Source organism: Bradyrhizobium sp. HKCCYLS20291, assembly GCF_051167715.1.
Lineage (GTDB): Bacteria > Pseudomonadota > Alphaproteobacteria > Rhizobiales > Xanthobacteraceae > Bradyrhizobium.
Map to the genome: position 1 here is coordinate 230687 of NZ_JBNPTO010000006.1, position 114231 is coordinate 344917.

The 114231-nt window shown below is 64.5% G+C and carries 101 protein-coding genes, 2 tRNA genes and 2 pseudogenes (2 of these 105 only partly in view); 53 read left to right on the top strand and 52 right to left on the bottom strand.

All coding sequences use genetic code 11. The features are described from left to right. Positions 1–18: the 5' end (the start) of a multicopper oxidase domain-containing protein gene (locus ACQR07_RS16130; protein ID WP_434903389.1), read on the bottom strand. It extends 1977 nt beyond the left edge of the window; only the first 18 of its 1995 coding nucleotides appear in the window; the start codon lies at positions 16–18; its stop codon lies beyond the left edge, outside the window. Positions 19–598: 580 nt separating this feature from the next. On the opposite strand from ACQR07_RS16130, the gene ACQR07_RS16135 reads away from it, so the two are divergent. Next, entirely contained in the window at positions 599–901 is a 303-nt protein-coding gene (locus tag ACQR07_RS16135; protein ID WP_434903215.1) for a hypothetical protein, read from the top strand. A gap of 26 nt (positions 902–927) precedes the next feature. Here the strand turns inward: ACQR07_RS16135 and ACQR07_RS16140 are convergent, their stop codons facing one another. The 13 genes from ACQR07_RS16140 to ACQR07_RS16200 form a co-directional block, all read right to left on the bottom strand. Continuing rightward, positions 928–1422, bottom strand: coding sequence for a hypothetical protein (locus tag ACQR07_RS16140; protein ID WP_434903216.1), 495 nt, complete (start codon positions 1420–1422; stop codon positions 928–930). Between the two features lie 146 nt (positions 1423–1568). Then, positions 1569–2120 carry a type II secretion system protein GspM gene (gspM, locus tag ACQR07_RS16145; protein ID WP_434903217.1) on the bottom strand — a complete coding sequence of 184 codons (552 nt, stop codon included), beginning with the start codon at positions 2118–2120 and terminating at the stop codon, positions 1569–1571. A 2-nt stretch (positions 2121–2122) separates the two neighbouring features. After that, a complete protein-coding gene (locus tag ACQR07_RS16150; protein ID WP_434903218.1) occupies positions 2123–3220 on the bottom strand; it encodes a PilN domain-containing protein in 1098 nt (365 codons plus the stop codon). Further along, positions 3220–4140 (bottom strand): general secretion pathway protein GspK, encoded by a 921-nt coding sequence (locus ACQR07_RS16155; RefSeq protein ID WP_434903219.1) that lies wholly within the window; start codon positions 4138–4140, stop codon positions 3220–3222. Before ACQR07_RS16155 ends, ACQR07_RS16150 begins: the two co-directional genes overlap by 1 nt. A 5-nt stretch (positions 4141–4145) precedes the next feature. Then, positions 4146–4847 (bottom strand): prepilin-type N-terminal cleavage/methylation domain-containing protein, encoded by a 702-nt coding sequence (locus ACQR07_RS16160; protein ID WP_434903220.1) that lies wholly within the window; start codon positions 4845–4847, stop codon positions 4146–4148. After that, entirely contained in the window at positions 4847–5260 is a 414-nt protein-coding gene (locus ACQR07_RS16165; RefSeq protein WP_434903221.1) for a PulJ/GspJ family protein, read from the bottom strand. Before ACQR07_RS16165 ends, ACQR07_RS16160 begins: the two co-directional genes overlap by 1 nt. Beyond that, entirely contained in the window at positions 5229–5702 is a 474-nt protein-coding gene (locus tag ACQR07_RS16170; protein ID WP_434903222.1) for a pilus assembly FimT family protein, read from the bottom strand. The genes ACQR07_RS16165 and ACQR07_RS16170 overlap by 32 nt, the downstream gene beginning before the upstream one ends. A 2-nt stretch (positions 5703–5704) precedes the next feature. After that, positions 5705–6181, bottom strand: coding sequence for a type II secretion system major pseudopilin GspG (gene gspG / locus ACQR07_RS16175; protein WP_434903223.1), 477 nt, complete (start codon positions 6179–6181; stop codon positions 5705–5707). A 15-nt stretch (positions 6182–6196) separates the two neighbouring features. Next, complete coding sequence (locus ACQR07_RS16180; protein ID WP_434903224.1) at positions 6197–7414, bottom strand: type II secretion system F family protein; 1218 nt, start codon at positions 7412–7414, stop codon at positions 6197–6199. Between the two features lie 4 nt (positions 7415–7418). Then, positions 7419–9089: a GspE/PulE family protein gene (locus tag ACQR07_RS16185; protein WP_434903225.1), complete on the bottom strand. Its 1671-nt coding sequence runs from the start codon at positions 9087–9089 to the stop codon at positions 7419–7421. A 104-nt stretch (positions 9090–9193) separates the two neighbouring features. Beyond that, entirely contained in the window at positions 9194–9742 is a 549-nt protein-coding gene (locus ACQR07_RS16190) for a tetratricopeptide repeat protein (RefSeq protein ID WP_434903226.1), read from the bottom strand. Continuing rightward, positions 9739–12048, bottom strand: coding sequence for a type II secretion system secretin GspD (gspD, locus tag ACQR07_RS16195; RefSeq protein WP_434903227.1), 2310 nt, complete (start codon positions 12046–12048; stop codon positions 9739–9741). The genes ACQR07_RS16190 and gspD overlap by 4 nt, the downstream gene beginning before the upstream one ends. Before the next feature lie 167 nt (positions 12049–12215). Next, positions 12216–14039 (bottom strand): hypothetical protein, encoded by a 1824-nt coding sequence (locus ACQR07_RS16200; protein ID WP_434903228.1) that lies wholly within the window; start codon positions 14037–14039, stop codon positions 12216–12218. A gap of 885 nt (positions 14040–14924) precedes the next feature. Between ACQR07_RS16200 and ACQR07_RS16205 the strand changes: the two genes are divergently transcribed. From ACQR07_RS16205 to ACQR07_RS16230, 6 genes are all read left to right on the top strand, one after another. Continuing rightward, a complete protein-coding gene (locus ACQR07_RS16205; RefSeq protein ID WP_434903229.1) occupies positions 14925–19961 on the top strand; it encodes a helicase in 5037 nt (1678 codons plus the stop codon). Beyond that, positions 19900–21516, top strand: a complete 1617-nt coding sequence (locus tag ACQR07_RS16210; RefSeq protein ID WP_434903230.1) for an SUMF1/EgtB/PvdO family nonheme iron enzyme — start codon at positions 19900–19902, stop codon at positions 21514–21516. The genes ACQR07_RS16205 and ACQR07_RS16210 overlap by 62 nt, the downstream gene beginning before the upstream one ends. Positions 21517–21759: 243 nt before the next feature. After that, positions 21760–22356: a DUF4399 domain-containing protein gene (locus ACQR07_RS16215; RefSeq protein WP_434903231.1), complete on the top strand. Its 597-nt coding sequence runs from the start codon at positions 21760–21762 to the stop codon at positions 22354–22356. Between the two features lie 256 nt (positions 22357–22612). Continuing rightward, positions 22613–22846 carry a hypothetical protein gene (locus tag ACQR07_RS16220; protein WP_434903232.1) on the top strand — a complete coding sequence of 78 codons (234 nt, stop codon included), beginning with the start codon at positions 22613–22615 and terminating at the stop codon, positions 22844–22846. Positions 22847–23364: 518 nt separating this feature from the next. Next, entirely contained in the window at positions 23365–23778 is a 414-nt protein-coding gene (locus ACQR07_RS16225; protein ID WP_434903233.1) for a hypothetical protein, read from the top strand. Further along, positions 23772–24161: a hypothetical protein gene (locus ACQR07_RS16230; RefSeq protein ID WP_434903234.1), complete on the top strand. Its 390-nt coding sequence runs from the start codon at positions 23772–23774 to the stop codon at positions 24159–24161. Before ACQR07_RS16225 ends, ACQR07_RS16230 begins: the two co-directional genes overlap by 7 nt. Positions 24162–24333: 172 nt before the next feature. Here the strand turns inward: ACQR07_RS16230 and ACQR07_RS16235 are convergent. Continuing rightward, positions 24334–24605, bottom strand: a pseudogene (locus ACQR07_RS16235) (DDE-type integrase/transposase/recombinase); the annotation flags it as partial. Between the two features lie 346 nt (positions 24606–24951). Then, positions 24952–26175: a lytic murein transglycosylase gene (locus ACQR07_RS16240; RefSeq protein ID WP_434903235.1), complete on the bottom strand. Its 1224-nt coding sequence runs from the start codon at positions 26173–26175 to the stop codon at positions 24952–24954. A gap of 151 nt (positions 26176–26326) precedes the next feature. Here ACQR07_RS16240 and ACQR07_RS16245 point away from each other — a divergent pair, with 151 nt between their 5' ends. The 7 genes from ACQR07_RS16245 to ACQR07_RS16275 all read left to right on the top strand — a co-directional run bounded on the left by ACQR07_RS16245 (position 26327) and on the right by ACQR07_RS16275 (position 34278). After that, positions 26327–27148 (top strand): FHA domain-containing protein, encoded by an 822-nt coding sequence (locus tag ACQR07_RS16245; RefSeq protein ID WP_434903236.1) that lies wholly within the window; start codon positions 26327–26329, stop codon positions 27146–27148. 10 nt (positions 27149–27158) lie between these two features. After that, on the top strand, positions 27159–29144 hold the full coding sequence (locus ACQR07_RS16250) for an FHA domain-containing protein (RefSeq protein WP_434903237.1): 1986 nt from the start codon (positions 27159–27161) through the stop codon (positions 29142–29144). Between the two features lie 88 nt (positions 29145–29232). Further along, positions 29233–29682, top strand: coding sequence for a hypothetical protein (locus ACQR07_RS16255; protein ID WP_434903238.1), 450 nt, complete (start codon positions 29233–29235; stop codon positions 29680–29682). Positions 29683–29792: 110 nt separating this feature from the next. Continuing rightward, positions 29793–31346 (top strand): FHA domain-containing protein, encoded by a 1554-nt coding sequence (locus ACQR07_RS16260; RefSeq protein ID WP_434903239.1) that lies wholly within the window; start codon positions 29793–29795, stop codon positions 31344–31346. A 31-nt stretch (positions 31347–31377) separates the two neighbouring features. After that, positions 31378–31959, top strand: a complete 582-nt coding sequence (locus ACQR07_RS16265; protein ID WP_434903240.1) for an FHA domain-containing protein — start codon at positions 31378–31380, stop codon at positions 31957–31959. Beyond that, positions 31959–33761, top strand: a complete 1803-nt coding sequence (locus tag ACQR07_RS16270; RefSeq protein ID WP_434903241.1) for a protein phosphatase 2C domain-containing protein — start codon at positions 31959–31961, stop codon at positions 33759–33761. Before ACQR07_RS16265 ends, ACQR07_RS16270 begins: the two co-directional genes overlap by 1 nt. 103 nt (positions 33762–33864) lie before the next feature. After that, on the top strand, positions 33865–34278 hold the full coding sequence (locus ACQR07_RS16275) for an FHA domain-containing protein (RefSeq protein WP_434903242.1): 414 nt from the start codon (positions 33865–33867) through the stop codon (positions 34276–34278). Positions 34279–34311: 33 nt separating this feature from the next. Here the strand turns inward: ACQR07_RS16275 and ACQR07_RS16280 are convergent, their stop codons facing one another. After that, positions 34312–36639 (bottom strand): protein kinase domain-containing protein, encoded by a 2328-nt coding sequence (locus ACQR07_RS16280; RefSeq protein WP_434903243.1) that lies wholly within the window; start codon positions 36637–36639, stop codon positions 34312–34314. Positions 36640–36645: 6 nt separating this feature from the next. Next, a complete protein-coding gene (locus ACQR07_RS16285; RefSeq protein ID WP_434903244.1) occupies positions 36646–38292 on the bottom strand; it encodes a protein kinase domain-containing protein in 1647 nt (548 codons plus the stop codon). A 662-nt stretch (positions 38293–38954) separates the two neighbouring features. On the opposite strand from ACQR07_RS16285, the gene ACQR07_RS16290 reads away from it, so the two are divergent. After that, on the top strand, positions 38955–40550 hold the full coding sequence (locus ACQR07_RS16290) for a cation:proton antiporter domain-containing protein (protein WP_434903245.1): 1596 nt from the start codon (positions 38955–38957) through the stop codon (positions 40548–40550). 321 nt (positions 40551–40871) lie between these two features. Here the strand turns inward: ACQR07_RS16290 and ACQR07_RS16295 are convergent, their stop codons facing one another. After that, positions 40872–42587, bottom strand: coding sequence for a cation:proton antiporter domain-containing protein (locus ACQR07_RS16295; RefSeq protein ID WP_434903246.1), 1716 nt, complete (start codon positions 42585–42587; stop codon positions 40872–40874). Between the two features lie 767 nt (positions 42588–43354). Between ACQR07_RS16295 and ACQR07_RS16300 the strand changes: the two genes are divergently transcribed. Then, complete coding sequence (locus ACQR07_RS16300; protein ID WP_434903247.1) at positions 43355–43612, top strand: hypothetical protein; 258 nt, start codon at positions 43355–43357, stop codon at positions 43610–43612. 102 nt (positions 43613–43714) lie between these two features. On the opposite strand, the gene tnpB (ACQR07_RS16305) is transcribed toward ACQR07_RS16300, so the two are convergent. Together tnpB (ACQR07_RS16305) and ACQR07_RS16310 are read right to left on the bottom strand one after the other, a co-directional pair. Then, the gene (gene tnpB / locus ACQR07_RS16305) at positions 43715–44002 is read right to left on the bottom strand and encodes an IS66 family insertion sequence element accessory protein TnpB (protein ID WP_434903248.1); all 288 of its coding nucleotides are present in this window, start codon (positions 44000–44002) and stop codon (positions 43715–43717) included. Between the two features lie 97 nt (positions 44003–44099). Then, positions 44100–44450 (bottom strand): transposase, encoded by a 351-nt coding sequence (locus tag ACQR07_RS16310; RefSeq protein ID WP_434903249.1) that lies wholly within the window; start codon positions 44448–44450, stop codon positions 44100–44102. Between ACQR07_RS16310 and tnpA (ACQR07_RS16315) the strand changes: the two genes are divergently transcribed. The 3 genes from tnpA (ACQR07_RS16315) (at position 44443) to tnpC (ending at position 46822) form a co-directional block, all read left to right on the top strand. Beyond that, entirely contained in the window at positions 44443–44808 is a 366-nt protein-coding gene (tnpA, locus tag ACQR07_RS16315; protein WP_434903250.1) for an IS66-like element accessory protein TnpA, read from the top strand. The two genes, ACQR07_RS16310 and tnpA (ACQR07_RS16315), sit on opposite strands and share 8 nt — an antisense overlap. A gap of 54 nt (positions 44809–44862) precedes the next feature. Then, positions 44863–45156, top strand: coding sequence for an IS66 family insertion sequence element accessory protein TnpB (gene tnpB, locus ACQR07_RS16320; protein ID WP_434903251.1), 294 nt, complete (start codon positions 44863–44865; stop codon positions 45154–45156). A gap of 59 nt (positions 45157–45215) precedes the next feature. Further along, positions 45216–46822, top strand: a protein-coding gene (gene tnpC, locus ACQR07_RS16325) for an IS66 family transposase (protein ID WP_434903390.1) whose coding sequence is annotated in 2 segments (ribosomal slippage) — positions 45216–45624 and positions 45624–46822 — 1608 coding nt in all. Because the reading frame shifts where the segments join, the coding sequence is not laid out codon by codon here. Positions 46823–46831: 9 nt separating this feature from the next. On the opposite strand, the gene tnpA (ACQR07_RS16330) is transcribed toward tnpC, so the two are convergent. Both tnpA (ACQR07_RS16330) and ACQR07_RS16335 read right to left on the bottom strand, forming a co-directional pair. Then, positions 46832–47425, bottom strand: coding sequence for an IS66 family insertion sequence element accessory protein TnpA (gene tnpA / locus ACQR07_RS16330; RefSeq protein WP_434903252.1), 594 nt, complete (start codon positions 47423–47425; stop codon positions 46832–46834). A gap of 409 nt (positions 47426–47834) precedes the next feature. Beyond that, the gene (locus ACQR07_RS16335; RefSeq protein ID WP_434903253.1) at positions 47835–48743 is read right to left on the bottom strand and encodes a protein-L-isoaspartate O-methyltransferase family protein; all 909 of its coding nucleotides are present in this window, start codon (positions 48741–48743) and stop codon (positions 47835–47837) included. A 26-nt stretch (positions 48744–48769) separates the two neighbouring features. Here ACQR07_RS16335 and ACQR07_RS16340 point away from each other — a divergent pair, with 26 nt between their 5' ends. The 4 genes from ACQR07_RS16340 (at position 48770) to ACQR07_RS16355 (ending at position 51584) form a co-directional block, all read left to right on the top strand. Beyond that, the gene (locus tag ACQR07_RS16340) at positions 48770–49450 is read left to right on the top strand and encodes an RNA polymerase sigma factor (protein ID WP_434903254.1); all 681 of its coding nucleotides are present in this window, start codon (positions 48770–48772) and stop codon (positions 49448–49450) included. Further along, positions 49447–49692 carry a hypothetical protein gene (locus tag ACQR07_RS16345; protein WP_434903255.1) on the top strand — a complete coding sequence of 82 codons (246 nt, stop codon included), beginning with the start codon at positions 49447–49449 and terminating at the stop codon, positions 49690–49692. The genes ACQR07_RS16340 and ACQR07_RS16345 overlap by 4 nt, the downstream gene beginning before the upstream one ends. A gap of 425 nt (positions 49693–50117) precedes the next feature. Beyond that, the gene (locus ACQR07_RS16350) at positions 50118–50831 is read left to right on the top strand and encodes a hypothetical protein (RefSeq protein ID WP_434903256.1); all 714 of its coding nucleotides are present in this window, start codon (positions 50118–50120) and stop codon (positions 50829–50831) included. 528 nt (positions 50832–51359) lie between these two features. Then, entirely contained in the window at positions 51360–51584 is a 225-nt protein-coding gene (locus ACQR07_RS16355) for a helix-turn-helix domain-containing protein (protein WP_434903257.1), read from the top strand. A 32-nt stretch (positions 51585–51616) separates the two neighbouring features. Here ACQR07_RS16355 and ACQR07_RS16360 read toward each other — a convergent pair whose 3' ends face one another. The 3 genes from ACQR07_RS16360 to ACQR07_RS16370 form a co-directional block, all read right to left on the bottom strand. Next, entirely contained in the window at positions 51617–52843 is a 1227-nt protein-coding gene (locus ACQR07_RS16360; protein WP_434903258.1) for a tyrosine-type recombinase/integrase, read from the bottom strand. Positions 52844–53070: 227 nt separating this feature from the next. Further along, positions 53071–53147, bottom strand: a tRNA-Arg gene (locus ACQR07_RS16365). Positions 53148–53262: 115 nt separating this feature from the next. Beyond that, complete coding sequence (locus ACQR07_RS16370) at positions 53263–53529, bottom strand: hypothetical protein (protein WP_434866663.1); 267 nt, start codon at positions 53527–53529, stop codon at positions 53263–53265. Positions 53530–53748: 219 nt separating this feature from the next. Here ACQR07_RS16370 and ACQR07_RS16375 point away from each other — a divergent pair, with 219 nt between their 5' ends. Continuing rightward, entirely contained in the window at positions 53749–54192 is a 444-nt protein-coding gene (locus tag ACQR07_RS16375) for a hypothetical protein (RefSeq protein ID WP_434903259.1), read from the top strand. Between the two features lie 282 nt (positions 54193–54474). On the opposite strand, the gene ACQR07_RS16380 is transcribed toward ACQR07_RS16375, so the two are convergent. Further along, positions 54475–54738, bottom strand: a complete 264-nt coding sequence (locus tag ACQR07_RS16380) for a histone (RefSeq protein ID WP_434866665.1) — start codon at positions 54736–54738, stop codon at positions 54475–54477. A gap of 101 nt (positions 54739–54839) precedes the next feature. Continuing rightward, positions 54840–56285 (bottom strand): cryptochrome/photolyase family protein, encoded by a 1446-nt coding sequence (locus ACQR07_RS16385; RefSeq protein ID WP_434903260.1) that lies wholly within the window; start codon positions 56283–56285, stop codon positions 54840–54842. Positions 56286–56409: 124 nt separating this feature from the next. Between ACQR07_RS16385 and ACQR07_RS16390 the strand changes: the two genes are divergently transcribed. Next, positions 56410–58113 carry a methyl-accepting chemotaxis protein gene (locus tag ACQR07_RS16390; protein WP_434903261.1) on the top strand — a complete coding sequence of 568 codons (1704 nt, stop codon included), beginning with the start codon at positions 56410–56412 and terminating at the stop codon, positions 58111–58113. A 257-nt stretch (positions 58114–58370) separates the two neighbouring features. Here ACQR07_RS16390 and ACQR07_RS16395 read toward each other — a convergent pair whose 3' ends face one another. From ACQR07_RS16395 to ACQR07_RS16420, 6 genes are all read right to left on the bottom strand, one after another. Further along, positions 58371–59675: a TRAP transporter large permease gene (locus tag ACQR07_RS16395; RefSeq protein ID WP_434903262.1), complete on the bottom strand. Its 1305-nt coding sequence runs from the start codon at positions 59673–59675 to the stop codon at positions 58371–58373. A gap of 334 nt (positions 59676–60009) precedes the next feature. After that, positions 60010–60600, bottom strand: coding sequence for a TRAP transporter small permease subunit (locus tag ACQR07_RS16400; RefSeq protein ID WP_434903391.1), 591 nt, complete (start codon positions 60598–60600; stop codon positions 60010–60012). A gap of 7 nt (positions 60601–60607) precedes the next feature. Then, positions 60608–61609: a TRAP transporter substrate-binding protein gene (locus tag ACQR07_RS16405; protein WP_434903263.1), complete on the bottom strand. Its 1002-nt coding sequence runs from the start codon at positions 61607–61609 to the stop codon at positions 60608–60610. Positions 61610–61871: 262 nt separating this feature from the next. After that, positions 61872–63527 carry a hydantoinase B/oxoprolinase family protein gene (locus ACQR07_RS16410; RefSeq protein ID WP_434903264.1) on the bottom strand — a complete coding sequence of 552 codons (1656 nt, stop codon included), beginning with the start codon at positions 63525–63527 and terminating at the stop codon, positions 61872–61874. A gap of 2 nt (positions 63528–63529) precedes the next feature. Continuing rightward, a complete protein-coding gene (locus tag ACQR07_RS16415) occupies positions 63530–65614 on the bottom strand; it encodes a hydantoinase/oxoprolinase family protein (protein WP_434903265.1) in 2085 nt (694 codons plus the stop codon). A 926-nt stretch (positions 65615–66540) separates the two neighbouring features. Beyond that, the gene (locus ACQR07_RS16420) at positions 66541–67044 is read right to left on the bottom strand and encodes a DUF6789 family protein (RefSeq protein ID WP_434903266.1); all 504 of its coding nucleotides are present in this window, start codon (positions 67042–67044) and stop codon (positions 66541–66543) included. A gap of 90 nt (positions 67045–67134) precedes the next feature. On the opposite strand from ACQR07_RS16420, the gene ACQR07_RS16425 reads away from it, so the two are divergent. The 4 genes from ACQR07_RS16425 to ACQR07_RS16440 all read left to right on the top strand — a co-directional run bounded on the left by ACQR07_RS16425 (position 67135) and on the right by ACQR07_RS16440 (position 70553). Beyond that, positions 67135–67644 carry a Spy/CpxP family protein refolding chaperone gene (locus ACQR07_RS16425; protein WP_434866673.1) on the top strand — a complete coding sequence of 170 codons (510 nt, stop codon included), beginning with the start codon at positions 67135–67137 and terminating at the stop codon, positions 67642–67644. 102 nt (positions 67645–67746) lie between these two features. Next, complete coding sequence (locus tag ACQR07_RS16430) at positions 67747–69729, top strand: DEAD/DEAH box helicase (RefSeq protein ID WP_434903267.1); 1983 nt, start codon at positions 67747–67749, stop codon at positions 69727–69729. 53 nt (positions 69730–69782) lie between these two features. Next, positions 69783–70184 (top strand): DUF2177 family protein, encoded by a 402-nt coding sequence (locus ACQR07_RS16435; RefSeq protein WP_434903268.1) that lies wholly within the window; start codon positions 69783–69785, stop codon positions 70182–70184. An 84-nt stretch (positions 70185–70268) separates the two neighbouring features. Beyond that, on the top strand, positions 70269–70553 hold the full coding sequence (locus tag ACQR07_RS16440) for a type II toxin-antitoxin system ParD family antitoxin (RefSeq protein WP_434903269.1): 285 nt from the start codon (positions 70269–70271) through the stop codon (positions 70551–70553). Between the two features lie 249 nt (positions 70554–70802). Here ACQR07_RS16440 and ACQR07_RS16445 read toward each other — a convergent pair whose 3' ends face one another. After that, a complete protein-coding gene (locus ACQR07_RS16445) occupies positions 70803–71462 on the bottom strand; it encodes a peroxiredoxin (RefSeq protein ID WP_434903270.1) in 660 nt (219 codons plus the stop codon). A 364-nt stretch (positions 71463–71826) separates the two neighbouring features. On the opposite strand from ACQR07_RS16445, the gene ACQR07_RS16450 reads away from it, so the two are divergent. The 7 genes from ACQR07_RS16450 to ACQR07_RS16480 all read left to right on the top strand — a co-directional run bounded on the left by ACQR07_RS16450 (position 71827) and on the right by ACQR07_RS16480 (position 80711). Then, complete coding sequence (locus ACQR07_RS16450) at positions 71827–72390, top strand: hypothetical protein (RefSeq protein ID WP_434903271.1); 564 nt, start codon at positions 71827–71829, stop codon at positions 72388–72390. A 184-nt stretch (positions 72391–72574) separates the two neighbouring features. Continuing rightward, positions 72575–73699, top strand: coding sequence for a S1C family serine protease (locus tag ACQR07_RS16455; protein ID WP_434903272.1), 1125 nt, complete (start codon positions 72575–72577; stop codon positions 73697–73699). Between the two features lie 74 nt (positions 73700–73773). Further along, the gene (locus ACQR07_RS16460) at positions 73774–74502 is read left to right on the top strand and encodes a hypothetical protein (protein ID WP_434903273.1); all 729 of its coding nucleotides are present in this window, start codon (positions 73774–73776) and stop codon (positions 74500–74502) included. A gap of 224 nt (positions 74503–74726) precedes the next feature. Beyond that, positions 74727–74903, top strand: coding sequence for a DUF3311 domain-containing protein (locus ACQR07_RS16465; RefSeq protein ID WP_434903274.1), 177 nt, complete (start codon positions 74727–74729; stop codon positions 74901–74903). After that, positions 74893–76383, top strand: a complete 1491-nt coding sequence (mctP, locus tag ACQR07_RS16470; protein WP_434903275.1) for a monocarboxylate uptake permease MctP — start codon at positions 74893–74895, stop codon at positions 76381–76383. The genes ACQR07_RS16465 and mctP overlap by 11 nt, the downstream gene beginning before the upstream one ends. A gap of 132 nt (positions 76384–76515) precedes the next feature. Next, the gene (locus tag ACQR07_RS16475) at positions 76516–80049 is read left to right on the top strand and encodes a NahK/ErcS family hybrid sensor histidine kinase/response regulator (protein ID WP_434903276.1); all 3534 of its coding nucleotides are present in this window, start codon (positions 76516–76518) and stop codon (positions 80047–80049) included. Then, positions 80046–80711, top strand: coding sequence for a LuxR C-terminal-related transcriptional regulator (locus ACQR07_RS16480; protein ID WP_434903277.1), 666 nt, complete (start codon positions 80046–80048; stop codon positions 80709–80711). Before ACQR07_RS16475 ends, ACQR07_RS16480 begins: the two co-directional genes overlap by 4 nt. 80 nt (positions 80712–80791) lie before the next feature. Here the strand turns inward: ACQR07_RS16480 and ACQR07_RS16485 are convergent, their stop codons facing one another. Next, on the bottom strand, positions 80792–82648 hold the full coding sequence (locus ACQR07_RS16485) for an alkaline phosphatase family protein (protein ID WP_434903278.1): 1857 nt from the start codon (positions 82646–82648) through the stop codon (positions 80792–80794). A 201-nt stretch (positions 82649–82849) separates the two neighbouring features. Here ACQR07_RS16485 and ACQR07_RS16490 point away from each other — a divergent pair, with 201 nt between their 5' ends. The 3 genes from ACQR07_RS16490 to ACQR07_RS16500 all read left to right on the top strand — a co-directional run bounded on the left by ACQR07_RS16490 (position 82850) and on the right by ACQR07_RS16500 (position 84954). Further along, on the top strand, positions 82850–83344 hold the full coding sequence (locus tag ACQR07_RS16490) for a ferritin-like domain-containing protein (RefSeq protein ID WP_434903279.1): 495 nt from the start codon (positions 82850–82852) through the stop codon (positions 83342–83344). Between the two features lie 429 nt (positions 83345–83773). Then, positions 83774–84424, top strand: a complete 651-nt coding sequence (locus ACQR07_RS16495; protein WP_434903280.1) for a TetR/AcrR family transcriptional regulator — start codon at positions 83774–83776, stop codon at positions 84422–84424. Beyond that, positions 84421–84954, top strand: a complete 534-nt coding sequence (locus tag ACQR07_RS16500; protein ID WP_434903281.1) for a DUF1772 domain-containing protein — start codon at positions 84421–84423, stop codon at positions 84952–84954. The genes ACQR07_RS16495 and ACQR07_RS16500 overlap by 4 nt, the downstream gene beginning before the upstream one ends. Positions 84955–85087: 133 nt before the next feature. Here the strand turns inward: ACQR07_RS16500 and ACQR07_RS16505 are convergent, their stop codons facing one another. From ACQR07_RS16505 to ACQR07_RS16545, 9 genes are all read right to left on the bottom strand, one after another. Next, positions 85088–86344 (bottom strand): arsenic transporter, encoded by a 1257-nt coding sequence (locus tag ACQR07_RS16505; RefSeq protein WP_434903282.1) that lies wholly within the window; start codon positions 86342–86344, stop codon positions 85088–85090. Between the two features lie 22 nt (positions 86345–86366). Next, a complete protein-coding gene (locus ACQR07_RS16510; RefSeq protein WP_434903283.1) occupies positions 86367–87641 on the bottom strand; it encodes an MFS transporter in 1275 nt (424 codons plus the stop codon). A 42-nt stretch (positions 87642–87683) separates the two neighbouring features. Continuing rightward, positions 87684–88334, bottom strand: a complete 651-nt coding sequence (locus ACQR07_RS16515; RefSeq protein ID WP_434903284.1) for a hypothetical protein — start codon at positions 88332–88334, stop codon at positions 87684–87686. A 39-nt stretch (positions 88335–88373) separates the two neighbouring features. Beyond that, complete coding sequence (locus ACQR07_RS16520; RefSeq protein WP_434903392.1) at positions 88374–89075, bottom strand: OB-fold nucleic acid binding domain-containing protein; 702 nt, start codon at positions 89073–89075, stop codon at positions 88374–88376. 114 nt (positions 89076–89189) lie between these two features. Next, entirely contained in the window at positions 89190–90551 is a 1362-nt protein-coding gene (locus tag ACQR07_RS16525) for a sigma-54-dependent transcriptional regulator (RefSeq protein WP_434903285.1), read from the bottom strand. Then, positions 90536–91984 (bottom strand): sensor histidine kinase, encoded by a 1449-nt coding sequence (locus ACQR07_RS16530; RefSeq protein ID WP_434903393.1) that lies wholly within the window; start codon positions 91982–91984, stop codon positions 90536–90538. The genes ACQR07_RS16525 and ACQR07_RS16530 overlap by 16 nt, the downstream gene beginning before the upstream one ends. Positions 91985–92190: 206 nt before the next feature. Next, positions 92191–92604: a helix-turn-helix domain-containing protein gene (locus ACQR07_RS16535; RefSeq protein ID WP_434903286.1), complete on the bottom strand. Its 414-nt coding sequence runs from the start codon at positions 92602–92604 to the stop codon at positions 92191–92193. A gap of 1 nt (position 92605) precedes the next feature. Continuing rightward, the gene (locus tag ACQR07_RS16540; protein WP_434903287.1) at positions 92606–92857 is read right to left on the bottom strand and encodes a type II toxin-antitoxin system RelE family toxin; all 252 of its coding nucleotides are present in this window, start codon (positions 92855–92857) and stop codon (positions 92606–92608) included. A gap of 77 nt (positions 92858–92934) precedes the next feature. After that, on the bottom strand, positions 92935–95403 hold the full coding sequence (locus tag ACQR07_RS16545; RefSeq protein WP_434903288.1) for a PAS domain-containing protein: 2469 nt from the start codon (positions 95401–95403) through the stop codon (positions 92935–92937). Positions 95404–95630: 227 nt separating this feature from the next. Here ACQR07_RS16545 and ACQR07_RS16550 point away from each other — a divergent pair, with 227 nt between their 5' ends. From ACQR07_RS16550 to ACQR07_RS16575, 6 genes are all read left to right on the top strand, one after another. After that, complete coding sequence (locus ACQR07_RS16550) at positions 95631–96767, top strand: zinc-binding metallopeptidase family protein (protein ID WP_434903289.1); 1137 nt, start codon at positions 95631–95633, stop codon at positions 96765–96767. Between the two features lie 69 nt (positions 96768–96836). Then, a complete protein-coding gene (locus ACQR07_RS16555) occupies positions 96837–97076 on the top strand; it encodes a hypothetical protein (RefSeq protein ID WP_434903290.1) in 240 nt (79 codons plus the stop codon). 158 nt (positions 97077–97234) lie between these two features. Then, positions 97235–99250 (top strand): acetyl-CoA carboxylase biotin carboxylase subunit, encoded by a 2016-nt coding sequence (locus ACQR07_RS16560; protein ID WP_434903291.1) that lies wholly within the window; start codon positions 97235–97237, stop codon positions 99248–99250. A gap of 106 nt (positions 99251–99356) precedes the next feature. Beyond that, a complete protein-coding gene (locus tag ACQR07_RS16565; protein WP_434903292.1) occupies positions 99357–100223 on the top strand; it encodes an isocitrate lyase/PEP mutase family protein in 867 nt (288 codons plus the stop codon). Further along, the gene (locus ACQR07_RS16570) at positions 100220–100522 is read left to right on the top strand and encodes an acylphosphatase (protein WP_434903293.1); all 303 of its coding nucleotides are present in this window, start codon (positions 100220–100222) and stop codon (positions 100520–100522) included. The genes ACQR07_RS16565 and ACQR07_RS16570 overlap by 4 nt, the downstream gene beginning before the upstream one ends. A 96-nt stretch (positions 100523–100618) precedes the next feature. Further along, positions 100619–100888 carry a hypothetical protein gene (locus tag ACQR07_RS16575; RefSeq protein WP_434903294.1) on the top strand — a complete coding sequence of 90 codons (270 nt, stop codon included), beginning with the start codon at positions 100619–100621 and terminating at the stop codon, positions 100886–100888. A 19-nt stretch (positions 100889–100907) separates the two neighbouring features. On the opposite strand, the gene ACQR07_RS16580 is transcribed toward ACQR07_RS16575, so the two are convergent. After that, the gene (locus ACQR07_RS16580) at positions 100908–101717 is read right to left on the bottom strand and encodes a class I SAM-dependent methyltransferase (RefSeq protein ID WP_434903295.1); all 810 of its coding nucleotides are present in this window, start codon (positions 101715–101717) and stop codon (positions 100908–100910) included. A 144-nt stretch (positions 101718–101861) separates the two neighbouring features. On the opposite strand from ACQR07_RS16580, the gene ACQR07_RS16585 reads away from it, so the two are divergent. From ACQR07_RS16585 to ACQR07_RS16595, 3 genes are read left to right on the top strand one after another with little or no spacing between them, the layout of a single operon-like run. Beyond that, positions 101862–102431: a GbsR/MarR family transcriptional regulator gene (locus tag ACQR07_RS16585; RefSeq protein WP_434866691.1), complete on the top strand. Its 570-nt coding sequence runs from the start codon at positions 101862–101864 to the stop codon at positions 102429–102431. 16 nt (positions 102432–102447) lie between these two features. Beyond that, a complete protein-coding gene (locus ACQR07_RS16590; protein WP_434903296.1) occupies positions 102448–103107 on the top strand; it encodes a DUF4166 domain-containing protein in 660 nt (219 codons plus the stop codon). Further along, complete coding sequence (locus ACQR07_RS16595; RefSeq protein ID WP_434903297.1) at positions 103104–104540, top strand: TIGR01777 family oxidoreductase; 1437 nt, start codon at positions 103104–103106, stop codon at positions 104538–104540. The genes ACQR07_RS16590 and ACQR07_RS16595 overlap by 4 nt, the downstream gene beginning before the upstream one ends. A gap of 13 nt (positions 104541–104553) precedes the next feature. Here ACQR07_RS16595 and ACQR07_RS16600 read toward each other — a convergent pair whose 3' ends face one another. After that, positions 104554–105594, bottom strand: a complete 1041-nt coding sequence (locus tag ACQR07_RS16600; RefSeq protein ID WP_434903298.1) for a helix-turn-helix domain-containing protein — start codon at positions 105592–105594, stop codon at positions 104554–104556. Positions 105595–105652: 58 nt separating this feature from the next. Continuing rightward, positions 105653–106510: a LysR family transcriptional regulator gene (locus ACQR07_RS16605; protein ID WP_434903299.1), complete on the bottom strand. Its 858-nt coding sequence runs from the start codon at positions 106508–106510 to the stop codon at positions 105653–105655. A 108-nt stretch (positions 106511–106618) separates the two neighbouring features. Between ACQR07_RS16605 and ACQR07_RS16610 the strand changes: the two genes are divergently transcribed. After that, entirely contained in the window at positions 106619–107047 is a 429-nt protein-coding gene (locus tag ACQR07_RS16610; protein ID WP_434903300.1) for a tautomerase family protein, read from the top strand. A 6-nt stretch (positions 107048–107053) separates the two neighbouring features. Here the strand turns inward: ACQR07_RS16610 and lipB are convergent, their stop codons facing one another. Further along, positions 107054–107776 carry a lipoyl(octanoyl) transferase LipB gene (gene lipB, locus ACQR07_RS16615; protein WP_434903301.1) on the bottom strand — a complete coding sequence of 241 codons (723 nt, stop codon included), beginning with the start codon at positions 107774–107776 and terminating at the stop codon, positions 107054–107056. A gap of 65 nt (positions 107777–107841) precedes the next feature. Here lipB and ACQR07_RS16620 point away from each other — a divergent pair, with 65 nt between their 5' ends. Both ACQR07_RS16620 and ACQR07_RS16625 read left to right on the top strand, forming a co-directional pair. Continuing rightward, the gene (locus tag ACQR07_RS16620) at positions 107842–108090 is read left to right on the top strand and encodes a FliM/FliN family flagellar motor switch protein (RefSeq protein ID WP_041750832.1); all 249 of its coding nucleotides are present in this window, start codon (positions 107842–107844) and stop codon (positions 108088–108090) included. A 134-nt stretch (positions 108091–108224) separates the two neighbouring features. After that, positions 108225–108309 (top strand) — tRNA-Leu (locus ACQR07_RS16625). Positions 108310–108335: 26 nt separating this feature from the next. Here the strand turns inward: ACQR07_RS16625 and ACQR07_RS16630 are convergent. Next, positions 108336–109844, bottom strand: coding sequence for a tyrosine-type recombinase/integrase (locus ACQR07_RS16630; RefSeq protein ID WP_434903302.1), 1509 nt, complete (start codon positions 109842–109844; stop codon positions 108336–108338). Between the two features lie 71 nt (positions 109845–109915). After that, the gene (locus ACQR07_RS16635) at positions 109916–110137 is read right to left on the bottom strand and encodes a hypothetical protein (protein WP_434903303.1); all 222 of its coding nucleotides are present in this window, start codon (positions 110135–110137) and stop codon (positions 109916–109918) included. A gap of 481 nt (positions 110138–110618) precedes the next feature. Here ACQR07_RS16635 and ACQR07_RS16640 point away from each other — a divergent pair, with 481 nt between their 5' ends. After that, on the top strand, positions 110619–111230 hold the full coding sequence (locus ACQR07_RS16640; RefSeq protein WP_434903394.1) for a recombinase family protein: 612 nt from the start codon (positions 110619–110621) through the stop codon (positions 111228–111230). A gap of 932 nt (positions 111231–112162) precedes the next feature. On the opposite strand, the gene ACQR07_RS16645 is transcribed toward ACQR07_RS16640, so the two are convergent. Further along, positions 112163–113362 carry an IS256 family transposase gene (locus ACQR07_RS16645; protein ID WP_434903304.1) on the bottom strand — a complete coding sequence of 400 codons (1200 nt, stop codon included), beginning with the start codon at positions 113360–113362 and terminating at the stop codon, positions 112163–112165. Between the two features lie 104 nt (positions 113363–113466). On the opposite strand from ACQR07_RS16645, the pseudogene ACQR07_RS16650 reads away from it, so the two are divergent. After that, positions 113467–114231 (top strand): annotated as a pseudogene (locus ACQR07_RS16650) (TRCF domain-containing protein); its annotated part runs 45 nt beyond the window's last position; the annotation flags it as partial.

The window sequence follows — 114231 nt, forward strand, 5'->3', positions numbered from 1 at the left end:
CCAGCCCGTCGGGTTCATGGCGGCGCCGCCGGGCGGGGCGTAGGCGATGGTCGAGATCGGCTTGGCCTTGGCGATCATCAGGATGTCGAGCACCCCGTGCCTGCTCCTGAACACCGTCGGCTCGGGCAGATCATGCGCGCTTGCCGTCGTCGCCGCGCATGCGACGCCCAGGAGTAGCGCGGCTGCAGATGTCAATGATCGCAGTTTCTTCTTGTGCAGACGCCCGACTAACATGCCTGATCCCCATCTGGCTCGAGATGTGTGTGCCACCGCAACACAACCGATACGGACATCGAAATCGATCGATACGTCCGTTTTCTCGGCTATCCGTGCGGTCGCTCCCCTTGCTCACCAAGTCGGTAAGAATGTCGAATGTCTGCTTTGTGACCGTTTCGTTCGCTTTCTGAGGAATGCAGTCGGGCTCTTAAGAATCGATCTAACTAAGCAGCAGATCCTGTTTGTTGGGCTCGCAGCGAACGAGTACGACACAAAAACGACAACGCGCTTTGCGTAGTTCGCCTGACCGATCGTCCAGGGTGTCAGTACGAGAACGCTTCTGGCCCTTGCCGTCGTTTCTCCAATACCGAGGAAGCCAAGAATGCTGCTTGCCGTCGCCCTCGCATGGATGTGCAACGTGACCGGCATCTCCTGCACGGCGCCCAACGCCGAGATCATTCAGAAAGCCTATGAGCAGGAAGCGCCGTCATCCGGCGTCCGCCATGACAAGGGGCTGAAGATCGTCGAGGCGACATGCGACAAAGGCGACGAAAGCAAGCGCTTTCTGTGCCAGGTCTCCTTCGTCTCCGAGGACGATCCCGACAAACGTCTCTATTTCGACATCGTCTCCGCGCTCCTCACCGAGAACGGATGGGTCCTGACGAGCGGGTTGTGCAAGCGCTAGCTGCGTTGCGGCTGGCTCTGCCGCGCTCACAATTGTCGGCGCCCCGAGCGTTGGCGATGATGCAGCTTGAGCAACCTGGATTCCGGCGACAGGAATGGTGGTCCGGCTTGGGCCGGCATCGGTGATATCGTCGTGGACGGCACCTGCACGAGGCTGGTGCCGGGCGGTATCTTCGGCTGGCCCGACGATGGCTGCAACGAGAGCTCCATCATGTCCTGGCCCCTCTGCAGCGTCACCGATCTCGCCTCGACCCGGCGCAGCGTCCAGCCCTGGTACGCCGTCCCGGCTCTGATCCGCAACGGCGCCGTGCTGCCCGGATCGAGCAGGATCGCCAAGCCGTCGGCGCCATTGACGATGGTGCCGAGCAGCGTCAGTTGCGGCGCTTCCGGCGGTGATGGCTCCTGAGCCACCGGAGCAGCGACCACGGCTTGCGGCGCCTCGGCCGGCGCGGCGCGACGCGACGGCGAAAAGATCGGCCGGTCGCGCGTTGCAGAGAGCGAGGCGAGGGGAACGTCCTGCACCGGATTGCCATTCGGTGCCTGTCCGCGGTCCGTGAGCTGCTCGGCTGCGATCGAGACACCAAGACCTAAAGGATTAGCGCCGTTCAGCGCAACGACTGTAGCGAGAACGCAGCAAGAGCGAACGGTAACGAGTTTGACGGTCCGGCTCATCGCGCGCCCTGCCATTGTCCTGAGAGCGTCATCAGAACGCGAAATCGTTCGCCTGCAGTCGCGGCGGCTGAGCTCGTCTCGACGACCAGATCGTCGACAAACAGGAACGGCATTCCGGCCTCCAGGTCGTAGAGGATCTGCTGCAGGTCGGACTGCCCGACCTCGAAGCTCGCGATGGCACCGATGCGACCATCCTTCGCGTGAGCGCTCTGCATGTCGAGCTGCGACGACGACACGACGCCGCCATGGGCGGTGATCGCATCAGCCAGACGCTGCAACAGGGCTGCACCTGCCACCGTGACGGTGGATCCTTCGAGAAAGGCAGTCGCGGCGACGTCTGCCGTCTTGTTGCCATCCGGATGCTGGTCCGCCGAGACGTGAGCGTCCAGCAGATGCAGGGTATCCTTGAGCGTCTCCGCCGTCATGCGCTGGTCGATGACCGCCTTGATTGGCATGACGGTCGCTGCCATGAGCAGGAGCAGCAGGCCGCCATAGACCGAGGTCGCGATCGCAGGCGCAGCGGGAGAGCGTTTCAAGAACGTTGCCATGCTCATATGCCAAGTCCGGAATGAGGTTTGATCGCTGCTTCGATATGGAATCGTTCGCCGGCCTGATCAGCCGATCGGGTCGTCGGTGCAAAGAACGTCGCGTGTGTGAAGTGCGGCGACTGCTCCAGAACCTTGATGAGTGCGGGAGCGTCCTGCGTCATTCCGACCATGTGCAGCTTGTCGTTGTCGATGCGCAGCTCGGTGACGTAGGTGTTGTCAGGCAGGATCCGGGATAGTGCCTCCAGCAGAACGACGCTCGCGGCGTCTTGTTGCTTGCGCCGGACGAGGCCGGTGAGGGCGGTGGTGTCGCCGCCTTCGAGGCGCAGGGCTGCGCGACGTTCGGAGATTTTTTGAGTCAATTGGCGCTCTTGCTCCTCCAGCCCGCCGCCGATCATGCTCATCGTCGTCATGGACAGCGCAGCCATGGCTGCTGCGGCCAGCAGGACTGCGGTCAGCACGCGACTGACGCGAGCCGCGTCGAGCGAGCCGCGAAAGTGCCGTTCCATCAGTTTCGTGACGCCGTCCGAAGCGAGTTGTCCGTTTGCGGGAGGCAGCGCCGGTTCGCGGGACGCGAATAAGACGATCGATCCGGCGCGCCAGGACTCGACCATGCGGATCAGAGGCTCGAGCGTCGTCTTTGGCGTTGCGATCACCGTGGTGGAGATGCGGTCACCGGAGGTCTCGGCGGGTGACGTGTAGCCGAACACGGCGTCATCTGCTGCCCACGGCGTCAAGCGATCGACCTGGGAGCGGATCATCGCATCGAGGAACTCGACGGCACGCCTGGGCAGGTCCAGCGGCCTGGTCAGGAAACGGTCCGGCAGCAGCATGAGCTCGACCCGGCTGCCGCGCATCGCCGCCTGCCAATGCTCGTGAAGCGGAGCGACCCCAGGTGCATCGCCGGTCAGGCGAACCTGGCAATCGGGTGCAGCCGACCGTCCGGACCTCGCGGCCGTTCGCACGACGAAGAGATTTCGTTCGGTTTCGATCAGTTGAATGGGCGGCTTGATGTCGAGCCTGGCAAAGGTCCGCACGATCGTCTCGGCGACGGTGCCGATCCAATCTGCGAACTGGCGGCGCAGTTCTGCTATCATCGTCATCACAATGCCTTTGCAGCTTTGCGGAGTTTCGTGAGCGCATCGATGTCCTCGCGCCACGCGAGGATGCGATAGGGGTCCTCACCCTTGTCCAGAAGAATGACGGCCTCGGTTGCGGTCCGCCGACCGCTGTCGAACGCGACGACGATCGACAAGCGCATGGCGTCGGCGACCTCCAGGGTGGCTCCCGCGCGAGCCGGCCCGAGCGCCGCCAGTGATCTGTTGTCACGGCGCAGACCGGCACGCTGGGCAAGGAAGCTCTTCAGATGATCCTGGGTCATTCCTGGCAGGGCTGCGACCACATCGGGCGCAGCTTCGAGCGCGTCGATCTCGCGCCGGCCGCTGAAGACGGTCACGAACGGCATCGCCTTGTCGACCAGCGCGGGCGGCAGATCGAGCACCAGCCGAAGCTCGTCGACGCTTGCGAACGGCGCTGCGCGCGGCAGGCGGTCGGTGCCGGCTGCGCGATAGAGCGTCCGTTCGGCGTCGACCGCGGTCTCGGCGGACGGCGTGCGCCAGCCGATGATCCGTCTGGCATAGGCGTCCGCCATGTCGGCGCGCGCGCCAAGTACGCCGAACAGGTTGGCAAGCATGTCCTTCGATGCATGGTTGAGGTCGATCCGCGCGGCTTCCGACCGGAACGCCACCGACACCTGAGCGCGATCGAGGCGGAACGTAAACGAGCCGGCGGGAGCACGCAGCGACTTCGCCGACGATGAGAGCTTGTATGCCGCAAGCTCCACGCCAGCCGAGACCAACGCCGCTGATCGCAGGCGATCGTCGTCGAGCGCCAGTCCCCGGCTGGTGTTGATCAGAAAGACCGACAGGATGACGGCCAATCCAGCCAGCGAGCTCAGCATCCACAGCACGGCGACGGCAATGAAGCCGCTTTCCCCGTGGTCGGCGCGAGCGGAGCTCTTCATGATCATCACTCCGACGGCACGGGCAAGCGCCCGGTTGCGGGGTCGGTCAGCACGGGCGCGTCGTTGCATTGAGTGGTGCCGAGTCGGCATACGCTGTCCGGCGGCGCGGAGACATGAATGGCAATGATACGGGTGATCGGCCGTTCGCCACGGCCTCCCGCGTCGCGCACCGTCAACGAGACCGCCGTCGGCAGCCGATCGGCATCATGCCAGGCGGGCTGCCAAACCCGGTCGGCCCCCGCATAGGCAAACGAGACGCGCACCGGCGATCGCAGCAGCACGACGGGATCGACGAAGCTGCGGGGGATCGGGTTTGCGGGCGCAAATGTCGCGCGGGATCGCGCCAGGGCAACGCCGTCGCGATCGGGCGTCTCCGCGATGTGGATGACGTCCAGACCTCGGCTGCCATTCGGTCCAAGCGCGCTGCGGGCCAGCGTCACCGACGTCTCCGATCCGTCGAACAGCACCGACTTGGTCTGGCCGTCGGCCCGGATGAACTCGGAGGCGGCGATGTCGGCGCTGAGGCGATCGAGTGCGAGGCTCACGGACTCGCTGTGCTGGATGCGGCGCAGGCCGCGATCCCAATTCGGCAGCCATTGCGAAGTGATCGCGAGCAGTGCCGAGATGAGCAGGCCGAGCAGCGTCATCGCCGCGAGGGACTCGATCAGCGTGAAGCCTGCTTCTGAATGACCGGCTGGTGTCGACATCACTCGGCCCGCCTCCGGAACAATCGCACCGTCTCCAACTCGATCGTCTCGCCCGATGGAGAGCGCACCTGGAGCGTGACCTTCTGCGGCATCCAGGCTGATGAGCTATCGGGCGCGGCATTGTCGATGGCAAACGGCTGCGTCCGCGCGCGCCACGAATGGGCCATCGACTCGCCGGACTGCGTCGCAGAGGCAGGCGAGGAGCGGGACGGAAAGGCAAGCCAAAGCCCGTTGTAGGCGGCCTGCACCAACGCGACGTGCTGTTCCAGCTTCTTCGTCCCACGCACGGACGTTCCCATCAGTGCACCGATGGCAACGAGCGACACCGCCACGATCGCAAGCGCGACCAGCGCCTCGATCAGCGTAAATCCGGCGGTCGCTTCACTGCCCGGAGACATCGGCGGTCGGGACAAGTTCGATCCTTCCAGTCAGCCAGTTGACACGAATTTCGTAACCCGAATGGGTGCGCTTGAGCGCAATGATGCCTCCGCAAGACAAACCCGAACCGAAAAAGCTGATCGTCTCGAACGCGGGCCGGTCGTTGCACGTCCGCGGCAACACGGTCTCCAGCTTGACATCGTCGGGAATACGGATCGCCTGCCCGTTGACGCCGGAGCTGATCGAGCGGCTGTGCGTGTCGATGTGCGTCGAAATCTCTGATCCACGTTTGATTGCGGCACTCCGGTCGGCTTTCAACAGTGCGGCAAGCTCGATCGCATAGGCTTCAAGCCGCGGCTGCGAGGTCTGCTTGGGCATCGCCGGCAGCAGCACGCCCGCCAGCAACGCGATGATTGCGAGCGCACAAACGACCTCGAGCAGGGTGAAGCCGGCTTCGATGTGCTCGCGCGCGCGCATGGCTATTTGGCGCCGGCTGCGGCCGACGACGAGATGTCGGCCGCGAGATCGGTGCCGCCTTCCTGTCCGTCCGATCCGAACGATACGATGTCATACGGCGCACGCTGTCCGGGCGAGCGGTAGGCGTAGGGATGGCTCCAGGGATCGCTGGGCACGTTGCCACCCTTGAGATAGGGGCCGGACCAGCCGGGAATGTTGGCGGCTGGCCGAACCAGCGCAGCCAAGCCTTCGGACGTCGTCGGATAGCGTCCGGTGTCGAGAAAGAACAGATCGAGCGAGCTGGCGAGGCTCTGGATCTGGATGCGCGCGGTCTTGACCCGCGAGTCGTTCAGGTAAGACAGCACGCGCGGCCCGATCAGTCCCATCACCATGCCGATGATGGCAATGACCACCAGCATTTCCACCAGCGTAAAGCCGTCCTGGCGGCCATCGCGTGCTGCAGTCTGCCGCCGCGTGTGGCCGGTCTCCGATCGTGTCATCCCTCGGTCCATCTTCTAATCACCAACAAGTTGCGTCACCGACAGGAGTGCGGTCATCACCGATACGATGAGGCCGCCCACGACGGTGCTGATCAGGATGATCGCGGCGGGACCGACGATGCCCACCATGCGATCGAGGCTTCGCTGCAGCTTCGCCTCGTAGAACTCGGCCACGCGGCCGGCGAGCACCGGCAGCTGTCCGGTCTCCTCGCCGAGACGGATCATGCGTGTGGCCATCGCCGGCAGGCCGCTGGTCGCCGCCAGCGCTTCGGACAGTTTGCCGCCTTGGCGAACACGGTCAGCCGCGGCGATCCACACCGCGCCATTGCCGGTGACGGACATGATGTCGATCAGGATGCGCAGCGCCGCGGTCAGCGTCAGGCCGCTGCCGAGCAGGATCGCAAGGTTGCGACAGAACAGGCTGGTGCGATACGAGCCGAACGCGGCCGAAAGGCCCGGCAGCCGGCAGAGCTGCGACACCGCCGCCGCACGGAAGCGTGGGCGGCCGAGAAGCAGCAGGCTGCAGGCAATAGCCGCGGCTGCCGACAGAGCGAGCGCCACGCCGTTGTCCCGCACGAAATCGGACATGCCGAGGAAGACGTTGATCGTGGCGTCGGTCTTGGCGCCGAAATCGCGCAGCACGGCCGAAAACTGCGGGAGCACGGCGACGAAAAAGAACAGCATCACCAGGCACGCCGCGACCAACACGAAGACCGGGTACTGTATGGCATCCGTGAGCTTGCGCCGCATCGCCGCCGCGCGCGCGCGCTCGGTGCCGAGCACGTCGAGGACGTGATCGAGGGTGCCCGACATTTCGCCCACCCGCACCAGCGCCACGTACATGGCGGGAAACTGCAGCGAGTGATGCGCCAGCGCCTCCGCGAAGCTCTCGCCGGCAAGAATGCTGGAGCGCAGGCGGCGGACGGTCGCGCGCAGACGGCCGATGTCGGCATCGCTCGCCAGCAGCTCGAGCGAGTCTTCCAGCGTCGCGCCCGCCTTCAACAGCAGCGCCAGATCGTGGGTGAAAGTGGTAACGTCGCTTGCGGTCGGAGCACCAAACAGCGCCAGCGTCTCGCGCGATGCCGAGCGGGCGGCCTTCTCCTCGACGGTCTCGATCGGCAGCAGCTGCAGATACTCGATCCGCTCGGTCACCTCCTTGAGTGACGCAGCCGAGATCGTCCCGTGGACGATGTCGCCGTTCTGAGTCAGGGCGCGATAGCGGAACTTGCTCACGGGCTCACCGCAACGTTGTGACGCGGAGGACTTCGGCGACCGAGGTCGCTCCGGCCCGGCATTTCGCGACGCCGTCGTCGAGCATCGTGGTCATCCCGTTCCGAATGGCGCTGCGATCGATGACCGTCGCATCGGTTGCGCCCTGGATCAGCGAGCGGACCTCCTGGTTCAGTTCGAGCACCTCGAAGATTCCGAGCCGCCCGCGATAGCCGGTGCCGCCGCAGCTCTCGCATCCGGACGGCTCGTAGACTGCTTCGCCAGCCGCAAACCCTGCCGCGACGTAGCGCGGGTCGGCGGCGAGATCGTCGGTGCAGAGAACCTTCCGGGATCTGCAGCGCTCGCAAAGCCTGCGCACCAGCCGTTGCGCGATCACAGCGCGCAAGGTCGAGCGCAGCAGGAAGTCCTCGACACCGAGGTCGAGCAGCCGCGGGATGGCGGCCGCGGCGCTCTCGGTGTGCAACGTCGTCAGCACGAGGTGCCCGGTCAGCGCGGCGTGAACCGCGACATGGGCGGTCTCGCCGTCGCGGACCTCGCCGACCATGATGACGTCGGGATCCTGTCGCACGAAGGAGCGCAGGGCGGCCGCGAAGGTCAGTCCGATGGCCGGCTTCACCTGCGACTGGTTGATGCCGGGAAGCTCATACTCGACCGGATCCTCGATGGTGAGAATCTTCCGTGTCGGCTCATTGAGGATCGACAACGCCGTCGCGAGCGTCGTGGTCTTGCCGCTGCCCGTCGGCCCGCAGATCACGATCATGCCGTGAGGCAGAGCGAGCAGGCGGCGCAGCGATCGATCGTCGTGGGCAGCGAAGCCGAGCTTCTCGATGGACAGCAATCCGCGGTCTTTCGGGAGAAGCCGGATCACGGCCGACTCGCCATGGTGCGTCGGCATCACAGCGACGCGGACGTCGAGCTCGAAACGGCCGACGCGAAGCCGCGCAGCGCCATCCTGAGGCAGCCGGCGCTCGGCGATGTTCAGCCCGGCGACGATCTTGATCCGCGAGATGACGGCTTGGGGCAGAACACCTACGGGCTCGGGAACGGGCTTCAACAGACCGTCGACACGCATCCGCAACGACAGTCCGTTCCGCGTGGCCTCGACGTGTATGTCGCTGGCGCGCAGTTCGACCGCCAGCTCGAACAGATCGTTGACGGCGCGCACCACCGGGGCGCCGGTGGCGAGGTCGCGCAGGCTTTCGATGTCCTCGTCCTGCCGCTGCGGCTGCTCGGCGGCTTCGCGCGCCGGCATCTCGTCGTCGCCGGCCAGCCGGTTCAGCGCGGTGGCAATGTCCTCGGACGATGCGACCACCAATTCGACCGGACCACCGAAAACCAGCTCGGCTGCGCGCGCGGCCGCGGTATCGCCGGGATCGGCCACCGCAAGGCACGGCTTGTGTTCATCGGATTGAAACGGGAAGACCATCGTCTCCCGAAGAAAACGCCGGGAAAAATGCTCAGCCAGCGACTTCGATGCCAGCAGCTCGGCCAAAGTGATCCGAGTCAATCCGAGCCGCCCGGCGATGTCGTCGGCGCGTTCGGCGGCCGTGATCTCCATCGCCTCCGACGATCGTCCACCGGCCACTGCAGCGTCCGCCGGCCGGGCGCCGGACGAGGCCAGCCGGCCGCCACCGCGCAGCTGCTCGGCCAGTCGAAGAGGAGGGGGAGTCGGGTTCATGGCGCGTTCCGTGACGGATCGTTGTCGGTCACCTCATTGCCGAAGGCAGGCATGCGAAGCACGTCGTTGTCGGTACGGAAGATGATCCTTTTGAGAATTGCGATTTAGAAGACCGATAAATCGGCATGGTGCCCATCCACGATGGCCTGGTCGCGCAGTCCCTGCTGCCATTGAACCGCGAGACGCTGGCCGTCGACGATCTGATCTGACGACATCTTGGACGCGACGGCGTCGCGTATCCGCAAATAGGGCCCGCGCTCGCGAGCCGACGCGGCGCCGGCTGCAAGGCTCAGCCATTTGTAGGCCAGCACCGGATCCGTTGGCACGCCGTGCCCTTTGTCGTAGGCGAGGCCAAACAGATGCTGCGCGGTCGGATCGCCACGTTCGGCGGCTCTGGCGTAGAGATCGACCGCCGTCTCATAGGATTGTGGAACACCTAGTCCGTTCTCGTACATGTAGCCGAGCCTGGTCATGGCGCGTGGATGCCCGTGCTGCGCCATCGGCGCCAGCAAGGTTGCAGCCCTGACGTAGTCGCCGCGGGCGAATGCCGCCCACGCCGCTCCTGACGACCGGGCCTCGGCCGCCGGCGCCGCGGCCGCGATGCCGAGCGCAAACGACAGCCATGCAATTGCGGCCTTCGCACGCCGGGTCATCGGTTGCTCCGGGACGATTCAAGTGCAGTGGTGGACACGGGGCGGATCGTGCCGCGCAGCTTGGACCGCAGTTCCTCGGCGACATAGTGGGCATCGGTGCCGTCGCGGATGATCTGCGGACGGATGAAGATGATCAGCTCCGTCCGTCCGCGGCTGCGGTCGTTGTGACTGAAGAGGTCGCCGAGGCCGGGGATCTGGTCGATGCCGGGGATGCCGTTGCGCGTGCCCTGGTGGGTTTCGCTGATGAGACCGGCCAGCAAGACAGTCTGGCCGCTGGCTACGGCAACCGAGCTCTTCACCTTGCGCTGCGCGACCGTCGGCGTCAGGCTGTTGGCGGTCTGCGGCGAGACGTTGCTGATCTCCTGCTCGATCTCCAGCCTGACATTGCCGTTCTCGTTGACCCGCGGAGCGACCCGCAGGATGATTCCGGTGTTGCGATAGTCGATCGTGTTGACGACCGTGTTGTTGGTGGTCAGCACGGTGGCGCTGCCGGTCGAGACCGGCACCTGGTCACCGACCTGCAATGTCGCGGCCTGGTTGTCGATCACCACCAGCGACGGGTTGGACAACACCTTCACGTCCGTGACGGTATGGAGCGCGCTCAGGATCGCGCTCGGCTGTGATTCCGATCCGATCAGGAAATTGAATCCCGGAAACGCGCGGCTGAGAAAGGCATTGGTGATCGATCCCGCCGCCGAGGCGACGGCCGTCGGCGCCGAGGTCGAGGTGGTGTTGAGCGCCGATCCCTGATCGGGCCTCAGGCCGAGATTCTTGCTGGTCAGATAGGCCTGCACGCCATAGTTCAGCGAGTCGTTCAGCGTGACCTCGGCGATCGTCGCGTCGATCGCGACCTGCAGCTGCGGACGATCGCATTGCCGCAGGGTGGCTTCGATCACCCGATAGTTTTCCTTGTCGGCATAGATCAGAAGCGTGTTGTTGACGACGTCGGGCGTAATGCGCACGCCGTCCATCAGCGGTTTGCTGCCGGCAGGAGACGCGCGCGAGTCCGATCCCGCGTCGAAGCCGGCCTGGGTCGGCGGCGGCGTCCCGCCAAAGCCCCGGTTGGCGACGAGCCCGTTGGAGCCCGATGGCTGGCCAGACCCCGTCGTGCCGGCGGCCGAGAGCCGCTCGATGCTCGAGTTGGTCGATGCACCCGTTCCAGGCGCGAGGTCGTTCGAAGCTGCCTCTGCAGCGCCGGCGGAGACCGTGAACATGTCGTTGAGCACCCGCGCCATCTGGCGAGCCTCGCCATACTTGACGCGGTAGACGTGCACGCTGTTGCGCAGCGTGTTGCCGCTGTCCAGCCGCTTGATCCACGTTTCCGCAGTGTGCAGCAGCGCCGGCTTGCGACTGATGACCATCACGGCGTTCATTCGGCTGACGGTCTGGAACTTGACCATGTTCTGGCCGAGACCGCTGTCGCCGGCGTCCATGATCTTTTCGAGTTCGGCGACGATCGGCTCGGGATTGCCGTTCGCGATCGGGAAGATCCCGACTGATTGACCGCGCATCCAGTCGGCATCGAAGCTGAGTGCCGCGTCGATCGCGGTCCGGCGTTCGGCGCCGGTCCCCTGGATCAGCAACACGTTGCGGCCGGGGTCGGCACGCACGGTGCCGGGCTTGAGCGCAAAGCTGTCGAGCAGCTTGAGCAATGTCGACGCTGACACATATTGCAGCGGCAGCACCGAAATGCCGTACCCGGGCTCTGTCGAGCTTCCACGGTCGACATTGCCCGCCCCGACGGCGTCGCCGAGCGGAATCAGGCGGTAGCCCGAATTGTCGCGGACCAGCGCGGTGCCGGCGAGGCGAAGCGCGTTTTCCAAGACGTAGGCGACATCGGACTTCGGAACCGGTCGCACCGATGAGAGTGTAACGGTCCCCTGAATTCGCGGGTCGATGGTGTAGCCGGCGCCGAGGACGTCGCCGAGCACGACCTTGGCAACGGTTGCGATCGGCGTGTTCTCGAAATTCAGCTCGAATCCGTTGCCGACCGGCTGCGAATGCGCAGCCACCTGCTCGACCGGGAGCGAGTCCGACGACGGTGCTTCCGCGCGGGCATTACGTGCGCTTCTCGCATCGTCGGCACCGGAATAGATTTCTGCGCGCGCGCGACGGGCTGCCGGCGATTGCTCGGGAAGCACCTGCCGGGGATAGCGGGGTGATAGGTCGAGCCGGCCGACCTTGCCCATCACGTCGTCACCGCGATCATCGCTGTTGAGCGTGGCCGGGTTGCACGCAGCAAGCCCGAGCGCGACGACGATCAGAGCAGCCGAGACCGTGCCGTATCTCAGCCTGCCGGAGCTCACATCAGCATTCCAAACCACTTGCCCGCCCGCCCGCTCTGATGAGTACGCATGCTTGTCGAGGAGATGCCCGGGACGGAAAGCAGCGGCCTTCCGTCCCCAGCTTGTTGCCGCCCGCCTGCGCCAGACAGATTGTCGTGCGTCAAGCGGGTTCTCCGTTGTCCGGTCGGCTACCAGAGCCAGCCGACACCGGCGAGAATGCGATCGGACATCGCGCCAGCGGCGCTGTGGTCGATCACCTTGGTGTAGTTCAGCTTGTAGACGAGGCTCGGATTCGGGAAGATGGCGAGGCCGACGTCGTGGAACGTCATGTCGCCGTGACCTGTGATATTGTTGATTCCGTTCGTCAGGTCAGAGCCGAGCATGCCGGAGGTCTGGAAATTCTGCCGGGTGTAACGGTAGAACGGCACGATGTCGTAATCGTTGGGCGCCCGGAAGTGATAGGCGATTTCGCCCGAGTAGCCCCACATGTTCTTGCCAACGTTGTTGTCGTCAACAAGGTCGTTGTTGGCACGCAGATTCTCCGGGTTGGAGAAGTTCACGAAGGCGTATTCGCCCCGCAGCTCGAGCCCCGTGTTCGGAACGCGATAGCGAGCCTCGGTATTGAAGATCGTCATCGCGTTCTTGCCGAGCTGAAGCTCGTTGCCGTTGGGATCGGTGGCGTAGGCGCCGCGCGGCGTAACGTTCGGCGAGTAGTAGATCGCCGAGCTGCCGGCAAAGCCGGGGAGGAACGACGGCGTGTAGCTCAATCGGAACGTATAGGCCAGCTGGTTGCTCAACTGACGATTGTCGCCGATCGGCGGACGAGAAAGCTGAAGCGCCTCCAGACCATTGATGCCGCCCTCATAGCCGCCGGGCGTGATGTGGCCATTGTCCCCGCGACGATCGAAGCTGTCACCGAAGTCCTCGGCGCTCTGGCTGACCTGGAACTGGTAGTTCAAGCCGTCGACGATCTTGCCGTAGAATCCGGCCGCGGGTGCATACCATGTGGTCGGAATCAAGCCGTTGGCGAGCTCCGGCCGCCGCACGCTGTAGAACAGCGTCGGCTCGTGGTAGAGATTGGTAAAGGAGATCGGGATCAGGTCGACGCCCGGAGAGCGCAAGGTGAAATAGTCGTTGAACTTGATGTCGAAGAAGGCTTGTTCGACCTCGACCGCGCCGTGCAGTTTGTCGTCATTGTCGAACGCGATGCCGCCGTGCTCCCATTCCAGCTCTGCATTGAAGGTGATGTAGTCGTTGACCTGGTAGGTCGGCAGCAGCACCAAGCGGTGCGCGTCGAAGCCGTTCTGCCACTGGCCGTTGGCGTCGGGGTTCTGCATCGAGCCGAATTTGATCTCGCCGTACATGCCTATCTTCATGCCGGACACGGGAGTCGGCGCAGCGCCGAACAGATCTCTTCCGGGCGACGGCGGGGGTCCCTTGAGATCGGCAGCCGGCTGAAAGCGGGGCTTCGGCTCCGAATCTGCAAATGCCGCGGCCAGGCGTGACGCCGGAGTCGGCGACTCCGCGCGCTCCGGGGCCTGCTCGCCCGTCTTGGAGCTTTTCGGATCGGCGAACGCCATGGCATTGGAAGTGGACGCCGATGCGGCGTTGAGTGAGGCTTTCGACGCGCTGCCGCGCTGGTCCTTGCTGTCGGTGAGCGCCACCTTGTCCGCCGGTCGCCTCGATGCGAGCGATGCGGACTGTCCGACGCTGGCAGCTTTCTTCGCCTTCGCGTCCTTGAGTTCGACCTGGAGGCTGTTGATGCGCTGCTCCATGGACTCGAGCTTCGCCATCAGCGCCTTGACCGCCGGCCCGTCCGTCGCACGCGACGGCGCATTTTCCGCCGCCTTCGCCGTCACGGCGCCCAGCGCCAGCGTTGAAACGGCAGCCAGGAGCGAGGGCAGGAGCCTGCCCCGGCCGCGCGCCGCTCGAGAACCATTGCTGAGACCCGATGCAACGACGTGCGTAAGCGCGCGTCCTCCAGGTCTCACATTGCAGCTAACCAAATCCATCAGTCCAACCTCCCCATCAATGACGTGCGGACGTCCAACCCTCACCCGCGCCGCCTGAGCACTGACCGTGTGTGCAAATGCAAGTCCTTCGCCGCTAGAAGCCCGCAATGTCGATACTTGGGCTCGCGGGCGATGTTGACGTGACGGCACTTGGGCAGAGCGATGCGCGCAACGGCGGACGAGGTTGTGCGGCAGACGCGCGGGCGGGCGCTGCCAGGCATGCCGCTATCGGCTAAGTTCCGCGAATTCCTGCCGATTACGGCGCGCGACAATCATCGCGGGCGCAATGACATGATACGCATCATCGATTGAAGCCGAGCCGCCGCAGCGCGAGTTCGTGAGCGAGGCCACACTTCGTCAGCGATCGAGGCGTTGTGCGACAAATTGCGTTGACGCGATGGCATTGTCTGGAGCGCCCATTCAAATCACACGGGAAAACGGACGCGGGCTCTGCTCGGATTGCGGCAGGATGACGTGCGGGTTTTCTGGTTCGGCGGCTCTCGGGATCGTGCGACCGCCTGCCGCACGCAATCAAGGCAGCCGAGCGTGCGGAAAGTCGCGGCACTTAAACGAATTCTAAAGTAGCCGCGGCTCGTCAGATCCGAAGTTTTTGGAAGGCCTACAAATCAGTTGGCTCATCTTGGCGGTTTTGCAGCCCGTGTGGCGAGGCACCCATCATTACGCCGCATTGCGTGACCCTATTGGCCAGTTAGTCCTGTCGTCCGTTGAACGCCGCGAAATCTCGACCAGTGCAATCGCGGTGCGGCGGGAGACGCGAACCTTACCAAGATTGAAAATGTTCAAGTCTGCTTGCTTTGATCATCATGCCTATCACCAGGTGCGGCGCGGGTCGTGGCGCGCATCGGCTCGGATCGGAAAGACACCATGAATGTTGTCCATCGGTTGCAGCCAGCGATCGGACCGCTGCAGACCATCCTCGGTCATCTCAGCGATATAGTCTCGCATGGGCGCGAGGCGGTTCAGCGCGTGTCGGACTATCAGTTGTCGGACGGCACCCGTTTCGTGCTTCATCAGCACGAGCTTGAGGACCTGCCCGGCGTCACCCGCGACACGTTCGATGCGGACGGCCCGGTGTGGCTCTGCGTCGAAGGCCTCGTTGCCACCCAGCCGCCGGCTGTGGATTCGGATCTGGTCCTGTGGATCGGCGTGTCCGATGATCCGAACCGACGTCCACTGGTCCGGCAGCGCGCCACGATCACGGTAGACGAGACCGAGAAGGATCGCCTGGTCGCGCTCGGGCAGGCGCATGCGGAGCACTGCTCGCAGGCGGAGTCGGGCGATGCCGCCGGGGGACTCTGGAGCGTACGTCTGCGTCTGGAGCAGCGCCCTGACATCGTCGAGCGCCTGGAGCGATATCTCGCGGGTTCGTGGGCCACGTGGGCCGCGGCCGAACGGCCGATCCGTCGTACCATCGACCTGCACCGACGGCTGCGCGAACTGGCTAACGTGGCCGGTCGGGGCGATTGCGAGATCGTCTGGGGACTGGGCGTCAGCCGCTGGCGACGACAGGGACGTGACCTGGATCTGCCGGTGCTCGAGCGTCTCGTCGAGATCGAGGTCGTCGAAAGTGCAGAGGCGGAAATCAGGGTTCGCCCCCGGATGGCCGGCGCGGTGGTCCGCCTCGGCGCCTTCGAGCCGATGACGCCCTCGGCGGCATCGGCAGGTGATCACGCCGAAGCGCTCCTGCAGGCTCTCGGCCGAGGCAGCGAGATATCGCCGTTCCAACCCGCGGGTTTCGAGCCGGTGCTCACCGCGATCAGCTCCCACCTCGATCCGCAAGCCCGCTATTGTCCGGGCGCGCCGGGCCCGGCGCATCCGCTGCCGGAAGCAGGCGAGCGGCTGATGGTCTCAGATCGCTGGGTGATGTTCGCCCGGCAGCGCTCGGACGAGACGCTGCTGCGCGATCTCGAGCGTCTGAGGCGAGCGATCGAGTATGGACCGAAGAGCGCCTGCTGCCTGACCACGCCGCTCAATGTTCTGCTCGGGGCTCCGGACCACGACGCCCGGGACATGCTGCGCCAGCGGCCCTCCGGCGTGATCGGTCATCCGATCGACGTCGCACCCGCCGCGCAAGCCGCTGACGACCAGGGCGACCTGTTCTTTCCCCTGCCGACCAACTCCGACCAGATGGAGATCGTACGCCAGCTCAGACGATCGGACGGCGTGGTCGTCCAAGGCGCCGTCGGTACCGATCGCTGTTCCGCGATCGTCAATCTGGTCTGTCATCATCTCGCTCTGGGGCTGCGCGTGCTCGTGGTCTCGCGCGACGAGGCGGCGCTCGCTAATCTGTCCGGTGCGCTGCCCGGCGCCGTGCGTGATCTCACCCTCAATCTGACGGCGTCGGACAAGGGCGCGTTGCGGGAAGCGGAGCTGGTCGTGGGCCGTCTTCTCTCCATCGTCGAGAGGATGGACCTGCACGAGCAGGCTGAAGCGGTCAACCGCTTGGAACGCGACATCGTCGCGACCAGTCAGGAGATCTCGCGTCTCGATGACGAGGCGGCCGAGATCGTCGACCGGAGCACGTTGAGGTCACAGGGCGTCTCCGACCTGCCGGTCGACGGTCTGACGTCGTTGATCGCCGAGCGAGACGACTATGCCTGGTTCACCGATCGCCCGGAACGGTTTCTGGCCGAGACCGATCTGTTGATCGCCGCCGCCGATCAGGCGCGCGCAGCGCGGCTGCGGCTGGGCGCCGATCTCAAATATGTCGATGACGAGCTTCCCAAGATGGCGACGCTGCCGGACGCCGCGACCTTGGTGCGCCTGCACAAGGATCTGCAAGCGACGGCGCAGGGCAGTGCGGAGGTTCGGGACGACCGGCTCGGCCGGGCTGCCGCCGCGGCGCTTGGACCAGACGAGGCCGACAAATTTGCCAGTGATCTCGATGCACTGGCAGCAGCGCATCGGATCATCGCCGAACAGCCCTGGCTCGCCGCGTTGTCGCCGATCGGTGCGCGTGGCGGCGAAAGACCGCGCGAAGCGGCCATGGTGATCGACTTCGCACGCGATGCCTCGGCCCTTTTGGCGCGGCGTGCCGACGTGCTGGCGCGGCCGGTGGAACTGCCGGACGATAATTTCATCGACCACGATCTCGTTGCGGCCGTGGAGCGATTGGCTGCCGGCGGCAGTACCAAGCTGTTGGCGCGGTTGTCGCCGTCCGGTCGTGCGCTGAAGCAGACCGTGGACGCGATCAAGCTGGCGGGCTTCGCGCCGAAGACGGCTGCCGATTGGAGTGTTGTCCGCGATCACCTGACGTGGCGGCGCCACCAGCATTCGCTCGACGCGAGATGGCGTTCTCTGGCGCCGGCCGTCGGTGCGCCTGCGCTGGAAGCATCGCACCCGCTCCAGGGGCACGAGCGCATCGCGAGGAGCGTCGAGATCGCGGTCGTGACGGCCGCCCTGGCCAAGCGCAACGTGTCGAGCAATGCCGCAAAGCTCTCGATGCGGGACGTCGACATCGCCGATCTGCTCGGCGATGGCCAGAGACTTGCTGCGCTCGCGGCGGCCGTCAGGACCGCGGCTCGCCGCGTCGCTGATCAGCGGACGGAGTTGGCCCGGCTGAAACGGCTGTTCCGCGGCTGCGGTGCGATCGAAGCGCTGGTTCGCGAAGACGTGCTCTCGCAGGTCGGCCGCGATGATATCGGTCCGCGCGAGATCGAGCGGCGTTGGATCGCCGTGCGCACGAGACTGCGGGCGCTGCACGAGCGGCGCGAGGATGTCGAACTGCTCGATGAGGTGTGCCAAGCGATGACCGCGGCTGGGGCAGGCGCCTTCGCCCGCCGTATCAGGACCGAGCCGGCAGACCGGGACGGCGGCGATCCGGTGCTCGTCGCAGATTGGGTCATGGCCTGGAATTGGGCGGTCTTGACGCGACAGACCGAAGTCGTCGGTCAGTTGCAACGGCTCCGCGATCTGTCCGACGCGCGTGCCGCGCTCGAGGTGCGTTTGCGCGAGCTGTTCGAGGAAGTGGTCGTGTCACGGACGGCCCTCAGTCTGGCGCAGAACATCGACAGCGATGTGATGCACGCGTTCACCGTCTTCACGACCACGCTGCGCAAGCTGGCTGCGACCTGCTCGGGCCTGACGGCGTCCCGGCTGCGCGAGATCGCGCGCGAGGCGCTGGAAGGATGCCATGACGGAATTCCGTGCCAGCTGATGCCGACCTGGCGTGTCGCCGAGCAACTTCCGTCGCGCCTCGGGGTGTTCGATCTGGTGATCGTTGACGACGCCTCGTCGTCTGATCTGCGCGAACTGAATGCGGTTCTCCGGGGGCGCAAGGTCGTGGTCCTCTCGGATCAGGGTCGGCCGACGCTCGATGTTCTCGAGCCGGGCGATCACGGCGTCGGACGTGCCGATCATGTTCCCGCACGCAGCGGCCCCGTCGCGATCCGCCAGCTCTTGCTGCCCGGCGCGGGACTTTACGATCTCGTCAAGTCGCTGTTTCCCGATCGGATCATCCGGCTTCGAGGACAGACGCGCCGGCTCGATTCGGTCGTGCTGCCGATGACGGCGTCGCCCCTGCCGCTTCTGGAGTCCGAGCCGCCGGCAACCGTTGCGACTTCGGCACAGTCGCCGGTACCGGCTGGTGCGAGCGTGGACGCCGAGCCGTCGGTTACCCGCCCGGCGAGTTCGATCGAGGATGAGATCGCCACGGTGGCCGAAGGTCTGGCGCTCGCCCGGCTCTCGGCAGAGCGGGAGCCGCAACAGAGCAGCGTGATTCACGTCGCGCCGCCATCCTGGCTGAGCCCGCGCTCGCGCGTCAGCGCGCGGAGCGGGGAAGCGCAGGAATCAGCACATGGTGGAGCAGCTGAGAACTGGGGCGGTCCGGACTCGCCCGGCGCGCCAGTGCCGCTGGTCTCGACATCGTCGGAAGCTGCCGGATCACTTACCAACAGCGACTCTCTCCATCTGGCCGAACCGCCGGCCACCGCGACCGTGCTGCCGTTGCGCACGGTGTCCCCCGCGGCTTCATCGAACCCGCGTGTGCCCGAGGCAGAGACGTTCGACCGCGCGGCGCCGGCCGACGCGCGGCGGCGCGACGCGTTGCGCGATCTCGCCGACCTGCCGCCGCAGGCGGAGAGCCGCCGCTCGCGCTCGATTGGCACAGTGAGGCGATGGCGCGCCCGGCGCCTCATGGTCGCTGCGGCAGCCGTCGCGGTCATGATGGTCGGCGCTTCGGCCTATTGGCTGTCGGCCACGAACCGAATGACGACCTCGTGGCAAGGGGTCTTCAGTCAACTGCCGGCTTTCTGGACTGGAGGCTCGACGGCGGTCGCGCTGCCGGCCGGTACAGAGCCGCGCAAAGTGATTGCGGACCGGATTTCGCCGGACGGCAAGGGTGCGACGAGTGATGGTGCGACAAGCGCTGCCGAGCTGCTCGTGTCGCACGCCGTGCTGTACCAGGAGGATCCGTCGGATCCTCGCGGCAAGCGATTCATGGGAAAGGTGACGTGGCGCGTCGAGCCGGGCGCCGGGGCGGTGCCGGCATCCATCAAAGGCGACATCGAGATCGATCAGCGCATGACGGCCACCCTGTTGCTGCGTCCCAACGTCGAAAACGAAATGCCCGCAAGCCACATCATGGAGGTCAAGTTCAACCTGCCCGAGGACGCCTCTCGCACCGGCGTCGATACCTTGCGGGGCGTGAGCATGAAGGCCAGGGAATCGGGGCGCGGCGCTCCGTTGTCCGCTCTCACGGCAAAGGTGACGCCGACGTTCTTCATGATCGCGCTGTCGGCCGGCGATGTCGACACCAAGCGGAACGTGCTGCTGCTCAAGGGCAAGGAGTGGATCGACATCCCGATCGTGTACAGCGGCGGCAGCCGGGCGGTTCTGGCGATTGAAAAGGGAGCAGACGGTGAGCGCGCATTCAAGGACGCGTTTGCTGCCTGGGGGCAGTGATCCAGCAGGGCCAATGCGGGGCGCGTCCCAGACGAAGATGATCGGGATCGACGAGATGAGGCACGCGGCGGGCTCAACGGCGAGCGAGTTGGCGATGGTCTCGGTCACCCAGACCGTTCCGTGCGAACGGTGCGGCCGGACGGTGCGGGTGACGTTGAACGCGCTGCGCCCGCCCAGCTTCCAGCGTGTCGATGAGCAGATCGAGTGCCCGGAGATCCAGCAGCGCCGCAACACGGATGACGGCGGCCTGTTGCTGATGATGTGTCCGCCGTTGCAGCACTCCCTCGAGTCCCGATGCGCCACCGCCAGCGTCGAGGCGGCGTCCGATGGCGGTGCGGCTGGAAGGATCGTCTGCAGCATTCCCGGCGTGTCGACAGAGCAGTATTCTGCGGCGGAAGCTCGCAACGTTGCCGAGATCTGGCAGACGCATGGACAGGACGATCTGGCCTCGAAGCTTCGCTCGGCCGCTTCGCGCGCCGAACGTGGGTCGCTGATCTCGCTCCGCGCCGCGGCTACTCTCGCCGCCTTTGTTCTGATCGCCATCGCAGGCTGGCTCATGCTGGCCCGTGGTCCCGGCTCGCCGCTCCCCGAGCCGGCTCCGCAGCAGCAGGCGGTCCAGTCATTCGAGCCGGCTGCGAGCCGCGCAAGCATCGCCGTTTCGGAGAGCCCGGCTCCGCCGCAGCCCGTCGCGCCGACGCCAGAGCCATCGCCAGCGCTGCCGCAAGGCGGGCTTCCGGACGACGCGGCGCGTTCGAGCCCCGTGGAGACGATGCAAAGTCCGGCGCCAGAGTTGCAGGCTGCGGCGGTCGTTTCGCCGCCCAAGGCCGCACCCTCGCTGACGGATTCGGATATGGCTGCTGAGCCGTCGAAGCGTTCAACGAACCGCGTGCCCGATCTGGTCATGATCCCCGGCAATACGTTCGCAATGGGAGGCCTCGAAAGCGCGGAGCTTCCCGTCCACCGCGTCACGATCGCGCCGTTCGCACTCGGCAAATATCCCGTCACGGTCGGCGAGTGGAACGCATGCGTGACCGACAAGGCGTGCGCGGACTTGGCGACAGGTCCGGAGGACAATCCCGTCACCAATGTCAGCTACTACGACGCCAAGGACTACCTGGCGTGGCTCTCGCGCACCGCCGGCAAGCCGTTTCGGCTGCCGAGCGAGGCGGAATGGGAATATGCCGCGCGCGGAGGTGCAGCCACGAAATTCTGGTGGGGCGATCAGATGCGCCCGGGAATGGCCAATTGCGACGGATGCAACGGGACGGGCGAGCCCGCGCGCCTCATGAAGGTGGGGAGCTTCCAGGCCAATCCTTTCGGCCTGTTCGATATGGGTGGCTCCGTCGATCAGTGGGTCGCCGACAGCTGGCACAAGAACTATCAGGGGGCGCCATCCAACGGCTCGGCATGGGTCGACGAGCAGAGCTTCGTCCACGTCATCCGCTCGGGATCGTGGAAGAATGATCCAAGCTACGTGCGCAGCGGAAGCCGCGACCGCTACGATGGGCGGATAAGATATCCGACGCATGGCTTCCGCGTCGCTCAGTCGCTCTAGTGCGGGCTGGTGCGGAGGAGGATGACGAGCAGACCGAGTTAGCGGCACCGTTGAGCAGGACGCGCCCCGGGGCGCGAACCGTCGACACGGCGGCCATTGTTTCGAAGTTGACAATATCTGTTGTGCAATATGTTTGCGGGTTGGAGCGTTATGAGTAGCGTCACATCTGCGCCTTCGGCGGCGTTGACTGATCTGAAATGTTCTCGACGACCTGGCCTGCGTCGGCACGTGACGCTTGCAGCGATGGGATTGGCCACTGCGTTCGCGCTGTTGCCGGCGCTTGCGTCGGGGCAGGGCAGGACCGCACCCAAGGATGCGCATCTCTATTTCATCACGCCCACCGATGGGGACACCGTGAAGGGCGCATTCTGGTGCCGCTTCGGCCTCCGCAACATGGGGGTCACGCATGCCGGCGACAGTTTCGCCAACAGCGGCCATCATCATCTGCTGATCGATTCCAATGAGCCGATCAGCGCGGGCGAACCGATCCCGCAGGACAGGAAGCATCTGCACTATGGCGGCGGCGAGACCGAGGTCCGGATCGAGCTGCCGCCGGGAAAACATACGCTGCAGCTCGTGCTCGGCGATGGCGAGCATTTCAACTTCGATCCTCCTGTGGTGTCGCAGAAGATCACGATCGTCGTCGGCGACGACTCCGGATCGCGCCGGCGGAGCGCCGCGCATGCACGACGGAAAAGCAGGCAAGCTCAGGCCGAGATCGCGCGTTCGACGACGCAGACGTCGACCTCGGACGCGTCCGACTCGTCGAACAAGACCCTTGAATTTTTCAAGGGCATCTTCGGGGTGCGAAACGAGCCGTCAGCACCGGTCAAGCAGTAGCAAGTCGTGCGGTGTACGCGCGCGGCGCCGCTGCGCCCGATTGTGCTCGATGTCGCTTGACTGCCGGATGCGTCGGGAGGGGCTGATCATCCGCCGCGCCGGCGCCATGCTGCTCGTGGAGAATGACGAACGGGGGCTCGAGGCATGATCAACGAGCGTCAGGAACGCAAGCTGCCCTTCGGGAACGGAATGTAGCCGGTATTGTTCTCGTTGCCGTGCATTGTTGTCAGCCGTCTCGTCTCGGGAGAGCAGAGCGATGAGAGTCTTGTGTCTCGCAATACTGGTGCTGGGCCTGGTCGGTGGGTCTTCTCATGCGGGCGAGTCCTGTGGACCCGGATGCCACGTCGCGCCGAACGGAGGCTGCGTGGTCGATGGCTGGGAGGCGGGCGCGCCGGTGTGGAACGAGTGCCCGGCGGGCGCCCGCCCCAGGCCGCCGTGCGGGTCCTTCTTCAAGTGGAGCAGACAGGCAAAGGCCTGCATCATCCGATGATGGGAGCCTTGGAGAACGCCGCAACGTCCCGACATCGGCCATTCGCGAGAAAGTAGCTCAATACCGTGTACGGCGGCCGTCGAGGGGGCGTGGGAGGCCTGCTGAACCGATGGGGGAGAGCCTAACCGGCATCAAGAACGGGCCTGGCGCGCTCGGAGAGATTCGAATTGAGCTCCTGATGAATTGATTTCTATGCATTATTTCGCAAGGTCGCGGTTCGAGGGACAAATCAAGGGACAGGTCTTTCTATCTTGCAGTTATCAACAAGCTTCTTGCAAGGCTGGCGCGCTGCGAAACTGGTGCGCCCGCAAATGTGCTTGAACTCGGCTCGGGTTTGACTGCCAGAGGGCAGGGCCTTCCACCCAAGTTCGATCAGGGGTGGGCCCACTCAGAGAGGCCTCGGCAGCGCGTCCAGCGTCCTATGGCTGACGCTAGATCATTGCCTGGAAGACCTGGATGTTGACCTGGATTGCGACTTGCGGTCGGGTAGGCTCCGTCAAAGTGCGACTAGGTGCAAAATGACCGCCGACCCTGTCCACGTACGTCCGGCAGATGATCTCATTGAGGCTTACAAGCTCGAACTCTTGAAAGAGCCGGCTGATTGGTCGATTGAGAATGGCGACCTCGCCACGACCGCGGATGGTGACATTAAGGTGGGGTCGACTGCTTACAATGCAATGCACCGGCTGGTCGAGCTATGGGGTTTTACCGAACTCAACATGCAGAGCATGTTCAATACCGTGCAACAGATGCTCCAATGGCAATCTGGCATATGGGATGACCTTAATGCTGCCGGCGACCAGCGGTACGCGACGATGTCAGGAGATCCGTTCGGTCCGGAATTTGCTGCGTTTGCGAGAGCAATCCGAGAGTCGCATGAGAAGGAAGCAATTGCAATCTTGGCGCGCACAACGCGGCCGGTTGCTTGCTGATCTCCCTCAGCAATGCGCTCTCCCGTTTCAAGAAAGACATCGACCCGCGCGATCATTGGAATTTGGCGGCTCCATCATTCGGTGGATGCTCGGTGGGCCGGATTGTGATCGCCGCAGCCAATGGATTTCGCCATGAGGACGAATGGGCGAGGCCTCAGGAAATGACCGAGAGACAAAAGGGGCAACAGAAGGCGTCTTACAAAATAATCTTGGGGGCATTGAATGAACGCGAGACCGCTGGCGAGCCGACTCTGGCTCGAAGTGCAGATATCATACAGTTGCTAGGAAATGGGAGTTTCGACGACCTAGCAAGAAACGTACTAACCTACGCCCACAACATCGCGCGTCTTAAGAACCCGGCTGATATGCCAAGCGCGTTTTGACCGCGCGAGAGCGATAAAGATCTCAAGATTGCGCGAGATGTCAATGATCTGTTGCTTGGGGCTACACGCCGAGCTTTTTGTTGACATTGAATGACCAGACACCGGACCGGCCGCAGACGGTTGGCGCGGGTGGAGGAACGGGCGATTGGCGGAGCTGGTCGGGTTTGCGCAGCCAGGCCAGCATCGCGTTGCAGGTGAACGCGGTGCCGTTTTCGGACACGATCGATGCCAGTTTCCCGCGCCAGGCGACGATGGCCGTGAGCTCTCGTGCCACCCGCCGGCCCGAGATCGAGGTGTCCCGGATCGCGCTCAGACACCCCCAGTGACATCATCGATGATGTTGAGGATGCGGAAGCGCCGGCCATCGGCAAACTGGTCGGAGACAAAGTCCAGCGACCAGCGCGCATTCGATTTCGCTTCCACCTGGATCCGAGCCCGCACTCGGATGGCCTCCGACGAGCGCGACGCTGGTCTGAGCTAGCGGACGCCTGACAAACGAAATTAGGAGTATGCGGTGCGATCTCTCGTGCAGCGAATCTGAGGACGAAAACTGAACACGAGCGCACAACAACGTCACGGGGGGGGGAGGCGAAACCCGGGGAGTATTGGATGTGCGGATGGATGCAGCGGGCGACGGCATTCGTCAAAATAGCGGGTTTGAGGATGCTTGTGGGAGTTGAACGCTGCTCCGATCAGGGGGCGCCCTTAGAAGACTGTGGCCGGCGTGATTGATCTCCGGTGGGCGGGGAAGGACTGAGTACCTGGCGTGCGCGGCGCGGCATTGGTTGACTCATCGAGAGGCGGCTCCGGCGGGGGACGTGCCGGGGGCAGTCGTTTTTCCGCGGCCGCTATTCAGGAGAGCACTCGAGACCCAGCAGTCGACTTTCAGGCCGAGCCGCTGCTGGAACATGCCGATGGCGCGCCGTGTGGCCGATCCGAGTCGTCCGTCGATGGCGCCCGTGTAGTCGCCGCTGCCTTGCAGCATCTGCTGAATGTCCAGGACCTCGCGGGTGTTGATCAGGGGGAGCTTGGTCCAAGGCGTCTCGAAATCAGAACCGCCCGCAATCCGGTCCGCGAGGTGTCCTACAAAAATCGCGTAATTGTCCGATTGGTTGTATCGACGAAAAACCTTGAAGTTCTCGAACGCCAGGAACGCCGGTCCATAGATTCCCGCAGGCATCAGCAGGATCGCCGGCTCGTCGAGCATGTCGATCGAAACGCCCATGCGGGAAGCCGGGAAAGCGCCGAGATCGAGCCATTCGGCGAGGGTCCGTTCAACGGTCGACGAACTCTCCACACAGCTCACATTCGGCGACAGCCGCACTTCTATGGCCCATTTGCGTGCTCGCCTCCAGCCATAATCATGGAGCTGTTTACCGGCCGACGCGAGCGCGTCGGGAATGGAGTTGATGAGGTCGATCTTGCCGTCACCGTCGCCGTCGACCGCGAACTTGCGGATATCCGAGGGTTCGAACTGTGTGTGCCCCATCGCCCCCGTCCACGATCCGACTGCATCCCGGCGCATCTTGCCTTCCTGGACGAGTTCGAGCGCGATCAGCAACTCTTCCCGAAACTGGTCCTTCCGCTTGCCGTGATAGGCCAGGGTTAACAGGGATGGGATGACGTAATGGCGTTCCCGTTCAGATCCGTAGTCGGTCTCGCGTCCCCAGATCGCGATGATGACGTGACCTGGCACGCCGTACTTCGCTTCGGTTTCGGCGAGCACCCGACGATAGGTTGACAGATATTGTCGTCCTTTTGCAGCCAAAGCGCTGATCTGCTGCCGGGAGATGTAGTCGGCTGGCAATCTCCCAAACTCGGCCTGCTCGTTGGTTGGTCGGTTCGGTAGAGCCAGGTCCGGCAGAGTCAAGTCGAGCGGTACATTGGTCGCCTCGTCAAATAGCTGCCGTTTGATACCGCGCTTTTCGGCGTCGCTCCAGAGTTGCTCTCGCCATCGGTCGAAGTCGCCGGCACCTGCGGCCCCGCCAAACAACAGCAGAAATATCACCGTCACGCAGGTCGACGACCTTGAAAGTCCGACCTTCCTGCCTGGAGAGCCCTTGTCGCCGGTAATCCGCATCTATAATAATGAGCAATCGTTTCAGTCTGTGCACGCTAAAGTCGTCTCAGATTCCGTGCTTGTTGGCAATTAATTTGGGCTTACAATGAGCGAGATTGACGATTTCGTCGACGTCACGGTCAGTCGGCGAGGAAAGGAAGTTTCGCAGGGTTGCTACAAGATGCCACTGAGCATCGGTCGCGGCGAGCATAACCCGGTCCGGATCGGGCACGATCCGCAGGACAAGACGATTTCCAGAACTCATGCAGTCGTTCAGCGAGCTGGCCAAGGTTTTCGGCTGCTCGACAAAAGCTCCAACGGCACGATCTACCGTGGTGTGCGCATGAAGCAGGGCAGCTCAATTGACCTCAAGCCCAAGGACTTCTTCGAAATATTTGAGTTTACGATCGATGTCGCGAAGTCGAAGCGGGATCCGAATGCACCCATCATATTCGAAGCGCAGGTGCTGATCGACGGATACAAGACGGGGGCGCCATTCCAGGTCGGCGAGATGCTGCTGCTCTGCTTCAAGAAAAAGACCGGTTACATTTTTGATCAAGCGCCGGTCAAGGCGGATCTGGATACCATCTTATCGTCGCACCGCATCGAAGACGAGCATGCCATGGCCGCCATCGTCGGTCTTCAAGGCGGCGGATTTCTGGCCACGCGTCCGATTGCTGAGCGCCCACCGATTCTCGTGAACAAACAGCCGGTTCAATCGACCAAAGTCGATCTCCATCCCAGAGACGTCATCGAGATCGAAAACGTGCGGATAGAGCTTTATCCACCGGGCGAGAGCAGCTTGAAGTGCTCGAATCTCTCCTGCGAGCTGCTCAATCCATATACACTAAACGCCAATTGCAGATTCTGTTCGTTCGGGCTGATCGGCGGTGTAACCCGCGCGGTACCACCCACAGATAAGAGGTAGGTGCTGATCAATGGTCAGCTTTCCTTTGTTGCTCGACATTTATATTCGGGATGAGAACGGCAACAGCAGGCTTCATGATCAGATCTCATTGACCAGACCGGCAACCTACACGATCGGGCGCCTGCCGGATCGGCACATCGTTCTTGACCGTCCGCATGTCTCACGAAGCCATGCGCTTCTAGTCGTCGACACCAACGGTCTCGAAATCGTCGATCAGGACAGCACCCACGGTACCTATGTCAACGGCGAGCGGGTCAAGGGCAGGACGCAATGGATCGATGGCCATCTGCGGATAGATCCTTTCGAGATCAGGATGGTGGAGCAGTCCGAAGGCCGGCCATCTCCCGGTCCTCCGCCTCCGCCTCCGCCACCACCACCGCCACCGGAGACGTTTCCGGCCTCCGTGTTCAAAAGCGAAGTCGTCGACGTCGGCGCCATTCGGGCAGGCGGCTACATCCACGGCGAGTATGACTACCTTGCGATCGGCGGCGGCCTCGGCAGCTTCACCTGGGTCGATCATCTTCGTATCTTCGGAGTGCCGGCCGAGTCGATCTGCGTGCTCGGAAGTCATGATTGGAACTCGGAAGACCCGTCCGACTACCCGCGCCCGTATGGCAACTACCGGCGGCTATGCCAGTATTCGCAGATTCCAAACCACGAGAGGCTGCGGTCAAATTCGATATCAGCGCCGGACAACATATGGGGCTTTCCCGGCTATGCGAGTCGCGAGACGTGGCGAGACCTGAAGCGTCTGCGGCTCGGTGGACTGCGCCATGTGCTGCGTGTGTTCGGCGAGCCTGCCTTGCTGGAAAGCTATACGCCGCGTTCGGACGACGTGTTCAAGTCGATCGATCGTGAGGCGGCGCGGATCGGCTGGAAGCGGGTTTGCCTCACCTCGAGGATCATTGCGATGCGCAAGACCAGCGACGGCCGGTATGCTGTTGCCATCCGACTGGACAAGCGGCACGCGCTCGGCAGTAATCGTGATCGTGTGGTGATCGGAAAGTTCGTTCATCTGGCGACGGGCTATCCGGCCTATCGTACCGAGGACGATGTGTTCAAGTTCAACGGCCGCTATCTGAACGAAGGGCGGGTATTCAAGGCCTACGATCCTCACGATGCTGTCTATGAGGCGCTCGAACAGAAACGTGCGTCGGCGGTCGTGGTGGTTCGCGGCAGGGGCATCGTCGCGTCACGCATTCTGCAGCGACTGCATTCCGCCAGAGCACACAACGACCAGATCCAGGTCTTTCACCAGATTCGGACCGCCGTCGGACGGCGTGACGGCTCGCGCTTCGGCTTCGCACGTCGGCCCGTTTTCAACAACACCGAACTGCAACCCTTCAACTGGCCGAAATCCTGCTGGGGCGGCGAGTTGCGTGCGTTGATCGAGAGTTCGTCTCCGGAAGCGCGTTCGCAGATTTACGGTGCCTTGGGCGGAACGACCACCGCGAGGCGTCGGGACTGGATCCGTATCATCAAGCACGGGCTTCGTGACGGCTGGTACAAGGTTGCAATCGGAAAGATGGAGATCAAGGATCTTTCCGAGACGGGGCCAGCCGGTCGTGTCTTGCTCGAATACAGTGGCAACGATGCATCCATACCGCGGCATATCAAGGCGGATTACGTCATCGACTGCATTGGCCTCATCGGCGACATCGCCAACTCTGAGTTCCTCGGCGATCTCGGCCGGACCTATCAGTTGCCGCGAAACCGGGACTACAAGCAGCAAGGCAATGTCCAGGGCGGACTTGCCGTCAGTCCCGATTTCGAAGTGACGGGACTACGGCAGACCGGCGGGGGGCGCGTCTATGCCGCTGGTCAGATTACGGCTCATGGCCCGTATGCCGCGGTCGACAGCTTCCTCGGGCTTCAATACGCGGCGTTGCGCTCCGTCGATCATCTCCACGCACAGCGCGCGCCTTACGTGTCCGGTTTCGGTGCCTTCAAGTCCCTTTCGCAGTGGTTGCGCTGGTGCTTCAATCGGAGCCCATAAGGCAGCCAGCATCATTTCAAGTCATCCGTCAGAAATGGGTTCCGGTATGCTTCCAACGCTTCTGGGTCGATGGCAAACAAGAATTCTCTTGTTTCTCTGGATCGGGTTTCCGATCTCGGTGGGGTACGCGGTTTGGCTGAGCAGTTTTGCGCCGGCGTTTCCAGTGCGGCCCTGGCTGAGGTCGCTAGGTGCAATCCCCTACGATGTCAGGCCGATACAGATCATCTGCTTGCTGTTCATTGTCGGCGTCGTTCTCGATGTCATTTACATCGGATTGCAGAAGCTGCGCTGGGAGCGCGATTGGCCGTTCGTGTTCCAGTTCGTATCCATGATCTTCGAGTTCTTTGTCGTTCTCGGAGCCATCAGGATGAACATGTTGTCCTTCCTGCCTGCGAGCTGGATCCGCCCGGACGACTACTTCTACCTGTTTTTGCATTTTGGTCTGGTGTTCATCATGTCGTTCGCAAGTTTGCTCGGGCTGGTGCAGATTTTCATGGTACGTTGGCGCTACAAGGGCGGGGAATGGGGGAAGCTATGAGGGGCCTTCGCAGCTTTTGCACATGGTCGGAGTCCTCGTGGACATCTGAATCGGTCAGATATGGTCTGACCGCGGGCCTGCTTGGCGTGGTTGTGGTCTCCAGCTCACCCGTGCTGGCTCAAACGCCGGGTTCGGCGCCGCGCGAGATCCAGGTTACGGTCACTCCACGGCCGCCGGCGCAGGGTGTTCCGCAAAGTCAGGTGAGCTGCCGCGGCGAACGGAATGATGATCGCGCGTCTCTCCGTTGCACGATACGGTTCGAGACGCCGGTCGACGTGACGCGGACGACGGTCACCGATGCCGCAGACAGAAGTCTCGAGTGGACGTCTGTGTTTCGTCCGTTCGATCCGACGGAGGACGATACCGCTTTCTTTGTCCTGATCGATCGTAGGTCGGCAAGGCAGGCCGAAATGCGGGACTTGTCGGACATTTTCGCCAAGGCGCGCGGCAAACAGCAGGTTGCCGTTGCGATGTTCGCCAACGAGTTGACCCGGCTTCAGCCATTCACGACCGACCGGTCGGCGGTGACCAACGCGTTCGGCCGCATCAGTCAAGGAGGGACCGCATCCGAGCTGTTGCGGCATACGCTCGAGGCTGTGCGGCAGCTGCAGTCGGTATCGGCGCCGCGTAAGGTGCTCGTGATCGCCTCGTCGGGGAAGTCGGACGACACGGCCTACAATCTCGACGAGGTTATCAAGCTCGCGCAAGCGGCGAGCGTGCGGATTGTCGGGTTGGGCTACGTCGAGCAGACCGCGGATTCACCGAACCTCCAGCTGCTCGAACGCATGAGCAATTCGACCGGGGGGCTCTATTTTCGTTCGGACCTCAAGAAGTCGCTGCCGCAGGATATCCGAAACGCCATCCTCACCCGATTCAGCGGTGGCGGAATCTTGGAGGCGACCGCGCCGTCCCGCAAGGTCGCGGCCTCCTTGGACGTCACTCTGCGGCATCCCGGAAATCTGGCTTCGAGCTTTTCCGTCGCACTGGCGGAGGGGGCGGCAGACGCAGCTGCCGCTGCACCGCCGCCGTCGGCCGGCGTGCTTGAGGGTATCCAGGTGTGGCTGAGGTCGCTGTCCTATCAGATGTCCATCGCGATCGTCGCGTTGCTCATTCTCGTTGCCGCCCTAGCAGCTCTGCTCGCGAAGCGGATCAGCAGTAGAAAGGAGCCGAAATCCGTTCCGCTCGCCAGTGTGGATGAGGTGCGCAAGAATCTGAGCGCTCAGGCGGGCTTGCCCGAAGCGGCGCCGCCCTCGCTGGCGTCGTCGCCCGCCCCCCTCGTGCCTGCACCGCCGAAGCCCGAGCATCTTCCCGAACCGCCTCCGCCCAGCCCCGCTGCGCCGCAAGGTCCTCCTCTCGCGTGGCTCGAGTTTAATTCGACGCCCGGACGCGTCGCCCTTCGCAAAAAACATGTTACGATCGGACGGGAAGTCGACAACGATATCGTGACAGATCCGAACGAGGATACCGTGTCACGCCATCACGTCGCGATCTCGGTCAATACCGATGGTCGCTTTCAGATTTCGAACCGATCCCGCGAATACCGCCATACACCTAATCCGATTTGGATCAACGACAAGGAAATTGAGCACGCCGAACTGGCCAACGGCGATCGCGTCAGGCTCGGCACCGGGAGCTACGGTTTCATATTCGTTGAAGTTCGTTGATCTGCGCGTTTTTTTCGAAGGGAGATTGACCATGGCTGAGAACGACGAGCCGACACGGCGGCGCGAGATCGATCCAGGCGCTCCGCAACAAAGCGGTGGCCATCAGGCGGCTCCGACGCGGATCGCCGGCAGACCGCCATCGAGCTCGGGCAAGGGAGCGGAAAGCGGCGGTCTGGGACCGACGGTGATCAATTCCAGTTCAATTCCCCATACGACATTCCATCGCCCTCAGTCGCACGATCACCCTGCGGGAGGACCGGAGGCCTTTCAGCCGGTGACAGGCTGGCTCGTCGCGGTGGCCGGTCCGGGAAAGGGCAAGGCGAGACCGATCTTCGAAGGGCGGAATTCGGTGGGTCGCGACGCGGAGCAACGGATTCCGCTGGATTTCGGCGATACCGAGATTTCGCGAGAAAAGCACTTCTTCATCACCTATGAGCCAAAGAAGCGGTTCTTCCACATCAGCATCGGCGACAAGGCCAACCTGGTCTATTTGGACGGTGATGTCGTGCTGGATTCCAAGGTGCTGAACGAAGGATGCGAGATCGAAGTCGGTAAGACAAAGCTTCGCTTCGTGCCCCTGTGCGGTCCAAACTTCAGCTGGGACGAGGCCTGATGCGGCTGGAAATCTCCGGGCGAGCAATCGTCGGAAGCGGCAGCAAGAAGCCGCAGCAAGATTCGTGGCGTGTCTTCAATACCCGCGGCGAGGATGTCAGCGAGAGAGCGCAAAGCGGATCGGTCGCGACCGGCGATGGAACGCTCGTGGTCGTTTCCGACGGCATCGGCGGATACGAGGGCGGAGAAATAGCGAGCCGCGTCGCCTGCGATGCTTTCGCCGGCGCTTTTTTCCGCCACGAGGGCGCGGTAGCGGACAGGCTCACGCACGCGCTCGACGTCGCCAACATGGCGATTGCAGATGAGAAGCGACGGAACGCCTCGCTGCAGGATATGGGCTGCACGTTGATCGCCGCCCATTTCGGCCAGGACCGGATGACGTTCGTCAGTGTAGGAGACTCGTTGCTGCTCCGATCGCGGGACGACGAGATTCATCGCGTCAACTTGGATCACTCATATTTTGATTACCTCGACCGCAAAGTCCTTGGATCCAACGATCCGAGCCGATGGTCGATTGCGATGGCTGACGCGCGTCAACGCGGCTCGCTCACCCTGGCACTGACAGGCGGCAATCTCCGCAACAACGAGTACGGTCATACGCCGCAGGTGGCCACCCGTCCGATGCTGGCTGACGACATCATCATCGTAGCGTCGGACGGGATCGAGACTTTGGAACTGGTGCAATTGCAAAACTTCGTCATGCAGCTGCGTCCGAGCGGGATCCCGGGCATCGCCGCCGGGTTGATCGGGGCCGTCGACGGCATTGGCCAAAACCGGAGCTATCAGGACAACACGACGATCGTCGTTGTCGGGGCCTCGTCCAGTGCTGGTTTGACCCGGGTCGCGATGACATCCAGAAAGGAAGACACTCTCGCCAGCGGCGCGCAACAGGGGCGATTTGCGGGTTTACTTTCAGCCTGGCGGCATTTGCGCGACACGAGGATCTTGGCTGGTGTCGCGATCCTGGCCGTTGTCCTGCTGCTTGCCTATCTCGCGACCGGAGGGGGTGGTTCAGGCGATGGCGCCCGGGTCCAGAATCCCCCGCCGGGTCGCGTGCCTACAACTGATACTGCTCCTGCCAAGCCGATGCCGGAGCAGCGCAGCGACGCAGGCAGTCCGGAGATTGCCGGGGCAGGAGCCAGCGCGCCGCAGACGCTGGCCGTCGCCCCAGCACCCACGCCCTCTGCCCAAGCGGCGGCCCGTGTGCCGTCATCCAGTCTGCAGCAACAGCAGGGCGCTGGGCCTGGCCAGGGCCAAGCGGATCAGTCCACCGCAGAGGCTCCGGCTGCTGGTTCTTCGGACGCACAGGTGCAGGCAGCAGCTCAGCCGACCACATTGCCCAGGGCAGGTGATCTACAAGGTCAAGGCCCGAAAGCCGAGCTGACTCCATATCAGGAGTTCAATGGCTTTGCCTGGAAAGGTCAACGGCTGGACGCGACGCCGGGCAACGGAGGCTGTTATGCGGCTTGCGTTCGCGATCCGCGTTGCGTCGCGTTTTCCTCCCGTGAGCCTCAAGACAAGCAGTGTCACCTGTTCAGTGAGATAACTGGAAGAGATCTTAGCAAGGACGCCCAGAGCAGTATCAGGGAATGGGTCGACCGATCTTGGCAGGGAGACAGGATCTCCGCTGCTCCTGCCAATCCTGCGAGAAGTTCGGGAAAATGTGCATTGGAATGTCTGAAGATACGCGGATGCCAGGGGTATACTTGGAATGGGGCAGCCGGCCGCTGTGATCTGTTTTCCAGCATCAATGGTACCACACCGGCTCCCGATGTGAGAAGTGGATCGTTTTTTGCAAAGTGACAGCTGAAAGCCTTTGCGGGACCCCGCTATTTGAGAGTGAGTCGTCGCGAGCCTCGATGCGCAGATCTGGATCGGCGAGGGCAGGACATCGAAGGAGTCACATATGAGCAATACCAAACGTGAACGTGATCAGACGATCGTCACGCGATCCAGTTCGGAGGCGACTAAGGAAGTCGATCTCGACGACCGGCAGACCCAGGTCCGGCGCGGCGACCTGCTCGCCGTATTCCGCATCGTGGATGGTCCCGGTGCCGGAACCAGCCATCCGGTCTACAAGGGCGATAACGCGATCGGACGGGGTCCGCAGAACCGGATCGCATTGACCTTCGGGGACGATGGCATGCATCGCGAAGGTCATGCCTGGCTCCATGCCCAACCGGGGCAGTTCGTGCTCGAGCACGGTGGCAAGACCAACCCCGTCTACGTCAACGACGAGAAGCTGCAAGGCAGGCGATCGATTGGGATCGGCGACAAGGTGAAGATCGGCGTCACCATGCTGCGTCTCGATCCGGCCTAATATCGTGTCGTTTCTGCCGAAACGCATCATGATCTAGGGAGCCGGCTGGCGCTTGACCCCAGCCTGGGCATTGTTGTCCTTGGTTGCAAAATCGACCCGGTCAAACCGCCAGCAAGAGGTGCCGACATATTGATAGGCAAGGCATGCGTCTTCCGTCGCACACAGATTGGCGCAGACTTGACGCGAGCTTGCAGACGACGTGCTGTAACGGGTGCCGGTAAAGCTTCGTCTCGTGGACTCAACTTTCCTGGCGCCCAAAATTTCCGGCGGTCGCGCCTGATTGGAGCGTATGACGCTGGTGGAATTCGGCTCGAAGCGCAGGTTCGGCAGGCTTCCCTTCAAGTAGCACGCGCGATCCCATTTGCCGTAGGAGTAACCCACGCATCCCGTCGACTGGTCGCAGGCCGTTTCGCATGCGGCTTCGTCAACGTCGGCCAAATGGGGGGGCTTACCGGGGAGATCGCCGCCATCCATGTCGTGGTTCTCGAACGAGATGTATGAGTATCGGGGAGACGGCGTGGGGGTTGGCGTCGGAATCGGTGCGGGGAACGGCACCAAGGAGGGTGTCGGGGTGGGCGTCGCGGTCGGGGTCGGTGTCGCCGTCGGAGTGGGTGTTGGGGTCGGCGTAAAGGTTGCAGCCGGTGTAGGGGAGGTTGAGGGGGCCGGCGTGCTACATTGCTGGGATAGCCTGAGCCGCTCTTCGCGAAGAGTGGGGTAGCGCTGACCGAACCCGATGTTGCTTCGGTAAGGCGTCAGACAGTAGTCGATGTCGCAAGTGGATTTGACTGCGCTGTTCAGACAGTTCAGGGCACCCTGATAGTAGTTGCTCTCATTGACCGACGGATCCGGCGCAGGAGTCGGACTGGGCGTGAAGGTGATCGTTGGCGTCGGTGAAGGCGTGCTACAGCGTTCAGTCAACCTGAGAAGCTCGGCGCGCAAGGCCGGATATCGATCGCCGAACCCAATATTGACCCGATAGGGCGTCAGGCAATGATCGATGTTGCAGGAGCTCGGCGCCTCGCTGCGGATGCAATTGAGCGCAGCCTGGTAAAACCCGTTGTCGCGGGGGAGCGGCTCCGATGTTGCGGTTGGCGAAGGTGCCGGCATCGGGATGAAGGTCGGAGTGGCCGTCGGCAGGGGCGTCGAAGTGGGGGTCAGAGACGGTGTGGGTGTCGCCAAGCCGGGTCGCGTCGTCGACTGCGCACGGTCCTGTTTGCGCGTCGGCTCTGCCGAGGCAACCGCACTGGGCGCTGTTCCTTGCGGCTCGATCGACGCCCCATTGTTGCTACTGGAAAACAGGAACAGGAGTCCCATGATCGTTGCGATCAGCAGCACCACGATGGCGTATTGTAACCAACGGCGGCTCCTCCTGTTGCCGTCGACCAACGCCGGCTGGGCCGGCTGCGCGGCCCGCGGCAAGACGTCTACGCTTCGAACGGGTGAGACCGGTGCCGGGTCGTCAAGCCAACCGAAACCGCGCATGAAGCTTGCGACTGTCTGCGGACGGCTGGTCGTTGCCAGCATCAGACCGTGATCGATGGCTTTATAGACGGCGTCCGGGCATTGGACCTTTGTGGCCTGACCGATCTGGACGTAGGGATCCTTGCTCGACAGCGCGCGATCGACGGCGCGCGCTGGAGGTTGGCCCGCCAGCGTACAGTACATGGTGCCGGCGAGAGCATAGATGTCGGTGTATTCGCCCTCCGGTCGCTCGGCTGCAGGTACTTGCTGCTCGACCGGCGCATAGGCCTCCTTGTAGGGCACAATGCTCGAGGCCGACGGATTGCGGCGGAGATCCACTTTCGCCGCGCCGAAATCGACGAGCACGGGCCGCCCGGCGTTGTCGATCAGGATGTTGTCGGGTGAGATATCGCGGTGGAGCGAGCCGTGCTCATGAACATAGCGCAGGGCAGCGCAGACCGGCTGCATGATGCGGCGAAAAGTATCTCCATCGGGGAAGATGCCTCCATACGGCCTCAGAAAATCGGCCAGCGAGCCGCCTTCGATGTATTCCGTGATCAAATAGCCGGTATTGTCGGCGCGGACAAAATTCTTCACCTTCAGAATGTTCGGGTGGTCGAACTTGAACTGGAGTTTGGCCTCGGCCTCGAAACGAACGAGGATGCGCTCGACCAATTCCTGATCATCAGTCTTCTTGACGACAATCGTTCCTTCCAGCCAGGACGCGATAGCCTGTGGATAGAACTGCTTGATCGCCACCCGATCCTGGGTAACGGGATTGAGGGCTTCGTAAACGATTCCGAAGCCACCACGCCCGATCTCTCTGATGATGGCATACCCCGCGACGATGTGACCGGGGCTGAGCGGCTTGCGATGTATCTCCTCCATGGCAACCATCATCGATTTTCAACGGGCCGGCTGTCGCTTGACGCCGGCCTGGGCAGAATCATCCTTGGTGGCGAAGTCAAGCCGATCGTAACGCCAACACGCGGTGGCGACATACTGGTATCCGAGGCAAGCCGTCTCCCGCAGGCACAATTCCTCGCACGCCTTGCGAGACGGCGCGGATGACGTGCTGTACCGGTTACCGACATAGTTGCGCTTCGTGGCCTCGATCCTGCGGGCCCCGATGTAGTCCGGCGGCCGCGGCTGGTTGGAGCGGATCAGGCTGGTGGAGTTCGGCTCGAAGCGAAGGTTCGGCAGGGTTCCCTTAAGATAGCAGGCCCTGTCCCATTTGCCGTATGAATAGCCGACGCACTGGCCATTGCCGGAGCACTCGCTCTCGCAATACGACTGATCCACGTCACGGAAGTGCGGCAGAGTTCCCGGTAGATCGCCACCCTCGATGTCAAAATTCTCATAGGTGACATAGCTCGGCGGTGGCGGCGCCCGGGGCGGCGCGATCACGGGCGGAAACACCGGTGTGGGGGTGTAGGTCGGTAGAGCGCGAGGGGTGGACGACTGGGTCGGTGTGGGCGCGGGCGAAGTCGGGAGCGCGGTCGGCGTTGTCGAGGCCACTGCCCCATTCGGGATGCCGATCGGAGCCGAGGGCTCGGAATTTGAAAAGTACAGCCCAGCGGCCACGGCCCCGACGAGAGCGGCAACCGCGAGATAGGCCACCGTACGTGTCCGTTCGACCGGAGGGTCAGGTGGTGGAGGCGGTGGGGGTGGTGGCGGCGGCCGCTGGCCGCGCCAGCCCAGCAATTCGGCGAAGCTCTCGATGGTCTGCGGACGGGCCGCCGGTGCGAGGGCGAGCCCCTGGTCGATGGCGCGACAGACAGCCTGAGAGCACTTGGTCTTGGCGACCTGTGCCAGTGGGATATAAGGGTCCTTTTGCGCCAGCGCGCGGTCGAGCGGACCGATTGGAGGCTCGCCGGAGAGCATGTGATACATCGTGCCGGCGAATGCGAAAATGTCGGTGTAGCGGCCTTCCGGCCGCTCGGCTGCAGGCTGCCGCTGCTCGACCGGCGCATAGAGTTCGCGATACGGAATGATGCTGGAATAGCGTGGGTTGAGCCGCAGGTCGCGTTTGGCTGCGCCGAAGTCGACTAGAATCGGCTTCATGGTGGCGTCGATCATGATGTTGTCGGGCGAAATATCTCGATGCAACGTCAGTTGCTCATGGGCGTAGCCGATGGCCTCCGCGATGGGGGCCATCAGTCTGCGCAGCATGTCCTCGCTGGGAAACACCTTGCCATATTGCTTCAGGAACTGAACGAGAGTGCCGCCTTCGATGTAATCGGCGAACATATATCCAGTATTTTCGTGTCGAATAAAGTTCTTCACCTTCAGAATGTTCGGATGATTGAACTTCGCTTGAAGCCGCGCTTCCTGCTCGAAACGTTCAAGAATCTTTTGATGGATGATCCAATTGTCCTCGTCCTGGATGACCATCGTGCCCTGGCGCCAAGTCCCCAGTCCGCGCGGCATAAATTGCTTGATGGCAACGCGATCCTCAGTCACCGGGTTCAGGGCTTCATAGACAATGCCGAAGCCGCCGTGCCCGATTTCCCTAACGATCCTGTAGCCGGCGAGCGTATCGCCGACCTGCAATGGCTCTGTTGAATAAGACCGCATAGCAAATATCATCACTCACGGCAATAAATCCTGCGGGAAGCGACCGCAAAATGCCGGCCAAGCTGACCCTCGCCGCTACCCAAGATTGACGATGAACTTAGCAAGCCAGACGTGATGCCAGCAATGGCTAAGTCTCTGACGGAGCCAATCCGCTGTTTTATTCTGGCGTGGCTGACAACGTCGTTGCTGGCCCTAGGCCATTGTGTTGCGCTGGTATCGGGGGCGGGCGCCGTTGCTGATTGTCAGCCGGAGGAAGTTTCTCTGGTCGGCGGCCTCGCCCGACGAACTGGATGGCGCTGAGTGCTGCACCGTCATGAGAGCTTGAACTCAGCGCCCATTTCGTCACTTGCCTCTGTGCGACCGCGCCAAGCGCATGTCGATCGATTGCGTAGCTGTCTAGCCACACACGGAGTGGCTGTACCGCCGGTCCAATCGCTTGGTTCTTGCCGGACAGACGGGGCGACCGCGGTGGGGTGTAGGATGGGGACGACGTCCTCAACGTCTCTGGCGTGAACGCTCGGGTCGTGGTCTGATAGGTCGGGGCGAGTAAGTCTTGGGCCATCACGCAGGCCGGGTCAGCTAGCGTCGGGCTGACTGCGGGCGCGCAGCCGGGCGCGTCGTCTGAGGCGAGGGCAGGAGTGCTACATTTCGATCCGAAAGTGATCCTATTTCTTCAGGTCGTCGTCGTAGTGGGCTTGCCACTCGTGATATGGGGGCCCCTTCGATTGGGGCGACTGTTTCCGCTTCCCATCGTGCAGATCCTAGCCGGCATGGCTCTCGGGCCGTCGGCCTTCGGGTTGGTTGCCCCTGAAGCTTTCAAGTTTCTCTTTCGCGGGGATGTTTTGGCCGGCATCGATACTCTTTCCAGCATGGCGTTGGTACTGTTCGTCTTTCTTGCGGGATGCGAACTCGACCGCCAGATTCTGCGGGCAGCTGCAGGTAAGGTTCTGTCGGTCGGCTTGGCTGGCGTCATGGTGCCATGGCTTGCCGGCACAGCCGCGGCGTGGCTGATGCTTACGAGTTTGAATGGGCCCGACATTCTCGGAGCGTCCGTCAGCCCATGGCTATTCTCCGTCGCCTTCGGACTTTGCATGGCGGTGACCGCGCTTCCGGTTCTGGTCGTCATCCTGCGTGAGTTGGGCTTCAATGAAAAGCCGATAGGTACCGTTGCGCTCGCGGTCGGAGGCGTAGACGATGCCCTGCTCTGGAGTTCGTTGACCATCCTCCTTCCATTTGCCGCGGGCACAACCGGCACAGCGCTGCAGTCCTTTCTTGTCGCGGCGGCGGGCGCGGTAACAACGATCTTGCTTCTGTCGCTCGTCATTGCGCCCGCTCTGCAGCGCATCATTGAGCGCGACGCACCTGAGCGAATGCTCGTGTCATCTGCCATCATCGTTCTATTCGCATTTGCAGCTCTTAACGAGGCAACCCAGCTGCATTCCGCCATCGGCGCCTTCCTCACTGGGCTGCTATTGCCTGATAAGGTACGACATCTCTGCCAGGACCGATTTGACGCGCCGGTTACGCTGTTGCTTCTTCCGTTCCTGTTTCTATCGACCGGGCTCCATACTGATTTCAACTTCTCCAACGGTGCGCTGTGGTCGGTCGCCGCGCTGGCCATGATCGGAGGGATCGGCGCCAAGTTCCTTGGCATAGCGATACCGACCCGGCTGACCGGCGAGAGTTGGGCCTTTTCGATCACGCTCGGGACCCTGATGCAGTGCAAGGGTCTGATGGAAATAGTCGTCGTGACGATCCTGTATCAGAAGGGTGTGTTCGGGCAGGCGACTTTTTCGGCTCTGATCATGATCGCCCTGATATCGACGGCGACCACCGTCCCGTTAGCGCGGCTCTGCGCCCGACAATGGGGGAATGCAGCGACGGCATCGGCCTGGAGCGCCGCACTCGATATGGGTGCAGCGCCGGCGTCCACTGGCCCGAGCCCGCGTCTCGTCTTCATCGAAGGCGGAGGAATAGTTCCGATTACGAAAGCCGACGCCGTCATCGGTCGCCATTCGCAGGACGATATCCGAATTCCCGACGTGCGAGTCTCACGACACCACGCGCGGCTGACGAGCGACAAAGGCATGTACGAGATCCACAACCTGACTGCGCTGCGCTCGGAGCCAAATCCACTGCTCGTCAACGGGCAGCAACGGGAGAGAGCAGAATTGTTTGATGGCGACGAGATCTCGATCGGAGGCGTCAAGCTCCGTTTCAAGGTGGCTGCCTGACCGAGATGCTCGCACGGCTCGCAAGACGGGCGGTAGGAATTTTCACGCCACTCAGCGGCCAGAAGCACCAGTGACGATCTGGAGCCGTGAGCGATGACAGGCTTTCAGCAGACGTCTGCGCCGGAGCAGTAACATGCCCGAGATATCGAAGGCGTCTGGCGGTCGGTGAACTACATTGTTGTGGGAGAATCTGTCTTTCCGGATCACGGATCATGTTCGGCGGAGAAGTCCCACAACGTCGAGGCTCCCTTGCTTGGCAGAAGAGGTGCTGATCAGAAGCTGGACGTTGCGCAGCAGCGTGGTGCGGGTCGACATCGATAATCAGCTATCTCTGTTCGCCTCAACGATCTTGGATGTCACGTCCGAACGAAACGTGAACTCGGTCGTGCCGATCCCCACCTTGTCCCCGTCAGCCAGCACGGCGTGCTCTCTCCTCACTCCATTCACCGTGATGGGGTTCGCCTCCGAGCGATCGGCCGTGAGATTGTAGAGCTCGAATCGACCTTCGGCGCCCTGGAGCAGCCGCGCATGATGCCGCGATACGCTGATATCGTTGATGCGGATGTCATCTTGGCTGTGACGGCCAATCAGGAGGTTCGGGCTGCGCACGAGAAATGTTCCGCGGCCATCGGTGAAATCGAGCATCGCCAAAGGCCGCGCCGTTCCAGGGGCGACAGTCACCGGCGGCTCCTCGACCCTCACCATCAATGGAATTGACCTGTTGCCATCAAGCAGGCTGTTGCCAAACAGCTTGACCAACCCACGCATCACCGGAGCTGACAGTCCTGTGGATGCGATGCACATCAAGACGCCTGCAGAAAACATCAGTCCGGAAATCAAGTGACGATCAGTGAAGACGAGCAAGACGATGATGCCCATCAGTCCTTTCGTCTGTAACAGCACACCAGCTCCGATGGAAAACGGCCAGGTCTCGCCCCCCGCGCGCGCAGCGAGGCCGTGCCCAAGGGTCTTCCCTACAATGCATAGCAACGTGCTTACTCCGAAGAGGATCCAGATATCCGGATCGTTGAACGTAAATGTCGTGCGAAGACCCGTGTTGAGAAAGAAGAATGGCATAAGAATTAGGGTCGTCGGCTGATCCAATCTGTGGGCTGCCATCTCGCGAATCTTATCCGGAAGAAAGACACCTGCGACGAATGCGCCGAGAACCGGATGCAAATCAGCGAGCGAGGTGATCGCAGAGGCGACAAAAATCGAAAGCGCAGCCACGGTCATCAGCGCGCTCTCGGGCGCCTCGCTGGCGATCAGACGATTGAGAACGGGTGATGCAACAAATCTGACAAAGAGGAAGCTGAGAGCCCCGCCCGCAAGCGCGATCGCAAGCGCTTGGCCGAGAGTCCCGGAGCCGGAGAGAGCAACGATCACGGCAAGTCCCAGCCACATCATCGTGTCCGCAATTCCGGCGCTTGCAAGCGCGATGGCGCCGATACGATGTTGGGTAAACGCTAGTTCTCGAAGGATCACGGCAAGGATGGGGAGTGCGGATACCGCCGTGATCAGTCCGTATGCAATCGCGAAGATCAGGGGCGATGGTTTAGAATAGGCGTCGGTGGCCCCCGGTGTCGCGACCGCGGCCGGGACGACATAATAGAGCGCCGCGCCGGCCAAGGCGCCGAGCGTCCAACCAACGATCATTCCGATGACCCCAATCGAGGCGATCGTCTTGCCTGACTTTCCGATGACCTCCTTGTCGGCGTCGGCGCCCGCCAGGAAGCCGAAGAGGCAAACTGCGATCGTCGCCAGTGCCAGAATGGGATCTGCGCGATTGATCTTGTCGGCGCCCAGCGTCACGACACCAAACAGGCTTTTGAACAATTCGGGTGCGAGAGCGCCGAAAATCGATGGTCCGAGCAATACGCCGGCAAAAATCTGCACAACACCCAGAGGAAACCACTTGCCTAACCTCAAGGTGCGCCACAACAAATAGGGGATCAATATGATCAGACTTGCCTGCACGAGCAGGATGTTTCCGAGCTTCATATGCTGCAAAAAAGCGATCGCGGTGTCAAAACTCATGTTGTCTTCAATCCGTCTTGGTCGTTGGAATGTAAAAGGAACTCAAATCGAGGTGCGTCGGACGGACAATCATTAGCTTGAATCTATCGCAGTATCCCCCTGTCCGAAAAGCAAAAAGGACAGCCAACGGGCCACTGCGGCCTGCCAGCCTCGATGCATGCGATGCCGGAAGTCCAGGTCAGGCGATCCGATGAGGCTTCATCGCCGTGCCGGGCGTGCGGTCCGACGGCGTGCTATGACACCGCCGCCGTCGCTGCAAACGCGGGCGTTGGCGTCGAGCTGGACGTATTTTCTCGTGAGTCATCCAGGCGCTATGTCTATCCTCGCTGCCAACGTACGCCCGCAGCTTCGTCGATTGGCGTCTTCTGATGTTCGTCCGACGTGGGTGTCGCCCTGCGGATCGGTGAACTGGCGCAGCAGCGTGGATTGATCGCGCGTGCGCTCGCCGACCGTCGGATTCTGCCCACCGCGCATGACCGCGAAGGGCGAGATCGCCGATCTGTTCTGAGCGCGCGATAGCGAAGGCTGCCACTGACCGGCGTCGCAGTGTCCTCATTGCGAGAGATCGGCAGTTCCTCCTCGAGATTTCGCGGCCAGCCACGCGGGGACCCCAATACAGCGCCTCGCTGACGATCTCGTGGATCAGCCGAATAGCACCACCACAGCAGCCACAAACTCTGTCTTGCACGTCGAGCAGAACGTGTTCGCGCGGTAGATGATGGGGCAGCGTACGAGTTCTCGGCGAAGATTTTGCTTCTGGAGTAACCTTGTCGCGTTTCCTCGACGTGGCCGATGTCGCTGTCGAGATCCTCAAGACTGCTGATCGGGATCGATGTGCTCGGGAGCTGCCCCGAATTGCATTTGGCGCAACGTTTGATGATGGACTTGAGCCGTTGGATCTCAGTCTCGCGGTGATCGATGGCTGCCGAGATGTCGCGCACCAGACGCTGCAAAAGCTCAGGATCGGACGGGAGATTGGCGAGATTGAGGTGCATCCAATGGTACTCGAACACGCTGAATCGTAGAAGGATCGCAACTCAGTTCAACACCAGATTTTGCAGACTATCCTTCAATTGCTGGCTTCCAGATGCGCTCCGGTGTGCGCCAGTTGATGCCTTCAATCAACATTACGAGTTGCGCGAGAGACTGCGCCAGGATGCCTCCCGCGCCGCTGACACGCAGCCATACGAAGCCACCTCGGTCAATTCGTTGGTGAACAGGCAGAGCCTGTTTCCGTCCCAGAACAGGACCTTCAGGATCGATTCCTTTTTGCCGCGGAATGCAAACAGATGGCCGGAGAACGGATCCTTCTTCAGCGTGTCCTGCGCCTGCATTGCGAGCCCATCCATGCCTTTGCGCATGTCGGTGTAACCGAGCGCGAGGCGCACCTTCACGCCTGCAGGAACGAACATCATGATGCTGTCTCCCCTCTTTTGATCTGCGCCCGCACCGTATCCGGATCGCTGTCGGCGGGAGCGAAGACACGCCGTCCGTCAGCGAGGTCGACAGCCATCATGCCCTCTGGTGGACGCACCAGATCACGCAGGGCGTGTGCGGGGCGGGTATGTCGTCGCGCAGCACGACACGGGCGAGCCTGTAGCGCTTCCTTTGCGCAATGCCGAACTGTGCGCGCCAGCGGAACAGCAGCCCGGTGGCGATCCCATGCTTGCGGGCAACGGCAGAGACCTTGGCGCCCGGCAGCTCGGTTTCCTTGGTGATCGCGAGCTTTTCCTTGTCGCTGAAGAAGCGGCGAACCGGTGCCGGCGGCGCCGCCGGAGTAAGCCCCCGGTGACGGCCGCCTTGCGTCGGCAGTGAGGCTTCGCGAAGCCATAGGACTAGTCCTGGAGCTAGTCCTATGGCCAAAGCGGAAGTGGAAGTGATCACATCGGAGCGGCGACGGCGGCATTGGTCACGGGCGGACAAGGAGCGCGTCGTCGCTGCAGCGTTGCAGCCAGGCGCGACGATCCTGGGTGTGGCGCGTGCGTTCGGGGTGCATTCCAGTCAGGTGTTCCGCTGGCGCCAGCAGCTGTGTGGGAAGGAGGCGCCGCCGCTCGGCTTTGCCGCGGTCACGATCGCCGCCGATCCGCACGTGGCAACAGCCCGCACGCAAGGGCTGATCGAGGTCGAGATCGCGGCGGAGACGAAGATCCGGATCAGCGGCTCGGTGGATGCCGCGGTAGTGACGGCGTTGATCGCTGCACTCCGGGCGGGCTCGCGATGACGATCCCGATTCCCTCCGGCACCCAGGTCTGGCTGGCGACCGGGCCATACTGATATGCGCAAGGGCTTCGATGGTCTGGCGCTGCTGGTCCAGGAGACGCTGAAGCGCGATCCGCATGGCGGCCATTTGTTCGTGTTCCGTGGCAGAAGCGGCGGTCTGATCAAGGTGCTGTGGCACGACGGCCAGGGCATGTGCCTGTTCGCCAAGCGGCTGGAGCGCGGCCGCTTCATCTGGCCACAGGCTGTGGACGGAGCGGTGAGGATCACGCCGGCACAGCTCGGCTATCTGCTCGAAGGCATCGACTGGCGGCATCCGCAGCGGACGTGGCGCCCGGAAGCTGTTGGTTGAGCGATTGAACGTAACGGCACTGATGCGTGCCGGGCGGAGCTGTGATTCCATCCTTGGCGATGATCACAGCCGATTCGCTCCCTGATGATGTCGCGACGCTGAAGGCGCTGGTGCTCGCCGGCCAGGCGGCGCAGCTCGCAGCGGAATCCAAGGCACGCAATCTCGAAGCCGAGGTCCGCGCCCGCACGCTGCTGATCGAGCAGATGAAGTTTACGATCGCCAAGCTCAAGCACGAACAGCACGGTCAATCCTCCGAGCGCGCCTCGGTGCTCGAGCAGCTCGAGCTCGAACTCGCCGACCTCGAGGAGGATGCATCGGAGGCCGAAGCCGATGCGCAGCTGGCAGCCGAACGCGCCAAGGCCGCGAAGATAGATGTGCGGCCATTCGAGCGGCGGCGTCCGGCGCGGCGGCCGCTGCCCGAGGATCTGCCGCGGGAGCGCATCGTGCATCCTGCACCGGCCCATTGCCGTGTTGCGGCGGCGACAGGCTGCGCAAGATCGGCGAGGACGTGACCGAGACGCTGGAGCTCGTGCCGCGGCAGTGGAAGGTGATCCAGCATATCCGTGAGAAGTTCTCCTGCCGCGCCTGCGAGGCGATCAGCCAGCCGCCTGCGCCGTTCCATCCGATCTCGCGCGGGCGCGCTGGACCGCGTCTGCTCGCGCACATCCTGTTCGCCAAATACGGCTTGCACCTGCCCCTCAACCGGCAGAGCACGACGTATGCGCATGAAGGTGTGATGCTGGACGTCTCCACGCTGGCCGATTGGGTCGGCGCGACGGCGGCGACATTGATGCCGCTGGTCGAGGCGATCAAGGCGCATGTCCTCGCTGCCGAGCGCATCCATGCCGACGACACCACGGTGCCGGTTCTTGCCAAGGGCAAGACGCGCACGGGGCGCGTATGGACCTATGTCCGCGACGATCGTCCCTTCGCCGGCCACGCGCCGCCGGCCGCCCTGTTCTTCTACTCGCCCGACCGCTCCGGCACCCATCCAGAGGCGCATCTTGCGACCTATGCCGGACCGATGCAGGCGGATGCCTATGCCGGCTTCAACAGGCTCTACGATCCATCGCGCAAGCCGAGCCCGATCATCGAGGTCGGCTGTTGGGCGCATGCACGGCGCAAGTTCTTCGAGATCGCACGGCTGAAGAAGGCGCCGATCGCGATCGAAGCGATCGCGAAGATCGACGCTCTGTTTGCGATCGAGCGCGAGATCAACGGCCTGCCGGCCCACGAGCGCAAAGCCCTGCGCGACGCACGCAGCCGCCCGCTGGTCGATGAGCTTCATACCTTCCTGCACGTGCGCCGCGCCAAGCTCTCCGGCAAGAGCGAGACCGCCAAGGCGATCGACTACAGCCTCAAGCGCTGGGAGGTGTTCACGCGCTTCATCGACGACGGCCGACTGTGCATGACCAACAATGCTGCCGAACGCGAACTGCGCGCCGTGGCCCTCGGCCGCAAGAACTGGACCTTCGCTGGCTCCGACGATGGCGGCCGCCGTGCCGCCGCCATCTACACCCTGATCCAGACCGCCAAGCTCAACGGCATCGATCCGCAAGCATGGCTCGCCGACGTGCTCGCCCGGCTGCCAGATTATCCGGCCAACAGGCTCGCAGACCTGCTGCCCTGGAACTGGAAGCACCCCGCCATCCCTGCCGCTGCTTGATCGCCCCGATCAACGTGCATCCGCGCGGGCTACGCCGCCTGTGGTCTTCGCCGAATGCGTACCCGCCGGATCGCCGATTTCGGCGGCTGTCAAGCGGCGTTCGGACTGTGAGTTCCTAGCACTAGTGCTAACGGCGGGACGGGCGGAGGGATGAAGATGGGCACGCAAGTCGATAGTGACCGCGCCGGCGGCCAGTTGGTCGCGCCATTTGCGCAGCGAATGCGGCGACAGCTGCATCGCCGAGGCGTAGGCGCGGAGCTCCATTCCGCTCCAGTTCAGTGCCTCGACATGCATCGCCCAGAATGCCTGGGACGCCCGATTGCGGACATCCGAGGTGACCGTGAACCTGCGCTGCTTCTGCTTTCGTAGCGCCTTTTCCCGCTCGTCCCGGGCGCGCTCGCGGCGCAATTCCGTCTGATATTTCTCGAGCTTAAGCGCAGTCTCATTGCCGGCCAGCCGCTTCAGCCAGCGCCGCAGAGTGTTCTCGGTCAGACGTTGTTGCTGGCAGTATTTGCGGATCCCGAGGCCGCTCCGACGCCACGCTTCGATGTGCAGCGACCACCATTCGCGGCGCGCTCTGTTCTCGAAATGTTTGGATCCCACCGGAGATTCTCCACAGCAGCAGAGAGCCCGAAATGGAACGACAAGACACGAGGGGGAAGGTGTGCAGAGACCGGACGGCTACGGGGAGACGGTCTAGGGCAAGATAAAAGCGGCTCGCCGGTTGAACACCAAGCCATTGACATGGCTTGTGTTCAGCCGTGCCGGTCGGTCGGAGGGCGTGCCGCTGTTGAGATTTTTGCCAGCAAAGTCAAAGATCATTTCGGCACTGATCGTGCTGTAGCGAACTCTGGCGAAAGCCTCGGATCATTCCGCGCCCACCTCAGAATCCGCTACGCTGTTTGCGCTGGCGGATGAAGCCCTATCGCGGCCGTTGCCTGAGGTTCTATGCTGACGCATTCCGCCCGGAGCAGGCGCGTGAGCCGTCTTATCCGATGCCTCGGATCTCGCGTTAGGTGGTGTCGTTGTTGCCGACTTCGGCCTGCTGCTTGGTCGCATCGACCTCCGATCCTCGCCGCTCCAGCCAGAAGCCAGGTGCCTGATACCAGACCCGCTCGGACTCTGCGGATGATGGAATGCTGCGGTGGAGTGCTTGGATCGGAATATTCATCATCGGCGAGTTCGCGAGGGCGCTCTTCGGCTGGCGGCTGGCGTCCTCATCGCGGCCGTTTGTGCAGGGATAGATGCTGACCCCGCCGATCGACGAGGCCTCGAAGGAGGCACCGCGGCGGACCACGCGCAGCAGGAATCCGGACCAATCTTCGCTGGTCAGCGGGAGCAGCAGCCGCCCGTTCTCGGCGAGGCCATCCAGCCATTGCGGAGCGGGGTGCGTGCAGCCTGCGAACACGATAACGACGTCATGGTCGCTCGCGTCGGCATGGACATCCCGGCCGTCGCCCGAGATCACCTGGACCTGCGGCCAGCCCTTCAGGTTGGTGCGGGCTCGGGCGGCGAGAGCCGGGTCGACTTCCACCGCCGTCACCCGCCCGGAGGGCCCGACGATTTCGGCGAGCACGGCTGAGTAGTAGCCGCTGCCCGCTCCGATCTGCAGCACGCGCTCACCACGGGCGATATCGAGGTGCTCGAAATTGCGCGCCCAAAAGCTCGGCATCCCATTGTTGAGCTTCCGGCTCAGGTCGATCGAGACAAGGACGTCGTGATAGAGCCAACTCGGATCGTCGTCCGGGGTGATGAACGGCTCCCGGTATGGGTATGGGATGATCCACCAGGGACCTGGGCCGAGGAACGCCTCTCGCGGGACGGCGCTGAAGGCTTCGACGATATGTGGGTTGCGCAGAATAGGCGTTTTGCAGCGTAGGTCGTCGGCATACCAGCGGCGTGCTTTTGCGATCTGATCCACAGTCCTCTCCTCTCAGCATGAAGAGGATGCGGATCTCGGATCGGTCGCGCGGACACGGCGCAAAATTTTTCCCGAGGCTGTCCGCAACGGATCTGCTCGGCCGCATAATAGGGGTGATGGAACGATCGATTGGCACCCCTGGAGTTGGCTCGAACGCTGGTCGCACCGTCGCCGATGCGGCGGCGGCGATCGAGGCTTTGTCTGAGACCGATCTGGTGCGGCTGAAAGCTCTGGCGCAATTGTGGAGCCGCGGGCTGCCCGGAGGGATCGGCTGGACCGACGTGCTGCATGAGGCCATCCTCCGCGTTCTCGACGGATCGCGGGTCTGGCCGCTGGGTGTGCCGATCCTGGCTTTCTTGTCCGGCGTCATGCGCAGCCTCTGCGACGACTATTGGCGGCGCGTTCGGAGCGAGCAACGGCTACTGGTCAGCCGCGATGATCCCGGCCAGCACGGCGTCGCGAGCGATCCCGTTGACGAACTGGCCGATCCCGAACGCGTGGCTGTGGCGGTCGTAGGGCTCGCCGAGGTGTTTCGGCTGTTTGCAGGAGATCCGGTCGTGTTGCAGATCATCGACGGGCTGGCCAACGGCCTCACGGCCAGGGACATCTGCCGGGCGTATGGCATCTCGGCTATCGATTACGATACTGCGCGGCGGCGAATGCGGCGCGCGCTGCTCCGGCACCAACGAAATTGGAGCACGCCATGACACGTTGGCACCCCCGTCTCGAACTCGCGCGCCTGCTCCAGGCGCTCAGCGATGACGTCATTGCGGCTACTGACGAGGAGCTGCGGGAGATCCAGGGACGCGCCCTGGCCGGCACGGCACGGCAGGTCAGGCGTCTCGTCAAGGCGGCCCAGGCGGCCGAGGGCGGCGGGTCCCGCATTGTGAGCTCTAGCGATCCAGAACGCGGCCTGGAGCCTGTCCTATCACATCACAATCGGCACTGATTGGGTGGGAGAAGACCTGGAAGAAAAGGGGAGCCGGTCTCTCTGAGCGACAGTCGGCTGAGCAGGGGCGGCCGGTTTGGGGGACAGCATGCGGTCCATGGCAAGCCTCGCACTGGCAACGCTCATCGTGGTTGACGTCTCTCGCGTTGCATAGACATCCGCGACCTGTCGATCGCATGGCGGCGTAGCACAGCGAAGACTCGGCGATATGCGAGTCCGGAGTTGCTGTGGCACAATCGACCTATGTCGCCGTGCGGCCGTTGCCCGAGTGAATTGCGCGCTCCGACCAATGCGAGGTCCTGCAAGCTCCTGAACGGGGCGTATCCTCCCGTGAGCTTCGCACGCCGTTCCATAGGGGCAGGGAGCCGTCGTGCGGCTCAAGTTCGCGCCGATCTGCATGAGTTCATCCGGACGGTCACCCGCCCGTGACCATCGTCCGTCGCGTGCACAGGGTGCAATTCACCATCGTCCCGAACGCGGTCTTCGCGGATACCCGCCTCTCTGTCGAGGCCAAGGGCGTTCTCGGCTATCTATTGTCGCGTCCTCACAAGTGGCACGTCCGCCTCGATCATATCGGGCGAACCCTCCTCGTCGGCCGCAAGAAGCTGCAGCGCATCTTCCGAGAGTTGATCGCCGCCGGCTACGTCACCCGCGAAGCGCAACGAATTGTCGACGGACATCGGTTCGGTGAGATTGATTACGTCGTCCGTGACGTGCCGGCGCCTGTGGATAAGTCGGCGCGTCCGCGGGGTCGAAAGGGACTTGCGGCTCCGCGGGTCCAAAAGGGACCTGCGTATAAAGACTCACCGCGGGGCCCTGAGGGACCTGCCTATAAAGAACTATGTAAAAACAGATCTGATCTGCTGGGATCCCGCGCTGTTGATGGTCGGCCGGGTGTCGTCGGCGTGACTCACGATGAGATGGTCGATCTCCAGGATGACGCCCGCCTTGATCCGGGAATTGTCGCGCTCTTTGACGACGTTGCTGAAGGTTGGGAATTGATCGCCGCGCTTCCGGACCCAGCACGGGACGACTTGCGTCAACGCTACCGGCGGGGCGAGCTCGACCGGTTTGCGATCATGGAGCTCCGGATCCGATACCGACATTTGCTCGGTGGCGGTCGGCCGAAAGGCAGGTAAGCAATCGGGCTGTCGCGGGGCGCCCAGATTGTGCTGGGTGCAGTGACGTGACGAAGCTCCAAACCGTTGTGGGAGCCGGCGGGGCGGTCCAGGCTGCCAAACCGGAAGCTATGCCGTGCATCTTCCTGATCTCTGGCTCCTCCTGAACATGCGCTGCAAGGCCCAGAGCGGGCGCAGGAGACAGACGCAAATGGATCGGCCACTCTTTTGCAGCGATCTCCTTTGAGGCACTCCAAAGGCGTCCGGAAGGATTTGGAGAGCTGTGGAACCGAAAGCGCAGCAAAAGGGGGGCAGCAGTCGCCACACGATGTTGACACTGCGGCTGCCCTTTTCTCGGTCGTGGCATCCGCGCTTCGCTGCCAGTTCAGTTCAGTCAGGATTCTCAACTAACCCAATTGTACGACATAGCGTCCGAAACTCCGCCTGAGGGACTTCGGACGTTGCCAAGCATACGCCTAGCCTTCATCCGTCGGATCTGCGTGCCTGCTATGTCGTCGCGGCAATCAAATGAAGCGAGACCACCCCGAGATGCCAAAGCGCGAACCGATGCTTCGAAACGCTGCGGACAAGCTCTGCCTCACCGTTCCTGAGGCTGCGGTACTATCTTCGCTCGGCCAAACGTCCCTTTACAAGGCCATCAAAGAAGGGCGGCTGCGAATCCGAAAGTATGGCACGCGGACGATCATCACGCGCGCAGATCTGGCATCCTTCTTGGAGAGCCTGCCCGAGGCGACCAAGCAGCCCGAGCGGTGACATCCTCGTCGGGGCAGGAGATAGCTTGAACTTCAGGCGACCTTCATCGGGTGCACATTGCTCTTTGGTGGTTGCGTCGCGAAGTCCGCGAATGTCTGCATCACATGCAGTCGCTTCTTCAGGGCCTCGCCGCGCTTATAGGCCTTTTCGGCATCATCGCCCGTGATGTGGTGCAGGCAATGCTCGACGATTTCCTCCTCGAAGTGGGTCTGCTCCTGCGCCCAGGTTCGAAACGTCGTGCGGAAGCCGTGCACAGTCAGGGAGTCGTCTCCGGTGAGCTCCTTGAGATATTTGAGCATCGTCATGTTGCTCATCGGTCGCTTCAGACTGCGGCCGGGAAACACGAATTCGTCATTGACGCGGCTCTCATAAGCCTCGCGCAAATAGGTCAGCGTCTGCCGGGGCAACGGCGTGCGCTTCAGCCGCTCGTTCTTGGTGCCGAGAAAGCCAAGATCCCAGATTCCGTTATCGAGATCGAGTTGCGCCCAGCGCATGGTCTGAACTTCGGCGGTTCGTCCCAGGGTCAGGATGATGACCTCGAGCGCCCGCGCGCTTTGCGTCGAGATGGCGCTGAGCTTGTGCATGAACGCCGGCAGGTCCTGGTAGTCCATCGCCTTGTGGCCGCCCCGTATCGTGCCACGCCGCCGCTGCCTGGGCATGATCGGTTGCAGTCGGCTGGCCCAATCAGCGGGGTTGTCTTTCGGTCGCAGGTTGTGGGCGATCGCCGCGTCAAGAATCTTCTTGATGATCTGGCGTGCGGAGCGGGAGGTCTCAGGCTGCTGCCAGATCGGCATGAGCACGTTGACGACATGGGCAGTTTCGATCTCGTGGACCCAGTGCTTGTGGAGCGGGCGGCAGATGACTTGCACGATGCGCTTTAGCTTTGCTTTGGCGGCCTTGTGCCTCATGCCGGTCTCGTAGGTGCGCCGCCATTCCTCTGCGAATTCGCCGAACTGGCGCGATCCCTGGGTGCGGCGTTTCTCTACGTCACGGTGCTCTCGCGGATCGGTCCCCTTGGCCAGCAGCCGCAGAGCGTCAATCGCCTTGTCCCTGGCCTCGCACAGCTTCAGGCCGGTTTCCTTGGCCGAACCAAAACCCATCTTCTTGACGATGCCGTTGCGCTGGTAGCGGAACGCCCAGCGGCGGCCGCCGCTTGGGGTGACGATCAAATAGAGGTTGTTGCCGCACGGGTATTCGCCGGGCCCGACGGAGAGATAGTTCTTGGCGGTGATCTCGGGCTTCTGAGTTAGAAACTGCATGGGAGATTCGAACTCCTGTCCCTCGCTGAAAAATGCAGCGTTTCAGGTGAGGGGGATTCTAACTCAGATCGAGGGATGGCCAAATGGACGGTCTGGCGGAGCTCGCCGACGACCGCCGATGGTACGCTGCAGTCACCGAAAGCGCGAAAAATCACGATCTGACAAGCACTTATCGTGCGCTTCGGTGATGATCGGCGATGGCGGATGAAGGGGGGCGAAGACGGGCCTGGCGCGCTCGGAAGGATTCGAACCTCCGACCCTCGGAATCGAAATCCGATGCTCTATCCAGCTGAGCTACGAGCGCTTGTCGGCGGGACCAGTCCCGACGGTGTCGGGATAGCAGACTCGGACCGGCAAGGCCAGCCTTGGTCAGCCAAGCCTTGTTCAGGCCAGCCTGGGGCAGGCCGGCACTGAATCCGTCAGAAGCAGGGATGGCGGCGGCGGTCCTGGCCGAGATAGGCGGCGGCACTCTGATAGCAGTGGTTGGTCGACGGACCATCGTAGAACGCGAACGTGCCGGGCAGCGGGCCGGGGCCGTAATTGTGCAAAAAGCTGATCGCATAGGGCAGCCCGTGGTGATGGTGGTGCCTATGGTGCCGATGGTGGTGGCGCGCCTCCGACGAGACCGGAACCAGGGCGGCCGCGGCCACGATCAGGGCGGCAGCGAATGATGCGAGCTTGCTCATGTCTTTTCTCCGAAGAAGGCGCTAAGACCAGCCAGTTGTACGGTAATCTAACCCCGAAAGGACGGCGGGGAGGCGGAAAAGCGCCGTGGTTTGCCAAATTTTCGGCTTTTTCCGCATGCTTAACGAATTGATGACAAGGTCGACGCAATGCGCCGTGCATCGACCTTGTTCGTCTTGCCGCGACGTCGCCCAGATCACACCGGGTTTCCCGTCCAGTTCATGAACCGCCTGATCCCATTGGTCGTGCTCCTGCTGATGGCCGCCGCACCGGCGCGCGCCGACTTGCACATCACCCGCGATCATGGCGGCTACATCGAAGAATACAAAGCGAAATACCAGCACATCCGGGACACGCGCCAGCGCGTGATCATCGACGGCATCTGCAACTCGGCCTGCACGCTGGTGTTCGGCATCGTGCCGATGAACAAGATCTGCGTCACGCCAAAGGCGAGCCTCGGCTTTCACCAGGCCTATTACGACAAGGCCTTCACCTTCGGCATCAAGGTCACGAGCATGGAGGGGACCTCGGAGCTGATGTCCTATTATCCGGATACGGTGAAGGATTGGATCCGCCGCAATGGCGGTCTCACCACCGAGATGAAGCGGATCAAGAACGGCATCGAGCTCTGGAAGATCGTCGATCCCTGTCCCGATGCGTGGTGAGCCTGATCCGGTCATGGTGTGATCACGGCTCGGCTTCTGTCTCCCTCGTTTCGAAATAAGCCTTCGGAATAAGCTAAGGCACCAGCAGCAAATATGTTCCACGACGACGGGCAGAGCAGGCGCTCCATCCGTGCGCGGGGGCCGTCCTGTCCGCCTTCACAGCCGGACGACAAATCACGAAACAATCCAGCGCCAGATCGTCCCCACTACCGGGCACTGGATTGTTTCGCCGAGACCTTCAACAAGGCAGCTCAGTTGCCTTCGGTCCCGAACCAGTCAGGCTCAGCGCTTGGCCTTCTTCGTCTTCTTGGCCGCTTTCTTGGTGGCCTTCTTGGCCGCCTTCTTCGCAGTCTTCTTGGCGGCCTTCTTCACGGTCTTCTTGGCCGACTTCTTGGTCGCGACCTTCTTGGCCTTGGCGGCGGACCGCTTCGGTGCGGCCTTTTTCGAGGTCTTCTTCGACGTCTTCTTGGCGGCGCGCCTGGCCTTCGGTGCCGTCGTGGCCACCGGATCCTTCGGCGCCTCGGCGGGCATGCTCGTCTCGGTCATGGTCGGGTCAGAGAGAGGTGTGTCGTCCATATCGGTCCCCCGATTTGTTGGAAACCCTGCGACGATAGCTGGATTCTCTCTGCTGTCAAAGCGCACCCCAACTAATCACTTGTGCGCAAGCTCGCATAGGCCGCAAGCGCGCGCTCGCGACCCTGCCGGTGTTCGATCATCGGCGCCGGGTAGGAGCGGCCGAGTGCGACGCCGGCCTCCGCGAGTTCGAGCGGCTTGGCCGCCCAGGGCTGGTGGATCAGCCCGGCGGGCAGGCGCGCCAGTTCCGGCACCCAGCGCCGCACATAGGCCCCGCTGCAATCGAACTTTTCGCCCTGCAGCACCGGATTGAAGACGCGGAAATAAGGGGCTGCGTCGGCGCCCGAGCCCGCCACCCATTGCCAGCTGGCCGGATTGCTGCCGGCATCCGCGTCGACCAAAGTGTCCCAGAACCATTGCTCGCCACAGCGCCAGTCGATCAGGAGATGCTTGACCAGCAGCGAGGCGGCGACCATGCGGACGCGGTTGTGCATGCTGCCGGTGTGCCATAGCTCGCGCATGCCGGCATCGACGATCGGGTAGCCGGTCTGCCCGCGCTGCCAGGCCCGCAGCGCCGTCTCGTCGTGAGCCCAGGGGAACGCATCGAAGGACGGCTGCAGGTTGCGGGTCGCGAGATCCGGGTTGTTGTAGAGCAGGTGACGGCTGAACTCGCGCCAGCCGAGCTCGCTCAGAAACTTGTCGATCCCCGGCGCCGACGCCGGGCTCTCCTCGGCGGCGAAGCGCGCCGCGTGCCAGATCTGGCGCGGGCTGATTTCGCCGAACCGCAGATGTGGCGACAGGCGCGACGTGGCGTCGATGTCCGGCCGGTCACGGTCCGCGGCATAGGTCCGCACGGCCGCCTCGAGAAACTGCGCGAGCCGCTGCTGGGCTGCGCGCTCGCCGGCCCGCCATGTCGTGCGCAGGCCGCCCGCCCAGTCGGGCCTGGTCGGCTCCAGGGCGAGCTCATCGATGGTTAGGCTCGAAACGGCCGGCGGTGATGACAGCCTGGAAGGCGCCGGCAGCGGCTTCGGCGGGTGGCCCAGGGCGAGCACGCGCTTCCAGAACGGTGTGAACACGCGTGGGCCGCGTCCGTCCTTGCCGCGCAACTCGGCCGGATCGACCAGCAGGTCATCGGGAAAAATGCGTGACGTGACGCCGATCTCGCCGAGCGCCGCCTCAACGTCCGCCGCCACGGCGCGGGGTCCCGCCTGCGCGACATCGTTCCAATACACCGCGCTCGCCTTGGTCTGACGCGCCAGTTCCCCGAGCACCTTGGCCGCCGGCCCCTGGCGGATCACCAACTCGGCGCCGCGGCTGTGCAGCTCGGCCTGAAGTGCACGCAGCGATTGCGCCAGCCACCACCGCGTCGCGCCGCCGAGCGGGCGCACCCCAGAGCTCTCCTGATCGAGGACGTAGCTAAACACAACGGGACCGCCACGTGCCGCAGCGGTATGCAACGCGGGGTGGTCAGAAAGCCGCAGGCTCTCGCGAAACCATACGATGATAGGGCTTGGTGCCATGCTTAGGTATCTTGTTGCCGTTTTTCATGGGGGTGCCCGTATTTTCCGCACAGGAAAATAATCGGTTGGAAACCAAGTACGGGCAGTTTGAGAATCAGTTGCACTCCCTGGAAGGTTTTACGACGTGGCCATCAAACTGAAGCTCGGCACCAAGGCGCTGATCGGCGCCGCGGTCGTGATTGCCGTCAACACGGCTCTCGTGGTTGGCGCGGCCTACTGGTCGCTCACCTCCGATTTCGGTGAGCGGGCCAAGCGCGACATCGAAGGCAATCTGCGCACCTTCGCGCTGACATTCGCCGAGACGTTCAAGGATGCCAAGGTCGGTGTGCAGAACGGCGCCGTCACCCGCATCGAGATTTCCACGATCCCCGACATCAAGGACCATGCGCTCGTCGATCGCGCGGTCTCCTATGTCGGCGGCAGCGCCACCTTGTTCATGGTCGACGACAACGGCCAGTTCGTGCGCCGGTCGACCAACGTCAAGAAGGAGAACGGGGACCGCGCCGTCGGCACCCAGCTTGCGGCCGACCATCCGGCGCAGGCGTTGCTGCGACGAGGCGAGGCCTATAAGGGGCCGGCGACGCTGTTCGGCAAACCGTTCATGACCGCCTATTTCCCGGTGACGAACTTGGCGGGCAAGGTGATCGGCATCCTCTATGTCGGCGTGCCCATGGCCGAGCTCGACGCCATGCTCGCGCAGGTGATGCAGACCATGATCGTTGCGGCCGCGATTGCCGCGCTCCTCGTGCTCGCCCTGACGATGCTGGCGGTTCGGCGCGTCACAAAACCCCTGAGCGACGTGACGCAGGCGGTGACAGCGATCGCGCAAGGCGGGGAAAATGTCGAGATCCCGGCCGACGAGCGCGGCGACGAGATCGGCGAGATCGCCCGCAGCCTGGTCGTGTTCCGCAGTGCTGCCGGTGAGCGGCGGCGGATGCGCGAGGAGCAGGTCGCGAATGCAACGGCGGCCATCGAGCAGCGCAAGGCCGAAATGCAGCGCTTCGTGGATTCGTTCCAGTCCAGCATCGGCGGCATCATCGAGAACGTGCTGAGCTCGTCGAGCGAGTTCGAGCGTGAGGCGCGCCAGCTGACGCAGACCGCACGCACCACCGCCGACCTCTCCGGCCATTCGGCCGGCGCCTCGGAGACCGCCTCCGAGCACGTCCGCACCGCAGCGGTCGCCTCGGACGAACTGTCCGGCTCGATCACCGAGATCATCCGTCGGGTGCAGGAGTCGAACGCCATCGCAGCCGAGGCGGTCAATCAGGCCACCGCGACCGACCAGCGCATCAAGGAACTGTCCGACGCCGGCAACCGCATCGGCGACGTCGTCAAGCTGATCACCTCGATCGCCGAGCAGACCAACCTGCTGGCGCTGAACGCCACCATCGAGGCCGCCCGCGCCGGCGATGCCGGCCGCGGCTTTGCGGTCGTCGCCCAGGAGGTCAAGACGCTGGCCGGCCAGACCGCCAAGGCGACCGAGGAGATCTCCAGCCAGATCGCCAACATGCAGACGGTGACGCAGGAATCGGTCGATGCCATCAAGGCGATCGGCTCGACCATCGAGCGCATCAACGGAATCGCGGCCTCGATCTCGGCCGCGGTCGAGCAGCAGCGCGCCGCCACCCAGAACATCACCCAGAGCGTTCGCTCGGCGGCGAGCGGCACCGCTGAAGTCGTCATCAACATCCGCAGCGCGGCGCGCGGGGCGGGTGAGACCGGCGAAAGCTCCAACCGGATGTTTGCGTCCGCCCAGGCGCTGTCGAGCGAGAGCTTGCGGTTGAAGGCCGAGGTGCAGAAGTTCCTCGACGGAATGCGCGCCGCCTGATGCGGCCGCCCCGATGGCGCTGGTCATCCGGGTCCGTGCTGCTTCGTGATTCCGGGGCGCCCGAAGCGCGAGCCCGGAATCCATAACCACGACCGGCAATCGTGTTGAAGAACGATGCCACGAGCATCTCGCCAAGCCACGACCGCTCGTGGCTATGGATTCCGGGCTCATTCGCGCGGCTTCAAAACGGCTGCGCCGTTTTGCGCGCGAATGCCCCGGAATGACGGCGTGGGGAGGGCTCGTCGACGTCACATGGATCACCCGTACAGCAATCGTGGCAGGATCGTCACGATGCCCGGGAACAGCGTGAGCAGCAGCACGAAGGCGATCATGATGATGAGATAGGGGGCGGTCACGCGGGCGATGTAGCCGAGACCGTCCTCCGTCAGGCCCTGGATCACGAACAGGTTGAAACCGACCGGCGGCGTGATCTGGGCCATCTCGACCGCGAGCACCAGGAAGATTCCGAACCAGACCTCGTCGAAGCCGGCGCCCTTCACGATCGGCAGCACGATCGGCAGGGTCATCACGATCATCGAGAAGCCGTCCAGGAAGCAGCCCAGGATCAGGTAGAACACGATCAGGGCTGAGATCAGCATGAAGGGCGACAGGCCGAGGCCCTTCACAAAGCTCGCGACCATCTGCGGAATACCGAGGAAGGCTGCGGCATTGCCAAGGATCGAGGCGCCGAGCACGATCAGCGCGATCATCGAGCAGGTGATCACCGAGCCGATCATCACGTCGCGCACCACCTGCTGCGACATCGCACCCTGGAAATAGGCCACCAGCGCCGCGCCGAGCACGCCGACTGCGGCGGCTTCCGAGGGCGTGGCGAGGCCGCCATACATCGAGCCGAGCACGCAGGCGATCAGGAACAGGGCAGGGGCGAGGTCCTTCAGCGCCGCGAAGCGCTCGGCCCATGGCACCTGTGACAGCTGCGCCTCCGCTTTCGGCACCATCGCGGGCTTCAGCGTGGTGTGCAGCATCACCCAGCCCATGAAGGTCGCGGCCAGCAGCAGCCCTGGGAGCACGCCGGCGGTGAACAGCTTCAGGATCGAGACGTCGCCGAGCACGCCGTAGATGATCATGATGTTGGACGGCGGGATCAGGAAGCCGAGCGTGCCGGCGCCGGCGAGAGAGCCGATCGCGATGTCGCGCGAGTAGCCACGCCGCAGCAGCTCATTCAGCGACATCCGGCCGATCACCTGGGTGGTCGCTGCCGACGAGCCGGAGATCGCAGCAAAGATGGTACAGCCGATGACGTTGACGTGGAGCAGACGGCCCGGCAGCAGGCCGGCCCAGGGCGCGAGCCCCTGAAAGAGCGAACGCGACAAGCGCGTCCGAAACAACAGCTCGCCCATCAGGATGAACAGCGGCAGCGCCAGCAGCTCCTGCGTGGTCAGGATGTTCCAGGCATATTGCGGAAGCAGCTTGTCGAGCGGGATCGAGCGGAACATCGCCAGCAGCAGAGTTGCGGTGAAGGCGAGCGTGAGCCCGATCCACAGGCCGCCGGCGAGCAGCGCGAACAGGATGGCGAACAGGGCGATGACTTCGATGGTCATGGGGCGAGGGTGTCCGCGGTGAGGGGAGCGGGCGGGAAAGGTGCTGCGCATGCCAGACGGCGACGAGCGTCGCGAACGGCGTCGCCGTGATGCGCGATGATGGTGCGGCGTAGGCGCTGTAACCTCGCCCCGCTTGCGGGGCCGCGACGAGCTTCGCTCGCGCTGAGAGCTCGGATTGCATCGTCAGATGCAATCCGGGTGAGGGGGTACAGCTCTTTCCACGTACACTTCCGGTGCGTCTGCCCCTCACCCCAACCCTCTCCCCGTGAAGAACGGGGAGAGGGAGCGCACCGCCTTCGGTGCGAGATCACGGACCTGGAATGAGATTGCTTCCTCATTCGACCGGCGACGCCTTCATGCGGTGATCCTCCAGCGGCAGGCCCAGCGCAGCCTGGATCGCGCGTGCCAGGAATTGCAGGGTCAGCAGCAGCATGCCGAAGGTGACGACGGCTTGCGGAAACCACAGCGGCGTGTCGCTCGAGGTCGATACCTGGCCGCGGATGAACGATCCCCACGCGAACTTCGTCATCGCCGAGGTGAGGAACGCCATGAAGGCGAAGCCTGCCGCGGCGGCCAGCACCTCCAGCGCGCGCTGCAGCGGCGCCGGCACGTTCTTCAACAGCAGCACGACGCGGATGTGGCCGCCGACCCGCAACGTCATGGCGGCGCCGAAGGTGAACGAGGCGGCCATCAGATAGGACGAGTATTCCCAGGCGATCGAGATCGTCGGCGGGAAGAACGGCAGCACGTTCGACAGCGCCCGCGTGATGACCTCCGCCAGCATCAGCGCTGTCAGCGTGAGCAGACAGCCGCCGCCGATCCAGCCATCGAGCCGGCCGAGCCGGTCGATGACGTCGAGCAGGATGCGCAGCGGCGCGGGCGCCGCTGCGTTGAGGCTCGCCCGATCGCCCGGCGACGGCTCCATCACGCCCTCAGCCACGCTTCATCTCGGCGAGATACGCCTTCACCGGAGCTTCGGCAGCCGGCACGCGCTTCAGGAAGGCCTCCATCTGCGGCGCGGTCTTGGCACGGATTTCCGTCATCATCGCATCCGAGACCGGCACCACCTCCATGCCGCCTTCCTTCAGCCGGTTGAGGCTGTCGACGTCGGCCTTGACCGAGTTGGCCCAGAAGGTCGGCTCCATCTTGGCGGCGATGTCGGCGATGATCTTCTGCTGCTCGGGCGTCAGCGCTTTCCAGGAGTCGAGGTTGACGTTGAGCATCTGCGACGACCACACATGGTTGGTCGGGTAGACGTATTTGAGGAACTCCCAGAACTTGCCGTCGACACCCGAAACCGACGAGGTCGAGACGCCGGCGACCGCGCCAGAGGCCAGCGCCGGGATCGTCTCGCCCCAGGGGATCATCACCGCGGCCATGCCGATCGCGTTGAGCATGTCGACCGCGTTCTTGTCGGGCACGCGGATCTTGATGTTCTTCAAGCCCGCGACGTCCGATGTCTTGACCTTCAGATGCAGGTACTGCGTCGGCCACGGCACGATGTAGAGGATCTTCTGGTTGTTGCGTGCGGCGATCTTGTCGTATTCGGGCCGGACGTATTTGTGCAGAGCCTTGACCTCGTCGATCGAGCCGGCGAGGAACGGAATGCTCTCGACGCCCATGAACGGCTCGTCGCCGACCTGCTGGATGTTGAGCACGTCCGCCAGCGGCACCAGGCCATCGCGAATGGCGCGCAGATGCTCGGGGCCCTTGAAGCCGAGCTGGCCGCCGGCCTTCACGGTGATGTTGACGGCGCCGCCCGTCTGCTTCTTCACCTCCTCGGCAAAGGCCATCGCGTTCTGGGTATGGAAGTTGCCCTCCGGCCAGACCGTCGACATGTCCCAGTTGGTCGTGGCGGCCCGCGCTCCGGTCGAGAGCTGGGTGCCGGCGAGCAGGGTGGCTGCCCCTGCCGTGAACGTCCGTCGTGTGATCATCGGTGTCTCCGGTTGGTTGTGATGCGAGGGGGAAAATTCACGCCTGTTAGTTGGATCCCGGCTGGCGTCGCGAAGGCAGTGCGCTCCCTCTCCCCGTTCATACGGGGAGAGGGTTGGGGTGAGGGGCAGCCACGCCCACCAGACTCGCGGAGAGAGCCCCTCACCCAGATTGCATCTGCGATGCAATCCGGCCTCTCCCCGCAGGCGGGGAGTGCCGCGCGATGTGGACTCAATCGAGCATCCGCAACAGAGAGGAGCATCATCACCGCGCCTGTCCGTAGAGCTTTGCCGCATTGTCCGCCGACACCAGCCCGCTCTCGACGTCGCTCTGCACCAGCTCGGTCGCACGTTCCCGGGGATCACCAATGCCCGCACCGCCCGGCGTCAGCACCACCAGCCGATCGTCCGGCGGCACGGTCTGAAAACCCTTGCCGCGCAGCTTCTGGCCCGATGCGAGGCCGACATAGCCGGCCTCGCCATTATGGCCGCCGTCGCGGCCGCGGGGCGGGTGGTCGATGCGGTCGAAGGCGGCGAGGATGTCGAATGGCGCATCGACGCCGCTGCCGACCTCGATGATCTGGCCAAGGCCGCCGCGGGTGCGCCCGGCTCCGCCGGAGTCCGGCCGCAGCTCCTTGCGCCAGAAGATCAGCGGCGTCTGCGTCTCGGCGATCTCGACCGGCGTGCCGCGCACGCCGCTAGGGTAGGCGGTGGCCGACAGTCCGTCCTTGTCGAAGCGCGCGCCGGTGCCGCCGTTCGAGGTCACCGCCATCGAGAACCCGTAATTGCCGCCGGCGCCGGAGCGGGTCTGGCCGCGGACGTTCAGATTCCACAGGCACGACGTGCCTTCGGCTGGCACACGCTCCGGGATGATCTGGCGCAGGCAGCCGAACACGACGTCGGGCAGCATCTGGCCGATGACATGGCGCGAGGCGACCGGCGCGGGTTTTGGCGCATTGAGGATCGCGCCCGACGGCGCCGACACCGTCAGCGGCGACAGCGAGCCGGCATTGTTGGGGATCGCGGACGCCACGACGCAGCCGAGGCCGAACACGGTGTAGGCCGTGGTGTAGGACAAAGGCACGTTGATGCCGAACTTCGAGGCTTTCGACGTGCCGTCGAAGTCGACATGGATTCCCTCATCCGAGATCGTCAGCGCCGCCTTCAAGGTCACCGGCGCATCATAGCCATCGACCACCATCTCGTTGCGCCAGGTGCCTTTCGGCAGCTTGGCGATTTCGGCGAGAACAGCCTCGCGCGAGCGGTCGCAGACGTAGTCACCGAGCTCATCGAGCGAAGAGATGCCGAACTCGGTCATCATCTCGACCAGGCGCTGACAGCCGACATCGTTGCAGGCGGCGAGCGAATAGGTGTCGCCTTCGGTATCGACCGGCAGCCGCGTGTTCGCCCGGATCATCGCCATGAGCGTCTCGTTGACGACGCCCTGGTCGATCAGCTTCAGCATCGGAATGTACAAGCCCTCCATGAACACGTCGGTGCCATCGGGGCCGAAGCCGATGCCGCCGATGTCCATCAGATGGCTGGTGCAGGAAAACAACGCGACCGGCTGGCCGTCCTTGAAGCAGGGCGTGGTGACGACGAAATCGTTGAGATGACCGGTGCCCATCCAGGGATCGTTGGTGATGTAGGCATCACCAGGCTTCATCGTGTGAAGCGGGAAGTGGGCGATGAAGTGCTTCACCGACTCGGCCATCGAATTGACGTGACCCGGCGTTCCGGTGACGGCTTGCGCCAGCATGCGGCCCTTCAGATCGAACACGCCGGCGGAGAGGTCGCCGCATTCGCGCACGATCGGGCTGAAGGCGGTGCGCAGCAGCACCTGGGCCTGCTCCTCGACCACGGCGATCAGCCGGTGCCACATGATCTGCAGGTCGATCAGGCTGGTTTGTGACGCGCTCATGGTCAGGCCGCCTTCCGTTCCATGACGATGCTGCCCGCACCGTCGATATGCGCGTCGAAGCTGTTGGAGATGAAGGTCGAGGTCTCGTCCTCGGCGATCACTGCAGGTCCTGCGATCACCGCGCCCGGCGTCATTTGCTCGCGGCGATACAGCGGGATCTCGACGAAGCGGCCGGCGCGGCCATCGAAGAATTTGCGATGACCGGAGGCCGCGCCTGCCGGCTTGCGGATGACCTCGGCGATCCCTTCGGGCTGGCGGGCGTCGGTCGTCGCCAGCACCGACCAACTCAGCACCTCGATCGCAGCGCCTGGGATGGCGCGCTCGAACAGCGCGGCATAGCCAGCCTCGAAGGTCTTGCGCAGCGCAGGAAGGTCTTCGGTGGTCAGTGCCCGGTTCGGCAGCTCGACACTGATCTCGTGGCCCTGGCCGACATAGCGCATGAAGGCCGCGCGGCGCTCGCGCACCGGAGCACCGGCTGCGCCCGGCTCGACGAGAGCGCGGGCTTCATCGGCCATCTCCTGCAACAGAGTCGAGACGAGCGCCGTGTCGAAATCATCCAGCCGCGCATGGCGGCTGCGCACCAGCTCATAGGCGATCGGCGCGGCGAGGAAGCCGACCGCGGAGCCGACGCCGGCATTGGACGGCACGACCACCCTGGCGACGCCGATCTTCTCGGCAACGCGGGCGGCATGCAGCGGTGCGGCGCCGCCGAACGCGATCAGCGTGTGCTGGCCAATCACGGCACCGCGTTCGACGGCATGGACGCGCGCCGCGCTCGCCATGTTCTCGCAGACGACCTCGTGCACAGCATAGGCCGCGGTCTCCGCATCGAGGCCGAGCGGGGTACCGACGTCGTGGAGCAGGGCCTGCTTGGACAGTTCGGGATCGAGCTTGATGGTGCCGCCGGCGAACGCATCGGGGTCGATCATGCCGAGCGCGACGTCGGAATCTGTGACGGCCGGACGCCGACCGCCGCGGCCGTAGCACGCCGGGCCCGGTTCGGACGAGGCGCTCTCGGGGCCGACGGTGACGCGCTTCATCGCATCGATCCGCGCGATCGAGCCGCCGCCGGCGCCGATCTCGACCATCTCGATGACGGGAATGCGCACCGGCAGCCCCGAGCCTTTGAGGAAGCGTGCAGCGCGATCGACCTCGAACACGCGCGAACTCTCCGGCTCGAAATTCTCGATCAGGCAGATTTTTGCTGTCGTGCCGCCCATGTCGAACGACAGCACCTTGCGCTCACCGAGTCGCGCGGCAATTTGGCCGGCAAAGATTGCGCCGCCGGCGGGGCCGGATTCGACCAGGCGCACCGGGAAGCGGCGCGCGGTGTCGATCGAGGTGACGCCGCCGCCCGAGGTGACCAGATAGATCGTGCCGCGGAACTGCTCGATGCGCAGCGCCTGATCCATGCGGGCGAGATAGCTGTCCATCAGCGGCTGCACATAGGCATTGGCGACGGCGGTGGAGGTGCGCTCGTATTCCCGGATTTCGGGACACACGGCGGACGACAGTGTGATCGAGACGCCGGGCAGCTCCTCGGCCAGGATCTCGGCGGCACGCCGCTCATGCGCGGGATTGGCGTAGGCGTGCAGGAAGGCGACGGCGATGCTGGCGACGTCGAGCGCGCGCAGTTGCGGCGCGAGCGCGCGCATCGCCGCTTCGTCCAGCGGCAGCCTGACCTCGCCATGGGCATCGACGCGCTCGGGCACGGTAAAGCGCAGGCTGCGCGGCACCAGCGGCTTCGGCTTGTCGATCGCGAGATCGTACTGGTCGTAGCGGCTCTCAGTTCCAATATCCAGAACATCGCGGAAGCCCGACGTGGCGATCAGCGCGGTCCTGGCGCCGCGCCGCTCAATGATCGCGTTGGTCGCGAGCGTCGTGCCGTGGATGAAGACGTCGACGTCGGAGATGTGGGCCTTGGCATCGGCCAAAATGAGCCTGACGCCGTCGAGCACGGCCTGTTCGGGCTGCGTCGGCGTGGTCAGAAGCTTGCGCGTCCGGCGCTCCTGGCCGATGTCGAGAACGATGTCGGTGAACGTTCCGCCGATATCGACGGCCAGCCGGACTTCGGCTCCCTCAAGCATTCGATGGTCTCCGCAAGCGACGAATTGATGTGCGATTTGAGCAAGTCCCATGCCATTGCGCCAGCGGAGATGCGTCTTGCTGCTCTGCGAATTTGCGATGCGGACTTGAGGTCGTGATGTCGTGCGAGCTCAACCTTGCTGATGGTCGTTGTATTTGTTCGGTGGCGGCATCGACTTGACTTCGCGTCGCGCGCTTCGGTGCCAATGATACTCCCCGCCGTCGTCCCGGCGAACGCCGGGACCCATAACCCCAGGGAGTGGTTCGGGGCAGGCACGTCGTTACACACCGTCCGTCTTATGTCCGCCGCGGAGTATGGGTCCCTGATCGGCGCCACGTCGCGCTGACGCGCGCCGTGGCTTGTCCGGGACGACAGCGGAGATTGGGACGCGCACGGCGCATCTCATGGACATGCGTAATCGGCCCCGCGGCACTCACGGCCCGAGCTCTGCGATCAGTTCACCCTCCGCAAACGAGAGGGTGCAGGGAATGCCGGGTGAGGGCCTCACCCATGGCCCGCCTGCGAAAAGAATGCAGGCGGCAGTACCACAGGTAAAGCCGGTCAACCGGCATTCCCTGCGCGGTGTCTTCACGCTTATACGCAGTCTCCCTGGTGCGCCGGGCTTGTTGGCCACCATGCCGCGACAACGCGCTGACGCGCATTGCGCGGGTGACACCAGCTTCGGGGTGTCAGGACGCTGCGACTTCACGTCCGCAACCATACCGGTCGTCTGCGCTTTCAGCGCGTCCGACATGACAGCGGCACCGCATCCCGCACCCGACGTTCGTGACGACGCGTACGTCCCTCTGCATGGGGCAGGACGACGCGGATCATACACCGTTTCTGCAAAAGCGAAAGAGAAATATTCTGCTTTGTCGAAATTGACCCGGGCCGTCTCGAGACAGGGGAGCCGCCGCGCGCGGCGCCTCAATCTTCCTGACGTGGCGTCTGCAGGGCTGCATAGACCACGCCGAGGACCAGGCTGTAGGCCTCGACCATGGCCAGCGAGAACAGCGCCGGGCCTGCACCGAGGCCGAGCGACAGGCCGAATGGCCCGAGGCCGATAGCTGGAAACAGCGCGATGCCGAGCAGCAGCCAGGCGGCAAGGCCGAGCAGGAAGCCCTTGGCGAGGCCGCTGCGTCCCGGCAGGCGGTGGAAGAAGTGCCCGAACAGCAGGCCGATGATGAAGGCGCCGTTGAGCTGCGAGAGCAGCCACAGCGGCGCCTGAACATGCGTCACGTCGAGCAACAGCGGCGAGAGCGTGTCGAGCAGCGCGGAGGAGGGATCGAACTGCGGCAGCACATGCAGCGCGGTCTTGAGCTGCATCAGGCCCATATGCGCCAGTGTTCCGCAGCCGGACGCCACCAGCGACGACCATATCCAGCGATAGCTGCGCTTCGTTCGCGTCGCGTCAACTCGCCGGTGGCGCATGACGGTTCCGTTGATCCTGCTCAATCAGCTGCGTTCGCTGCCCGCTTAGTTTGCACGAACTCATTGATGTCACGTCAAGGGAGTTCCACCATGCGAGCAGATCCACGCGCGTTGATCCTGGCCGCCGCAGTCGTGGCGGCGACCGCTGCACCATCCTTCGCCCAGCCGGGCGCGGGAGGACCGCCGGGCTGGGGCCCGGGCATGATGATGGGGCCGGGGATGATGGGCGGCCGGGGCTTCGGCTTCCTCTGCAATCCCCGCATGGCCGGATTTGCCGAATGGCGCCTGTCGCAGATCGAGAGCGCGATCAAGCCGAACGAGACGCAGCGGGCGCGGCTCGACGATCTCAAGGCGGCCTCGGCGAAGGCGGCCGATCTGATCACCAAGGACTGTTCGACGACGCCCCCCGCGAAGGCGACCGAACGTCTCGCATTCGCCGAGCAGCGCCTGGACGCGATGCAGCAGGCGATCAAGCTCGTGCGGCCGGCGTTCCAGGCGCTTTATGATTCGCTCGACGACAAGCAGAAGGCGGCCATGGATGCCAGCGGTCCACGCAACTGGGGCTGGCATCACTGGCACTGGCCGTGGGCCGAGGACTGACCGCCCGGGCGTCTCCGGCGAGGGGGCAATTGGGGTTTCAGCCCTCGTGTTCCGGCGCGGCATGGCGTAAAGCAGCCCGACCGAAACGAGGTTTCCCCCCAATTGTCCTTTCCCGTCACTTCTCCGCCGCTCGCCCGCGCGCTGGCCGAGCGCAACTTTGACAATCCCACGCCCGTGCAGCTCGCGGTGCTCGATGACGAGGCGGTCGATCGCGACCTCCTGGTCTCGGCGCAGACCGGCTCCGGCAAAACCGTGGCCTATGGGCTGGCGATGGCCGCCAATCTGCTCGGCGAGGCCGAACGGTTCGGGACGGCCGCGGCCCCGCTGGCGCTGATCGTGGCGCCGACCCGCGAGCTGGCGCTGCAGGTGCAGCGCGAGCTGGCGTGGCTGTATCAGCATGCCGGTGCGCGCGTGGTCTCCTGCGTCGGCGGCATGGATCCGCGCCGCGAGCAGCGCGAGCTGGAGGCCGGCGCCCACATCGTCGTCGGCACGCCCGGACGCCTCTGCGACCATCTCAGGCGCGGGCGGCTCGACATTTCGGAATTGAAGGTCCTGGTGCTCGACGAGGCCGACGAGATGCTCAATCTCGGCTTTCGCGAGGATCTGGAGTTCATCCTCGAGACCACGCCCGAGACACGGCGGACGCTGCTGTTCTCGGCGACGTTCCCGCGCGGCATCGTGGCCCTGGCCAAGGAGTATCAGAACGACGCGTTCCGGATCGAGGTCGAGGGCGATGAGGGCGGGCACGCCGATATCGAGTACCGCGCCATCCGCATCGCGCCCGGCGATGCCGAGCATGCCGTGGTCAATCTGCTGCGCTTCTACGAATCGCCGAGCGCCATCGTGTTCTGCAACACCCGCGAGGCCGTGAGGCATCTGCAGGCGGCGCTGCTGGAGCGCGGCTTTTCGGTGGTCGCGCTGTCGGGCGAGTTGACGCAGAACGAGCGCACGATGGCGCTGCAGTCGCTGCGCGACGGCCGCTCGCGCGTCTGCGTGGCGACCGACGTCGCGGCGCGCGGCATCGATCTCGCCAACCTCGATCTCGTCATCCATGCCGAACTGCCGAACGATCCCGAGGTCATGCAGCATCGCTCAGGCCGCACTGGACGGGCCGGGCGCAAGGGCGTCAGCGTGCTGCTGGTGCCGCCGGCGCGGCGGCGCCGCGCCGAGATGCTGCTGAGCCTCGCCGGCGTCGAGGCCGTCTGGGGCACGGCGCCGCAGGCGGACGAGATCCGCAAGCTCGACCAGCAGCGCATGCTGCAGGATTCGATCTTCACCGAGGAGACGACGGCGGACGATCTGGCGCTTGCGCAGCTCCTGCTCGCGCAGCGCTCGGCCGAGGACATCGCCGCCGCGCTGGCGCGGCTCTATCGCGCCCGGCTGCCGTCGCCGGAAGACATCCTCGATGCCGTCGAGGATCGTGGCCGGTCGCGCAACGAGCGCAGTCGCGATCCGGTCGCGCGCGGTGCTCGCGACACCGTCGCACGTGGCGATGATCGCGCGCCGGCGCCGCGGACCAAGGGCGGCAAGCCATCGCGTCACGGCATGGGCGAGCCCAGCGTCTGGTTCCGGGCGTCGATCGGGCGCAAGAAGAATGCGGAAGCGCGCTGGCTGCTGCCGATGATCTGCCGGCGCGGCAGCATCGACAAGCAGGACATCGGCGCCATCAAGATCTCGGATACGACGACCGAGTTCGAGATCGCCGCGCGCGTCGCCGATCGCTTCGTTGCGAACATCCGCCGTCCCGACAAGGAGGACACGATCCGCATCGAGCCGCTGGCGGGCGCGCCGTCAGGGCAGGGGTCATCCGAAAAGCCGCGTCCAGACAAGCGGCCGCCGCGGCGCGAGGCGGCGGAGAGCGCCTACCATCCGCTGCAGCGCGACGAGCCTCGCGAGCGAGAGGATGCCAAGCCGCGCAGCAAGCCGAAGCGCGACGGCTCGTCGCAAGGCCGACCTGAGCCGGCCTTCGTGAAGAAAAACAAGCACGGCGACAAGTCCAGCCACGGCGCACGGACGTTTCCGGACAGACACGCGCGGGCGAAGCCGCCAGGTGGCAAGAAGCCCAAGACCAAGCGTCGCGGTTGACCGCTCCGCGTCAATTCGGGCGCAACCCGCGCACCACCAAGGAGAAGCCGCGCATGAGCCGCTACGCCGTCCTGTATTTCGCCACGCTTGCGGTGCTGCTCGCCTTCGACATCCCGTTCCTGAGCATGGTGGCGAAGGGCTTTTTCCAGTCGCAGGTCGGCGAGATGCTCGGCGAGATCCGCCCCGTTCCGGCGGTGCTGTTCTATCTGATCTATATCGCGGGCGTGCTGATCTTCGTCAACGGCACGGCCGACGCCACCTGGCGCTCGACCTTGCTCTACGGCGCGCTGTTCGGCCTGTTCTGCTACGCGACCTTCGAGCTGACATCGCTCGCGATGCTCAAGCATTGGACCTGGGCGGTGGTCGCCGTGGACATGAGCTGGGGCGTGTTCATGACCGCGGTGTCGGCGACCTTGGGGCTGTTGATCGCTGACTGGGTCACGCCGCGGGGCTGATCTGGTCCTCGCTGGTAAGTCTCGCGACAAAAGCGGAAGTCTCTGGCATAATCAGGCTCATCACGCAGACAGCGGGACCTTCCGATGCCGGTACGAAACGTCGTCCTGACCGACGATCAGGACAAGGTCATCCAGGATCTGGTGGAGTCTGGCCGGTACCAGAACGCGAGTGAGGTGCTGCGCGATGGGCTGCGTTTGATCGAGCAGCGCGAGGCTGACGACGCTGTGACGCTAAATTCCCTGCGCGAGGCGGCCCAGGCCGGCTTTGCTGCGCTGGATCGCGGTGAGTTCAAGGAGTTTGCGTCCATCGACGAGCTTCAAGCCTATCTCAATGGCCTTTCGGACAAGCTGATCAGTCGCGAAAAGTAACAGCTGCGGATGCCGGGCTCGCGCGGGAGCACCTGATGATGGGAGAGACGTGGCGGATTCGTCTCAGTGCCGTCGCAGAGCTCGACTTCGCGAACATCCTGAAATGGACGGTGGAGAATTTCGGCCCGCGTCAAGCCGAGCTGTATCGCGACACGCTGCTGCGCGCGATCGGAGATTTGGCGCATGGACCTGCCGCGGCATTCGCCCTTCCCATCCGAGAAGGGCGAATGAACGCGTCAGCTCAGGCTCTCACTTCGGCTGCGGCACCACGCGCAGATACGGCTTCGGAGCCTTCCAGCCGTTCGGGTAGATCGTCTTGGCCTCGTCGTCGGACACGGAGCCGGCGATGATGACGTCCTGGCCCTGCGTCCAGTCCGCAGGCGTGGCGACGCGGTGCTTGGCGGTGAGCTGCAGCGAGTCGATGACGCGGAGAATTTCCTGGAAGTTGCGGCCCGTGGTCATCGGGTAGACCAGGATCAGCTTGATCTTCTTGTCCGGGCCGATGATGAAGACGTTGCGGACGGTCAGGTTGTCGGCGGCGGTGCGCTTGGCCGGATCGCCTGATACGGCGGCGGGCAGCATGTCGTAGAGCTTGGAGACGTTGTAGTCGGTGTCGCCAATCATCGGGTAGTTCGGCGCGGCACCCTGCGTCTCGCGGATGTCCTCCGACCATTGCGCATGCCTGTCGACCGGATCGACCGACAGGCCCATCAGCTTGACGCCACGCTTGTCGAACTCCGGCTTGAGCCGCGCCAGCGCGCCGAGCTCGGTGGTGCAGACCGGGGTGAAATCCTTCGGGTGCGAGAACAAGAGCGCCCAGCTGTCACCGATCCAGTCGTGGAATTTGATCCTGCCTTCGGTGGTCTCAGCTTCGAAGTCGGGGGCGGTGGAGCCGATTTGAAGTGCCATGGGAGTCCTCACGTGATCTGAAAGAGGGCGACTAAATTGTTCTATCCACTATAGGAAATACCGTCTGACATGGGAACCGTTCCAGAAAAAAGAGAACATCGTTCTCCTGCAGCTCGCGCGCGCAACAACTTCTTTTGAGTTACCGCCCTGCGGCGAAACATCCGTGAGACTACCGGCCGCCCAGATTTCGCCATGTCTCGGTCGCAACACGCCGCCCCCGCGACGAGCCGCTTTGAACCGTGATCCGGGTCACTGCGGCAAATGGGCAACCGATACAAAAACCCACTGCAGCGTTTCGAACCGTTAACCACTCGTTCAGACGCGCGCCGACAAGGTGGGTCAACACAGCAACTGAGAAGAGAACATGGCTACCTCTGCACCAAAAACCATCGATGGTCTGGAACCGTCCTCGTGTGACACCGCCGCATCCGCGCTCGCGATCGTGCGCGACGGCGTGATCACTGGAGAGGGGCCGACCACCGCAGGGCGCGTGCATTTCTCCCGCATGCTCGACGCTGAAGACGCCGCCTGGTGCGCACGCATCCTGACGGCTGCCGCGATCAACGACGCGCCGGTCAGCCGCGCCGAGGCCGAGACGCTGTTCGAGATCGACGCCGCCGCGACCGAGCGCAAGGACGATGGCCGCTTCGAGGATCTGCTCGCCAAGGCGATCGCGCATCACACTGCAGCCGCCTCCGGCCTGCCGGTGCCGCCGCGCAACGTCGCGCTGTCGCCGGACACGGCAATCGAGAGCTGGGCGCCGATCAATGCGCGCGGCGTCCGCACCGATGCGCTGGAATGGGTCGCCAAGCGCATGCGCGGCAAGCGCCAGGGCAACCGCACCCTGCGCGCGATGGTCGCGACCCTGGTCGGCGTCACTGTGCTGCCGCTGTCGCAACTGCCCTCGATGATCGACATCGGGATGTAAGTGCGCCGCGCCCATCCGGTCGTGTGAATTCGAAGAGCGCGATGGTCCCATCGCGCTCTTTTCTTATCTCGGGCCATCATGGCTTGCCGTTCAACATGTTGCGGCCCGATGCTCAGCCTCTTGATGATGCGTGGCGGCCGGTCAATAGATCGGTCGTGATGGGACCCAGCACGGAGTTCACGAGATGAGCCGATGGAGCTTTCCCGCGCGCCTGCTGGCGGTGGCGGCGACGGCGCTGGTGCTCATGATGGCCTGGCAGACCTTTCCGCTGATCCAGGCTGAACTGCTCGGGATGCGCGCCAAGCCGCGCGACATCACGCCGCGCGGCGATCTGGCCGCCGACGAGAAGAGCACGATTGCGCTGTTCGAGGCCCGCAGCGGCTCCGTGGTCTTCATCACGACGGTTCAACAATCGGTGAATCCGTGGACCGGCAATTCGCAGCAGGAGCGGTCCGGCACCGGCTCGGGCTTCGTCTGGGACGAACTCGGCCACGTCGTCACCAACTATCACGTCATCGAAGGCGCCACCGAGGCGCTGGTCAGCCTCACCGATGGCCGCTCGTTCCGCGCGGCGCTGGTTGGCGCCAGTCCGGAGAATGATCTCGCGGTGCTGGTGATCGGCGTCGGTGTCGACCGGCCGAAGCCGCTGCCGATCGGCACCAGCGCCGATCTCAAGGTCGGGCAGAAGGTGTTCGCGATCGGCAACCCGTTCGGCCTGAGCAGCACGCTCACCACCGGCATCGTCTCCGCGCTCAACCGCAATCTCCAGGTCACGCAGGACCGGACCTTGAACGGCCTGATCCAGACCGACGCCGCGATCAATCCCGGCAATTCCGGCGGCCCGCTGCTCGACAGTGCCGGCCGGCTGATCGGCGTCAACACCGCGATCTACAGCCCCTCGGGCGCGTCAGCCGGCATCGGCTTCGCCGTGCCAGTCGACAAGGTCAACCGCATCGTGCCGCGGCTGATCGCGAGCGGCCGATATGTCAGCCCGAGCCTGGGAATTAGGACGGACGCGAAGGCCAACGAGGCGCTGGCGTCGCGGCTCGGCGTCTCCGGCGTATTCGTGCTCGACGTCGAGCAGGATTCGGCGGCCGAGAAGGCCGGGCTGATCCCGGCGCGGCTCACGCGCGACGGCGGCTTCGCGCTCGGCGACGTGCTGCTCGCGATCGACGGGCAGGCGGTGGACTCTCCCGACGACATGACGCGCGCGCTGGAGAGCAAGTCGCCGGGCGACCGCGCCGTGCTGCGCGTGCTCCGCAACGGCAAGACGATCGAGGTTCGGGTGACGCTCGATGTCGCACGATGAAGACTTGATCGGGCAGGCGAGGCCGTGGACGGTCTGACCATGAGACGTCGCCGCATCCGACATCGCGAGCTTGCATGGCAACCCTGACCGGAGCTCTCGCCGCGATCCTCTGGGGCGTCGTCTGTGCGCTGCCCTATATCTGGAACAGGCGCTACCTTCCGCGCGTGCTGTTGAGCGCGTTCGCGCCAGTGGCGTTTCAGCTCTGGCTGCTGTGGGGCCTCAAGGGCGCCTGGTTCGCGGTCGCCAGGGATTTCGAATTCAATCGCGATCTCGCGCTCGAGATTGTGGGTGGGCTGTGCGCGGCGCAGGTGAGGCTCGTGCTGGCGCATTGGGGCATCGGGACGGCCCGTGATCACAGCCTCATCGATCGTTTGCGCCCTCTGTCGCCCGTGGTGCTCGTGCCGGCGTCCTTCGCAGCCGCTGCGCTCGCCACATACCTCGCCCTCGAGTGGACGTCGGGCTTCGAGTTCGAACCGCCCATTGCAATCGTGGTCGTGCTGATGTCCGGCGTGATCTGTCTGGCCTGGTTCTCCCGGATCAACACGATCGCCTTTGTCTGGACCGGGGCGCTCGGCGGCTATCTCGGCAGCTTCGTCGCCGCGTTGCACCGCGAATGGGACATGATCGTCGCGGGAGTGCGCCTCAAGCACTACGAGTATGCGACCGGGATGCTCATGATCCCGGAATACTTCCTGTTCGCGGCAGCCGGCGCGCTGGCGGCCGCGTTGACGATCGGGCTGTCGTTCGCCGCGCTGAAGCTGCGGGACCTGCGAGAGGCCGAGGCTGTCGGCTCGCCCGACTGATCCCAGAGTGGGACGCATTACCGTCCGCCAGATCATCCGCATGGACGATGTGCCTGCCGGCTCAACGTGACCGGCCGTGCGGCACGGCTGCACGACCGGCGATACGAAAGTATGGGGGGAGCGCGGAGCGAATGTAGGGGGCGGGGAGAGCGTCGATTGGAGCTATAGCGGGCACAAGTGGTGCGCATTGAATCGTGCACCGTTCTCACACAGGGGAGGAGAGCTTGATACGTCTGCTACTGCTGCTGCCTTTCATCGGGTTGATGATTGTGCCGTTCTACAACATCCGGGAGCCGATGCTGTCCGGCTTTCCATTCTTCTATTGGTATCAGCTCGCCTGGGTGCCGCTGACCTCGCTGCTCACTTACATCGTCTACAGGAGCGCGCGCGATGCTGACTGATGTCGACGGCCCGGCCTTCGCCGTATTCATTGCCTTCTTCGTGCTCGTCACCGCCATGGGCTTCGTCGCCGCGCGCTGGCGCAAGCCGGAGACGCTCGCCCATCTCGACGAATGGGGCCTCGGCGGCCGCAAGTTCGGGACCTGGATCACCTGGTTCCTCGTCGGCGGCGACTTCTACACGGCCTATACCGTGATCGCCGTGCCGGCGCTGGTCTATGCAGTCGGCGCCTACGGCTTCTTCGCGCTTCCCTATACGATCATCGTCTATCCGTTCGTGTTCGCGGTGATGCCGGTGCTCTGGAAGGTCGCGAAGGAGAGGGGCTATGTCACCGCCGGCGACGTCGTACGCGGGCGCTACAATTCGCGCAGCCTCGAGCTTGCGGTCGCGGCCACCGGCGTGGTGGCGACGATGCCCTATATCGCGCTGCAGCTGATCGGCATGGAGGTCGCCATCAAGGCGCTCGGCCTGCATGGCGAGCTGCCGTTGATCGCCGCCTTCCTGGTGCTCGCGCTCTACACCTATTCGTCGGGCCTGCGTGCGCCGGCGCTGATCGCCTTCGTCAAGGACATCATGATCTACATCGTGGTGATCGCTGCGATCGCGATCGTGCCGGCCAAGCTCGGCGGCTATGGCGAGATCTTCACCGCGGCGGATGCCGCATTCAAGGCCAAGGGCTCCGGCGGCACGCTGCTGTCGCCGGCGCAGGTGCTGCCCTATGCCTCGCTTGCGTTCGGCTCGGCGCTCGCGGCCTTCATGTATCCGCACACGCTGACCGGCATCTTCGCTTCGGCCGGCGGCAACACCATCCGCAAGAACGCGATGCTGCTGCCCGCCTATACGCTGCTGCTCGGGCTGCTCGCCTTGCTCGGCTACATGGGCCACGCGGCGGGGCTGAAGCTCGCCAGCAACAATGACGTGGTGCCGGCGCTGTTCAAGACCTTGTTCCCGGGCTGGTTCGCCGGCTTTGCCTTTGCCGCGATCGCGATCGGCGCGCTGGTGCCGGCCGCCGTGATGAGCATCGGTGCGGCCAATCTGTTCACTCGCAACTTCTGGAAGGTCTGGATCAACCCGGCGGTCACGCCGGCGGGCGAAGCCCAGGTCGCCAAGATCACCTCGATGCTGGTGAAGGTCGGCGCGCTGCTGGCGATCCTGTTCATGCCGACGCAGTTCGCGCTCGACCTGCAGCTGCTCGGGGGCCTGTGGATCCTGCAGACGCTGCCGGCGCTGGTGTTCGGGCTGTATCTGAGCTGGTTCTCCAGCACGTCGTTGCTGGTCGGCTGGGCGGTCGGCCTCACCGCCGGCTCGTGGCTGGCGTGGTCGGACGGGCTGAAGCCGCTGCACAGCATCGACTTCGGCGCGGGCAAGGTCGCGATCTATACCGGCCTGCTGGCGCTGGCCCTCAATATCGTGGTCGCGGTCATGGTCAATCTGGGGCTCAAAGCCCTCGTGCAGCCGCGCCCGGCCCATGAGGCGGCCTGAGCCAATGGCGACGATCGGCGGCCGGATCCCGCATCCGGCCGTCGCTGGACGCCCCTTGGTTTCGATGATGCTCTAGGATAGACGGCCCACGGCGCCCAACGCGTCGTGGGCCTTTTCATCAGTGAGGCGTCCTTGCAGGGCTGGTTCGTTCTCGCAGTCTCGGCGACCTATGTGACCGCGCTGTTCCTGATCGCCTGGTGGGGCGACCGGCGCAGCGCCGACGGTCCGTTGGCGCCAGCGAGCTCGCGGATCGCCGCGGTCAGCTATTGCCTGACGCTTGCCGTCTACAACACGTCGTGGAGCTTCTACGGCTCCGTCGGCCGCGCTGCGACCAGCGGGCTGGATTTCGTCACGATCTACGTCGGCCCGACCCTGGTGCTGCTGTTCGGCCAGCCGCTGCTCGCCCGGGTGATCGCGATCGCCAAGGCGCAGAACGTCACCTCGATCTCCGACTTCATCGCCGCGCGCTACGGCAAGAGCCAGTCTCTGGCAGCGCTGGTGACCTTGGCCTCGCTGCTCGGCGTGCTGCCCTACATCGCGCTGCAGCTGAAGGCCGTCGGCAAGAGCTTCGACTACCTGATCCTGCAGCCGGAGCGGGCGAGCATCGCCGCGATGCACTTCTGGCAGGACTCGGCCTTCGCGGTCGCGGCCTCGATGGCGCTGTTCGCGATCGTGTTCGGTGTGCGGCATGTCCATGCCAGCGAGCATCATCGCGGCCTGATGCTGGCGATCGCCTTCGAGAGCGTGGTCAAGCTGGTCGCGTTCCTGATCGTGGCGCTGTTCGTGCTGTTCGGCATCGCCGGTGGGCCCGGCGAGCTGTGGACGCAGTTGCGGACCGATCCGCAGCTCGAGCGGTTGCTGGCGTTCGACATCAGCCAGCCGGTGTGGCCGGCGACCATCATCATCTCCGCGATCGCGTTCCTCTGCCTGCCGCAGGCCTTCCATGTCGCGATCGTCGAGAACGAGCAACCGTCGCATACCCGCACCGCGGCCTGGCTCTATCCGTTGTATCTCGCCGCGTTCAGCCTGCTGATCCTGCCGATTGCCGCCGCCGGGCTGACGCGGTTCGGCGGCATGATGGATTCCGACACCTATGTGATCTCGCTGCCGATCGCCTCCGGCGCGGAAGCCGTCAGCATGATCGCGTTCCTCGGCGGCCTGTCGGCCGCGACCGGCATGGTAATCATGACCGCGGTCGCGCTGAGCACGATGCTCTGCAACGACGTCATCATGCCGCTGCTGCTGCGCTGGCGCTTCCTCGGCCGCCACGCCGTCGACTGGTCGGTCTCGCGGACCCTGATGGCGGTGCGCCGGCTCTCCATCGTCGGCATCCTGCTGCTGGCCTATCTGATGCACCGGCTGATCAACCAGGGCTATCCGCTGACGGTGATCGGGCTGCTGTCGTTCGTCGCGGTGGCGCAATTCGGTCCGGCCTTCATCGGCGGACTGTTCTGGCCGCGCGCCAACAAGGCGGGCGCCTCGATCGGGATCGCGGCCGGCTTCGTGATCTGGGCCTACACTTTGCTGCTGCCGTCGGCCGGCCTGCTGTGGCCGGCGCTTGCGCCGGTCGCACGTGACGGGCTGCTGCCATGGCTGAGGCCCAGCGCGCTGTTCGGTCTCGAAGGTCTCGACCCGATCTCGCATGCAACGCTATGGAGCCTCGGCGCCAATATCGCCTGCTTCGTGCTGTTGTCGCTGCTGGGCCGGCAATCGACCGTCGAGCGCAACCAGGCGGCCGTCTTCACATTCGGCACGACGCGCGAGGCAGTCTCGACGCTGTCGTCCCGTGTGGTGATCCGGCTGGATGATCTGCGTTCGCTCGCAGTCCGTTTCGTCGGCGCCGAGCGCGGCGGCGCTGCCTTCGACGCGTATCTGGCGGAGCGGCGCGCCGGACGCGCGCCGCCGCTCGATCCGTCCGGTCTGGTCGACCTCGATTCGATCCGGTTCACGGAAAACCTGCTCGCCGGCGCGATCGGCGCGGCGTCGGCGCGCGTGGTGATCGCGGCCTCGCTGGAGGGACATTCGCTGTCGCGACGCGCGGCCATGGCGATGCTCGACGAGGCGTCCGAAGCGCTGCGCTTCAACCGCCACCTGCTGCAGAGCACGCTCGAGAGCGTGCCGCAGGGCATCTGCGCCTTCGACGCCGATTTCAACATCTCGGCCTGGAACGGCCGCTTCATCGAGCTGCTCGATCTGCCGCGTGACCTCGTGCGCGTCGGGCTGCCGCTCGCCGATCTCATCGCCTTCAATGTCGACCGCGGCGAATATGCGGCGTCGGAGTTCGCCGCCCTGCTGGTCAATCGCGACGTCGCGACACAGCAATGGCCCTATGTCTACGAACGCACCCGGCCGGACGGCACGGTGCTGGACATCGTCTATGACCGCATCGCCGAGGGCGGCTACGTCTCGACCTATACCGACGTCACCGAGCGCCATCGCGCGGCAGAGGCGCTGCGCAGTGCCAACGAGGATCTCGAACGGCGCGTGCGCGAGCGCACCGAGGCGCTCGAACGCGCCAAGGCCGACGCCGAGCGGGCCAATGTCGGCAAGACGCGCTTTCTCGCTGCGGCGAGCCACGATCTGCTGCAGCCATTGAACGCAGCGCGGCTGTTCCTGTCGGCGCTCGATGAAAGCCTGCGGGTTCACCCCGCCGACGACAAGCAGCGGACGTTGACCGGCAGCGCGATCACGGCGTTGCGTTCGACCGAGCACATGCTCGACACTTTGCTCGACATCTCCTCCTATGATTCCGGCGCGGTGCGCGCGGAGCTGGTCGACTTTCCGATCGCGGATCTGCTGGCGCAGCTCAGCGTGGAATTCGCAGCGATGGCCCGCGAGCGCGGACTGGCTCTGCGGGTGGTCGATTGCGCCGGCGTGGTCCGCAGCGATCCCAACCTGTTGCGGCGCATCTTGCAGAACCTGCTGTCGAATGCGCTGCGCTACACGCCCAGGGGACGCATCCTGCTGGGCTGCCGGCGCAGCGGCGGCCAACTCCGCATCGAGGTCTGGGACACCGGCGTCGGCATCGCGGAGACAGACCGCAGCCGGATCTTCGAGGAGTTCCAGCGGCTGTCGCCGGGCACCGACAAGGGCCTCGGCCTCGGGCTTGCGATCGTCGACCGGATTTCGCGTTTGCTCGGACACACGATCGATGTGCGCTCACGCCTTGGCCACGGTTCGTGCTTTGCCGTCACGCTTCCGCTGGTCTCTGGTCCTGGCATCTCACTGCGCACCGCGCGCGCCTCCGTCGCTCCGTTGTCGGACGAGCAGCCTTTGACCATCCTCTGCCTCGACAATGATGCCGCGATCCTGGAGGGGCTCACGGCGTTGCTCGGCGGCTGGGGACATCACGTCGTGACCGCGGCCGATCCCGCGGCGGCGATGGCGGCTGCCGCCGAACGGCGGCCGGACGTGGTGCTGCTCGACTATCACCTCGATGGCCGCTGCAATGGTCTCGAGGTGCTCGACGATCTCAGCCGCGGCGCCGCGGGCGACGTGCCAGCGTTGCTGATCACGGGCGACCGCAGCGAGGCGGTTCGTGATGCGGCGAAGGCCCGCGGCTGCGACATTCTGCTAAAGCCGGTCAAGCCGGCTGCGCTGCGCCGCTTCCTCGGTCGCGAGGCGGTGCGCCGGCGCGTGACCCAACAGGACCCTCACGCGGCATGACCACACGCATCGTCATCGGCGACGACCATCCGATCGTCCAGGCAGCGCTGCAGAGCGCGCTGTCCTCGGTGCTGCCTGAGCTCGAGATCATTCCCTGCCAGTCGCTCGACGAAATTCTTGCGGCCGTGCCGGCCCGCGTCGACGACATCGATCTGATCCTGCTCGACCTCGGCATGCCCGGCGTGCAGGGTTTCGCGGCGCTGTTCATCCTGCTTGCGCAATTTCCGACCATTCCGGTTGCGATCATTTCGGCGCGTCAGGACGCGGCCACGATCCGCCGCGCCATCGCCTACGGCGCGTCGGGCTACATCCCCAAATCGCTGAGCCTGCCGGTGATGGCGGAGGCGATCACGCGCATCCTCGTCGGCGAGATCTGGATGCCGCCGAATATCGGCGGGCGCGGCTCGGTTCAGGGCGAGGACGTGGAATTGGCGGCGCGCGCAGCCTCGCTCTCGGCGCAGCAGCTCCGCATTCTCGCGATGATCGTCGACGGCAAGCTCAATAAGCAGATTGCTGGCGAGCTTGGCATCGCCGAGCAGACGGTGAAGGGCCACGTCTCGACCATTTTGCGAAAGCTGGGGGTCGGCTCACGGACGCAGGCTGCTGTCCTTGCCGAGCGGCTGGCCTTCGGCAGTGCAAGGACCATTGCAGGCCCCGAGTGAGACAGCGACGGCAGTGGTTCGACGAGACATGCCCCGTGCTTCCACGGGGCAATCTCGTGATCGAAATTGCGGTCGGCGGACTACCTCGCCGCCGCCTTCTGCTTCGGCGCCTCGTCATCCAGCCCGACCGTGCGGCCGGGGAAACCGGCGACGTCGAAATAGCGCTGGGCGCCGACGCGCTGCAGCTTCAGCACGGTGCGCAGGCCTCCTGAGGCTGGGTCCGACTTGATGACGTCGGACGTGGCCCTCGGCGTCGCGCCGTTCGGCATTGCTTCGGTCATCACGCGGCCGATCAGTCTGCCCTTCGGCGCGACCTTGAGGTCGAGGAGTTTTGCCGCGGTGATTCCGACATCGGCATTGCTGACGGGCAGGGGATCGACGAAGCCAGCCTTGAAGTCGGGACCGATGGCGGCCATGAAGTTGTAGGTGTCGCCGCGGCTGAACGAGCCGTGCATGCCCTGGCCCTGGCGCAGCACGGTATCGGCCACCTCGACCGAGCAGTTGCTTGGTGCGTCGCAGCCCGGCGCGACATAGGAGCGGAAGTTGACCACGATCGCCGGGTGCGGCGTCACGGCCTTGCCGTCGAGATTGACGACCGACAGCGGCAGGGTGCCGGGGATCTCGCCGAGCTTGTCGTCGACGAAGATGCCGGAGACGTAGTCCTGCTCCAGCAGCGCCTTGACGGTGCGGCGGGCCAGCTTCTTGTCGTTGTTCGGCAGGTAGATCAGGTCGGAGCCGCCATTGGTTGCGACGATGAGATCAGGCTTGGTCGGATCCTTGCCGAGCACGCCGTTGCCGGCCTTCGGGTGCTTGCCGGCGGGCACGGCCGCGTTCTTGTCGTTGGGATCGAACAGCGGCAGGTCGAGCGCCCTCGCGAGGTCGAGCGCCAGGAAGCCCATCGGCAGGAAGTCCTTCGGCGTGTCGTCGTAGCTGACCTTGGCGGAGGGCGAGGTCTTGCTCTCCTTGGAGATGGTCGAGAAGCCGTGGTCGGCCTGCACCATGATGTTGGTCGAGGCGGCGAGGCCGAGATCATCCAGCGCCTTGCGCAGCGCGGCCAGATTGTCGTCGGCGTTCTTGATGCCGGCCATCGAGGTCGGGCCGTTGATGCCCGGGGTGATGGTGTTGAGGCTGTCGCCGTGATTGTGCTGGCTGCCGTCGGGATCGCGCGACCAGAACACCAGGACGAACGGCTTGTTGCGCGCCTTGAACATCGGCAGCACCACCTTGGTGGCGACGTCGACCATATAGGCCTGCTGCGCGACGTTGGCCGAGGTCGTGCCCGGCGTCTTGGCGTCACCCGCCTTGCCGTTGTCGCCGCGCGGCGGCGTCGCCAGGGGCAGGCCGGCCTTGCCGATGGCGTCCCTGACCTCGGCGGTGAGCGCCACGCCGTTCTTGCCGCCGGTGGAATCGTCGATCACGATCGAGGAGGTTGCGCCCGGCTTGCAGGGGCAGGCGGTGTGGTCGAACAGATAGGTCGGGCCGAGCTTGCCGATCGCCGCCGTCGAATAGCCGGCCTTGCGGGCGAGCTTCAGAATCGTGTCCTCGTTGAGGTAGTCGCCATTGAAATGCTCGTCGATGTCGCCGAGCACGGCGTCGTTCTCGATGAAGGGCACCACGGTGTCGCCGGCAGGGGCCGAGGTGTAGCCGGTGAAGATCGTGTTCGAGAATGTGCCGGTATCGCCGAGATAATGCCCGGTGGCCATCGCCGAGCCGTTGGCCATGGTGAAGGTCGGGAACAGCGAGTGCGAATTCTTGAAATTGACGCCCTTGTCGCGCACCGCGGCCATGGCCGGAGCGGTCTCCGGCGTGACCTTCAAGGCGCGCAGGCCGTCGGGAATGAACAGGATCAGGTTACGGGGGGACGCGTTCTGCGCAAACGCGGCACTGGACGACAGCAAGGTCAGTCCGGCGCACAGCAGCACGAGCGGGCGGCGCATTGAAAACTCCTGGAAGCAATCGGCGGAATCGCGGCGTGTCGCCGCAGGGAAGAGCTTTAGTTTTGCCGGGTGACGGTTTTGTTACAAGGGGGCACGGAGGCAGGCGGACACCGCCCCTGGATTTTATCTGGACGGCCGCCAGTGGCAGGAACCAGGGTGTGGCTTTTTGGTTGTCGGCTCACAACACTCAGGGAGCACACCATGCCTGCAGACAAAGACCTCAACGAACTCTTCCTCGATACACTCAAGGACATCTACTACGCCGAAAAGCAGATCCTGAAAAACTTGCCGAAAATGGCCAAGGCGGCGCAGTCGGAGAAGCTGTCCGCGGCGTTCGAGAAGCACCAGGAGGAGACCGAAGGCCAGATCGAGCGCCTCGAGCAGATCTTCGAGCTGCTCGGCAAGCCCGCTCGAGGCAAGCGCTGCGATGCCATCGAGGGCATTCTCGACGAGGGCAAGGAGATCATGACCGAGTACAAGGGCACGTCGGCGCTCGATGCCGGCCTGCTTGCTGCAGCGCAGGCGGTCGAGCACTACGAGATCTCGCGCTATGGCACCTTGAAGTCGTGGGCCAACAAGCTCGAGCTGAAGCAGGCAGTCAAGCTGCTCGACCAGACGCTGAGCGAGGAGAAGAAGACCGACGAGCTTCTGACCAAGGTCGCCGAGAGCGAGGTCAATTACGAGGCCGCGGCGTGATCGCGGCGCCAGACTGGTACCTCGGCAGAGAGGTTTTCCCGCTTAGTCGGTAGCCAGTTTGACAGCTCTTGTTGGGATAGGCGCGGCCCAATTTGGCACGCGCCTTTTCCGTCTGTTGGCACGCGGTCGATCCCGGAGCGCTGGAGGTTACCGCGCTTCTCCCATGCGGTGGTCTCTGCGAGCATCTGTCCATGCGCGTGGCCATACTCCGCGTCGACCTTTCGCGCACCACATTCTGCGCATGGTTTGAGATCGTTCCCGGCCCGGCGAGTTTTGCAACACGAATTCCTCTGGGAGAGCAGCGCCGGCTATCGCGGCGCGCGAAACTCGAGACTTGAGCCAGGCGCCGCTCTGCAGCTCCTTCCATCGATCCTACCGTGTTGACAAAATCGAATACTTCTGTACGATTTTTCAAAGAGGTTAGGGACAGTGGCTACACCCAAGCAGATCGCTCGACGCGAACGCATCGAAGAAGCCGCATATGCGATGCTCAAGGAATCCGGCTACAAGGCCGCGTCCCTGCTCGCCATCGCCCAGCGCGCATCGGTATCCAATGAAACGCTCTACAACTGGTACGGCAACAAGCAGGCCCTGTTCCGGTCGTTGATCGAATCCAACGCCAAAGCGGCGAAAGAGCTGCTGGAGAGTGCGCTTCGAACGGGGAGCGACCCGCTCGATACGCTGGCAGCGCTCGGACCAATCCTCCTGTCTCTGGTGACGGGCGACAAGGCGATCGTTCTCAACCGCGCGGCGGCTGGTGACATCAGCGATACGAAGACGCTCGGCCCGGCAATTGCGCAATTCGGGCGCGATACTATTGCGCCTCTCGTCCGTGACCTGTTGCAAGCCGCGAGCCGGTCCGGACTTATCGTATGCGACGACCCGGCCGCTGCCACCGACATCTATTTTCGCCTGCTGATCGGCGATCTTCAGGTTCGCCGGATCATCGGCGCCATGGACGAACCGCCGCCTTCGGAAATCGAGCGACGGGCGAGCGAGGCCATGGCCCTGTTCCTGCAACTCCACGCGCCCGCCGCCTGCGGGCGTTCATTGCCATCCGCCCACAGGAGATCTTCGTGAGCACGCCCGTCCTTTACATGTTTTCAATCCTGTCGCTGCTGTCGAGCGGTGCAATCTTCGGCTTCTTCTATGCGTGGGTCTGTTCGACGATGTGGGGACTGGACGCGGTCGATCCAGCGCTTGCGATCGGCGCAATGCAAGCCATGAACGCATCAGTACGAAACGCAGTATTCGCGCCCGCGTTCTTCGGGACGCCATTCATCCTCATAGCGACCGCAATGCTCGCCTGGTTCTGCCAGCGGAGGGCCGCAAGCCTGATCTTCGCGATCGCTGGCCTGCTTTACCTATCAGGCGGCATGATACTCACAATGACCGTGAACGTCCCGATGAACGAAGCGCTCGCCGCCGTCGCCATTCCGCAGGATGCGACCGAGGCGAGACGAATCTGGGAAAACTATTCGGGGCCATGGCAGTTTTGGAACACCGTCCGCACGATCATCAGCGGCGTCACGCTGGCGCTGACCGGCATCGCCATCTTCATATCAAACCCAAGGGGGCATGAGCGTCTGTCGCAGAAATTCCCGATCTGAACGAGAATTCTGCATCTGATTTCTGCGACAATTGGCAATCCGTGCAACAGTCTTCACTCAGAGATCGTCGCGGTGGTCTTCGAATGGCTTGCCAAGACCAAGATCGAACGCTCGAAATCTGTGTGGCGAGGCCCTAGGAAAGGATGGCCGCCGCCAGCGCTGCAAACAGCGCTGGCGGCGTTGCCACGAGTCCGATCTTGAGGAACTGCCACGCCGAGACCTGGATCTTCTCGCGCCGCAGCGCCGTCAGCCACAGGATGGTGGCGAGCGAGCCGGTCACGGAGATATTGGGCCCGAGATCGACGGCGATCAGGATCGCCCGGATGACCTCCTGCGGCAGATGATCGCTCGCCGCCACCGAGCCTGCGACGAGGCCGACCGGCAGGTTGTTGGCGACGTTGTCGGCCACGGCGGTGGCGAGGCCGGCCGCCCAGGCGGTGCCGGCCGGTGAGCTGACGACGCCCTGATGCAGCCAGGCGCCGAGCTGGCCGATCGCACCGGCGCGGGCGAGACCCTCCACCATGACGAACAGCCCGCCGACCAGCGGCAGCACCCCCCAGGACACGCCCTTGAGGACAGGCCATGGCGATTGCCGGCTGACCAGCAGGATCGCGGCTGCCGTGACCACGCCGCAGACGAAGGTTGGCAGGCCGAGCTGGATGTCGAGCGCCGAGGCGGTCAGCAGCACGGCTGCGATCGCCAGAATGCCGAACGCGGCGAGCCGGCCTTCGCGGCTGAGATGCGGCTTCTCGACATCGGTGCGCAGCCGCTCGTCACGCAAGGCGCGACGTTGGGTCAGCCACAGCGCCACATAGGTGAGGGCGATCGCGGCGATCGAGGGCACCGTGAATTGGCGCAGCCACTCGGTCAGGTGCGGCATGCGCTCGCCGAACACGACGAGGTTGGCGGGGTTGGAGATCGGCAGCACGAAACTCGCGGCATTGGCGATGAAGGCACAGACGTACAGATAGGGCAGCGGCGAGGCGCCGGCCGCGCGGGTCGCGGCATAGACCGCCGGCGTCAGCACGATCGCTGTGGCGTCATTGGACAGCAGCACGGTGACCAGCGTGCCGACGGCATAGACCAGCAGGAACAGCAGTTGCGGCGAGCCGCGGGCATGCTCGACGGCGTACGCCGCGAGATAGTCGAACAGCCCTTCGCGGCGAGCGAGCTCTGCGATCAGCATCATGCCGATCAGGAACAGGTAGACGTCGACGCCCTTGCGGATGCCGGCGAGCGCATCGGCGGGCGGGAGCAGGCCGAAGGCGACCAGCAGGATGGCGCCGGCCACCGCCCAGATGGCCTCGGGCAGCCGGAACGGGCGGATGATGACGCCGGCGATGGCGGTGATGATGATGGCCAGGGCAAGCCAGTTATCGTGCAGGGACATGGTCAGGGATCGATAGAGGAAATCATTCGGCGGGGATAGCGGGCGAGGGGACGGCGTCGGAGTGCGATGCTTCGGCGCCGCCGGTCTCGGGCAGCAGCAGCCAGCACACGATCACGGCGACGGCGGCCGTCGCCCCCAGCGTGAGGAACGCCGCGCTGTAGCCGCCATGGACGACGACGAGGCCGGCCATCGCGGTGGAGAGCGCAGCCCCGATGCTCTGCGCGGTGATGACGGCGCCCTGGGCAACATTGAAGCGGCCGGTGCCGCGCATCAGGTCGGCGACGATGACCGGCATGATCGCGCCGAAGAGGCCGGCGCCGACGCCGTCGAGCAGCTGTACGCCGACCAGCCACGCCTTGTCGTCCGACAGCGTGTAGAGCACCGCGCGCAGCGGCAGAATCAGCAAGGCGGCCAGGAAGAAGCGCTTGTGGCCCCAGCGGTCGGCACGAGCGCCGACCAGCAGCGCCATCGGCACCATCACCAGCTGCGCCGCGGCGATGCAGGCGGACATCAGGCTGGTGCCGAGATTCTTGTCCTGCAGCGCCAGCTTCTGGCCGACCAGCGGCAGCATCGCCGCATTGGCCAGATGGAACAGCGCGACGCAGATGGCAAAGATCAGCAGCGGGCGGCAGGTGAGGAGAATGCCGAGACCGGAGGGCTGTTCGCCTTGCTCGGTCGCAGCGTGATTCTTCTGATGCGACAGGCCGCGGGCGACATCGTGATCGATGGCGCGCTCGGGAATCGCGAGCACGCTGATCAGGCTGCCGGCCGACGTCACCGCCATCAGATAGAACACCGCCGATGGTCCGAGCGCGTACGCTGCTGCGCCGGCGATGACGGCGCCGACGGCGTTGCCGGCGTGGTTGAAAGTCTCGTTGCGGCCGACCCGCGCGGTGAACGCCTTGGCGCCGACGATGCCGAGCGAGACCGCGGCGATCGCCGGCGCGAAGATCACGCCGGCGGCATTGGCGATGCTCTGCGAGATCGCGACCGGCCAGAAGCTCGACATCAGCGGCAGCGCCAGCGACGCTGCCGTGACGATGATCGCAGCCGCGATCATGATCAGTCGTTTCGCCCTGGTCGCATCGACCAGCGCGCCGGCCGGGGTCTGGGCGACGATGCCTGCGATCGTCGCCAGGGACATCACGACGCCGATCGAGGCCTCGTCCCATTTCTGCTCGGTGAGCAGATAGATCGCGAGATAGGGGCCGAGGCCGTCGCGCACGTCGGCCAGGAAGAAATTGGCGGAGTCGAGCGCATGGCCCGCCCGGCGCCTGGTGGTCTCGTCCTGTGACATGCTGATGGCCTCGGCTGCGCTTTTCGTGTTCAGTGCAGGCGATCACGCGTGCGCGTGATCGTGCTTGGGCCCATGCTTGTGCTTCGGCCCATGCTTGGGACCATGCTTGGGACCATCCTTGGGCCCCGGCTTGCCATGCTTGAGCGGCGCGAGCGCCTTCAGGCTCGGGCCGGCCTCGCGGGCATGGATGACGCAGCCGAAGCCCGTCTCGATGCCGTCACCGCGGACCGCCAGCGTCGCGCCGGGCGTCAGCAGCTCCGCGATCTCGGTCGCCTCCTTCGGCCCGATCCGCACGACCGTGCCGTTGGTCAGCAGGGCCCCGCGCAGCTCGCCCTTGGGTCCGAACAGCGACAGCCGCACCGTGCCTTCCGCGTCCATCTTGTGATGGTCGTGCTCGGGGTGCTCGCGCGAATCGTCCGGTCCGTGATCGACGATCTGCCGGCCGTTCGCTGCGGTCACGGCGACCGCCGCGAGCAGCGCGGCGCCGCGCGGCCGGACCGCGTGCACGCCGATCTTGTCGCCGGCCTTGATGTTCCGCGTCAGCTCCGTCTCCATGTGCGGAGGCGTGTGAACGAGAACATCCTCGTCGCCTTGGCGCATGACGAAGCCGTCGACCTCGCCGTGGGGATTGAGCACGAAGCGTTCGAAAACGCCGGTCACGGCGGGCAGGCTGTCTGGGTCGATCCAATGCATGATTGTCTCCTTGAAGTTTGTTCGTCTGGTCGAGGGGGCTCAGCCGCGCGGCGGAGGCGGCGGCGGGGCGAGCCGATCGGGACCCCCCTTCGGACCCCGCGGCGGACGCGGGCCCTCGATCTCGGTCATCTTGTCAGGCGAGGTGCCGATCGCCCGGACGTCGACCAGCTTGCCGAGCGCGGTGTCGATCAGGTCGCCGCGCACCGAAATCGTCTGTCCCGGGCGTAGCGTGTCGGCGAGACGCTCGGCTTCGGGCGGCGGCAGGCGCAGCGATGTGCCATCGTCGAGCACCGCGCCATTGACCTCGCCGCGCTTGCCGTGCAGCAGCGTCGTGATGCGTCCACTCACAGTCTGATCGGCGCCACGGCGGCCGGGACCATCGGGCGGACCATTGTCGACCACGCTCTTGCCGGTCGCGATGTTCGTGACCGAGGTCGCGTCGACCAGCGGCAGCGCGCGGGCGCGCAGGCCGCGGACCGAGACGCCATCACCCGGCTTGATCGCAAACACGATTTGCGCGGTCAGATGCGGCGGCAGCTTCACCTCGGTGCCGTCATTGAGGATCAGTCCGTCGACGTCGCCGCGCGGCGTCAGCGTGTACTGCTCGACGATGCCGCGGGTCTCTGGAAGCTGCGACGCATCCCACGTCGCGTCCGGCGGCGATTGCGGGGCCTGCGCGGTCGCGGCCGTTGCGCCAAGGCACGCCACGGCGAGCACGAGCGCGGTCGTGATCGGCTTGATCTTTCGCGTCATCCTGGAACTCCTTTTCGAGGTTGGTGACGCGATCTCATTCGCAACGGCCGTGCCAATCGACCGATGACGCGAAATCAAAGAGTTGCATGAGGCGGCGAGGGGCTAGGCGTCGTCTTTCCCGACGGCCCGCGTCAGATTTCCTGACAGCGCGTCCTCGGCGAGCCCGTAGCGTTGCATCTTGGTGTAGAGCAGCTGCCGATTGATGTTCAGCTGTCGCGCGGCTTCGGTGCGGTTGCCGCCGCAGGCTGCGAGCGCGCGGCGGATCAGGCGCTCTTCGAGTCGCGCCACGGCTGCGGGCAAATCGGTCGACGGTTCGGTCTCCTGATCCAACGGTGAAGCTGAAATGTCGATGTTGTCGGCATCGATCAGCGCGACTCGCGTCAGCACGCAGGCGCGCTCGATCACGTTGCGTAGCTCGCGCACGTTGCCGGGCCAGGGCGCGCTAAGGAGCTTGTCCTGGGCCGCTGCGCTGAGGTGCGGCCGCGCTCGCCCTGCCGCGGCGAGCGCCAGAAAATGATCGGCGAGCGGCAGGATGTCTTCGGCGCGCTCGCGCAGCGGCGGCAGCTCGACGGGGATCACGTTCAAGCGATAATAGAGATCCTCGCGAAAGGCGCCGCTGGCGACGAGCCTGGCGAGATCGCGATGGGTCGCGGCGACGACGCGGGCCGCCACCTTCACCGGCTTGCCGCCGACCGGCGTGATGATGCGCTCCTGCAGCGCGCGAAGAATCTTGGCCTGCATCGCGAGCGGCATGTCGCCGATCTCGTCGAGGAACAGCGTGCCGGAGCCGGCATCGCGGAATGCGCCGGATCGGTCTGATGTAGCGCCGGTGAACGAGCCTTTGACGTGGCCGAACAGCTCGCTCTCGAGCAGGTCGTGCGGAATCGCCGCGCAGTTCACCGCAATGAAGGGGCTCGCGCTGCGCCGGCTGTGGACATGCAGCGCATGCGCCACCAGCTCCTTGCCGGTGCCGGTCTCGCCGCGGATCAGCACGGTCGCGTCGGCATCGGCGGCGAGCCCGATCGTCTTCTGCACGCGGCGCATCGCCTCGCTGGTGCCGATCAGTCCGCTCGCTGCGGCGCCGCCACCGCCATCGTGCTGCCGAGGGCGGCGCGGCGGCAGCCGTTCGATCAACTCGCGTAGCGAGTCGCGGCCGATCGGCTTGACCAGATGATCGAAGGCGCCGAGCCGCATCGCCTCGATCGTATTCTCCGGGCTCGCATAGGCCGTCAGCACGATGACGGCAGGCGCATCGTCGTCGGCGCGGATGCGGCGCAGCGTTTCGATGCCGTCGATCCCGGGCATCCGCAGGTCGAGCAGCACGGCGTCAATGGCGGCCGACACCATGCCGACGGCTTCGCGGCCGGACGTGGCCGTCAGCGCGTGGTGGCCGAGATCGGTCAGCGTCTCCGCCAAACCGTCGCGGAGCGCCGCGTCATCGTCGACGATCAGGATGGTTGCCATGGCAGGGAGATCTCGAAGCTGGTGCCGTTGCCGATGGTTGCGAGTTTCGCCTCGCCGTGATGGGCGCGCGCGATCTCGCGCACGATGGCAAGGCCCAGGCCTGTGCCTTCGGCGCGCGTGCTGACGAACGGCTCGAACAGCCGGTCCCGGATGCTGGCGTCGATGCCCGGTCCGTCGTCGGTGACGCGCAGCAGCAGGCGGCCGTCGACGATCTCGCTCGACACGATGATCTCGCCGCCAGCCGGCGTGTTCTGGATCGCATTCAGGATCAGGTTGTCGAGCGCGCGCTGCAGCTGCGACGGATCAAAACAGGCAGCGTTCGCCGAGGCGGGGACGATGCTGCGCAGTGTCAGGCCGTGGCGCCCGGCGAGCTCGCGATGCGCATCGATGGTGGATCGCAGGAAGATGTCGAGATCGACGGCGCGCGCCTTCGGCTGGCTGGCCTGGGTCATGGCGAGGAGGTCACGCAGCAGCGCATCGAGCCGCGCGACCTGCTGCAGGATCGCTTCGAGCGCGCCGGCCTTGCGGGCCGGGTCAGGGGAGGCGAGTGCGTTCTCCGCCTTCAGCCGCATCGCGGCGATCGGGTTGCGGATTTCATGCGCGAGATTGGCGGACAGCCGGCCGACCGCAGCGAGCCGCTCGGCGGCCGTGGCCCGGTCTCGCTCGGCCGAGAGCCTGCGGCCGGCGTCGTTGACCGCATCGACCAGGCGATCGAGCTCCCGCGCGCCGGTGCGCGGAAGACGCGGCAGGTCGGCATTGTCAGTCGGCTTGCCCAATGCGGTTTCGATTAAGGCGATGCGGCGCGACCAGGACAGCAGGATCCAGGCGAGCCACAGCGCAGAGCCGAGCAGCGTCACCGCCAGCACGATCAGCCCGGCGAGCAGATGTGTGTAGGCGGGACCTTCCGCCGTTGCCGCGCGCGTCATCGTCCATGCGGTGACGTCCTGCAGCGGCCCGCGCAGTGGACATGCATGGACGATCAGCGTTTGCGAACGCCCGGCATTGCGCGCCGTGGCCGGGCGGCCGCTCTGCTGCGCGTCGGCGTTGACCTGCTGGATCACGCTCAGCTCTGCCGCAGGGAGGTCGGTCTTCGGTCCCGTGCCCTCATAAGTCGGATAGGCATAGGCCAGGGATCCGCTACCGGCCTGCCAGATGCCGCCCTCGACGCCGGGCTCAGCCGCCAGTGCGGACTGCACCAGCGGCACCAGATCCTGCTTGAGGCCGTCATCGACCGGCCCGCCGCGCCAGCCGGAGACGAAGAACTGATAGCGGTCGGCGATGTCGCGGCAGCCGCGGACGACGAGATCCTGCGCGCGCGCCGTACGGGCCTCGGCCGATTGCTGAAACGAGACGATGAGCAGATACGCCGTCGCCGCGCCCGAGACTGCCAGCATGAGCCAGAGCGCCGACAGCCGCGAACGAAGGGAGCGCATCGCAGGGTCCACAATGACGAGGGATGAACAAGACTGCCGCGCGATGCGCACGACGCGGATCACGGCAGCTCATTCGTGGAACAGAACGCGCAATCAGCGATGTTGGTTCCCGGCGGAGCTGCAAGGGCCGAAGGCTGACCTCTTACACCTCAGCGTACGCGATGCTTGTCGGAGCTCATAGGTACGGTTCGGATAAAGTCCGACTGTTACGTTTCGCGATGATCGTCACCGCCGAGCCAGGAGGTCTCGACATCGAGCGCGGCCGCAATCGCCTTCAGTGTCTCGTGAGTCCCGATCTTGCGGCGCGTTTCGAGATCGCTGATGTAGCCCTGAGCAAGATTGGTCCGTTCGGCCAGCTCAGCCTGCGTGAGACCTTTCCAGCGACGCAGTGCACGGAGCAGACTGTCGCCCGACAGCATGGCGGCTGTGACTTCAGCCGGAAGCCTCGCATCTCTACCGTCCCGAAGTGCTGTCATGCGTCCATCAAAGATTGCGACGTCCTCGGCGTCCTCGAGTTGATCGGCCGCAGCTGCGATCAGAGCGTCGAACTCGGCGCGGGTCAGGACGATCAGCTCTTCGCCAGAAGGTGAGCGGATGGTTTGGGGGCGGATGGGAATCATCTCAGTTTCTCCCATAGGTCGTCGTCGAGCGACGGCCGACGTAGATCGCAAGAATGGTAGTTTCATCCTCACCGAAGATGACACGGTAGGCGCCGATCCGGAGGCGATAGCCATCGCGACCTGACAGCTTCTTGACGTCGCCCTGACCCGTCATGGCGTAGGTGTTAAGGCTCTCGGTGACCTGCTCGCGCGCATCCTGCGGAAGGGCGTCGAGGTCCTTGGCTGCGGCATGGGTCAGGACGAGCGTTTTCACACACCCAGTAATAGCGATATATCGCCAAGGAATCGAGGTAAATATCTCTATCCCAGTGATAATCCGATTGGCGCATGCTAGCGCGTCAGCGGCGTCTTCTCGGCCATGGCCTTGCGCAGGATGCGCGACAGCGACTCCACCGAATAGGGCTTCTTGATCAGCTCGAAGCCGTGATGGGCGTTCTCTGCGAGCACGTGGCTGTAGCCGGAAGTCAGAACCACCGGCAGGCCGGGATAGCGCTCGCGGACGATGCCGGCGAGCTCGAGGCCGTTGATGCCGGGCATGATGACGTCGGAGAACACCAGGTCGACCGCGAACTCGTTGTCCGCGAGGATGGCCAGCGCATCCTGACCATTTGACACGCGGCGGGTGACATAGCCGAGGTCTTCGAGCAGTTCGGTCGAGAACTGACCGACCTCGTCATTGTCTTCGACCACCAGCACGCGATAGCCGCGGCCGATGGTGGCCGGCTCGACGCGTGCTGTGCCGACGTCCAGGCCTGACTGCGGCGCCGCCGCCTGCGGCAGGTAGATGGTGAAGGTCGCGCCGTGGCCGAGCCGGCTGTCGACCGCGATGTCGCCTTCGGATTGTTTGGCGAAGCCGAAGGCCTGGCTGAGGCCAAGACCCGTGCCCTTGCCGACTTCCTTCGTCGTGAAGAACGGCTCGAAGATCGCGTTGATGTTCTGCGGCGCGATGCCCGCGCCGGTGTCCGTGACCGAGATCGCGATGAAGGCGCCGGGACGGCCGTTCTGGCCGCGCAGCGGCGGGATCGCATCGGTGCTGCGCACGCCGATCATCAGCCGCCCCTCGCCATTCATGGCATCACGCGCGTTGACGGCGAGGTTGATCAGCGCGGTCTGGAATTGCGCGATGTCGGCCAGCGTGAACAGCCGGGCTTCGTCGACAGCCGGCTCGATCTGGATGCGGCTGCCGACCAGCGGACGGATCAGTTGCACCACGCTCTCGACTTGCTCGCCGACATTGAACACCTGCGGCGTCAATGGCTGCCGCCGCGCGAAGGCCAGCAGCTGCGCCGTCAGCTTCGAGGCGCGCTCGACGGTCTCGGAGATCGCATCGACATAGCGTCGCCGCCGGTCCTCGGCGAGATCGCGCCGGCGCAGGAAATCGGTGGCCGAGCGGATGATCGTCAGGAGATTGTTGAAGTCGTGCGCGACGCCGCCGGTGAGCTGGCCGACCGCCTCCATCTTCTGCGACTGGCGCAACAGCTCCTCACTCTGGATGCGCTCGGTGACGTCGATCGCCTCGGCGACGGCGCCCGTGATTGTCTCGTGCTGATCGAACAGCGGTCGCATTGACACCTCGATGTGACGCTCGCCATTGGCGAAGTCCAGCCGCAGCTCGGTGCGAAAGCTGGAGCCCGCGAGCACGCGCGCAAACGCCTTGCGGAGCGTCTCGGCGGCGCCAGGGGTATGCGCGAACCATGCCGCATCCCACACCTGTTGCCCGATCACGTCGATACCGAACGCGCGCATGCCGGCGAGTGTGATACGGTTGGCGTGGGTCACACGCCCCTCGACATCGAGAATGCCTTGATACTGGTTGCTGGTGTCGAAGATGGCGCGCATCCGCGCCTCGTTGGCTGCGAGCTGCGCGGTCCGCTCGCGGATCCGCTCCTCCAGCGTCTCATTGATGCGGCGGAGCTCGATCTCGCCCTGCTTGGCGGCGGTGACGTCGTGGGCGACGCCGATGAAGCCGACATGCCTGCCGTTGGCGTCCCAGCGCGGCTGGGATTCCGAACGCAGCCAGCGCCATTCGCCATCGGCACGGCGATAGCGTGCCTCGAGAAAGAACGGCTTCAGCGAGCACTCTCCCGCCTGCTGTTCGCCGAGGATGCGCGGCAGGTCGTCGGGATGCAGCGCCTTGCGCCAGTCATAGGCGAGGGCCTCGTCGTGGGACACGCCGAGAAAGTCGACATAGGCGCGGTTGACGAAGGAGCGGGTGCGATCGAGCTTGGTGACCCAGATCGGCACCGGCGCGCTGTCGGCGATCAGCCGGAAGCGCTCCTCGCTTTCGCGCAGCTTGGATTGCGCCAGCATCTGGTCGGTCACATCGATATGGGCGCCGACCAGCCGGATGGCGCGGCCGTTCCAGTCGCGCTCGATGCGCGCGATCACCCGGATCCAGCGGATCTCGCCGTCGTTGGGACGGATGATGCGGTACTCGGTGGTATAGTCTTCCTGCTTGCTCTTGACCGCCGCGATGAAGGCCTGCTCGGCCCTGGCGCGGTCGTCCGGATGCAGGCGCTGCACCCAGTCTTCATGGGTCTCGTTGGCCGCCTCCGGTGGAAGTCCGTGAATGATCAGATATTCGGGCGAGCGGCGATTGCGAAAGCCCTCGCGCAGGTCTACCTCGACGCCGCCGACCCTGCCGATCCGCTGGATGCGCGCAAGCTCGGCTTCGCGCTCCTGCAGCGCCCGATAGGCCTGGTCGCGATCGCGCTCAATCTCTTCGATATGCTGGCGCAGCTCGGCCGCACCGGCAGCCTCGGGGAGGACGTCGTCTCTGGGCGCATCTGCGCTGTTCATGCGGACCTGCACTGATCGAGCGAGCGGTCGCCGGAGAATTTCACCGCGGGTGTTCGGAAGCGTGGCGACATTGGGTCCAATGAAAGCAAATTGGCCAGCGATTGCGGCAGGCAAACGCCTGCACGACGGGAACGCCGGGGCAGATAAAAAGTTCCGCTCCCCGGGAACGTACGGTTACTGTCGTGCGTCGTCAGGCCCTGAACATCCGCAAAGCGTAGGTCACCACCGTGAAGCTGTTTGTCTGTCAGGCCTGCAAGAACATCCTGTATTTCGAGAACCGCAGCTGCGGCCGCTGCGGCCATCAGCTTGCCTTCATGCCGGAGCGCCAGATCCTGTCGGCGATCGAACCAGCGGAGCAGGGCGTTCGGACCTTGGCCGACGACGAGACCGGGCGGTTCTTCTGTGCCAATGCCGAGCACGACGCCTGCAACTGGCTGCTCAAGGCCGGCGAGACTGCGGGATTTTGCCGAGCGTGCCGGCACAATGGCACGATCCCCAACCTCTCCGATCCCGCGCAGCTCGCCGGCTGGCGCGAGTTGGAGGTGGCCAAGCACCGGCTGTTCTACTCGCTGATCCGCTGGAAGCTTCCCTTGAAGACCCGGATCGAGGATCCCGAGCACGGCCTGATCTTCAATTTCCTGGCCGATGATCCAAGCGGTCAGCAGAAGGTCATGACCGGTCATGACAACGGCCTGATCACGATCGCGCTTGCGGAGGCCGACGAGATCGAGCGGGAGCGGCGCCGGCTCGAGATGGGCGAGCCGTACCGGACGCTGCTCGGCCATTTCCGCCACGAGGTCGGCCACTATTTCTGGGACGTGCTGGTCCGCGACGCGGGCAAGCTCGAGCAATGCCGCGCGGTGTTCGGCGACGACACCCAGGATTACGGCGAGGCGTTGAAGCGCCATTACGACGCGGGGGCACCGGCCGACTGGCAGGACAATTTCGTCTCAGCCTATGCGACCACCCATCCGTGGGAGGACTTCGCCGAGACATGGGCGCATTATCTGCACATCGTCGACACGCTCGAGATGGCCTCCGAGTTCGGCATCGAGATCGACCCACCGGCCGACCAGATCGGCGGGCTCTCGGCGCGTGTCACCTTCGACCCCTATGAAGTCAGTGATTTCGACGCCATCGTGAATGCGTGGCTGCCGTTCACCTTCGCCATGAACAGCGTCGCCCGGGCGATGGGCGCACGTGACCTCTATCCCTTCATCCTGACGCCGCCGGTCATCGCCAAGCTCGGCTTTATCCACGAGCTGGTGCGACGCAGCGCGCACGCCAAGTCTGCGACCGCCGACAAGTCTGCGACCGCCGAGAAGACCGCGCCTGTCCAGCAAGAGACTGCAGGAGCCGCGTGAAGCGGCTTGACTCCTTAGAACATAAAGTGAACAAGATGGCGTGACCGGAGCGAGGATCGCCATCACGCCATGCCGTCTGAACCGCGCCCCAACCTCGAAAGCCAGACCAGTGCCTGCGCTGGAGACAGCGATGCCCAGGCGCTCGATGCCGCCGTGGATCAGGCCATCGCCGCCTGCGGCGGCGACCTGCGCGCCACCATTCGCGCGCTGATTGTTGCGAACGATTATCTGGAGACCGAGGTCACAGAGCTGATGAAGGCCGTGTCGCACGCCTATATGCGAGGGCGTTTCCACAGCTATTCCGGGTGACGGGAGCGCCGGCTGCTGGCATGCCTGTGAGATGCGCGCAAACGCGCCCACAGGCGGGTTGCGCGCGGGCGATTTTGCTATAGACGAACCGCTTAAGCTCGCGGTGGTCGCGCCTGTGCCGTGAGCGGGGAGCCCGCCCAAAGGTATCAAGAAAAAACATGTTCAAGACCATTCTGATCGCGAACCGCGGCGAGATCGCCTGCCGGGTCATCAAGACCGCCCGCCGCATGGGAATCAGGACCGTTGCGGTCTATTCGGAAGCCGATCGTGATGCGCTGCATGTCGAGATGGCCGACGATGCCGTGCTGATCGGCCCGCCCGCCGCCGCCGAGAGCTATCTCTTGATCGACCGCATCGTCGAGGCCTGCAAAAAAACGGGCGCCGAGGCCGTGCATCCCGGCTACGGCTTTCTGTCCGAGCGCGAGGCGTTCCCGCGCGCGCTGGCTGAGAACGGCATCGTCTTCATCGGTCCCAATCCCGGTGCCATCGCCGCGATGGGCGACAAGATCGAATCGAAGAAGGCCGCCGCGAAGGCCAAGGTCTCGACCGTCCCCGGCTTCCTCGGCGTCATCGAGGACGCCCAGCACGCGGTGCGCATCGCCGACGAGATCGGCTACCCCGTGATGATCAAGGCCTCGGCCGGCGGCGGCGGCAAGGGCATGCGCATCGCGCATTCGACCAGCGAAGTGGCCGAGGGCTTCAATCTCGCCAAGGCCGAGGCCAAGGCCTCGTTCGGCGACGACCGCGTCTTCGTCGAGAAGTTCATCGTCGATCCGCGCCACATCGAGATCCAGGTGCTCGGCGACAAGCATGGCAACGTGATCTATCTCGGCGAGCGCGAATGCTCGATCCAGCGCCGCAACCAGAAGGTCATCGAGGAGGCGCCGTCGCCGCTGCTCGACGAGGCGACCCGGCGCAAGATGGGCGAGCAGGCGGTCGCGCTGGCCAAGGCCGTGAACTACGACTCCGCCGGCACGGTGGAGTTCGTCGCCGGCCAGGACAAGAGCTTCTACTTCCTGGAGATGAACACCCGTCTGCAGGTCGAGCATCCCGTGACCGAGCTCGTCACCGGCATCGATCTGGTCGAGCAGATGATCCGCGTCGCCGCCGGCGAGATGCTTGCGCTGGCGCAGAAGGATGTTGCGCTGACCGGCTGGGCGGTGGAATCGCGTGTCTACGCGGAAGACCCGTTCCGCAGCTTCCTGCCGTCGATCGGCCGTCTCGTGAAGTATCGCCCGCCGGCCGAGAGCAAGGCTGACGGCATCACCGTGCGCAACGACACCGGCGTCCAGGAGGGCGGCGAGATCTCGATCTATTACGATCCGATGATCGCCAAGCTCGTCACCCACGCGCCGTCGCGCGCTGCGGCCATCGAGGCGCAGTCGACCGCGCTCGATGCGTTCTATGTCGACGGCATCCGTCACAACATCCCGTTCCTGTCGGCGCTGATGAACCATCCGCGCTGGCGCGAGGGCCGGCTCTCGACCGGCTTCATCGCCGAGGAGTTTCCCAAGGGCTTTGCCGCCCGTGCGCCGGAAGGCGAGATCGCGCGTCGGCTCGCGGCGGTGGGCGCCGCAATCGATCACGTGCTCGGCGAACGCAAGCGGCAGATCTCGCAGCAGATGATCGGCCGTCCGGTGAAGCGGCAGGGCCGCCGCGCCGTCTGGCTCGGCCGCGACGAGATCCTGCTCGACATCGCCAGGGACAATGGCGCAATCACCGTCCGCTTCGTCGCTGCCGACGGCAAGGTCGGCGCGCCGCATCAGCTGGTCTCCGACTGGAAGCCGGGCGATGCGGTGTGGCACGGCACCATCGATGGCGCGGCCATCGCGGTGCAGACGCGGCCGATCCCCAACGGCGTCCGCCTCGCACATCAAGGCGTCGAAGCGCCGGTCTACGTCTACACCGAGACTGAGGCGACCGCGGCGCGGCTGATGCCTGTGGTCACCTCCGGCGACAGCGGCAAGAAGCTGCTGTGCCCGATGCCGGGTCTTGTGGTCTCGATCGCGGTGACCGAAGGGCAGGAGGTCAAGGCCGGCGAGACGCTGGCGGTGGTCGAGGCCATGAAGATGCAGAACGTGCTGCGAGCCGAGCAGGACGGCACCGTGAAGAAGATCCACGCGGCCGCGGGCGCCACGCTCGCCGTCGACGCGCTGATCCTGGAGTTCGCGTGAGTCTAACCGCCGTCATTGCGAGCGAAGCGACGCAATCCAGGGCTCGGCACACGACTCTGGATTGCTTCGTCGCTTCGCTCCTCGCAATGACGGAGAGAGGGGCATTATGACCTTCCGCACCCGCCGAGAAGCGCTCCGCACCATCCTCGCTGGCGACCACTGCATCCATCCCGGCTCCGTCTATGACGCGATCTCGATCCGCATCGCCGAGGACCTCGGCTTTGCGCTCGGCATGTTCGGCGGCTCTGCCGCCTCGCTCGCCATCCTCGGCGATCCCGACATCGCGCTGATCACCTTGACCGAACTCGCCGAGCAGATGCGGCGGATGTCGCGCGCGGCGGCGCTGCCGGTGCTGGTCGATGCCGATCACGGCTATGGCAACGCGATGAACGTGCGCCGCACCGTGCAGGAGCTGGAAGCTGCCGGTGCCGCCGGCCTCACCATCGAGGATACGCTGCTGCCGCAGGCGTTCGGCGTCGACAAGCCGCAGCTGATCTCGCTCGCCGAGGGGGTCGGCAAGGTGAAGGCTGCGCTCGACGGCCGCGGCGATCCGTCCCTGGTCATTCTCGGCCGCACCGGCGCCGTCTCCATCACCTCGCTCGATGACGCGATCGCGCGTGCCAAAGCCTATGAGGCCTGCGGCGTCGACGGGCTGTTCTTCACCGGCATCACCGCGCGCGATCAGCTCGATGCCATCGCCGCGGCGACGTCGCTGCCGATCGTGCTCGGCGGCGCGCCCGAGTCGATGTCCGATCTGGACTATCTCGCCGCGCGCCGCGTCCGCGTCGCGCTGCAGGGCCATGCCCCGATCGCCGCCGCGACATTGGCCGTCCACGAGACGCTGAAGGCGTTGCGCGAGGGTGTCTCGCCGAAGCAGCTGAAGGGATTGCCGCCGTCCGACCTGACTGCGCGCGTGATGCGCGAGTCCGACGTCAAGCAGCGCCTGCGCGCATTTCTGGGTCTGGCACCATGAGCGACCGCGCCATTGCTCACGTCACGGTTCACGGTCGCGTGCAGGGCGTCGGCTATCGCGCCTGGGTCGAGGACCAGGCCATCCTGAACGGCCTCGACGGATGGGTCCGCAACCGCAGCGACGGCAGCGTCGAGGCGGTGTTCGCGGGACCTGCCGATGATGTCGCGGCCATGGTCGCGGCCTGCCGCAAGGGACCGCCGGCTGCGCGCGTCGATGACGTGATCGACGCGACAGGGATGACCGATCAGCTCAAGCTGCGTCGGCCCGGCGAGTCGTTCTCGGTGCTGCCGACGGCGTAGTTGGCACGACTCCAGATCTCTATTGATCGTGGTCCGACGGGACATTCAAGAATCTGCGATCATCGAACGTCGAGTGATCGTGGACGACCAACGCCTATGGCAGAATTCTTCCTGGCAGCACTTCGCCTCGTTCTGGAATTGGTTCTTTATGCGCTGCTCTATGCGACGGGGCGGCTGATCTTGCCCTTGATCTCGCTCGGTCGCATCAAGGTCGCTCCGTTGCGCGAGCCGCTCGGCCGCGCCCGGGTTGTTCCTACCCGGTCGACCGGCGACATCGTGGCGGGCGAAGGATGGTGCACGCTTGTTGGAGTCGTGTTCTGGGCCGCATTCATTCTGCTGTTGGTGCATTTCACCCGCAGTCCATAGCGCTTGTTCCGGCTCTTGCTCACCCCGCTGAGATCACCAGCGCCTGGATTCGGCCCTCGATCGGACCATCGCCGAAACGGCGCGCCAGCGCCTCGGCAACCGCCTGCGTGGTGGCCGCGAGCCCCGGCGTGCCTCGCGCATCGATCTCGCCGCGCATCGGCGTACCCTGGCAGAATGCCATCGCCGGCACATGCGGCGAGGCCGCGCGGCTGCGATGGGTGACCGTCTCAATGACGATGTCGGTGAAGCCGGCTGCGGCCAAGTCCGCCTCGATCTGCGCCGCGTCGAAATAGCCGTGCGGCGTGCGCGTGAAGAACTGCGGCGGGTTGTCCGCGAAGACCTGCTGCAGCGTCTCATGGACAACATGAGGAATCTCGTTCTCCTCGATCCTGTCCCAGACGTTGAAGATGAAACGACCGTCCGGCCGCAGCACGCGGCGCGCCTCGGCATAGCCCTTGACCCGGTCAGGGAAGAACATCACGCCGAACTGACACACGACGGCATCGAAACTCGCGCCGGCAAACGGCAGGGCGAGCGCATCGGCTTGCTGCCATGTGATCCGCTTCTCATCCGTAAGGTGAGTCTTCGCCTGCATCAGCATCGGCTCGTTGAGGTCGGTCGTGGTGATGCGGACGTCTGGCGGCAGCTGCGCCTGCAGCGCCCTGGTGACGACACCGGTTCCCGCCGCCGTCTCGAGCACGTCGCGCGGCTGCCGCGCCGCTGTGCGACGTGCGAGGTCCTGCGCATAGGGCTCGAAGATCAAGGGAACCATGAGCTGATCGTAGATCTGCGGGATCGATCCAGTGAACGCCTTGTCGGATGCGGTCATGGCTTGCTCCGGTTCCAATGGGGCAGGGAGGCTTGTCGCCGACGTTGAAGTGTGCGCCTCGACGTCCGTCTTGCCAATCGTCCGCCGGGTTCAAGGCAAAGAGCGGCACTTGACATCAGCTCTTTTCAGTCAGATATTTCTGTCATGACAGAAATAACCGGCAAGAAGAAACTTCCTCCCGCCGTCGAGCGCTTCATCCTCAATTGGGGCGACATGGGTGACCAGTGGGGCGTGAACCGCTCGGTGAGCCAGATTCACGGCCTGCTGTACCTCGCCGAGAAGCCGATGACGGCGGAGGACATCGCCGACACCCTCGGCATGGCGCGCTCCAACGTGTCGAACTCGTTGAAGGAGCTGCTCGCCTGGGACTTGATCCGGCGCGTCCCGATCCTCGGCGACCGTCGCGACCACTACGAGGCCGAGACCGACATCTGGGAGGTCGCGCAGCGCATCGCCGCCGGCCGCAAGCAACGTGAGATCGATCCCGCCATCGCGGCGCTGCGCGCCTGCGTCGCGGAGGCCACCGGCGATCCGACGATCAGCGCGGTCGCGAGCAGACGCTTGAAGGACATGCTGGCGTTCACCGAGCTGGTCGACCGCTGGTACGCGCAGATGCTCCGGGTGCCACGGCCGCGGCTGGTGGCGCTGATCAAGCTCGGCGAGAAGATCGCAAACCTGCTGCCATCGGGACGATCGAGGTCCGGCAGCGATTAGTTGAGTGGAGGGCGTCATGGTGAGCTTACGGCATCTCGGATCTACAGCCCCCGCCAACGCCAGGCTCCATGACGATCACCGGTTTCGCGCGCTGCTGTCGCCGGAGGATTGGGGGCGGCTGCCGGTGTCGATCTGGCGCCGCTTCTCGAAGCGGCTCGTCGACGGCGCGACCGTCGTCTATGTCGGCGAGGTCGATCAGGCCGAAATCAGCCGCGCGGGCTTTTGGTTCGCGCAGGCCGCGCGGCTGATCGGCGGACCGTTGCCGACCAGCGCAAACACCGGCGTTCCGATGATTGTCGCGGTGACCGAGGACGCCGCAAGCGGCGGCCAGATCTGGACCCGCATCTGCGGCCGCCCACACGGCTTTCCGCAGGTGATTCATTCGGCCAAGCGGTTCGCCGGTCCGACGGGACTGGAGGAATATCTCGGCTGGGGGCTCAGCATGAGCCTGCGCGTTCGCGTGACCGACGGTGCGCTCGTCTTCCACAGCTCAGGCTACACCGTGTCTGTCGCCGGCCGGCGCTGGCCGCTGCCGCGCTGGCTCACGCCCGGCGATCTCACCGTCACGCATTCCGACCTCGGCGCGGGCGCCTTCCGTTTCGCGCTCGAGATCGTTCATCCGCGCTTCGGCCGGATCATCCGCCAGAGCGCCGTGTTCCGGGAGTCTGCACCATGACGCCGCTGCTCTGGTCCCTGATCGCCGTTCAGATCGTGATGGGCGTGTTCGATACCTTCTATCACCACGAATTCACCGAGCGCCTCGCATGGCGACCGTCGCAGCGGAACGAGCTGAAGCTGCACGGCATCCGCAATCTGCTCTACGCCCTGCTGTTCGCCGTCCTCGGCTGGAGCGAGATGCACGGGATCTTTGCGATGCTCGTGCTCGCGGTGCTGGTGGCGGAGATCGCGATCACCTTGACCGACTTCGTCGAGGAGGACCTGACGCGCAAGCTGCCGCCGAGCGAGCGCATCAATCACACGCTGCTCGCGATCAACTACGGCGCCATTCTGATGCTGCTGGTCCCCGTGCTGATCGGCTGGGCGATGCGGCCCTCCGCGATCGTGCCGGAGTATGCCGGTCTGCTGAGCTGGGTCGCCGCGGCGGCCGCCATCGGCGCCAGCCTGTGCGGCCTGCGCGACTTCACCGCGGCGAGGCGGCTTGCCCGGATGTCGCAGCCCGACGCAAGCGAGCTTTTCGCCGCATTGCCGCCAGCGCAGACGGTGCTCGTCACCGGCGCCACCGGATTCATCGGCACACGCCTGGTCGCCGGCCTCGCCGCTTCAGGCCATCACGTCATCGCTCTGGTGCGAGATTCCGCACGAGCCGCCGCCTTGGCGGCGCCGCTGACCTCGATCACCAGCCTCGATCAGATCGCGTCCAACACGCGCATTGATGCGATCGTCAATCTGGCCGGTGAGCCGATCGGCAATGCGCCATGGACGGCCGCGAAGCGCGACAAGATCCTGCAGTCGCGGATCGTCACGACGGAGGCTGTCGTAGCCCTGATCGCGCGGCTCGACCGCAAGCCGAAGGTGCTGGTCAACGGCTCCGCGATCGGCTGGTACGGTCTGTGGCAGGACCAGCCGCTGACCGAATCCGCCAAGTCGCATGGCTGCTTCAGCCATGACCTCTGCGAGGCCTGGGAGCAGGCGGCGCGCGGCGCGGAGCTGCACGGCGTGCGCGTGGCGATGCTGCGCATCGGCCTCGTGGTCGGCCGCGATGGCGGCTTCCTGTCGCGCATGCTGACGCCGTTCGAGTTCGGACTCGGAGGCCCGCTCGGCTCCGGCGCGCAGTGGATGTCGTGGATCGAGCGCGACGATCTGATCCGACTGATCGCGCACGTCATCGCCACCGGCAGCATCGCCGGACCGGTCAACGCGACCGCGCCGCTGCCGGTGCGCAATCTCACCTTCACGGCCGAGCTGGCGCACCGCCTGCGACGCCCGGCGCTGCTGCGTGTCCCCGCCGCGCTGCTGCGCCGCCTTGGCGGCGACTTCGCCGAGGAGCTTCTGCTCGGCGGCCAGCGCGTGGTGCCCAACAAGGCGCTGTCGAGCGGCTTCGTGTTCCGGCATCAGAGCCTGCGCAGCGCGCTGGAAGCGATCCTGTGACGCGCCACGCTGCTCACGAACGTCCGGCGCGCGTCATCGTCGCCGATGGCAGCTCGCCGAACGTGGCGCGGTAGTAGCGGGCGAAGTGCCCGGCATTGGCGAAGTTGCAGGCGGCCGCGGCCGACGCCACCGTGACGGCTGGATCGCCGGAGCACAGCATCTCATGCGCGCGGCGGAGGCGGACGGATTTTGCAAAGGCGATCGGGGAATAGCCGCGCACCCGCTCGAACACGCGGAAGATCGAGCGGGCGCTGACGCCGGCCTCGCGCGCCAGGCGCTCGATCGTGATCGGCTCGCGCCAATTGGCCTCGATATAGTCCTCCAACCGCTTCACCAGTCCGAACTCCGGCATCGGGGCGGGGTCGATGAGCTTGTCGCGGAAGCGGTGACGGCTGGCACAGAGAAAGGCGACGTGCACCGCGTCCTCCAGCTCGCGGGTGACGGCGGCGGGGAACGCGGCGTCCTGTTCGCTCAGCTGGGTCGTCAGGAAAACGAGCAGCTTGAAAAGGCTGCGGGCTTGCGGGTCAGCCGCCGGAATCCAGGGATCGATCGTGTAGTCCGCACGCGGCCGGACGCCGACCAATGCCGTCAAACGCTGCCGCAGCACCGCCGGATCGAGCCGCAGCGTCAGCCGGCGATGTCCGCCATGGCAGGCCATCTGCCAGGGCACGCCCGCCGACGCGACGGCGAACTGCTGCTCGGTGACGTCGGTCGCCTCACCGCCGACGCAGCTGACCGCGCGTCCGCTCAACGCCATCTGTACCCGAATGAAATCGGCGGGTCGGTGGTCGGAGACCATGTCGCAGGTGGTGGTGCCGAAGGCGAGGCCGATGGTTTCGAGCTCGATCAGATTGACGATGGCCTCGAAGCGGTCGGCGTTCCTGAAATCCACGCGCACGGCGCCGAGCTTGCGGCCGGCGATGTCGCGCAGCACCTCGGGGTTGGAGGTCCGGAGCAAGGCGTGGCGATGCAGCGGCTCAGGACCGATGGTGCCCGTGGGGCTCGGTTGTGGTGAGGCGCTGACCATGTCAGCTGCGGTCAAGAGACGGTTCAAGCCGCAGCTCCTGATCTCCGAAATTAACCTATGCTACATCACGGCCCGTCGCCGTCAATTAATTCGATGATGCCGCGCTTCGGAATGCCGCAGCCAGCGTGCGCAACGCGGCGCGTTTGCGCGCATCGCCGACCTTGGCGTGAAGAATGACCTTCGATCGCCCGAGTTTCGGCAAGCCGAGGCTTGCTCCCGCGTCGGCCAGTCCGGCAGGCGCGATTCGTCGCGCGAGGGGAGCGATTGCGAGACCGGCCTGGGCCGCCGCCACGACCGCAGCCACGCCGCCGCCGACGAAGGCCTCGACGAAGGGCCGCTTCGCCTTTTCCAGCGCACGGACCGCGAGGGATCGCACGCCGCACGGCGCGGACAGCGTCGCCAGCGGCACGGGGCCGCCGGCAGCAGCGCGAAAGCGCGGGCTTGCGAACCAGCCGAACTCATCGTCGGCCAGGGTCTCGCCGCCGCGCCGCGAGGCTTCCTGCCGTACGATGACCGCATCGAGCGCGCCGGCATCGTAGCGGTCGAGCAGATCGCGCGAGAACCCGATGCCGACCGACAGGGTCAGCTCGGTCGTCATCGCCTGAAACTGCTGCAGCATTGGCACCAGCTCCGGCCCCGCGGCGTGATCGCTGATGCCGAGGGCCAGGCGCGGCCGCAGGCGAGGCGTTCCGGCCAGCGCGAGGTCATGCGCGGCCACGAGTGCCCGGGCGTTCTCCGAGAACGCTGCGCCGTCTGCCGTCAAGCGGACCGCGCGCGGCGAGCGTTCGAGCAGACGTTTTCCGAGCGCGGCCTCCAGCCGCTGCAGCTTCAGGCTGACCGCGGCCTGTGTCGTGCCGAGCGCCTCTGCCGTGCGCGTGAAGCTCTGCAGCTCCGAGACGAGGAGAAAGGCGCGGACCGCGCTGATGTCGAGCGTTGGCGTCATTACGAAGTCTTATCATTGATATCATCAACCATAGCATACAGAAATGATGCTCCCGTTGCTAGGTTCTCAGGCGTACCGCGGCGCCGCCGCCTGAACGGAGAGACCACCATGCCCCTGATCAACATCGTCTATGCGAGCCAGCGCCGCTCACCGTCGCTGAAGACGGAGATCGCCGAGGCCGTCACGGCATTGACGGCGCGTATCCTGCGCAAGGATCCCAAGGTCACCGCCGTGATCGTCTCGGAGGCGGATGCGGCGGACTGGTTCGCGGGCGGCGCGTCACTCGCCGAGCAAAGGCTCGCCAGCTACTGGATCGACGTTCACGTCAGCGAGGGGACCAACACCAAGGACGAAAAGGCGGCTTATCTCGCCGCCGTGTACGCCCGTATGGCCGAACTGATCGGCCCGCTGCACCACGAGACCTATCTGCATGTCGACGAGGTGAGGGGAGACGCCTACGGCTTCGGCGGACTGACGCAGGAGCGCCGCTATGTCGCCGGCAAGCTGGGCGTGCCGGCGGAGCAGGGCGGAGCCTGAGCCCGGCTAGGCGGTTTCCGGCAGGCTCGCGTTGACCGCGCCGAACACGCTCTCGAACGCCTGCCGGAACGCAACATCGACGTCGGCGAGCCCGACCGGCAGGCCGAGATCGACCAGACTGGTGACGCCGTAGCGCGGATCGGTCACGCCGCAGGGCACGATGGCCTGGAAGTGCGACAGGTCCGGCTCGACATTGATGGCGATGCCGTGGAAGGTCACCCAGCGCTTCAGCCGCACGCCGATGGCCGCGATCTTGTCCTCGAAACCGTCACCCTTGTCCGGCCGCTTGACCCAGACGCCGACGCGATCCTCGCGCCGCTCGCCGCGGACATTGAAGGCATCGAGCGTGCGGATGATGGTCTCCTCCAGCGCCGCGACATAGGCGCGCACATCCGGCCGGCGGCGCTTCAGATCGAGCATGACATAGGCCACGCGTTGGCCAGGGCCGTGATAGGTGACCTGGCCACCGCGGCCCGTCGACACGAACGGAAAGCGCGGATCGCGCAGGTCCTCCGGCTTGCCGGAGGTGCCGGAGGTGTAGACCGGCGGGTGCTCGAGCAGCCAGACCAGCTCCGGCGCCTCACCGGCGGCGATCGCGGCGGCCCGCGCCTCCATGAAGGCGGTTGCCGCGGCGTAGTCGACCAGCGAATCGGAGATTCGCCAGTCCACGGCATTTCCCGGGGGGCCGGCGAAGGTGGTCAGGTCGAGGGATTCGCGGCTGTTAACCATTGGCTAACCACAACATGGTGATGTCTTCGGTAACGGAATCTAGTCGTGACTTCGGTGGTCCTGCAGTGTCAACCCTCGACAAAGTGACAGTCGACCTGATGGTCGTCCTCGGCACCTGCTCCATGCCTATCCACCAGGTCCTGCGCCTGTCGCGCGGCGCCATCATCGAGCTCGACGCCACCGAAGCCGACGACGTCAAGGTGCTGGCGAACAACCTGCCGATCGCCAACGGGGTGGTGCTGGTCGATCGCAACCGCATCGCGGTGGAAGTCAAGGAAATGCTGCCGCGTTCGCCCACGGCGCACTCGCGCTAGCCCCGTTGCGAAGCAAAAAAACGTCCACAATTCCTGGATTTCGGGGCCGAGCGGGCCTTGTCCCCCCGGCATCGATTTGATACACGGGCGCCATTGATCCGGTGCCGATCTGTCCTGGTTCCGGCTTCTCCTTCGCGCTCGTGGCGGAATTGGTAGACGCGCTGCCTTGAGGTGGCAGTGGGTAACACCGTGGGGGTTCGAGTCCCTCCGAGCGCACCACAAACCCACATCTTCCCTTGAAATCGTTACAGTTTTTTTCGGATGTTACCCGGGAATGTTACCACTCCGTTCCCGCGACCTGTTCCTGTCTTGTTTTCGTGAGGCCTTCGCAGAAAATCATCGAGCGACTGGCTCTGATCGAAGGCCACGACCTTGTCCATGCCGCTCATTCCGAGCTTCTCGCGGTTCGCTTGAGCAATGTAGTGTGCGGGCATTTTCGGGTCCGTCCATCCGAACATCGCCATCATCTGGCTCTCGGTGCATTCGGCGTAGGCGGCGACTTCGGCTCGCGCCTTGCGCACGCCGTGGCAGCTCTTCTTGGGCTCATTGACGTCGGCCAGAACGGCGTACTTCTTGAACTTCATCGCCCAAGCTTTCTTGTTCATCGGCAAAACGCGGCCCCTCACGCATTTGCCAGTGAAAACCTCCGCGCCGATGATACCGGCCGCTCGTGCCGCGCGCAGGCTCTCGGCGAATTCCGGGTGCACTGGCACCGTGACGGTCGTGTTGCCCCGGCTCTTCTCCGTTGCAATCTGGACTGCCATCTTGCGGACGATCTGGCGCAGATGCGGTGGTCCGAAGCGGTGAGCATCACCCAGCCGCAGAAAAGTGTAGTGGAGGATGTCGAACATCAGCCGCGCCTCCGTGCCAAGCGGCCACCTGGCCCGATAACGCGTCATGTCCTCCTCGGTCCAGGGCAGAAAGCCGCCGCTCTCGCGCGAGGCCCTGGCCTTGCCAGATCGCAGCCCAATCGTTGGATCGTCGTCTTCGTTGAGGTGGCCCTCATCGATCATCCATCGCACCATGCCGCGAAGCGCAGACAAAAGGTTGCCAGCCTGCGACGGCGTGCGCGCCTTCATCTCGGCCTTGATCACCTTCCGGTTCAGAACCGCGAAAGGCTTTTCGCCGTTCTCGGCAAGAAGGCTTTCGATGAGTCCGGTCCTCTGCAGCCGCGTCGAGGGGGCAAGACCCTCTTGGCCGACGCTGAGATCGCCAAGCCAATGGTCGCTTTGTCGGTATCCATGCCAGTACCAGCGTAGCGTGCTGGGCTTGGGGGCCGAAAGCGGTGCAGTAGGGCAGTGCTCAGCGCGCTGCTTCTGCGCGTTCACATAGTCGCCGGGATTGCCGTAGAGAGCGATCTGAGCGGTCACGGCAGCATCCACTTCGCAATCGAACGCACGCGTACCGAAGTCAGCTGTGATCCGGATTTTCGGCAACCGATTCCGAAGCTGAACATAGTATCGCGTCTGACCACGCTGACTGACGTCGACATAGAGATAGCGACGCTCGGGCTGTTCTGGTGTGACATCGGCTCTGACGCGGCGCATACGCAAAACTCCTCCAAGCGCGGCGACGGCCGCCTCGTAGGCGGCGTCGAAGGCCGGCGTACCGTATTCCTCAGAAACCCCGATCCGCCGTCCCTTGCGGCTTACCTTGACGTACCAGCGTAGCGAGCCAGATTCGGAATAGTTGAAGTAGAGATACATGCGCCGATCGCCGGGCGCGCGGGCATCGCGTCGATCGCCATCAAGCATTGGTCTGCTCCGTGAGCCAATGCTTGGAGTCTACGAATCCGCGGATTCTGCATCAATGCGAAAAGTACGTTTCAGCCGCTTTCGGAGCCGTTCAGATAGCGCTGAAGCGCTTCTGATGGTGCCCAGGTTTCGACGCAATCATTTACCGGCCCAATCGGTGCCGGGCCGGGAGCAAGTGATATCCGGATGGTGCCGTCGGCGGCGATGTTGACCTCGTTGGCGCCGGCCTCCTTCGCGGCTCGTATCGCTCGAGCGATATCGGCCTGAGTGACTTTAGCAGGACGCCGGGGCATGAAACTCCTCCTAACGGCGGATTGGGCAGCACTCGACAGAAACATAATGAAAGCGTGCTCTTCGCAATCGCACCATTCATCTCGTTGAAGAGAGAGGTCGAGATGAAAGGCTGAAATTTCCCTCCGCAAAAGAGCTGACCAGGCTGCAGAGGGCTTTCGGCTAGTATGGCGCAGAATCGGACTGCCGACGCCGTGCGGCTCAGGGGGGCGCCGGGTTGCACGTTCTCCGATTGGAAGATCCGCCTCCGTCGAAATGGCTTTGTGGCGCACCCTGGAAGGGTCGCATGACGCCTGACCCAGTTGGTTCGATTGCCCTGAAGAGCTGCTGACTCTTCATCAGCGGGGCCCAGGTTCGAGCCCAGGTGCGCCCACCATGCCTAAAGCCAATCGCCCAGAGCTCGGTTCAAGAGATCCATTTGACCAACCGATTTGAACCATGTACATGAAAACCATCCATGGTGAACCGTGGATGGGGGTCGTCATGTTTGTCCGCGCGTACCTTCGCGCCTCCAACTTGGAGCAGGACGCTCGCCGCGCCAAGGGTCAGCTCCAGGCTTTCGCTTCTGAGCGCGGCCTCAAGATCGCAGCATGGTACGTAGAGAAGGAGAGCGGCGCGAAGCTTTCCTGCCCGGAGCTTTTTCGGCTGCTGGCTGATGCCTCGTATGAAGACGTCCTTCTTGTCGAGCAGGTAGATCGGCTCTCTCGCCTCACCGTCCCTGACTGGGAACGGCTGAAGGGAGAACTCATGACCCGTCGCTTGAGGGTGGTGGCGTTAGACTTGCCGACCTCGTGGATGATGGCGACCAACACCGCCGACGAGTTCACCGGCCGCATTTTCGAGGCCATCAACGCTATGCTTTTGGACATGCTCGCTGCTGTTGCCCGCAAGGAATACGAAGAACGATGGCGCAGGCAGGCTGAAGGGCAAGCAAGGGCGAAGGCTGAGGGACGCTACAAGGGAAGGCCTGAGAACACTGAGCGCAATATTGGTATTGCTAGCATGCTCGCTGCTGGCCGATCTTGGACCGCTATTCAGCAGGCTACTGGCTGCAGCCGCACGACGATCGCCAAGATCGCGAAACGGCAAGCATAGCAGGCTGCGTGAGAACCTAAAGCCCCATCCTGCTCCAGCGTTGAGGCAGTCTTGCGCCCTCATCACCTCTTAGGGCCCGGGCCTGCCGAGGGGCACACGGGTAGGGAATGGCTTGTGCAGTTCTCACGACGAACCCTTCGAATTCATGACCTCAAAAAGCCAAGCGGGCCGGGTTCTCTCGGCGCTTCGCTCCGAGAGGTCTGCTCTTGGGATGCATCAACAAGAGCCGTTGCGAGGAGGCTGATTCCCGCATCGCGACCAAGGATGACCAGCAATGCATGAGCCACCGGGCTCAAGCTCTTGTGGGCAAGGCAAGGCCCCGCGTGCGTGTGCCCAGGAGGCGGCCGCTGCAGCCATGGCGGCCGCGCCACCAACTCCACGTTCTCGCGTCGAGACGTCGTCGGGGTCCAAGATGCCAGCACTTGCACCGCTTCTCCGGCAGCCTCGGCGTTGCATGACAATGCACCTCGGCATAGGGAACTACCGCACAAACTGCTACTGAAGTCGGGTGGTCTAGAGCCCACCGCTCACGAGCTCCATGAAGGCATCGCATCACGGCGGAAATCCACTCATGCGCTTTGCCGTCTATGGTGTCGCTCGCCGGAGGCACTCGCGTCCGGGACTGCCGCTTCGCGGCATCGCTATCACTGTCCCGAACGCGGGTGCCTTATTAACCGGTCTCGCGACCGCACTCGGTCCCGGGTCCCACCGCTGACGCGGTGGCCGCTATGCTGACCCTCCTGCGGGTGCCTTTTCTGCCTTCGCTCCGCTACGGCTCTATTGGTCGAAACGTGCGAGCTGGCTGGTTATCAAATCAGCAAAAGGGTTGAAATTGCGGGATGATGGTCGACGGAAATGTCCCGACGATCGTGTCCCGTGTCGTGGTGTAGCTCGCGGTGGGTCACCGCGTTCGCCGGCGAGAGCCGGGCTGGTCAGCTGGCGATAGCCTGAAGGCTGACGGTGGGATCATCGCTCATCGGTGCGATGGTTTCCAGTGTCACATAGCGGGCTCGCTGGACGGCCCATTCGTCGTTTTGCTCGAGCAGGATCGCGCCGATGAGGCGGACGACGGCATCCTCATTTGGGAAGATGCCGACCACCTCGGTGCGCCGCTTGATCTCTCCGTTGAGCCGCTCGATCGGATTGGTGGAGTGCAACTTGGTCCGGTGCTGGGGCGGGAACGTCATGTAGGCGAGTACGTCGGTCTCGGCCTCGTCGAGGAAGCCGGCCAGCTTGGGCAGCTTGGGGCGGAGCTGATCGGCGACCTTGCGCCACTGCGTTTTTGCGGCATCGGCATCGTCCTGGGCGAACGCGGTGGCGATGAAGGCGGAGACCACGCGGCGCCCGCTCTTTCCGGCATGGGCCAGCGCGTTGCGCATGAAGTGGACGCGGCAGCGCTGCCAGCTGGCGTTGAGCACCTTGGCGACGGTGGCCTTGATGCCCTCGTGGGCGTCGGACACGACGAGCTTGACGCCGCGCAGGCCGCGGCGGGCGAGCTTGCGCAAGAACGCGGTCCAGAACGTCTCGGCTTCGGAGGGCCCGACGTCCATGCCGAGAACCTCGCGCCGGCCGTCGCTGTTGACACCAACTGCGACGATCACCGCCACCGACACGATGCGCCCGTTCTGGCGCACCTTCACGTAGGTGGCGTCGATCCACAGATACGGCCAGTCGCCCTCGATCGGACGGCCGAGGAAGGCCTTCACCTTGTCATCGATCTCACCGCACAGCCGGCTCACTTGGCTCTTCGAGATGCCGGTCATGCCCATGGCCTGCACCAGGTCATCCACCGAGCGGGTTGAAACGCCTTGCACATAGGCTTCCTGGACCACGGCGGTGAGCGCCTTCTCGGCCATCCGGCGCGGCTCTAAGAAGCCCGGGAAATAGGAGCCCTTACGCAGCTTGGGAATACGCAGTTCGACCGTACCGGCCCGGGTCTCCCAGGTCCGGTCGCGGTAGCCATTGCGCTGGGCCAGACGCTCGGGGTTCTTCTCGCCGTAGCCTGCTGCGGTCTGGCTTTCGACCTCCAGCTCCATCAGGCGCTGGGCGGCAAAGCCGATCATCTCGCGCAACAAATCCGCATCAGGGGTCTTCTCCACGAGTGTTCGCAGGTTCATCATGTCGTCGGTCATCGGTGGGTCCTCGGTTGCGTTGGCGTGTCGCAACCCGATCCTACCGGAGAACTGCCGATGACCACCGCAAAGCCGCCCGCCCGCTACGGCGCTATGTAAGAGCGCGCGTGATGGCGTTCGTCGAAGGCAAGGCCGACGTCCTGCTCGCGACCAATATCGTCGAAAGCGGTCTTGATATCCCGCGGGCGAATACGATCGTCGTGTGCTGGCCGGAAAAATTCGGTCTGGCACAACTGCATCAGCTCCGCGGGCGCGGCGGCATTCGGGCGTTCGCGCATTTCCTGACCGAGGTCGGCTCCGACCGCTCCGAGCAGCGGCTGTCGGTGCTCGAGGAACTGAATCGTCCGGGAGCAGGGTTCGCCATCAGCGCGCGCGATCTCGATCTCCGCGGTGGCGGCAATTTGCCGTCGGATCGCCAGTCCGGTCACGTGCAGGTGTTTGGCCCGACGCTCTATGGCTATCTGCTGACGCTGGTTTTGGAGGGCGACCGCGACGGAATGTCCGCTCTCTGGATTCCCGAGCTGAACCTGCCGATCGCCGAGCTGCTTCCCTCGGACTATGTGCAGTCGGAAGCGGTCAGGCTCGAAATCTATGCGCGGGCAGCACGATGCCGGACGGATGACGAGCTGGAGGAGCTCGAAGACGAAACGCAGCGCCGCTTCGGCACGTTGCCGCCGCCGGCCTGCAACTTTTTCGCCGTGGCCAGGCTGCGGGTCAGTTGCCGTGACCGTGGGATCATGCGGCTCGATGTCGGGCCGGAGGCGATTGCCGCGACGCTGCTTCCAGGGAAGATCCGGAAATCATGTTCGCGCTTGCTGCACCGGGACGGCAACCGGGTGATTTATACGGAGCGAAGTGGTGAACCTGTC

What these genes read in the sequence shown, in the direction of transcription:
- ACQR07_RS16460 (WP_434903273.1), top strand. Translation starts at nt 73,774, where the DNA reads ATGGCAACCCTGACCGGAGCTCTCGCCGCGATCCTCTGGGGCGTCGTC.
- ACQR07_RS16265 (WP_434903240.1), top strand. Translation starts at nt 31,378, where the DNA reads ATGGCTGAGAACGACGAGCCGACACGGCGGCGCGAGATCGATCCAGGC.
- ACQR07_RS16370 (WP_434866663.1), bottom strand. Translation starts at nt 53,529, where the DNA reads ATGAGCAAGCTCGCATCATTCGCTGCCGCCCTGATCGTGGCCGCGGCC.
- ACQR07_RS16525 (WP_434903285.1), bottom strand. Translation starts at nt 90,551, where the DNA reads ATGGCAACCATCCTGATCGTCGACGATGACGCGGCGCTCCGCGACGGT.
- ACQR07_RS16440 (WP_434903269.1), top strand. Translation starts at nt 70,269, where the DNA reads ATGCCGGTACGAAACGTCGTCCTGACCGACGATCAGGACAAGGTCATC.
- ACQR07_RS16185 (WP_434903225.1), bottom strand. Translation starts at nt 9,089, where the DNA reads ATGAACCCGACTCCCCCTCCTCTTCGACTGGCCGAGCAGCTGCGCGGT.
- ACQR07_RS16605 (WP_434903299.1), bottom strand. Translation starts at nt 106,510, where the DNA reads ATGACGCCAACGCTCGACATCAGCGCGGTCCGCGCCTTTCTCCTCGTC.
- ACQR07_RS16425 (WP_434866673.1), top strand. Translation starts at nt 67,135, where the DNA reads ATGCGAGCAGATCCACGCGCGTTGATCCTGGCCGCCGCAGTCGTGGCG.
- ACQR07_RS16530 (WP_434903393.1), bottom strand. Translation starts at nt 91,984, where the DNA reads ATGCGCTCCCTTCGTTCGCGGCTGTCGGCGCTCTGGCTCATGCTGGCA.
- ACQR07_RS16340 (WP_434903254.1), top strand. Translation starts at nt 48,770, where the DNA reads ATGCGGATCTCGGATCGGTCGCGCGGACACGGCGCAAAATTTTTCCCG.
- ACQR07_RS16205 (WP_434903229.1), top strand. Translation starts at nt 14,925, where the DNA reads ATGAATGTTGTCCATCGGTTGCAGCCAGCGATCGGACCGCTGCAGACC.
- ACQR07_RS16385 (WP_434903260.1), bottom strand. Translation starts at nt 56,285, where the DNA reads ATGGCACCAAGCCCTATCATCGTATGGTTTCGCGAGAGCCTGCGGCTT.
- ACQR07_RS16635 (WP_434903303.1), bottom strand. Translation starts at nt 110,137, where the DNA reads ATGCCCCGGCGTCCTGCTAAAGTCACTCAGGCCGATATCGCTCGAGCG.
- gspG (WP_434903223.1), bottom strand. Translation starts at nt 6,181, where the DNA reads ATGACACGATCGGAGACCGGCCACACGCGGCGGCAGACTGCAGCACGC.
- ACQR07_RS16155 (WP_434903219.1), bottom strand. Translation starts at nt 4,140, where the DNA reads ATGAAGAGCTCCGCTCGCGCCGACCACGGGGAAAGCGGCTTCATTGCC.
- tnpA (WP_434903250.1), top strand. Translation starts at nt 44,443, where the DNA reads ATGGCCAAAGCGGAAGTGGAAGTGATCACATCGGAGCGGCGACGGCGG.
- ACQR07_RS16190 (WP_434903226.1), bottom strand. Translation starts at nt 9,742, where the DNA reads ATGACCCGGCGTGCGAAGGCCGCAATTGCATGGCTGTCGTTTGCGCTC.
- ACQR07_RS16220 (WP_434903232.1), top strand. Translation starts at nt 22,613, where the DNA reads ATGAGAGTCTTGTGTCTCGCAATACTGGTGCTGGGCCTGGTCGGTGGG.
- ACQR07_RS16215 (WP_434903231.1), top strand. Translation starts at nt 21,760, where the DNA reads ATGGGATTGGCCACTGCGTTCGCGCTGTTGCCGGCGCTTGCGTCGGGG.
- ACQR07_RS16555 (WP_434903290.1), top strand. Translation starts at nt 96,837, where the DNA reads ATGCCGTCTGAACCGCGCCCCAACCTCGAAAGCCAGACCAGTGCCTGC.
- ACQR07_RS16250 (WP_434903237.1), top strand. Translation starts at nt 27,159, where the DNA reads ATGGTCAGCTTTCCTTTGTTGCTCGACATTTATATTCGGGATGAGAAC.
- ACQR07_RS16135 (WP_434903215.1), top strand. Translation starts at nt 599, where the DNA reads ATGCTGCTTGCCGTCGCCCTCGCATGGATGTGCAACGTGACCGGCATC.
- ACQR07_RS16360 (WP_434903258.1), bottom strand. Translation starts at nt 52,843, where the DNA reads ATGCAGTTTCTAACTCAGAAGCCCGAGATCACCGCCAAGAACTATCTC.
- ACQR07_RS16595 (WP_434903297.1), top strand. Translation starts at nt 103,104, where the DNA reads ATGACGCCGCTGCTCTGGTCCCTGATCGCCGTTCAGATCGTGATGGGC.
- ACQR07_RS16355 (WP_434903257.1), top strand. Translation starts at nt 51,360, where the DNA reads ATGCCAAAGCGCGAACCGATGCTTCGAAACGCTGCGGACAAGCTCTGC.
- ACQR07_RS16480 (WP_434903277.1), top strand. Translation starts at nt 80,046, where the DNA reads ATGACCACACGCATCGTCATCGGCGACGACCATCCGATCGTCCAGGCA.
- ACQR07_RS16570 (WP_434903293.1), top strand. Translation starts at nt 100,220, where the DNA reads ATGAGCGACCGCGCCATTGCTCACGTCACGGTTCACGGTCGCGTGCAG.
- ACQR07_RS16415 (WP_434903265.1), bottom strand. Translation starts at nt 65,614, where the DNA reads ATGCTTGAGGGAGCCGAAGTCCGGCTGGCCGTCGATATCGGCGGAACG.
- ACQR07_RS16565 (WP_434903292.1), top strand. Translation starts at nt 99,357, where the DNA reads ATGACCTTCCGCACCCGCCGAGAAGCGCTCCGCACCATCCTCGCTGGC.
- ACQR07_RS16270 (WP_434903241.1), top strand. Translation starts at nt 31,959, where the DNA reads ATGCGGCTGGAAATCTCCGGGCGAGCAATCGTCGGAAGCGGCAGCAAG.
- gspM (WP_434903217.1), bottom strand. Translation starts at nt 2,120, where the DNA reads ATGGCAACGTTCTTGAAACGCTCTCCCGCTGCGCCTGCGATCGCGACC.
- ACQR07_RS16150 (WP_434903218.1), bottom strand. Translation starts at nt 3,220, where the DNA reads ATGACGATGATAGCAGAACTGCGCCGCCAGTTCGCAGATTGGATCGGC.
- ACQR07_RS16420 (WP_434903266.1), bottom strand. Translation starts at nt 67,044, where the DNA reads ATGCGCCACCGGCGAGTTGACGCGACGCGAACGAAGCGCAGCTATCGC.
- ACQR07_RS16640 (WP_434903394.1), top strand. Translation starts at nt 110,619, where the DNA reads ATGTTTGTCCGCGCGTACCTTCGCGCCTCCAACTTGGAGCAGGACGCT.
- ACQR07_RS16515 (WP_434903284.1), bottom strand. Translation starts at nt 88,334, where the DNA reads ATGCATTGGATCGACCCAGACAGCCTGCCCGCCGTGACCGGCGTTTTC.
- ACQR07_RS16510 (WP_434903283.1), bottom strand. Translation starts at nt 87,641, where the DNA reads ATGTCACAGGACGAGACCACCAGGCGCCGGGCGGGCCATGCGCTCGAC.
- ACQR07_RS16435 (WP_434903268.1), top strand. Translation starts at nt 69,783, where the DNA reads ATGAGCCGCTACGCCGTCCTGTATTTCGCCACGCTTGCGGTGCTGCTC.
- ACQR07_RS16280 (WP_434903243.1), bottom strand. Translation starts at nt 36,639, where the DNA reads ATGATGGTTGCCATGGAGGAGATACATCGCAAGCCGCTCAGCCCCGGT.
- ACQR07_RS16170 (WP_434903222.1), bottom strand. Translation starts at nt 5,702, where the DNA reads ATGCGCGCGCGCGAGCACATCGAAGCCGGCTTCACCCTGCTCGAGGTC.
- tnpB (WP_434903248.1), bottom strand. Translation starts at nt 44,002, where the DNA reads ATGATGTTCGTTCCTGCAGGCGTGAAGGTGCGCCTCGCGCTCGGTTAC.
- ACQR07_RS16505 (WP_434903282.1), bottom strand. Translation starts at nt 86,344, where the DNA reads ATGTCCCTGCACGATAACTGGCTTGCCCTGGCCATCATCATCACCGCC.
- ACQR07_RS16245 (WP_434903236.1), top strand. Translation starts at nt 26,327, where the DNA reads ATGAGCGAGATTGACGATTTCGTCGACGTCACGGTCAGTCGGCGAGGA.
- ACQR07_RS16405 (WP_434903263.1), bottom strand. Translation starts at nt 61,609, where the DNA reads ATGATCACACGACGGACGTTCACGGCAGGGGCAGCCACCCTGCTCGCC.
- ACQR07_RS16575 (WP_434903294.1), top strand. Translation starts at nt 100,619, where the DNA reads ATGGCAGAATTCTTCCTGGCAGCACTTCGCCTCGTTCTGGAATTGGTT.
- mctP (WP_434903275.1), top strand. Translation starts at nt 74,893, where the DNA reads ATGCTGACTGATGTCGACGGCCCGGCCTTCGCCGTATTCATTGCCTTC.
- ACQR07_RS16450 (WP_434903271.1), top strand. Translation starts at nt 71,827, where the DNA reads ATGGCTACCTCTGCACCAAAAACCATCGATGGTCTGGAACCGTCCTCG.
- lipB (WP_434903301.1), bottom strand. Translation starts at nt 107,776, where the DNA reads ATGGTTAACAGCCGCGAATCCCTCGACCTGACCACCTTCGCCGGCCCC.
- ACQR07_RS16535 (WP_434903286.1), bottom strand. Translation starts at nt 92,604, where the DNA reads ATGATTCCCATCCGCCCCCAAACCATCCGCTCACCTTCTGGCGAAGAG.
- tnpB (WP_434903251.1), top strand. Translation starts at nt 44,863, where the DNA reads ATGCGCAAGGGCTTCGATGGTCTGGCGCTGCTGGTCCAGGAGACGCTG.
- ACQR07_RS16490 (WP_434903279.1), top strand. Translation starts at nt 82,850, where the DNA reads ATGCCTGCAGACAAAGACCTCAACGAACTCTTCCTCGATACACTCAAG.
- ACQR07_RS16345 (WP_434903255.1), top strand. Translation starts at nt 49,447, where the DNA reads ATGACACGTTGGCACCCCCGTCTCGAACTCGCGCGCCTGCTCCAGGCG.
- ACQR07_RS16225 (WP_434903233.1), top strand. Translation starts at nt 23,365, where the DNA reads ATGACCGCCGACCCTGTCCACGTACGTCCGGCAGATGATCTCATTGAG.
- ACQR07_RS16395 (WP_434903262.1), bottom strand. Translation starts at nt 59,675, where the DNA reads ATGACCATCGAAGTCATCGCCCTGTTCGCCATCCTGTTCGCGCTGCTC.
- ACQR07_RS16275 (WP_434903242.1), top strand. Translation starts at nt 33,865, where the DNA reads ATGAGCAATACCAAACGTGAACGTGATCAGACGATCGTCACGCGATCC.
- ACQR07_RS16410 (WP_434903264.1), bottom strand. Translation starts at nt 63,527, where the DNA reads ATGAGCGCGTCACAAACCAGCCTGATCGACCTGCAGATCATGTGGCAC.
- ACQR07_RS16400 (WP_434903391.1), bottom strand. Translation starts at nt 60,600, where the DNA reads ATGGAGCCGTCGCCGGGCGATCGGGCGAGCCTCAACGCAGCGGCGCCC.
- ACQR07_RS16580 (WP_434903295.1), bottom strand. Translation starts at nt 101,717, where the DNA reads ATGACCGCATCCGACAAGGCGTTCACTGGATCGATCCCGCAGATCTAC.
- ACQR07_RS16585 (WP_434866691.1), top strand. Translation starts at nt 101,862, where the DNA reads ATGACAGAAATAACCGGCAAGAAGAAACTTCCTCCCGCCGTCGAGCGC.
- ACQR07_RS16645 (WP_434903304.1), bottom strand. Translation starts at nt 113,362, where the DNA reads ATGACCGACGACATGATGAACCTGCGAACACTCGTGGAGAAGACCCCT.
- ACQR07_RS16545 (WP_434903288.1), bottom strand. Translation starts at nt 95,403, where the DNA reads ATGAACAGCGCAGATGCGCCCAGAGACGACGTCCTCCCCGAGGCTGCC.
- ACQR07_RS16160 (WP_434903220.1), bottom strand. Translation starts at nt 4,847, where the DNA reads ATGTCGACACCAGCCGGTCATTCAGAAGCAGGCTTCACGCTGATCGAG.
- ACQR07_RS16445 (WP_434903270.1), bottom strand. Translation starts at nt 71,462, where the DNA reads ATGGCACTTCAAATCGGCTCCACCGCCCCCGACTTCGAAGCTGAGACC.
- ACQR07_RS16590 (WP_434903296.1), top strand. Translation starts at nt 102,448, where the DNA reads ATGGTGAGCTTACGGCATCTCGGATCTACAGCCCCCGCCAACGCCAGG.
- ACQR07_RS16485 (WP_434903278.1), bottom strand. Translation starts at nt 82,648, where the DNA reads ATGCGCCGCCCGCTCGTGCTGCTGTGCGCCGGACTGACCTTGCTGTCG.
- ACQR07_RS16630 (WP_434903302.1), bottom strand. Translation starts at nt 109,844, where the DNA reads ATGCTTGATGGCGATCGACGCGATGCCCGCGCGCCCGGCGATCGGCGC.
- ACQR07_RS16375 (WP_434903259.1), top strand. Translation starts at nt 53,749, where the DNA reads ATGAACCGCCTGATCCCATTGGTCGTGCTCCTGCTGATGGCCGCCGCA.
- ACQR07_RS16455 (WP_434903272.1), top strand. Translation starts at nt 72,575, where the DNA reads ATGAGCCGATGGAGCTTTCCCGCGCGCCTGCTGGCGGTGGCGGCGACG.
- ACQR07_RS16610 (WP_434903300.1), top strand. Translation starts at nt 106,619, where the DNA reads ATGCCCCTGATCAACATCGTCTATGCGAGCCAGCGCCGCTCACCGTCG.
- ACQR07_RS16380 (WP_434866665.1), bottom strand. Translation starts at nt 54,738, where the DNA reads ATGACCGAGACGAGCATGCCCGCCGAGGCGCCGAAGGATCCGGTGGCC.
- ACQR07_RS16560 (WP_434903291.1), top strand. Translation starts at nt 97,235, where the DNA reads ATGTTCAAGACCATTCTGATCGCGAACCGCGGCGAGATCGCCTGCCGG.
- ACQR07_RS16295 (WP_434903246.1), bottom strand. Translation starts at nt 42,587, where the DNA reads ATGAGTTTTGACACCGCGATCGCTTTTTTGCAGCATATGAAGCTCGGA.
- ACQR07_RS16200 (WP_434903228.1), bottom strand. Translation starts at nt 14,039, where the DNA reads ATGGATTTGGTTAGCTGCAATGTGAGACCTGGAGGACGCGCGCTTACG.